Genomic DNA, 108,065 nt, shown 5'->3' with positions numbered 1-108,065 from the left:
GCGAGACCGCGCTGCAGCAGGCTTTCGAGCTGCCCATTCCATGGACCGACGCCTGGGGCAAGAAGCATGCGACCACGCAGGCACGGCCGGTGGCGTTTCATGCGATGCGCGGCCTGGCGGCGCATTCGAACGGCTTCCAGACCGTGCGCGCGCTCGCCATCCTGATGAGCGTGCTCGGCACCATCGATGCGCCCGGCGGCTTCAGGCACAAGGCGCCGTACCCGCGCCACATCGTGCCCAACTACCGGGCCTTCAACGACCCGGCCATGATCCAGCCCAACACGCCGCTCAATGCCGCGCCGCTGGGGTTTCCGGCCAGTCCCGACGAACTCGCGATCAACCCCGACGGCTCGCCGATCCGCATTGACCATGCGTTCTCGTGGGAGCATCCGCTGTCGGCGCACGGGCTCATGCACAACGTGATCGCCAATGCCGTCAAGGGCGACCCGTACCGCATCGACATGCTGCTGATCTTCATGGCCAACATGGCGTGGAACTCGAGCATGAACACGATGGCCACGCGCGAGATGCTCAACCGCAAGGACGACAAGGGCGAGTACATGATCCCGTTCCTGGTGGTGTGCGACGCCTTCCAGAGCGAGACGGTGGCCTTTGCCGACCTGGTGCTGCCCGACACCACTTACCTCGAACGGCACGACGTGATGAGCATGCTCGATCGGCCGATCTCCGAGTTCGAGGGTCCGGTCGATTCGGTGCGCGTGCCGGTGGTGCCGCCCATGGGGCAGTGCAAGCCGTTCCAGGAGGTGCTGATCGAACTGGCCTCGCGGCTCAAGCTGCCGGCCTTCACCACGCCCGAGGGCGGGCGCAAGTTCACGGGCTACCCGGATTTCGTCGTCAACTTTCAGCCGGCGCCGGGCATTGGCTTCCTGATGGGATGGCGCGGCAAGGACGGCACCGAGCACCTGCGCGGGGAGCCCAATCCGAAGCAGTGGGAAGCCTACGAGAAGAACAACTGCGTGTTCCAGTACCACATGCCCGAGAGCATGCACTTCATGCGCAACTGGAACCGCGAGTACCTCGATTTCGCGAAGGACAAGGGCTGGCGCCAGCGCAACGACCCGGTGCAGCTCGCGCTGTATTCCGACACGCTGCAGAGCTTCAGGCTCGCCGCCCAGGGCAAGACGCAGGGCCGCCAGCCGCCCGACGCGCTGCGCGAGCGCATCGCCAAGTATTTCGATCCGCTGCCGTTCTGGTATGCGCCGCTCGAGGAAGCAGCGACCGACACCGAGGCCTATCCGCTCAACGCCATCACGCAGCGGCCGATGGCGATGTACCACTCGTGGGATTCGCAGAATGCATGGCTGCGGCAGATCCACAGCCACAACTACCTGCATGTGAACCCGCGCACGGCCGAGGCCGCGGGCATTGCCGACGGCGGCTGGTGCTGGGTCGAGAGCCAGTGGGGCAAGGTGCGCTGCATGCTGCGCTACAGCGAGGCCGTCGAGCCCGGCACCGTCTGGACCTGGAACGCGATCGGCAAGGCCGACGGCGCCTGGCAGCTCGCACCGGGCGCCGACGAAGCGCGCAAGGGCTTCCTGCTCAACCACCTCATCAGCGAAGAGCTGCCGTGCGCGGGCACCGCGAGCGGCACCATCAGCAACTCCGACCCCATCACCGGACAGGCGGGCTGGTACGACGTGCGCGTGCGCATCCGGCCGGCCGAGCCCGGCGAGCCCGAAGAGAGCTTTCCGCAGATCGCGAGCATGCCGGCGATGCCGGGTGTGCTGGGCAAGGCGGCGAGCGTGCTGACGTACTTTGCGGGGAGGGCGAAGAAATGATGCAGTGGTTGAAGGATTTGATGGCGCCGGCGGCCATGCTTCAGCAGCCCGCGCCTGCGCCCGCATCGCCCGCCGCTCGGGCCGGGCAGGGAACCGTGCGCGCCGAACCCGGCGAGACGCTGGCCAAGCAGCTCGCGCTGGTCATCGACCTCAACGTCTGCGTCGGCTGCCACGCCTGCGTGACCTCGTGCAAGCAATGGAACACCTCCGGCAGCGCCGGTCCGCTGGCGGACGAGAAGCCCTACGGTGCCGATCCCACCGGCACTTTCTTCAACCGCGTGCAGACCTACGAGTCCGGCACCTTCCCGGCCACGCAGGCGGTGCACTTCCCCAAGAGCTGCCTTCACTGCGAAGACCCGCCCTGCGTGCCCGTGTGCCCCACGGGCGCAAGCTACAAGCGCAAGGAAGACGGCATCGTGCTGGTCGACTACGACAAGTGCATCGGCTGCAAGTACTGCGCCTGGGCCTGCCCCTACGGCGCGCGCGAACTCGACGAGGAGCGCCAGGTCATGACCAAGTGCACGCTCTGCGTCGACCGCATCTACGACGAGCAGCTGCCGAAGGAAGACCGCAAGCCCGCCTGCGTCAAGGCCTGCCCCACCGGTGCACGCCTGTTCGGCGACGTGAAGGACCCGACCTCGGAGGTGTCGATCGCCATCCGCGAGCGCGGCGGCTATGCGCTCATGCCCGAATGGGAGACCAGCCCGGCCAACCAGTACCTGCCGCGACGCATCACGCCGGCGGCCGAGACGAAGGAGTAGCCCGATGCATCCCGCGTTCTCCATCCTTTTCTTCACCACGCTGGCCGGCGCCGCGCAGGGGCTCGTCGTCGCGCTCGCGCTCGCGGTGCTGTTCGGCCTCGGCCTCGCGCCCCCTTTCCTGAGCGCCGCGCTCGCGTTCGCCGAAGTGCTACTGGTCGCGGGCCTCGCGGCCTCGTTCCTGCACCTCGGGCGCAAGTCGCGCGCCTGGCGTGCGGTGCTGATGTGGCGCACCTCGTGGATGTCGCGCGAAGTGATCGTGCTGCCGGCGTTCATCGCACTGGTCGCGGCCTGGTGGCTTTCGCTGCAGCTCGGCACCGCGCCGGGTGCGATCGCGGCATGGCTGCTGCCTGTGCTGGTGCTGGCCGGGGCCGCTGCGCTCTGGTACTGCACCGCCATGATCTACGCCTGCCTGCGCTTCATCGAGGAATGGGCGCATCCGATCACCATCGCCAACTTCATGCTGATCGGCTTGTCGTCGGGCCTGGTGCTCGCCTGCGCCATGGGCGCGGTGGCCGGCGAGGCGCGCTTCGTGCAGGTCTTCGGCCCGTGGGCCCTGGCGGCCACGCTCGTGGCCTGGGGCGTGCGCGCGCTGTCGCTGCGCCGCAATGCGACCCTGCGCCCCAAGTCGACGCTGCAGTCGGCCACCGGCATCCCGGGGGCCAATCTGGTGCAGAAGTCGATGGGCATGTCGGCCGGCGCGTTCAATACGCGCGAGTTCTTTCATGGCGTCTCGCTCGCGGCGCTGCGCAACGTCAAGCTCGGTTTCCTGCTGCTGGCTTTTGCGCTGCCTTCGCTGCTGCTCGTGTGGGGCCTGCTGGCGAGCGAGGTCTCGTGGCCGTGGCTGCTCGCGGTGCTGGTGCAGGCGCCCGGCCTGCTGGCCGAACGCTGGTTCTTCTTCGCGCAGGCCCGGCATCCGCAGAACCTGTATTACCAGGTGGTGTCCTGAATCCGGCGCGGTTCTTCAGGCCTGGTGGTTGAGCCGCAGCCCCGGCGTCGGCCAGTCGTCGATGGCGATCAGCCGGCCGCTGCCGGACAGCGTGACGTAGGCCGTGCGCATGTCGCGCCCGCCGAAGCAGATGTTGGTGGTGTAGCGATCCGGCAGCGGCACGTGTTCGCAGCTGCTGCCGTCGGGCGCGACGATCGTGATGCCCCCGTGCAGCAGCGTCGCCACGCAGAGGTTGCCGAGCGCATCGGCCGCCATCGAGTCGAAGCGCTGGTAGTGCCCACCCGGTGACGCGCAGAGCATGCGGCCGCCGTGCGGTGAGGGCCAGCCGTCCTTGCGCACGCGGCCCGGCGCGACGATGTCGAAGGCCCAGACCCGTGCGCCCTCGGTTTCGGCGTAGTAGAGCGTGCGCCCGTCGGGCGAGAGCGCGATGCCGTTCGGCGTCATCACCGGCCGTGCGATCGCGTGCGCGCCGCTGCCGTCGGCATGGCCGTAGAACACGCCGCCCCGGTCCATGTCGCGCTCGCGCACCTTGCCCAGGTCGGTGAAGTAGAAGCCGCCCGCGGCGTCGAACACCAAGTCGTTCGGCCCGCGCAGCGCCGCCCCGTCGACCGTGTCGTAGAGCCGCTCGGCGCGGCCCGTGGCGAGGTTCACGCGCTCGATGCGGCCGCCCGAATAGTCGTCCGCCTCGCCCACCGGGCGCTGGCAGCCATCGGCCTCGGTGTGCCAGCGAAAGCCGCCGTTGTTGCACACGTACACCGCGCCGTCGGGCCCGACGGCCGCGCCGTTCGGCCCGCCGCCCAGGTCGGCCACCACCTGCACCAGCCCGTCATGCCGCACGCGCGTGAGCGTGCCGCGGGCGATCTCGACCAGCAGCACCGAGCCATCGTCCATGGCGATCGGGCCTTCGGGGAATTGCAAGCCGGTGGCGAGTTCGCGGATTTGCATCGGGCGTGCCTTTCTTATCAGGTCTGGGGTGTGGGGCTTGCAAGTGTGCTGTTTCTTGCGGGCGGTGCCCAGTCCCGGGAGTGACGTGCGGAATTCGTGATGGCCGTCACGGAACAATCGCCTAAAATATGCGCCATTGGCGTATGGCGATCGAATGCTCACCGTCGTCGAAACCCAGACCTTCAGAAGCTATGGCCGAACTATTGGACAGAGCAAGAAAGAGGCGATTCGCAGCCTACATCTCCGCGCATCCCGATGCCGGCGATCCTGTTCAGAGGTCCGGCGGAGTGCGCAAGGTGCGCTGGAGCCGAAGCGGCTCCGGCAAAAGCGGCGGCGTCCGGGTCGTGTACTTCAACCGCAGAAACGCCGGTGAAATCGTCTTGCTGCTGATCTACGCCAAAGCGAACCTTGATTCGATCTCTGGCGAAACCTTGAAGGAGTTGCGAAATGCCGCAGAAAAAGCCGATGACTGATGCCGAGTTGATCGCCTTCGAATCGAATCAGGATTTCGAAGCGCTGCTCGTGCAGTCGGCCCGCGAGATGAGCGCCGGAAGGACCCGCAAGGTCTACACGCCTGTGGTGGCCGCGCGCGAGAACGCCGGCTTGTCGCAGGCGGGCTTCGCATCGCTCCTCGGCGTGTCGGTACGCACGTTGCAGCAATGGGAGCAGGGGCGCCGCGAGCCGACCGGCGCGGCCAAGACGTTGATTGCCATTGCAGAGAAGATGCCCGAGGCGCTGAGAGTGATCGATCCGAACTACCATCGCCAATGAGAAAAGCCCCGTTGCTACTTATTTAATAGCAACGGGGCTTTGTCTGTATTGGTGCCGGAGAGATGAATCGAACACCCGACCTTCTCATTACGAATGAGCTGCTCTACCGACTGAGCTACACCGGCGAAGCCTCAGATTATAGCCACTCCGTCAGGCCTTTTCGGCGTGGTAGCGGGTCAAACGCTCAACTTCGTTTCGCGAACCCAACATCACGCTCACGCGCTCGTGCAGCTTGGTGGGCTGCAGCTCGAGGATGCGCTGCTTGCCGTTGGTGGCGGCGCCGCCGGCCTGCTCGACGAGCCAGCTCATCGGGTTGGCCTCGTACATCAGGCGCAGCTTGCCGGCCTTTTCGGGCTCGCGCTTGTCCCAGGGGTACATGAAGACGCCGCCGCGCATCAGGATGCGGTGCACGTCGGCCACCATGCTGGCGATCCAGCGCATGTTGAAGTCCTTGCCGCGCGGGCCTTCCTTGCCGGCCAGGCATTCGTCGATGTAGCGCTTCATGGGCTCGTCCCAATGGCGCATGTTGCTCATGTTGACCGCGAATTCCTTGGTGTCGGCCGGAATCTGGATGTCTTCCTGCGTGAGCACGAAGCTGCCCTGCTCGCGGTCGAGCGTGAACATCGCGACGCCGTTGCCCACGGTGAGAACCAGCGTGGTCTGCGGGCCGTAGATGCAGTAGCCGGCGGCCACCTGCTCGGTGCCGGGCTGCAGGAAGTCGGCTTCCTGCACGCCGGGGGTGTCGTCGGGCTTCTTCAGCACGCTGAAGATGGTGCCGATGCTGACGTTCACGTCGATGTTGCTGCTGCCGTCGAGCGGGTCGAACATCAACAGGTATTCGCCCTGCGGGTAGCGGTTGGGCACCACGTAGATGCTGTCCATTTCCTCGCTGGCCATGGCGGCGAGGTGACCGCCCCATTCGTTGGCCTCGATCAGCACCTCGTTGGCGATGATGTCGAGCTTCTTCTGGATCTCGCCCTGCACGTTCTCGCTCTCGGCCGTGCCGAGCACGCCGCCGAGCGCGCCCTTGTTGACGGCCTGGCTGATGCTCTTGCAGGCGCGGGCGACCACTTCGAGCAGCAGGCGCAGCTGGCCGGGAATGAGGCCATCGGCGCGCTGCTGTTCGACGAGGTAGCGGGTGAGGGAGATCTTCTGTTGTTGAGCCATATGCTTTCTGTGTTCAGTTTCTTCAGTTGCCGGCCAATGCACGCGTAACCACTTCGTGCGTGTCCTTGCTCAGGTCGGGTTTGGCTGCCACGCGCGCGATCGCCTCGCGCGCAGCGCTGCGGTAGGGCTCGGCCAGCTTGCTCCAGCGGTCGAGCGCGCGTGCGAGGCGGGCGGCCACCTGGGGGTTGATGGCGTCGAGCTCGATGACGCGCTCGCTCCAGAACACGTAGCCGGCCGCGTCGGGGCGGTGGAAGGCGCCGGGGTTCGCGCTGCAGTAGCTGAAGATCACACTGCGTGCGCGGTTCGGGTTCTTGAGCGAGAAGTCCGGGTGCTTCATCAGCTGCTTGACCAGGGGCAGGATGTCGCCGCCGCGGTCGGATGCACCGGCCTGCAGCGAGAACCACTTGTCGATGACGAGGGCTTCGTCCTTGAACAGGGCATGGAAGCGCGCCAGCGCCTGTCCGGCCAGCGCATGGCCCGACGCCACGAGCGCATTGAGCGCGTTGAAGCGGTCGGTCATGTTGCTCGCGTCCTTGAAGCGCTGCAGCGTCTTGCCAGGCCACACGGCGTCGCCCGAGGCGCGCGCCGCGAGGCACAGGAAGTTCAGGGCCATGCCGGCCAGTGCGCGGCGGCCTGCCGACGTGGGGTCGGGGCTGTAGGCGCCGGTGTCGTGATGGGCTTCAAAGGCCCATTGCCAGTCGGCAAAAAGGGCGGTGGCGAGCTGGGCGCGCATGGCCTCGCGCACCAGGTGCACGCGCTGCGGGTCGACCACGTCGAGCTGCTCGGCGATGTAGGTCTCCGAGGGCAGCGTGAGCACCAATTCCTTGAAGGCGGCGTCGAGCTGCGGATGGCGCAGCACGCTGCGCATGGCCTCGACGTAGGCGTCGTCGAGCACCGGCGTGGTGTCGCCCGCGACCGCGTCGATGCCCCTGACCGCGGCGCGAAGGCCGAGGCGCTGGCCGGCTTCCCAGCGGTTGAACGGATCGGGGTCGTTGGCCAGCAGCGTGAGCAGCTGGGCGTCGGTGTATTCGAAGTCGAGGATCACGGGTGCGCTGAAACCGCGCAGGATCGACGGCACGGGCTCGGCGTCGAGGCCGACGAAGGTGATCTGCTCGCCGGCACGCGAGAGCACCAGCGTGCGGGTGCCGCGGGTGACCTCGCTCTCGCCCTCGAGCTGCACCGGCAGCTCGCGCCCGCTGGCGTCGAGCAGGCCGACGTTCAGCGGAATGACGAAGGGCTCCTTGGTCGGCTGGCCCGGCGTGGGCGGGCAGCTCTGGACCACGCTGAGCGTGTAGCTGCGGTTCTGCGCGTCGTACACGCCGTGCGCGGCGAGGCGCGGCGTGCCGGCCTGGCTGTACCAGCGCTTGAACTGCGGCAGCAGGCGCGCGAGTTCGGAGTCGGGGTTGGCATCGGCGATGGCCTGCGCGAAGTCGTCGCAGGTCACGGCCTGGCCGTCGTGGCGCTCGAAGTAGAGCGTGATGCCGCGCTCGAAGCCCTTGCGGCCGACCAGCGTCTGCATCATGCGCACCACCTCGGCACCCTTCTCGTAGATGGTGACGGTGTAGAAGTTGCTGATCTCGATGTAGCTGTCGGGCCGCACCGGATGCGCCATGGGGCCGGCGTCCTCGGGGAACTGGGCGGTGCGCAGCACGCGCACGTCCTCGATGCGCTTGACCGCGCGCGCCGACGCGTCGGCGCAGAGGTCCTGGCTGAACTCCTGGTCGCGGAAGACGGTGAGGCCTTCCTTCAGCGAGAGCTGGAACCAGTCGCGGCAGGTCACGCGGTCGCCGCTCCAGTTGTGGAAGTACTCGTGGCCGACCACGCTCTCGATGTTGCCGTAGTCGGCGTCGGTGGCGGTGGCTTGGTTGGCCAGAACGTACTTCGTGTTGAAGATGTTCAGGCCCTTGTTCTCCATCGCGCCCATGTTGAAGTCGCTCGTGGCCACGATCATGAAGCGGTCGAGGTCGAGCGGCAGGCCGAAGCGGGCCTCGTCCCACAGCACCGAGTTGATGAGCGAGTTCATCGCATGCTCGGTCTTGTCGAGGTCGCCGGCGCGCACGTACACCTGCAGAAGATGTTCTTTGCCGCTGCGCGCGGTGATGCGTTGCTCGCGCGCGACGAGCTTGCCCGCCACCAGTGCGAACAGGTAGCTGGGCTTGCGGAACGGGTCGACCCACTTGGCGAAGTGGCGGCCTTCGGGCAGGTCGCCCTGATCGACGAGGTTGCCATTCGACAGCAGCACCGGGTAGGCGGCCTTGGCGGCGCGCAGCGTGACGGTGTAGGTCGCCATCACGTCGGGCCGGTCAAGGAAGTAGGTGATGCGGCGGAAGCCCTCGGCCTCGCACTGCGTGAAGAAGGTGTCCTCGCTCACGAACAGGCCCATCAGCTTGGTGTTCTTGATGGGGCAGCAGGTGGTGAAGATCTCGAGTTCGAAGGCGCCTTCCTGGGCCGAGGGCAGGCCGTCGAGCACGAGCTGCTCGCCTTCCATGCGGAACGAGGCGCCTTGGCCGTTGACCAGCACGCGGGCCAGGTTGAGCTCGTCGCCGTCGAGGCGCAGCGGCTGCGGCGGCACGTCGGGGTTGCGGCGCAGCTGCATGCGGTTGAGCACGCGCGTCTTGGCGGGGTCGAGGTCGAAAGTCAGGTCGACGGTGTCGATCCAGAATGCCGGGGCGGCATAGTCTTCCCGGCGAATGGCAATGGGTTGCCCTTGGGCGTCACGCTGCAGCAGCATCGAGGGTCTCCAGAAAATTCGAATGGGCGAGTTCGTTGTAGTCGCGAACCGCGGCGATCACATGCGGACCGCCGAGCTCGGCGGGGGAATGGGTGCTGCACACGGCCACGGCGCGCATGCCGCCGCGGCGTGCGGCCTCGATGCCGAAGGGCGCATCCTCGAACACGACGCAGCGTTCGGGCGCCACGCCGATGCGCCGCGCGGCTTCGAGAAAGATCTCGGGCGTGGGCTTGCCGGCAAAGCCTTCGTCGCCGCCCACCACGGCGAGCGGCAGCGGATCCATCTTCAGGCGCGACATCACGAACTCGATGTTGTGCCGGTCGCCGGCCGTGCCCACTGCAACCTTCAGGCCGCGCGCGACGGCGGCGCCGGCAAAGGCGGTGAAGCCGGCCACCTCTGCGAAGCTGTCGCCGAACATCGTGCGGTAGATCGCTTCCTTCTCGTCGACCAGCGCCAGGCATTCGGCGTCGGACAGCGGCCGCTCGAACAGCTCGCGCATGCACTCCACGCCGGTGCGGCCGGTGGTGCGCGCGAGAATCTCGCTCGCGTCGAGCGCGAGGCCGTGGCGCGCCGCAAACTCGACCCATGCGCGCGCATGCGCCGGCATGGAGTCGATCATGGTGCCGTCCATGTCGAAGATCAGCGCTTCGACCTTCATCAGACGCCTTGCTTCAGCGAGGCTTCGATGAACACGTCGAGATCGCCGTCGAGCACCTTCTGGGTGGCCGAGACCTCGACGTTGGTGCGCAGGTCCTTGATGCGGCTGTTGTCCAGCACGTAGCTGCGGATCTGATGGCCCCAGCCCACGTCGGTCTTGCTGTCCTCGAGCTTCTGCTGCTCTTCCTGGCGCTTGCGCATCTCGTGGTCGTACAGGCGCGAGCGAAGGCGCTTCCAGGCCACGTCGCGGTTGCTGTGCTGGCTGCGGCCGTCCTGGCACTGCACCACGATGCCGGTCGGGATGTGCGTGAGCCGCACGGCCGAGTCGGTCTTGTTGATGTGCTGGCCGCCGGCGCCGCTGGCGCGGAAGGTGTCGGTGCGCACGTCGGCCGGGTTGATGTCGATCTCGATCGAGTCGTCGATCTCCGGGTATACGAAGATGCTCGCGAAGCTGGTGTGGCGCCCGCCCGAGGAGTCGAACGGCGACTTGCGCACCAGGCGGTGCACGCCGGTCTCGGTGCGCAGCAGGCCGAAGGCGTACTCGCCCTCGACCTTGATGGTCGCGCTCTTGATTCCGGCGGTGTCGCCCGGGGTCTCGTCCTCGAGCTGGGCCTTGAAGCCCTTGCGCTCGGCGTACCGCGTGTATTGGCGCAACAGCATGCTGGCCCAGTCGCAGGCCTCGGTGCCGCCGGCGCCGGCCTGGATGTCGACGAAGGCGTTGAGCGGGTCGGCCGGGTTGTTGAACATCCGGCGGAATTCGAGCTGCTTGATGTCGGCCTCGAGCCCGGCGGCGTCATCGGCGATGGACTGCAGGCCGTCCATGTCGCCTTCTTCCTTCGACATGTCGAAGAGCTCGGCGTTGTCCGACAGGCCGCTGGTGAGCCGGTCGAGCGTGACGACCACGTCGTCGAGCGACTTCTTTTCCCTGCCCAATTCCTGGGCCTTCTTGGGGTCGTTCCAGACGTTGGGATCCTCGAGCGATGCGTTGACCGTCCTCAGACGTTCGGCTTTGGCATCGTAGTCAAAGATACCTCCGTAAATCTGCCGTGCGGGCGCTCAGGTCCGCAAGCGTTGCACCGATCTGGTTGATTTGTTCTGCGTCCATGGGGTGTCCTGATCTGTTCGGGGAAACCGGACATTTTCTCATGCCCGGCCCGATGGCCCCGGGCTGCGCCAGTTTTGGACCGGCCGGAGCGAACGCCCCAGGCGTTTCCATCTGTAGTAAGCCATAAGTCCCAAGGCAGCGCGCAAGTCCATGCCGGCAGGGTTGCCGCCGCCGCGGCGCCGCTTGTAGGATGGCGCGAATGACCCAGCACATCGGAATCGTCGGCTGCTCCGCCGAGGGCGCTGCACTCTGCTACCAGACCATCTGCGTCGAAGGCGCGGCGCTCTTCGGGCCGCATGCGCATCCCGAAGTCTCGATGCACACGCCGTCGCTCGCGGACTACATGGCGCACATCTACCGCGGCGACTGGCGCGGCGTGGGCGAGGTGATGCTCGCCTCCGCCGACAAGCTCGCCAAGTCGGGCGCCGACTTCCTGGTCTGCCCGGACAACACGATCCACCAGGCGCTGCCGTTCATCGAGGCGCGCTCGCCGCTGCCATGGCTGCACATCGCGGGCTGCGTGGCCGACGAGGCTGCGCGGCGCGGCTTTCGGCGCCTGGCCCTGACGGGCACGCGCTGGCTCGTCGAAAGCGATGTCTACCTCGACAAGCTTTCGGCCGTGGGCCTCGCATGCGTGCGGCCCGCCGCCGAAGAGCGCGAGGAGATCAACCGCATCATCATGGACGAACTGGTCTGCGGCGTCTTCAAGCCCGAGGCGATCGTGACCTTCCGGCGCGTGATCCAGCGCATGCGCGAGCACGACGGTTGCGACGCGGTGATCCTCGGCTGCACCGAGATCCCGCTGATCATGAACGACGTGAACTCGCCACTGCCGACGCTCGATTCGACGCGGCTGCTGGCGCGCGCGGCGCTGCGGCGGGCGGCGGCGAAGCGGGAAGGCTAGGCGAGGAAATCCTCGATCAGTTGCGCCACGCGCTCCGGCTGGTCGTGGTGCAGCATGTGACCCGACGCTTCGAGCCGCTCGATCCGCACTGAGGGCACGGATTTCAGCCGCTCGTGGAATTCGTCGAGCGTGTAGCGGTTTTTCCACCAGCCCTCGAGGCTGTCGTCGGCGGCCTCGACCATCAGCGTGGGCGCCGCGATACGCGCATAGAGCGCGAGCGTCTCGTCGACGCGGAAGATGTTCGCATTGACGATCTTGTGCGCCGCCTCGCCGAGGATCTGCCAGCGCTCGCTGCCGTCGGGCTCCTTGCGCGCGGCCGACCAGTGGCCTGCGAGCCACTGGGCCTTGTCGGGCGACAGGCGCGGGTTCGTCTTCATGAGGCGGCGCGCCACGCCGTCCACCGCGGAATAGGTCGACAGGTCCATCTCGCCGCGGTGCAGGCGCTTGAGTTCGTCGATCCATTTCCCGTAACGCTCTGGCGCTTCGTCGGGCCGGCGCGCCGGCATCCCGAAGCCTTCGAGGTTGACGAGGCGGCGGATGCGCTCGGGCCGGGTGCCCGCATAGTGCATGGCGACGTTGCCGCCCATGCTGTGGCCGACAAGATCGACCGGGCGCGCCGCGTCGCCTTCGCCCGCGTAATGGTCGAGCAGCCATTCGAGGTCGGCCAGGTAGTCGGGCAGCCAGTAGTTGTCGACGCCGCCGCCATCGGTCAGCCCGAAGCCGCGCCAGTCGGGCGCGACGATGAAGCGCTCCTCGGCCATGGCGTCGACGACGAACTGCCACGAAGCCGCCACGTCCATCCAGCCATGCACCAGCACGAGCGGCGGGCGTTCGGCCGAGGGGCGGCCCCAGGTGCGCACGTGGTACTGGAGGTTGCGCACGGGGACGAATTCGCTGCGCGAGGGGCGGAGGGCTTGGTACATGGGCGCCGATGATACGAAGTGCAGCCGACCGGCAGAGTCCGGCAGACGACAGTAAAGTTCGCGCATGCAAAAAATCCAACTCGGTCAGAGCGACCTTCATGTCACGCCGATCTGCCTCGGCACCATGACCTTCGGCGAGCAGGTCGACGAAGCCTCGGCCCACCAGATCCTGGACCGCGCCCTCGATCGCGGCGTCGACTTTCTCGACACGGCGGAGATGTATGCCGTGCCCACGCGCCGCGAGACCTACGGCGCCACCGAGACCATCATCGGCAACTGGTTCGCGGCCCACCCCGGCGTGCGGCAGCGCGTCGTGCTCGCCAGCAAGGTGGCGGGCCCGGCGCGCAACACGCCGTGGGTGCGCGAAGGCGAGGGCATGACCCCCGCCGACATCGTGGCCTCGTGCGACGCGAGCTTGAAGCGGCTGCGCACCGACGTGATCGATCTCTACCAGATCCATTGGCCCGAGCGCCACGTGCCGGCCTTCGGCAACCTCTACTACGACCCAGCGAGCGAGCGTTCGAAGACCCCGATCCTCGAGCAGCTCGAAGCCTTTGCCGGGCTGGTGAAGGCGGGCAAGGTGCGCGCGATCGGGCTCTCGAACGAGACGCCCTATGGCGTGCACGAGTTCGTGCGGCTCGCCGAACAGCATGGCCTTCCGCGCGTGGCCTCGGTGCAGAACATCTACAACCTGGCCGCCCGCTTCGCCGAGAACGGGCTCGACGAGACGATGCACCGGCTCGGCGTGTCGCTCCTGGCCTACTCGCCGCTGGCCTACGGCCTGTTGACGGGCAAGTACGACCAGAGCGGCATCGTCGGCCCCGAGGCGCCGCAGGAGGCGCGCATCACGCGCTACGAATCGGTGCGCAAGCTGCGCTGGGGCCGGCCCGAGGCGCTCGCGGCCGCGCGGCGCTACAACCAGCTCGCGCGCGACAACGGCCTCACGCCGGTGCAGCTCGCGCTGGGTTTCTGCCGCGCCAAGTGGCAGGTGGCGAGCACCATCATCGGCGTGCGCACGCTGGCCCAACTCGACGAGGACATCGACGCCTGGGGCACCGAGCTGCCGGCCGGACTGCTGGCCGAGATCGACCGCATCCGCTGGGAAATGCGCGACCCGGCCAACTAGATGCCGAAGAAGAGCGCCCACGTCTCGGAAACGCCGGCCACCCAGCTGCTGCGTGCCGCGAAGGTTGAGTTCACCGAGCATCCCTACGCGTACCAGGAACACGGCGGCGCCCAGCGCGGCGCCGAGATGCTCGGACTCGACCCGTTCATGGTCATCAAGACGCTGGTGATGCAGGACCAGGACGCGAAGCCGCTGATCGTGCTGATGCATGGCAACCGCACCGTCTCGACCAAGAACCTCGCGCGCCAGATCGGTGCCAAGTCGGTCGAGCCCTGCACGCCCGAGGTTGCGCAGCGCCACAGCGGCTACATGGTGGGCGGCACCTCGCCGTTCGGCACGCGGCGCGAGATGCCGGTCTACATCGAGTCGAGCATCCTGGGGCTGCCGCGCATCGTGCTCAACGGCGGCCGGCGCGGCTACCTGATCGGGATCGACCCGCAGGTGTGCGTGCGGCTGCTCGGCGCCAAGCCGGTGGAATGCGCGCTGGCAGAATAGCCAGCCCGCCTGCATGCTGCCGGCCACCAGAACGAAAAGAAATCCATCCCACGTGGAGCGCGCCTTGAGCCTCGACCTGCCTTCCCTCGCCGCCATCGTCATCTCGTACCTGATCGGCTCGCTGTCCTTCGCCGTCATCGTGAGCAAGGCGCTCGGCATGGCCGATCCGCGCAGCTACGGCAGCAAGAACCCGGGCGCCACCAACGTGCTGCGCTCGGGCAACAAGGGCGCGGCGCTCGCCACGCTGCTGCTCGATGCGGTGAAGGGCTGGCTGCCGGTATTCGCGATCCGGCATTTCGGCGCGCAGTGGGGGCTTGGCGAGGGCGTGGCTGCGCTAGCGGGCCTGGCGGCGTTCCTCGGGCACCTGTATCCGGTGTTCTTCGGCTTCCAGGGCGGCAAGGGCGTGGCCACCGCCGCGGGTGTGCTGGTGGGCATTGCGCCCTGGCTCGGGCTCGCCACCGGCGCCACCTGGCTGATCATTGCGGTATTTTTCCGCTATTCGTCGCTGTCTTCGCTGGTGGCGGCCTTCTTTGCGCCGGCGTATTACCTGCTGGGGGGCAATATCGCCTGGACGCTCGACCGCACGGTGCTGATCGCGCTCGTCGTGATGAGCCTGCTGCTGATATGGCGGCACCGCGAGAACATCCGCCGGCTCGCGGCCGGCACCGAGTCGAAGCTCGGTGCGAAGAAAAAAGCTTGAGCAACCAACGAAACCAACAAGGACAGAAACGACCATGGCTTCCATCACCCGCTTCCACGTCGGCCCGCGCCTTTCCGAGACGGCTGTGCACAACGGCACCATCTACCTCGCGGGCCAGGTGCCCGACGACACCACGCAGGACATCCGCGGCCAGACCGCGCAGGTGCTGGCGATGGTCGACCGCCTGCTGGCCGAGGCCGGCAGCGACAAGTCGCGCATCCTCATGACGCAGATCTTCCTGGCCGACATCGGCGACATCACGGCGATGAACGAGGTCTGGGACGCCTGGATTCCCGCCGGCAACACCCCGCCGCGCGCGACCGTGCAGGCCAAGATGGCCAACGCAGCCTACAAGATCGAGATCGTCGTCACCGCCGCTGCAGCAGCCTGAGGGGCGTCAGTACCGCTTCTCGAGGACCATCTGGTCGGCGTCGCGGCGCATCGAGAAACGATTGATGAAGCTGTTGCCCAACAGCACGAAGGGCATCGGCTGCGGTGACACCACGGCCTCGATGTCGTAGACCTCGACATCGCCCACGCGCACCGATTGGAGCCGCAGCCTGTGGCCGGTCGAGACGCCGTTCGCCGTGCTGATCTGGATGCGCTGCGCCTTGCTGTAGTCCAGGCCGATGCGCTTGGCGTCGTCGGCCGACAGCGCGATCGAAGTCGCGCCGGTGTCGAGCATGAAGGTGACGGTGCGCCCGTTGATGGCGCCCTGTGTCATGAAATGGCCCCGGCTGTCGGCCGGCAGCACGATGCGGCTACCGCCGCCATTGCCCCCACCGCCGCCGCCGATGCTCACGGGCGTGTCCATGCGCAAGCTGACGCGCTTGCCCTCGAGCTCGACCACCGCCTGCTCGGCCTGCAGTGAGACCAGCTTCACGCCCTGGAAGGTCTCGCCGACCGCCACGGTCTTGGGCGGCGCACCGTTCACGATCAGGATCGCGCGGCTGCCGATGGTGCCGGTCAACATGACCGAACTGGCCGCCTGCACGCCGGCTGCAGCGCACAGCAGCAGCGCTGCTGCGACGACGAGGGAGCGCATGCGAGGCTCGGTCAGTCGCGGAAGTTGTCGAAGCTCAGCGGCATGTCGGGCACCTCTTTCTTGATGAGCGCCATCGCCGCCTGCAGGTCGTCGCGCTTGGCGCCGGTGATGCGCACCGCATCGCCCTGGATCGCGGCCTGCACCTTGAGCTTGCTGTCCTTGACGATGCGGGTGATCTTCTTGGCCTGCTCGCTCTCGATGCCGCTCTTGATCTTGATGACCTGCTTGACCTTGTCGCCGCCCATCTTCTGGACGTCGCCCTTGTCGAGGAAGCGCACATCGACGCTGCGCTTGGTGAGCTTGCTGCGCAGGATGTCCTCCACCTGCACGAGCTGGAACTCGGCATCGCCGATCATGGTGATTTCCTTGTCCTTGAGCTCGACGGCGGCGGCCGTGCCCTTGAAATCGAAGCGGGTCGCGATTTCCTTGGCGGTGTTCTCGACCGCGTTCTTCACTTCGGGCAGGTTGGGTTCGCAGACGGTGTCGAAAGACGGCATGGACTCTCCTGATTCACGGGTAGCTGGATGCGACAATTCTCCCATGATCGTGGAGAACAACGTCCCGCTGCAGCCCTACAACAGCTTCGGCATTGCCGCGCGCGCGCAGCACCTGGCGCGCATCGCGAGCGAATCGGACGTGGCCGCGCTGCTGGCCGACCCCCGGTGGCGCGATGCGCCACGCTTCGTGCTCGGCGGCGGCAGCAACATCGTGATCACCGGCGACGTGAAGCCGCTGGTGCTGAAGGTCGAAATCAAGGGGCTGCGCCTGGTCGAAGAGACGCCGCGCGCCTGGATCGTGGAGGCGGGGGCGGGCGAAACCTGGCACGAGGCAGTGCAGTGGATGCTCGCGCGCGGCTTTCCGGGGCTCGAGAACCTGGCGCTCATCCCGGGCACCGTGGGCGGCGCGCCGGTGCAGAACATCGGCGCCTACGGCGTCGAGCTGCAGGACCGCTTCGATTCGCTCGACGCCATCGACCTGGACACGGGCCGCAGCTTCACGCTCGATGCCGCGCAGTGCGCCTTCGGCTACCGCGATTCGGTGTTCAAGCACGTGCCCGCCGGGCCGACCGACTTCGGGCTCTCCGGCCGGGCGCTGATCACGCGCGTGCGCTTTCGCCTGCCGCGGCCATGGAAGGCGGTGGCGGGCTACCTCGACCTCGAGCGCAAGATGGAGGAAACGGGCAATTTCACGCCCAGCCCCACCGATGTCTTCGACTGGATCTGCGCCATCCGCCGCGCCAAGCTGCCCGACTGGCGCGTGCTCGGCAATGCGGGCAGCTTCTTCAAGAACCCGACGGTCACGCCCGAGCAGTGCGCCGACATCATCGCGCGCGACCCCAAGATCGTGCACTACCCGATGGACGACGGCACCATCAAGCTCGCGGCCGGGTGGCTCATCGACGCCTGCGGCTGGAAGGGCAAGTCGGTCGGCAATGCCGGCGTCTACGAGAGGCAGGCGCTGGTGCTGGTGAACCGCGGCGGCCTCGAGAACCCGGTTACGGGCGGCGAAGTCATGACCCTGGCAAAGGCCATCCAGACCAGCGTGTACGAGCGCTTCGGCATCCGGCTGGAGCCGGAGCCGGTGGTGGTCTGAGCGGCGCCGCCTTGGTGCGCCACTCGTGCTTTATTTGCCTTCGTCGTCGTTCGCGAGCTTCGGCAGCGAAGCGCCCTGGCTCGCCGACAGCAGGCCCGTGCGCGTGTAGATCGCGAGCTTCTCGCGCGTGTCGACGATGTCGAGGTTGCGCATGGTCAGCTGGCCGATGCGGTCGAGCGGCGTGAAGGCGCCTTCGACCTTTTCCATGCTCAGGCGCTCGGGCTTGTAGGTGAGGTTGGGCGACTCGGTGTTGAGGATCGAGTAGTCGTTGCCGCGGCGCAGCTCGACCGTGACCTCGCCGGTGATCGCGCGCGCCACCCAGCGTTGCGCCGTCTCGCGCAGCATGATCGCCTGCGGGTCGAACCAGCGGCCCTGGTAGAGCAGGCGGCCGAGCTTGCGGCCATGGTCGCGGTACTGCTCGATCGTGTCCTCGTTGTGGATGCCGGTCACGAGGCGCTCGTAGGCGATGAACAGCAGCGCGAGGCCGGGCGCCTCGTAGATGCCGCGGCTCTTGGCCTCGATGATGCGGTTCTCGATCTGGTCGCTCATGCCCAGGCCGTGGCGCCCGCCGATGCGATTGGCTTCGAGGATCAGGTCGACCAGGTTCGGGTAGGCCACGCCGTTCAGCGCCACGGGCACGCCCTCTTCGAAGCGCACCGACACCGTCTCGCGCTTGACCTCGACTTCGTCCTTCCAGAACGCCACGCCCATGATCGGCTGCACGATCTGCATGCCGCTGTTCAGGTGCTCGAGGTCCTTGGCTTCGTGGGTGGCGCCCAGCATGTTGGAGTCGGTCGAGTAGGCCTTCTCGGACGACATCTTGTAGGCGAAGCCGGCCTTCTGCATGAATGCCGACATCTCGGCGCGGCCGCCGAGCTCGTCGATGAAGACCTGGTCGAGCCACGGCTTGTAGATCTTGAGGCTCGGGTTGGTGAGCAGGCCGTAGCGGTAGAAGCGCTCGATGTCATTGCCCTTGTAGGTGCTGCCGTCGCCCCAGATGTGGACGTCGTCTTCCTTCATGGCCGACACCAGCATCGTGCCCGTGACGGCGCGGCCCAGCGGCGTGGTGTTGAAGTAGGTGACGCCCGCGGTGGTCACGTGGAAAGCGCCGGCCTGCAGTGCGGCGATGCCCTCATTGGCGAGCTGCACGCGGCAGTCGATCAGGCGCGCATTCTCGGCGCCGTAGAGCATGGCCTTGCGCGGGATCTCGTCGTAGTCGGGCTCGTCGGGCTGGCCGAGGTTGGCGGTGTAGGCGTAGGGGATCGCGCCCTTGTTGCGCATCCAGTGCAGCGCCGCGCTGGTGTCCAGGCCGCCCGAAAAGGCGATGCCGACTTTCTGGCCGGCGGGTACGTTCTGAAGAATGGTCGACATGTGGGTGTCCGTCTCTCGGTTCAGCCGAAGTGGCAGATGTAGCTGTAGGGCTCGCCAGTGACGCGGATCTGGAAGCTCGAGTTGCCGGGGATGCTGAACTTCTGGCCCGGGCCCGAAGCGATCCATTCGGTGGTGCCTGCCAACTGGTATTCGCAGCTGCCGGAAGTGCCTTCCATGATCTCGGCCGCGCCGGTGTTGAAGGTGAGGGTGGCGGGCAGGATCACGCCGACCGACTTTTGGGTGCCGTCCGCGAGCGTGAGGCTGTGGCTCACGCACTTGCCGTCGAAATACACATTGGCCTTGGTGGCCACTGCGGCGCTGTTGAGAGTGTCGGTAGTCGTCGTCATTGGATGGCGCCGGCGCAGGGGCGGTCGGCGTGGGGTCGAAGACGCGCCGCTGCGGCAGCGCACCCCCGGGGGTTGGAAAGTCCCCGATTTTAGGGCTTGCCCGGCGCCGACCCGCGCGGGCCGGGCGCTCAGCGCCAGTGCCGATGGCGCCAGCCGCCGCGGTGGCCGCCCCAGCCGCGCGAATAGCCGAAATTCAGCGAAAGGCCGACCGGCGGGTAGGCATAGGGCTGCACGTAGGGCTGTGCATACGGGTAGGCGTAGGCGGGTTGCACGTAGACCGGCGGGGCGTAGACCGGTGGCGCATAGACCGGAGCGGGCCGCGAGTACACGGGGGCGGGGGCCGGCGCATTGGAGACCACCACGCCGGGCTCGGGCACCACGTTGTCCCAGCGCGAGCCGTCGGCCCGGCGGTCCTGCGGCTCGTATTGCGGCTCGTACTGCTGGCTGTGGCCGGGGCTGTTGCCGGCTTCGACCGGGTAGGCTTGCAGCTGCGGTTGCGGCGCGACCGGCAAGGTGGTGACGCCATAGGCGTTGGCCTGGACCGGGATCGTGGCACCGGGCTGGCTGTCGGTGCGCGTGGTGTACTGGCGCCCGTTGTATTCGTAGGTGACGTTGTAGCTCACGTCGCTGCCGGTGGTCTCGCGGATCGGCGTGGCGGAAATCACGCGCGCCTGCACCACCTGCTGCTGTTGTTGCGCGTGCACCGCACCGGCCCCCAGGGCCAGCATGCCGAGCACCGAAACGCCCGCGAGGCTTCGAAAAACGTATCTGTTCATGGTGTTCTCTCCTGCAGATCGGGTTGGAGGGCGGCGGTGGGGCGGGGTTCCCGGGTTTACGCGGCGTTCACAGCAGCCCAGGCTGCGGCGTCGAACCCCGTGGTAACGCCGTGTCGGCCGCCCCAGTTGACCACGGGCCGCTTGATCAGGCTCGGGTTGGCCAGCAGCACCGCGCGTGCCGATGCGGCATCGACCACCGCATTGCGCGTGGCGTCGTCTAGCTTGCGCCAGGTGGTGCCGCGGCGATTGACCAGGGCTTCCCAGCCGGGGCTCTGGAGCCATTGGTCGAGTTCGGCCTCGGGCACGCCCTGTTTCTTGAAATCGTGGAAGGTGTAGGCGATGCCGTTGTCAGCGAGCCAGGTGCGGGCACGCTTGACGGTGTCGCAGTTCGGAATGCCGTAGAGGATGGTCATGCCCGCGATGATGCCGCGAAAGCGCGGCCGCGGTCGGCCGAGAAGACCCGGCCGCCCGCGCCTTTACCGGGTCGGCGACAATGCCGGCCTCCATGCAAACCCTCGAAGACTGGCTCGCGCGCGCCGAGCAACTCCATCCGAAGAACATCGAGCTCGGACTCGACCGTGCCAAGGAAATGGCCACCCGCCTGGGCCTGCGCTTCGACTGCCCGGTCATCACCGTGGCCGGCACCAATGGCAAGGGCTCGACCTGCGCCATGCTCGAATCGATCCTCAGGCATGCGGGCTACCGCACGGCGGTGTTCACCTCGCCGCACCTGGTGCGGTTCGAGGAACGGCTGCGGCTCGCGGGCGAAGCCGTCGATGCTTCCAAACTGATAGCAAACTTCGAGGCCGTCGAGGCGGCGCGGGGCGACATGGCCCTGACCTACTTCGAATTCACCACGCTCGGCATCCTGCGCTGCATGGCCGAGGAAAAGCCCGACGTCGCGATCCTCGAAGTGGGGCTCGGCGGCCGGCTCGACGCGGTCAACATCATCGACACCGACTGCGCGGTCATCACCAGCATCGACCTCGACCACATGGACTACCTCGGCCCCGACCGGGAGCGCATCGGTTTCGAGAAGGCCGGCATCATGCGCGCGGGCAAGCCCGCGATCGTGAGCGACCCGGTGCCGCCGCAGAGCGTGATCGACCACGCGAGCGCGGTCGGTGCACAACTGTGGCGCTTCGGGCACGACTTCAACGTCTCGGGCGACAAGCAGCAGTGGGGCTGGTCGGGCCGCGGCCGGCGCTACAGCGGGCTGGCCTATCCGGCGCTGCGCGGCGCCAACCAACTGCTCAATGCGGCGGGCGTGCTGGCGGCGCTCGAGGCGCTCAGGCCGCTCTTGCCGATCACGGCGCAGGCGGTTCGCAGCGGGCTCGCGATGGTTGAGCTGCCGGGACGCTTCCAGATCGTTCCGGGCGAACCGGCGCTGGTGCTCGACGTGGCGCACAACGCGCATGCCGTCGCAGCGCTGGCCGAGAACCTCGACGCGATGGGCTTCTATCCCACCACGCATGGCGTGTTCGGCGTGATGGCCGACAAGGACCTCGCACCCATCCTTGCGCGCATCGGGCCGCTGATCGACCGCTGGTATTTCACCGACCTGCCGACGCCGCGCGCCGCCAAGGCGGACGACCTGCTCGCGCGCTGGCAGGCGCAGAACACGCGCGCCGACGCCTCCGGCAGCGTGCACGCGGGGCCCATGGAGGCGCTGCGCGCGGCCATCGAGCAGGCCGACCCCGCTGATAGAATCGTGGTCTTCGGATCGTTCTTCACCGTGGGTGGCGTGCTCCAAAACGGCACCCCGCGGCTGCAGGCCAAACACCTGCTGCCCGGCGGCTGAAACGCTACAGCTCTGCTCCACGTCCGCACCATCCGGCATCACCCCGCTGCACTCCTCAGGGATCGAACTTCATGGCGTTTTTCAAGTTCCGCACGCGCGGCCCACAAGGCAACGAAGGGCGCAGCGCTCCGGCTGCAGCGCCTGCGGAAAGTGTCGAATCCATGCGTCGCCGCGCGCGGCATCGGCTCGTGGGCGCGGCGGTGCTGGTGCTGGTCGGTGTGATCGGGTTCCCGTTGCTGTTCGATACCCAGCCGCGTCCGGTCGCGGTCGACATCCCGATCGAGATTCCCGACCGCAACAAGGTCAAGCCGCTGCCGGTGCCTGCCGCCCCGGCCGCCAACACCAGCGGTGCGGGCGAGGGCGGCAGCCCGCGCGTCGCATCTGCGCCTGCGGCCGGCGGCATCATCACCGAGACGGCCGACGGGACCGTCATCGATCCGGGCAAGCCCGCTGCGAGCGCACCACCCACGCCGCCCGCTGCCGCCAATCCGGAACCGAAGCCCGAACCCAAACCCGAGCCGAAGCCCGAACCCAAGCCAGAGCCGAAGCCCGAACCCAAGCCAGAGCCGAAACCGGAACCCAAGCCGGAACCCAAGCCGGAGCCGAAGCCCGCCAAGCCGACCGCGGCCGAGGAGGCTGCCCGGGCGCGCGCCTTGCTCGAAGGCAAGCCCGCCGCCACGGCCGCCAAGCCGGCGGCAGCCGCCGACGATGCCGGCCGCTTCGTGGTGCAGGTGGGCGCATTCGCCGAGGCCGACAAAGCCCGCGACGTGCGGCAGAAGCTCGAGAAGGCAGGCCTCAAGACCTATGTGAGCGTGGCCAAGACCTCGGGCGGCGAGCGCACGCGCGTGCGCGTCGGTCCCTTTGCCTCGCGCGCAGAGGCCACCCGTGCGGCGGAGCGCGTCAAGGCCTTGTCTTTGCCGGCCGCCATCCTCACGTTGTAGAAGCCACAGTCCGCCACCGTGGCCTTGCTCGACTGGATCGCCGTCACGTTCGTCGTCGTGTCGATGTTGTTTGGCCTGGTGCGTGGCCTGGTGTTCGAGGTGATTTCGCTGGCGGGCTGGGTGGCCGCATTCATCGTCGCCCAGTGGCTGGCCTCCGATGTGGCGGCGTGGCTGCCGTTCGGCGACCCGCAGGCGACCTGGCGCTATCCGCTGGCGTTCGTGCTGGTGTTCGTGGCGGTGGCATTCGGCGTCGGGCTCGTGGCGGCGCTGACGCGAAAGTTGATTGCGGCGGTCGGGCTGCGGCCTGTGGACCGCATTCTGGGTGGGGCTTTCGGTGCGGCGCGCGGCGTGGTGGCCTTGCTCGTGCTGGCGGTCACTGTTCATTTGCTGGCGTTGAGCGACAGTGCCTGGTGGCGCGACTCGCTGAGCGCCAATGTTCTCGATGCGGCATTGCAGGGCCTGAAACCCGCGCTGCCTGAAAAGTTGGCAAGCTACCTGCCCTGAGAGGAATCGTTCATGTGTGGAATCGTCGGCGTTGTCAGCAACGCACCCGTCAACCAGCTGCTCTATGACGCCTTGCTGCTGCTGCAGCACCGCGGCCAGGACGCGGCCGGCATCGTCACCCTGCTCGAACGCAAGTTCTTCATGCACAAGGCCAAGGGCATGGTGCGCGACGTGTTCCGCACGCGCAACATGCGCGCGCTGCCGGGCGCGGTGGGCCTGGGCCAGGTGCGTTACCCGACCGCGGGCAATGCCTACAGCGAGGAAGAGGCCCAGCCCTTCTACGTGAATGCGCCGTTCGGCATCGTGCTGGTGCACAACGGCAACCTCACCAACGCCCACGCGCTGCGTGCGGAGCTGTTCTCGACCGACCACCGCCACACCAACACCGAGAGCGACTCCGAGGTGCTGCTCAACGTGCTGGCGCACGAACTCGAGCGCGCCTCGCGCGGCGTGCCGCTGAATCCGGCCGAAGTCTTCGCCGCGGTCAAGAACATGCACAAGCGCCTGCGCGGCTCGTACGCGGTGGTGTCGCTGATCGCAGGCCATGGCCTGCTCGCGTTCCGTGATCCGTACGGCATTCGTCCGCTCAGCATGGGCCGCAGCGCCGACGGCACCGTGATGGTGGCGAGCGAATCGGTCGCGCTCGAAGGTTCGGGCCACACGTTCGAGCGCAATATCGCGCCGGGCGAAGCCGTGTTCATCGACCTGCAGGGCAACGTGCACTCGATGCAGTGCGCCGAGGCGCCCACGCTCAACCCCTGCATCTTCGAGTTCGTGTACCTCGCACGGCCCGACTCGGTGCTCGACGGCATCTCGGTCTACCAGGCGCGCCTCAACCTCGGCGAGACGCTGGCCAAGCGCGTGGTGTCCACCGTGCCGCCGAACCAGATCGACGTGATCATCCCGATTCCGGAATCGAGCCGCCCGAGCGCCACGCAGCTCGCGCACCTGCTCGGCATTCCGTACCGCGAAGGCTTCGTGAAGAACCGCTACGTGGGCCGCACCTTCATCATGCCGGGGCAGGGCGTGCGCAAGAAGTCGGTGCGCCAGAAGCTCAACGTGATCGCGAGCGAGTTCAAGGGCCGCAACGTGCTGCTCGTCGACGACTCGATCGTGCGCGGCACCACGAGCCGCGAGATCGTGCAGATGGCACGCGACGCCGGCGCGCGCAAGGTCTACCTCGCCAGCGCCGCGCCGCCGGTGCGCTACCCCAACGTCTACGGCATCGACATGCCGACCAAGGACGAGCTCGTGGCGCACGACCGCACGGTCGAGGAGATCCGCGAGCTGATCGGCTGCGACGCGTTGATCTACCAGGACGTCGACGCGATGAAGCGCGCGGTCATGAAGGGTTCGCCGGGCACTGCCGGTTCGCCGGGCGTCGCGCTCGACGGCTTCGATGCCTCGTGCTTCGATGGCGTGTACGTGACGGGCGACATCGACACCGATGCCATCACGCGCATGAACGGCAACCGCCCACGCATCGAAGAGACCGAAGAAGATTCGTCGCGTCTCGCGCTTCCCAATCACAGCGAGTGAGGGCGTGAAATGACCGATGAGCGCCTCCTTCCGCCCGGGCTGCATCCCGACACGCTCGCGCTGCGCACCGGCCTGGCGCCGAGCCAGTACGGCGAGCATTCCGATGCGCTGTTCCTGACGAGCGGCTTCCTGCAGCCCGACGCCGAGACCTCCGCGCGCCGCTTTGCCGGCACGGAGCCCGGCTTCACGTATTCGCGCACGTCGAATCCCACGGTGACGAGCTTCGAGCGGCGCATCGCGGCCCTCGAGGGCACCGAGGCGGCCATCGGCGCATCCACCGGCATGGGCGCCATTCTCATGATGTGCATGGGCCTGCTCAAGGCTGGCGATCACGTCATCTGCTCACGCTCGGTGTTCGGCTCCACGCTGAACCTGTTCGGCAAGGAGTTTGCCAAGTTCGGCGTCGAGACCACCTTCGTCTCGCAGAGCGACGTGGCGGAATGGCGCGCGGCCCTGAAGCCGACCACCAAGCTCCTTTTCGCCGAGACCCCCACCAATCCATTGACCGAGGTCTGCGACATCCGCGCGCTGGCCGACGTGGCGCATGCCGCGGGGGCGCTGCTCGCGGTCGACAACTGTTTCTGTACGCCGATCCTCCAGCGACCGGCATCGCTCGGCGCCGACCTCATCATCCATTCGGGCACCAAGCACCTCGACGGCCAGGGCCGCGTGATGGCCGGCGCGATCTGCGGGCCGTCGAAGCTCATCGACGACGTATTCGGGCCTGTGGTGCGCACCGCCGGCATGGCGCTTGCGCCGTTCAACGCGTGGGTCGTTCTCAAGGGCATCGAGACGCTCGGCATCCGCATGAAGGCGCACTGCGCCAACGCGCTCGACGTGGCGCAGTGGCTCGAAAAGCAGCCCGGTGTTGCGCGCGTGTATTACCCGGGCCTTGCATCGCACCCGCAGCACGAACTCGCGATGCGTCAGCAGTCGGGGCTCGGCGGCGCGGTGGTGTCGTTCGACGTGGTCGGCGACACGCCCGAGACCGCGCGCGCCAATGCATTCCACGTGATGAACAGCACGCGCGTGGTGAGCCTCGCCACCAACCTCGGCGACGTGAAAACCATCGTCACCCATCCGGGGACCACCTCGCACGGACGCCTCACCGAAGTGCAGCGCCAGGCCGCCGGCATCGGTCAGGGCCTGATCCGCGTCGCCGTCGGTCTCGAGCACGTCGAGGACATCAAGGCCGACCTGGCACGCGGCCTCGGCACCCTGACGGGTTTCGCATCACCCACAACAACAACGACATGACCGGCAAAGTTCGCACCCGCATCGCTCCGTCGCCCACGGGCTTTCTTCACCTGGGCACCGCCCGCACGGCGCTCTATTCGTGGGCCTATGCGCGCCACCATGGCGGCGAGTTCGTGCTGCGCATCGAGGACACCGACGTGGCCCGCTCCACGCAGGATTCCACCGACCAGATCCTCGCGTCGATGCACTGGCTCGGCCTCGATTACGACGAGGGTCCGATCTACCAGATGCAGCGCCTCGAGCGCTACCGCGAAGTCGTCGCGCAGATGCTCGCGGCCGGCACGGCCTACCACTGCTACTGCACGCCGGCCGAGCTCGACGAGATGCGCGAGGCGCAGCGCGCGCGCGGCGAGAAGACCCTGTACGACCGGCGCTGGCGCCCGGAGCCCGGCAAGGTGCTGCCGCCCGTGCCCGAAGGCGTGCCGCCGGTGGTGCGCTTCTGCAACCCGCCCGAAGGCGACGTGCGCTGGAACGACCTCGTCAAGGGCGAGATCACCATCAACAACCGCGAGATCGACGACCTCATCATCCTGCGGCCCGACGGTGTGCCCACCTACAACTTCGCCGTGGTGGTCGACGACTGGGACATGGCCATCACGCATGTGTTCCGCGGCGACGAGCACATCAACAACACGCCGTGGCAGATCAACATCTTCCGCGCGCTCGGCGCACCGCTGCCGCAGTTCGGCCACGTGCCCGTGATCCTCGGCGACGACGGCCAGAAGCTCTCGAAGCGCCGCGGCGCGGTGAGCGTCACCGCCTACGAAGACAACGGCTACCTGCCCGAAGCCATGCTCAACTATCTGGCGCGCCTTGGCTGGAGCCATGGCGACGACGAGCTGTTCACGCGCGAGCAGATGGTGAGCTGGTTCGACGGCTCGCACCTCTCGAAGAGCCCGGCGCAGTGGGACGCGGCCAAGCTCGCCTGGGTGAATGCGCAATACATCAAGGCCAAGCCCGACGACGCGCTGGCGCCGCTGGTGGCCGCTCAACTGAAGAGCAAGCGTGGCATCGAAGCCGACGAGCGGCTCGTCGCCATCTGCGCGCTCTTCAAGGACCGCTGCGAAACCACCGTCGCGCTGGCCGACTGGGCCGCGGCCTTCTATGCCGACGTGGCACCGAGCGACGCCGACCGTGCGCAGCACGTGACTGACGCGGTGAAGCCCGCGCTCGCCACGTTGGCGGATAAGCTCGCAGCGCTCGCCACGTGGGACAAGGCGGCGATCGCCGCGGCGATCAAGGAAACCCTGGCCGCGCATTCGCTCAAGATGCCTGTGTTGGCGATGCCGGTGCGCGTTCTCGTGATGGGCACACCGCAGACGCCGTCGCTCGATGCAGTGCTCGCCATCTTTTCTCAAGAAAAAGTGATCGAGCGTTTGAAAGCGCCGTAAAACTCGGTCTATAATCTGAGGCTCGACAGCGACAACAAGGCAGTTCGTAAAGAAAAGCCCGAAAGTCAAGATGGGGGTATAGCTCAGCTGGGAGAGCGCTTGCATGGCATGCAAGAGGTCATCGGTTCGATCCCGTTTACCTCCACCATCAAAGTGTCGAGAAGGTTTGTGATGCTGATCGCAGCACGTCCAAGGTTTTGACCCTATCGTCTAGAGGCCTAGGACACCACCCTTTCACGGTGGCTACCGGGGTTCGAATCCCCGTAGGGTCGCCAGTTTCACGCAAGTGAAACCGGCACGAGTTGTCAACACTCGGTTCCGCAAGGAGCGAACGTTGTCTACCAGGAGTGGTAGTTCAGTTGGTTAGAATACCGGCCTGTCACGCCGGGGGTCGCGGGTTCGAGTCCCGTCCACTCCGCCAAACACAAGCCCCTGTAGCAGCTCTGCTACAGGGGCTTTTTGTTGTCTCGATTCAACTCCCTCCAGCGGCCCGACAACGGTTCGGACCCAACCGATCAGCGCGCAGGATCCATGCGCAGTCGGTACGCCACGCCATCACGGCCGGGGTCGGCGCCGCCGTGCAGGCCGTCGGCCTGTACCTGCACGCCGTGCACCCAGCCGATGGTGTAGTTGTACGGGTTGCGGCCAACGGCGTAGCCCTGTGCTTCCAGTGCGCGCGTGGTCGAGCGCGGAATGCGGTTGCACACGTCGATGGCGTTGCTGGTGGACGAGAAGCGTGGCGCCGACACGGCAGCCTGCATTTCCATGCCGTGGTCGATCACGTTGAGCAGCACCTGCAGCACGCCCATCGCGATCTGCGTGCCACCGGGGGCGCCGAGCACCACGTCGAGTTCGCAGTCCTTGAAGGTCATGGTGGGGCATGACGAGGTGAAGCGGCTCTTGCCAGGCTGGATACTGCCTGCGCGGCCCGGGCGCGGGTCGAACACGCCCATGCAGCCGTTGTACAGGAAGCCCATGCCCGGGGTGATGATGCCCGAGGGCATGGCCAGTGAGTGGGTCAGGGAGACGGCGTTGCCGTCGGCGTCCACCACGCTCAGGTGGGTGGTGTCGCGCGGCACGGGCGCGCCGGGGTTCACGCGTTCCACGTCGAAGCGATGACCCGCGCGGATCTGCTCGGCCACATCACGGGCCATGTCCTTGGACAGCAACTGATCGAGCGGCACGTCGAAGAACTTCGGGTCGCCGATGCAGCGGTCCTTGTCGATCGTGGCTTTCTTCATGGCCTCGCACAGCGTCTGCAAGTAGGCGACGCTGTTGTGCTCCAGGTTCGCCAGATCGAAGTGCTCGAGGATGTTGAGCATCTCCAGCAGCATGGCGCCGCCACCCGGGGGCTGGTTGGTCGTGATGGTGCGGTCGCGGTAGCGGCCCACCAGCGGCGCGTTGCGCTGCACCTGGTACCGGGCCAGGTCGTCGCGCGTGATCAGCGAGCCCAGCGACTGCAGGTGCGCCACCATCTTTTGCGCCAGGTCGCCCTGGTAGAACGGGCGCGCGCCTTCCTCGGCAATCTGGCGCAGCACGGCGGCCATGCCTTCGTTGCGCAGCGGCGCACCGATGGGCTTGGGGCGGCCGTCGGGGCGGCAGTACAACTGGCGGCTGTCCTCGCAGTACTGCAGGCGCTCCAGGTTGCCGACGCGGCCCATGCTGGGCTCGTCGATCCAGAAGGCGTGCATGCCGGGACGCACAAAGTAGCCGTCCGCCGCCCATCGGATGGCGGGCTCCACCACCTGCTTCCACGGCAAGCGACCGTGCGCCTGGTGCATGGCCTCCAGGCCCTTGAGCGTTGCCGGCGTTCCGATGGACTGGGGGCCGATGTCGTTGACGCGGCCCTTGAGGATGAAGCCGAAGCCATCCCTGGTCTCGCCCTCCAACAGGTGCTCCCACATGTCTTCCCTGGCCGCCAGCGGCGCGGGCGAGTGGAAGTCGAAATATTCATGCACCTGAGCACCGGGCAGGTACACGGCGGCAGTGCCGAAACCCGCGATGCCGCACATCAGCGGGTCGACCACCGTCTGGGCCAGCGCGGTGGCTACCGCAGCATCCACCGCGTTGCCGCCTGCGCGCAGGATGTCGATGCCGGATTCGGCGGCCTCCGGCTGCGGACAGACCACCATGGCTTCTTTTTTCATGGCTTATTTGGCGCTGAGATTCAGCGCCTCGAGCGTAGGCCCCCAGGCCTTGGTATCACGCGCCGCCGTTTCCATGACCAGCGCGGAAGGGCCGGACATGGGGATCACGCCCATGCTCTTGAGCTTGGCCTGCACGTCGGGACTCTTGTGGAAGGCTGCCGTCGCCTTGTTGAGCTTTTCCACAATGTCGGGCGGCGTGCCGGTGCGTGCCACCACCGCACTCCAACCCATGTTGTCAAAGCCCTTCACGCCCAGCTCGCCAAGGGTGGGCACATCGGGCAGTTCAGGGGTGCGCTGTGGCGACAACACGGCCAGCGGATTGAGCTTGTGGTTCTTGATGTGGGGCAGGGCAGTGCCATACACCGGTGCCATCACTTCGGTCTGCCCACCGATGGTGGACAGGATGCCGTCGGCCTCGCCCTTGTAAGGGATGTGGGTCATCGAAATGCCCAGAGCATTGGCCATCAGTTCGACGGCAAGATGAGTGGAGTTGCCCAGGCCGGCGGATGCGAAGTTCAGCTTGCCGGGCGCCGCCTTGGCTTTTTCCGTCAAATCTTTGAGCGTCTTGATGCCCGTGGCTGGATTGGCCGACAGCACGAACGGCACGGTGGTCAGCATGGTCACGCCAACAAAATCCTGCGCTGGGTTGTAGGGCAGCGGCTTGTAGGTGAATTGGTTGAGCACCATCAGCGACACGCTGCCCAGCAGCAGGGTGTAGCCATCGGCGGGCGCATTCAACGCGCTCTGTGCGGCAATGATGCCGCCCGCACCGGGCTTGTTCTCCACCACGATGGTGGCGCCAATGGCCTTGCCTGCGTGTTCGGCCCACATGCGTGCGATCGTGTCGCTGCTGCCGCCCGGGGCCTGCGATACGACCAGGCGCACGGGACGGCTGGGATAGGAGGTTTGCGCGTACACGGTGGTCGCCGCGGTAGCCGCGACCGCGGCACCCATCAGGATCTTGTAGACGTTCGTGATTGCTTTGGACACTGGGATTCCTCCGGGGCTTGTCATGAAAGATGAGGTAATTTTCATGACAAAGGCAGCCATCTACCTAGTGAAAATGCAAAATGGATATATGAAGGTTTACTCATGATTGAACGTTCAGAAGGCCTTTCCTGGGCGCGGGGCATCAAGGTCCGGCATCTGGAATCCTTTCTGGTTCTGGACGAGGCGGGCACGCTGACCGAGGCGGCGGCGCGGCTGCACATGACGCAATCTGCCATGTCGCACTGGCTGACAGAACTGGAACGCGTGGCGGGTACGCCGCTGATGGTGCGCGGGCGCAAGGTGCAGTTGACGCCTGCGGGGCATCTGCTCAAGCGGCTGGCCATCACCGTGCTGGGAGATATCGTGCGTACCGGCCGCGAGATGCACGCGGTGGCTGCGGGGCGCGTGCCGCGTCTGAACGTGGGCAGCGTCTGGGCAGGCATCGCCGGCGGCCTGCCCGAAGCCGTGACCGCGTTCCAGCAGCGCCATGTCGATGTGGCCGTGTCCATCCACGACGGGCTGTTCGACGACCTGCTCAAGGGCCTGGACACGCGTGCCATGGATGCCGTGATCGGCGTGCTGGATGCAAGGGCGCACAAGCCGCAGCTGGCGCATCACGTGCTTTTCGACGACCAGGTGAGCATCGTCATCGGCCAGGGCAGCAAGCACTGGGACAGCAAGCAGCCGCCGGGCTTTGCCGACGTGCTGCGCGAGCAATGGGTGATGCCGCCCCTTGGTACGCTCACTCGCATCCAGATGGACGCCTATCTCATCGAGCAACAGGCATCGTGGCTGGTGCCCAAGGCAGAAACCGCGTCGCTGGCCATGATGCAGGCACTGCTGCAAAAGGGCGACTATGTCGGCGTGTGTGCGGAATCCATGGCGGACTACATGGCCTCGCTGGGGCTGTTCAGGAAGATCGCCCTTGATTCGAACATCCGCTTCGGCCCGATCACCGTGGTGTGGAACCGCGAACACGTCTCAGCCACACTCATGGATTTCATCGCCTGCCTGAGGGCGCATGCGCGGAGCTTGCCTGCCGCGCCAGTGCTGGCGCCGCTCAGCGCGTAGCCGCCGCACCAGCCTGTGCCGGAGCTCGCCTACGGACGCCTTTGCCTAGGCGACAGCGCCGCCAACGTCCTCTTCGCGCTGTGCAGCAAGCCGCGTCGCGCAGTCGGCAACTGCGCCTTGGTGTCGCCCGGCGCAACGATCTCGAACGCCGAGGGCGCCGCGAGTTTTTCGGCCAGCACGTCGCGCGGCCTCGTCAGTCCTTCGAAGCGGGCGTTCGAGATGACGTGCACCTGCAGGTGGCGATGCAGCGACTTCGACAGCTTCTGGCAGGCCGCCGCCATGGCCGCGCGGTCGGGCATGACCGCGCCATGCACGACCAGAAGCTCGACGGTGCTGTCGTGCGCGTCCTCGCCCAGGATGAAGGCACGCACGACCGCGTCCTTGAACTTGGCGCGCAGCATGGCGCGGATCGGTTCGGCCGCGGCGAATGACTTCAACGCGATGCTGCGCAGCTCGCGGTGGAAGATGAACGAACGGTCGAGCGTGACCGTGGCCGGCGCGTCGGGTTCTCCTTTCTGCCTTGCGAGGATGCCGCTTTCGACGAGGTGTTCGATCGTGCGCTCGACCTCGTCAGGCGCGAGCTTCGTGTGCCGGGCCAGTTCGCTCGCCGCGTGCGGCTGGTCGGGGGCGGCGTAGACGACCTGCAGCAGCTTCTGCACCGCGGGGGACAAGAGAAAATCTGCAGCACTCACGGGGGCGGCTCGTTCATTCGTGGTTCGTTAGGTTTCAGGGGAGCCGCGATTATGAAGTTGACGCCGAGGCGTCCCGCACCCGTCAGGCCGCACTCGCCATTCGCCCGCGCCTGGCGTCCGTGCTGCCCAGCCTCGCCTGCAGTGCGGCCAGCAGTGCGAGCACCGGCAAGCACAGCTCCAGGACCTCCTCGAAGCTCAGCATCAGGTACGCGGACTGCGCAGATGCCGAAGAAGGAATTTGGTCGAGCACCAGCGCGGCACCGACCACCGCGCCGAAGGTGATCAGCGTCATCGCTTCGGGGCGCCAGCGGGACCAGGCGCGCAGTGGCCCGCGCTGCAACCATGCGCGCCGCGCGAGCCATGCGCCGGCGACGGCGACAGGCACGAACACCGCGAGCGTCGCGGGGCCGCGCAGCAGATGCGCCTGCGCATCCAGATGCGCCAGCAGCCAATGCGCCTCGCGCGCCGCGAAGCCGAGCAGCACGACGCAGACCGCCGCGCGGTCCCACTGCGACATGGCTTCGACGCGCACCAGCAGAAAGCACAGCGCCGCGAGCAGGTACAGCTGGATCGTTCCGTTCTCGATCGGTCCGTTTTCCTCCAGCATCGACGGGCCGAACGCATGCGGCGTCTGGATGCCGATCCAGGCGGCCGCCGCAATGAACATCAGCACCACGCAAGGTGCCGCGCCACCGCCCGCGAGCCGCCGCAGCGGATTCGCCAGCAGGCTGGCGCAGTCGCGCGGTGCGAGCCGCGCCGCCACCGCCCGCGCCGCGCACAGCGCGGCAGCGATGCCCGCGCCCAGCAGCGCGCCGGCGGCGATGTCGAAAGGAAAATGGACGCCGACGTGGATGCGCGCCCACCCGGTTGCCGCGGCCACTGCGAGCAGGAACAGCCCCACGTCGCGCAGCGGACGCCGCCACAGCAGCATGAAGGCCATGGTGAACATCACCGTGGCGTGCGTGCTCGGCAGCCCCGCGCGCACGCCGTGCGGTACGTGCGCCGGGCTGAGCCCGACCATGAAGGGCCGCGGCATGCCGATGGACGCCGCGATCTCGTGCGCGATCAGCGAAGCCGCGCCGCCGGCCGCGAGCACGGTGAGAAGTTGGCCGCGTTCTGATGCACGGCGCCAAGCCACCCAGGCGAGCACGGCCGCGCAGGCCCACGAGGACCACAGCGCGATCGCCGAGGCAAGCTGCAGCAGCGTGGAGGGCGGGGAAAAGCCGGCTGCGAGCGCCTCGAAGAGCGCGAGATTCAGCGAATGCATCCTTTGGTTTGCTTTCGTGGCACGTTTCGGAGCCGCCTTGGGAGGCGACTTTGTTAACGAATCGTACGACGATACAACCCCGCGATGCCGGGGTGCCGGCCACGCGAAACGCAACACCTTGTGTGGATGCGCCCGCCAGCAGACCGGCGCCGCTGCTAGGCCAGCGCCACGGCCTCGATCTCCACCTTGAAGCCGAAGTGCAGCGGCCCCGTGGGCACGATGGCGCGCGAAGGCCGCGCCGCGCCAGCCCATTGCGCATACACCGCATTGAAGGCCGGCCAGTTGTCGACCGTGTCGAGGTACACGCGAACCTGCACCAGCCGGTCGATGCCGCTGCCGGCTGCCCGCAACGCGGCCTCGACGTTGTCGAGCACCTGGCGCGCCTGCTGCTCGAATGGGGCGTCGCCCAGGCGGGTGCCATCGGGTGCGATCGGCAACTGCCCCGAAACGAAGACGAAGCCGTTGGCCACGGTGGCGTGGCTGTAATGGCCGCCGGGCGTCGGCAGGCCCGGGGGCGCGACGTAGCGCGGGCGCACGGGTTCACCAGCCATGGACGCGGCTCCATGCGGCGAGCGTGCCGTCCTGCGACAGCGCGTGGTACGCGGGGAACTGGGCGCCCGTGGCACAGGCGTGGTTGGGCAGGATCCGCAACTGCGTGCCGATCGGCAGCCGCTGCGCAATGTCGGTGTCGGGCGCCTCTTCGCGCGACAGGATGCCGTGCTCCTGGTTGGCGCCGCTCAGCACGTAGCCTTCGAGCACCTGGCCGTCGAGGCTGCAGGCCAGCCCGTAGCCGAAGTCGTGCTTCTGCTTCTGCGTGCCGCGGTCGCGGCTCATCGCCATCCAGCCCGCATCGACGATGGCCCAGCCCTTGTCCACCTGATGACCGATCACGGTCGTGAGCACGCTGAGCGCGATCTCGTCGGTGGTGCAGACGCCGACGTTGTGCATCACCAGATCGAACAGCACGTAGACGCCTGCGCGCACTTCGGTGACGCCGTCGAGCCGCTCGGCGGAGAGTGCGGTCGGGGTCGAGCCCACGCTGACGATCGGGCAGGGCAGGCCGGCAGCGCGCAGGCGCTCGGCGGCACGCACGCAGCCCGCGCGCTCCTGCTCGGCCATGGCGGCCAGTGCCGCGGGTGTGTCGAGCTCATAGCTGGAGCCCGCATGCGTGAGCACGCCGCCCAGCCGCATGCCGCCCGCCGCGAGGGCGTCGCCCACCGCGAGCAGCGCGGCCTCCTCGGGCTTGATGCCGGAGCGGTGGCCGTCGGTGTCGATCTCGATCCACACCTCGAAGGCCTCGTCGTGCGCGCGGCCGAACTCTGCGATGACGCGGGCCGAGTCCACGCTGTCGGTGATGATCTTGAGGTCGCAGCCCTGCCGCCGCAGCGCCAGTGCCTGCGGCAGCCGGTGCTGCGCCATGCCGACCGCATAGAGGATGTCCGTCACGCCATCGGCGAAGAACTGCTCCGCCTCCTTGAGCGTCGACACGGTAATGCCCTGCGCGCCCGCGGCCAGCTGGGCCCGTACGACGGGCGTGCACTTGGTGGTCTTCACATGCGGGCGAAAACGCATGCCGAGCGCCTGCATGCGCGCCTGCATGCGCGCGATGTTGCGCTGCATGCGCGGCAGGTCGATGAGGGCGGCGGGCGTGCCGAGCGGGAGGGTGCCGGGTGGGGTCTGCATGGCCGTACTGTAGGCAATCCGGTGGCGGAGGTGGTTGAACTGAATTGATTCAATCGTTAACTCCGACTGAATGATGGCGGTCGGCGGGGCCAACGATTCCAGGCCGTCGCGACTTCGCGTAGGCGGTCTTCCCAAGCCGCTTTTGGCGCGGCTTGCCGGACGTAGCATGGAGAAGCCGAAGAGGCGGCCGGCCGCAAAAAGCGCCCGGCTTTTCCCATCATGTAGTCAAAGAAGAGGAGAGAACGCCATGCCATCCATTCATTTCCGCAGCCTTGCCATTGCATGCGCCGTCGCGGTCGGCGGCGTCGCCGTCGTGGGCTGCACCACCACGCGCCCCGACGACAAGTCCAGCGCCATGTCGTCGCGCGCTTCGATCGATGCGCAGGTCGACGCCGCACTGTCCAAGCTCTACAACTCCGCGAAGGGTTCACGCGAACTGGTCGCCTCGTCGAGCGGCGTGCTGGTGTTCCCGGCCGTGGTCGGTGCGAGCATGGGCGTGGGCGCCGAATACGGCCGCGGCGCGCTGCGCGTGAAGGGCAGCACGCAGTCCTACTACAGCACGACGGCGGGCTCGATCGGCTTCCAGGCCGGCGCCCAGTCGAAGGCGGTGATCTATGTGTTCACCAACCAGGCCGCGCTCGACAAGTTCCGCAACAGCAAGGGATGGACGGCCGGTGCCGACGCCACAGTGGCGGCCGCCAACATCGGCGCCAACGGCAGCATCGACACCAACACGATGCGCCAGCCGGTGGTGGGCTTCGTGCTCACCAACGTGGGCCTCGAGGCCGGGGTCTCGCTCTCGGGCGCGAAGATCACCGAGATCCGGCTGTAGTCCTTAGCTGGCGGTGGCCAACTGCGCCTGCAGTTCGGCCACCTGGCTGCGTAGCGCTTCGTTCTCGGCCGTGAGCTCGGCCACGCGCTGCGCCAGCCTTTCGAGCGGGTCGGCCTGCGGCGCAAGCTGATCGCCGGACGCGTCGCTGTCGCCGGCGGCTTCTTCGCGGGGCTTGCGCCTGGCTTCGCGCACGCGCTTCGCGGCCTGGCGGAGTTCGTCCTTCCCCGCACTCGCCGCGGACACCTGCTCCTCGGCCGGCAGCGTCGCCACGGCGGCCGCGGTGTTGATCGAGATCATCCCCGACTTCACCGCCGCCACGAGCTCGGGCGCGGCCTGCTTCTGAATCTTCTCGATCATCACCACCTGGTTGCTGCTGAGCCGGGCGGCACGCGCAATGGCTTCGCGGCTGTTGAGCGGCGCGGGCGGCGGCAGGGCCGTGGTGGGATCGGCCGAGGGCGGCGTGTCCCCGTCGAATGGTGCGTCATCGGGCGACGCGGTCTCGGCGGCCGTGCGCGCGCGACGGTTGTCGACGATGTCCTTCTTGCGCAACGCCAGCACGCCGCGCAGGAAGTCGGAGATGCTGCGCCGGCCCAGGTGCTGGTCGATCATCCAGAGGTGCACGTCCTCGATGGTCTTGAAGCGCGTGTTCTGCACCGTCTGGAACGGCAGGCCGTGCTTCTGACAGATGCCGTAGCGGTTGTGGCCATCCACCAGCACATCGCCCCACAGCACCAGCGCATCGCGGCAGCCTTCGGCCAGGATGCTGCGTTCCAGGGCTTCGTATTCCTCCGGGGTCAGGGGATCGATATAGGCTTTGAGTTCTTCGTTGACGACGATGTTCATGCGGGGAGGAGCGGGCAAACCGGGAGGCAAAGGGGCGGAATTTTAGAGGCCCGGGCGCGGGGCACCGCCCGATGTGCAGAACGAAGTGAACAGATCCGGTGCCGGGACGTCTGGATGGATGGGGCGGCGAACGGCCCGCCTGATCTTGATCAACTTCCCGAGGATGCATCCATGTCCACGAAGTGCGCCGCGGCATCCCATGCGCCGGCTTGATTCGCCACTGCCCGCAGGCATCGAAGTCTATCGACTCGATCTCGACACGCGGGCCGAGGCCGTGGCGGCCGGCGATGGCTGACCAACGCCGAGCGCGCCCGGGCCGACCGCATTGCAAGGACCGCGGACCGCGTGCGCTTCACGGCCACCGCGATCCGCGCACCGTGCATGCCCTCGGAGTCGACATCGAGCAGTGCCGGGCGGGGCTCGACGCCGAGGTGATCCTTTCGATCGCCTTCACCCCGCGCGAAGCCCGGGAAGTGCGCGAAGCCACTGACCCGGTGCAGGCGCTCCACATGCGCTGGGCTGCCAAGGAGGCGCTGCTGAAGGCCGTGGGTGTCGGCATGGCCGAGCACCTGCAGTCGGTCGGCATCCACCCGAGCGATAGCGAGCGCTTCGCCCTCGAATGCGCGGTGCCCGCGTGGGGCTGTTTCGAAGCCATGGCGCTCGACGCGCCGGCCGGTTATACCGCCGCTCTCGCGTGGCATCGGGGATCGCCCGACTGAACACCGGCGCACTTCGTGCTGCATGACGCGCCTTCGCGCGAGCGCGCCGAGGCGCTGGTCCGCTGGCTCGGTGCGGCGCTGCTCAGGCCCTCGCTCGACGGGGCCCCGCGCGAGCACGGCCCGCTGCATTGATGTGCGCTCAGCCGCGCTTCGGAATGGCCAACCCCCGGGCCACAGCGGGCCGCGCCACGAACGCGTCGAGTGCACGCGCCACGTTCGGAAACTCGTCGAAGCCCACGAGCTCGCGCGCCTCGTAGAAGCCCACGAGATTGCGTACCCACGGGAAGATGGCGATGTCGGCGATGGTGTAGCGCTCGCCCATGACCCAGTCACGGTCCGCAAGGCGCCGGTCGAGCACGCCGAGCAGGCGCTTCGATTCGGCCACGTAGCGGTCGCGCGGGCGCTTGTCCTCGTAGTCCTTGCCGGCAAACTTGTTGAAGAAGCCGAGCTGGCCGAACATCGGTCCGATTCCGCCCATCTGGAACATCAGCCACTGCACGGTCTCGTAGCGCGCCGCCGCGTCTGTCGGGATGAACTGGCCGGTCTTGTCGGCCAGGTAGAGCAGGATGGCGCCCGACTCGAACAGCGCCAGCGGTTGGCCGCCCGGTCCGTCGGGATCGAGGATCGCGGGAATCTTGTTGTTCGGATTGAGCGAAAGGAACTCGGGCGACAGCTGGTCCTGCGTCTCGAAGTTCACCAGGTGCGGCTCGTACGGCAGCCCGGTTTCTTCGAGCAGGATCGACACCTTCACGCCGTTGGGCGTGGGCAGCGAATAGAGCTGCAGCCGGTCCGGGTGGCGCGCGGGCCACTTGCGGGTGATGGCAAAGCTGGAAAGGTCGGACATGGTGATTGGTGCAGGGGAGTGACGACGCCAGTGTAGATCGCACCAGCGCGTCGCTCTTGCCGGCCTATGGCCCGCGCCTCAGAACCGCGCCTTCAGGAAGGCCGAAGGCCCATGCATCTTGACCTTGAGGCGGGTCTCCGCCGTGCGGCTTTCGCGCGAGAGGTCGATGTTCGTCACGCCATAGGCAAACACGAGGCCGACGTTCTTCACCGGGAACCACTCGACCCCGGCCGAAGCGTTGTAGATGTTGCCGTGGAAGCGGCCGCCGCCCTTGCGCACGCCCGAGACGTCGGCGAAGAGCCGCAGGTCGGGGCTGATTGCGTGCCGCACGCCCAGTTCGAGCAGCGGCGCGATCGCGTCGTCGCTGCCGCCCTCGTTGATGGTGCCGACGCGGCCGTTGACCGCGACGATCGCGTTCGCGTTGCTGTCGATGCGGTAGTAAGCGGCGCCCGCGCCGAGGCCGAACACGGTGTTGCCCGAGCCCATCCACCACTTGTACGAAAGCTTGGCGAACTCGAGCTTGACGTCGATGTTGGCATTGCCCAACGCATTGACCGTGCCGAAGCCGCCGATGGATTCGCTGCCCGCAGCCTGACCGAAGTAGTCGCGCTTGTAGCGGTAGTAGTCGAACGAGAAACCGTGGTTGTCGCCCAGGAGCATGTCGGCCGTGATGCGCGGCATGGTCACGCGGCCGGGCTCGAGGTCGCGCGTGCGCAGCGTACCGCTGTAGGCCGAAGTGACCGATGCATTGAACTTGGGTTCGGCGCTGAAGGCACCGACCGAGAAACTGAAGCGGTCGAGTGCAGGCGACGGCTCGGCCCACGCAAGGGCGGGTGCAAAGAGAAAGCCGACACCGGCCAGTGCGCCCAATGTCGTCAGCCGGGCAGGGTTGGCGAATGGGCGGGAGCGGAGCAACAGCATTGAATGAAATCCTTCGACAGGCAAAAAAAAGGCCTCGGGCCCGCGTGCTGCTTCATGCACGCGATGCTGCCGGGCAACGCTCCCCTTTGAATGCCCCCAGGCTACCGGCGCTTGCCGAGGTACCCCATGCGCAGTTTGCCGTTGTGTATGTAGGACGTTGTCGATCCTCGCCCCAGGACGAGCAAGAAAGTATCAACGTGGCCGCGAGGGCGATGCTGCGGCACCGGGCCAGAGCTTCACGAGTCCCGTCGACAGCGCCACGCCGCAGACGATGACCGCCGCGCAGATCAGCATCCACTGCGTGATGTTCTCGCCGAGGAACACCGCGCCGTAGAACACCGCGAACACCGGCACCAGGAAGGTGACGGTCAGTGCCCGCGCCGGGCCGGCGTTGGCGATCAGGCGGAAGAACAGGATGTAGGCGAGGCCGGTGCACGCAATGCCGAGCGCCAGCAGTGCGAGCCAGGCGTGCAGGCTCGGCATCTGCGTGGGCCAGAACCACAGCGCCGGCAGCGCGAGGAACAGCGTCGCGCCGATCTGGCTGCCGGTGGCCGTGGCGAGAGCGGGCACGCCGCCGAGGAAGCGCCGCGTCGCGCTGGCGGCCACGCCATAGCTCGCGCAGGCGCCGAGGCAGGCCAACACCGCCCACAGCGCCGCATGGTTGTCGGCACCGGCGTGCAGGCCGGCGCTGCGGCTCGCGAGCATGGCCACGCCGGCGAAGCCGATGACGAGGCCCACGATGCGCGAGCCGTCGGGCCGGTCGCGAAACCAGGCCCAGGCCACGAGCGCGCCGAACATCGGCACCGTGGCATTGAGCACCGCGGCCAGGCCGCTGTTGATGGTCAGCAGCGCAAAACAGAACAGCGCGAACGGAATGCCCGAATTCAGCACGCCGATGGCCATCGACGCCTTCCAGTGCGTGGCGAGCGCGGGGCCATGGCCGCGAATGAACAGCAGCGGCAGCAGGAACAGCGTCGCCACACCGACGCGAACCGCCGCGGCGGGCAGCGCGCCGAATTCCGCCGCGCCGATGCGCATGAACAGGAACGAGGCGCCCCAGAGCGCGCCCAGCAGCACGAGGTCGACGAGCCATCCCTTGGGCCGGGTGGCGGGGTTGGGCGCGGTGTCGTTGTTCGTTGTGCTCATGGGGCGTCGAATATCGCACGGCTCGCCCGTTCGAGCTCGAGCAGCGCGGTCTTGCGTTCGAGGCCGCCCGCGTAGCCCGTGAGCGAGCCGTCGGCACCGAGCACCCGGTGGCAGGGCACGATCACACTGATCGGATTGCGCCCGACCGCCGCGCCGACCGCACGCACCGCGGCCGGGTTGCCGACATGTGCGCTCAGCGTGCCGTAGCTCAGCGTCTGGCCGGCGGGAATGTTGCGGAGCGCTCGCCACACGCTCTGCTGGAACGCGGTGCCATGCGACAGATCGAGCGTCACGTCGAAGCTGCTGCGCCGCCCCGCGAAGTAGTCGCGCAGCTGCGCGCCCGCCTCGACGAGCACCGGATGGTCGTCGCGTGTCTGCCAGCCCGTGGTGTCGGGCCAGTGGCGCTGCTGGTCGAACCAGACGCCCGCGAGGCCCTGGTCGGTGGCTGCCATCGTGATGCCGCCGAGCGGCGTGTCGATGTGCGAGGTGTAGATGGTCTTGCTCTTGAACTTCATGGCGTTTCAGGCTGCGGGGCCTGCCGTTGAGGGTTGGCTGTCGAAGGAAACTGCGGCGCCGGCCGAAGGCGGCGCGGCTGGCGTTGGCGCATGCCAGGCGCGCAGCACCGCATAGCTGCGCCAGGGCCGCCATGCCTGCGAAGCCTCGCTCGCGGCGCGCGCGGTACCCACGCCGAGCGCCTTCTGCAGCGCGATGTCGCCGGCCGGGAACGCGTCGGGCCAGCGCAGCGCGCGCATCGCGATGTACTGCGCAGTCCAGTCGCCGATGCCGGGAAGCGCCTGCAGCGCGGCGATGGTCGACGGCACGTCGGCGCCTGCATGCAGCGCGAGCCGGCCCGCGGCCACTTCGCGCGCGATGGCCTGTAGCGCCGCCTGGCGTTGCCGCACGATGCCGAGCTGGCCGAGCGCATCGCCGCTCGCGGCTGCCAGCGCGGCGGGCGTGGGGAACAGCCGGTCGAGGCCCTCGATCGGCGTTGCCAGCGGTTCGCCGAAGGCCTCGACCAGCCGCGAGCCGAGCGTGCGCGCCGCGGCCACCGTGACCTGCTGGCCGAGCACCGCGCGCACCGCGAGTTCGAAGCCGTCGAGCGTGCCGGGCACGCGCAAGCCGTCGCCGTGCGGAAAAGCGCCATGCAGCGTGGCGTTGATCGCCATCGGCTCGGCATCGAGGTCGAACATCGCACGCGCGCGGCTGATGACGATCGGCAGCACCGCGGCGAGCGACTCGCTGACCGACAGCAGCATCTGCTCGCGCTCGGTGTCGAAGCGCAGCTGCAGCCAGCCCGCGTGCGAGCGCGTGCCGTGCTGCACGCGCAGGGTGCGCGCGAGCCGCACGAACGCCGGCGTGTCGGCGCCCTTGGCGGGCGCCTTGCCGTCGACGGTCGTGGCGGCCTCGACGCCGCGCAGCGCACGCCGCGCGAAGAAGCCGAGCATCGCGTGTACGTCGTAGGGCGGGCGATAGCCCAGCCGCACCTCGATGGCCTGGCCCTCGCCGCTCTCGGCGCCGCCGGCTCGCCGCAGCGCGCTCGGGTTGAGCCCGTAGTGCGCGAGGAACGCGGCATTGAAGCGACGCACGCTCGCGAAGCCGCTCGCCAGCGCCACCTGCGTCATCGGCAGCCGGGTGTCGGCAATCAGCTGCTTGGCGGCCAGCAGGCGGCGCGTCTGGAGGTACTGCAGCGGCGAGACGCCGAACTGCACCTCGAAGATGCGGCGCAGGTGGCGGTCGCTCACGCCGAGCCGAGCGGCAATCTGCGCGGCGCCGGGGCCTTCTTCTGCCCAGGCGTCGGGCTCGTCGATAAGCCGCGCGGCCTGCAGCGCGAGGATGCGCGAGGCGTCCTCGGTCGACCAGCTCGCCGCGCGGGGCGCGAGTTCGGGCCGGCAGCGCAGGCAGGGGCGGAAGCCCTCGGCCTCGGCCTGGGCCGCGTGACGGAAGAAGCGGCAGTTCTCGCGCCGCGGCAGCTTCACGCGGCACACCGGCCGGCAGTAGATGCCGGTGGAGGTCACGGCGGTGAAGAAGCGGCCGTCGAAGCGCGCATCGTGCGTCTTCATCGCGAGGTAGCAGGCGTCGCTCTCGAGCGTGTCGGCGGATGCAGGAAGGTGGGGCATGAACGGATGATATGGTTTCGACTGGCTTCAACTGGCCGTTTTCGGACATCTGGGTGCGGAAGCGCTTGCCTACAATGGCCGGTCTTCCAAACCGACAGGACCGTCTCTTCATGCAACTCAGTGCGTCGATCTTCAAGGCCTACGACATCCGGGGCGTGGTGCCGGTCACGCTCGACGCCGAGGTCGCGGAAGCGCTCGGTCGGGCCTTCGGCAGCGCCGCCCGCGCCGCCGGCGAAACGGCCGTGGCCGTGGGCCGCGATGGCCGCCTTTCGGGGCCGGCGCTGTGCGAAGCACTGATCAAGGGGCTGGTGGCCACGGGCGTCGAAGTGATCGACGTCGGCGCAGTGACCACGCCCATGCTCTATTTCGCGGCCCACACGCTCTGCCGCAGCGGCATCCAGGTGACGGGCAGCCACAACCCCAAGGACTACAACGGCTTCAAGATGGTGCTCGCAGGGCGCGCCATCTACGGCGACGAGATCCAGGGCCTGCGCAAGGTCATCGAAGACGGCAGCGCGAAGCTCGCGCCCGGCGGCAGCGTGCGCAAGGTCGACGTGACCGAGGCCTACACCGCGCGCATCGTGGGCGATATCCGGCTCGCACGCCCGCTCAAGATCGTGGTCGACTCGGGCAACGGCATCGCCGGCGCGTCGGCGCCCGCCATCTTCCGCGCCATCGGTTGCGAAGTGACCGAACTCTTCAGCGAGGTCGACGGCGACTTCCCCAACCACCATCCCGATCCGAGCAAGCCCGAGAACCTCAAGGACCTGATGGCCGCACTGGCCGCAGGCGACGCCGAGCTGGGCCTGGCCTTCGACGGCGACGGCGACCGCCTTGGTATCGTCACCAAGGACGGCCAGAACATCTTCCCCGACCGCCAGATGCAGCTCTTCGCGCAAGACGTGCTGTCGCGCGTGCCGGGCGGCACCATCATCTACGACGTGAAGTGCTCGCAACGCCTCGGTCCGGCCATCGAGGCCGCCGGCGGCAAGCCGATGATCTACAAGACCGGCCACTCGCTGATCAAGGCCAAGATGAAGGAAATCGATTCGCCGCTCGGCGGCGAGATGAGCGGCCACATCTTCTTCAAGGAACGCTGGTTCGGCTTCGACGACGGCACCTACGCGGGCTGCCGGCTGCTCGAGATTCTCAGCAAGACGCCGAACGCGAGCGATGCGCTCAATGCACTGCCCACCAGCTTCTCGACGCCCGAACTCAACGTGAAGTGCGCCGAAGGCGAGCCGCATGCGGTGGTCGAGAAGCTGGTGGACATCGCCAGTTTCGCGGCGCCCGCGGTGGTCTCCACGATCGACGGCCTGCGCGTCGACTGGCCCGACGGCTTCGGCCTGATCCGCGCCTCCAACACCACGCCGGTGCTGGTGCTGCGCTTCGAGGGCCAGACCGACGCGGCGCTCGACCGCATCCGCGACGAGATGCTCGCGCTCCTCAGGACCGTGAAGGCCGACGCGACGCTCGCCGAAGCGTCGCATTAGGCCGGACAGACCGTGCGTTCGTTGGCGCTGCGCCTCTACGGCCTTTTCACCACTGCTGTGCAACCGCTGGTTCGCCGCAAGCTGCGGCGGCGTGCGGTGGCCGAGCCCGGCTATGCCGTCGCCGTGGAGGAGCGCTTCGGCTACTATGACGAGGCGGTCACCGGCGAGGCCCAGTGCTGGGTGCATGCCGTATCGTTGGGCGAAACGCGCGCGGCCGCGATCCTGATTGCGGAATTGCGGCGGCAGTATCCCGGCATTCCGATCCTGCTCACGCACGGCACCGCCACCGGCCGCGAAGAGGGCGCCAAGCTGCTCGAGCCCGGCGACACGCAGGTCTGGCAGCCGTGGGACACACCGGGTGCCGTTGCGCGCTTCCTCGACCGCTTTCAGCCGCGCATCGGCGTGCTGATGGAGACCGAGGTCTGGCCCGTGATGGCCGCCGCCTGCAAGGCGCGGCGCATCCCGCTGGTGCTGGCCAATGCGCGCCTCAACGAGAAATCGCTGGCCGCCGCCGAACGCCTCTCGTGGCTCGCGCGGCCTGCATACTCGGCGCTGGCGGCCGTGTGGGCACAGACCGAGGCCGATGCGCACCGGCTGGTTTCACTGGGCGCCAAGGTGGCCGGCATCTACGGCAACCTCAAGTTCGATGCCGCGCCCGATGCGCGCCAGCTCGCCACGGCCGTCAAGCTGCGCGAGCACCTGCCCAAGCCGATGGTGATGCTCGCGAGCTCGCGCGATGGCGAGGAACGCATATTGCTCGAGATGCTCAAGCGCTTCGGCGCCACCGAACCCGTGCCGCCCGAGCAGGGCGCCGTCCGTTCCATCGCGCGGCGCGTGCACGAGGTGCAATGGATGATCGTGCCGCGCCATCCGCAGCGCTTCGACGAAGTCGCCGCGCTGATCGAGGCGCAGGGCTTCGCGGTGGCACGCCGCAGTGCGGCGGGCGCGCCGGTCGATGGGGAGATCTGGCTCGGTGACTCGCTCGGCGAGATGGCGCTCTACTACGGCCTGGCCGATGTCGCTCTGCTCGGCGGCAGCTTCGAGCCGCTCGGCGGCCAGAACCTGATCGAGGCGGCGGCCTGCGGCTGCCCCGTGGTCATGGGGCCCTCGACTTTCAACTTTGCCGAGGCGGCCGAGCTGTCGCTTGCAGCTGGCGCCTCGCTGCGCGTCGAGGGAATGGAGCAGGCGGTGACCGCCGCGCTCAAGTTGGTCGAGAACCCTGAGCGCCGGGCCACCATGGCCGAAGCGGCGCTGGGTTTCTCGTCGGCCAACCGCGGCGCCGCCGAGCGCACGGCTGCGGCGGTGCTGGCCATCGCGCAGGCGGCCGACCCGGCGGCAGGCGCCGACGCACCGATCGACGGCGAGTCCGAGCGCGCGGAGCCGACGCTCGACTGATGCGCCGGTGCCGGCGTATCAGCGCACCGGCGGATTCAGGATCACCGGCGGCGGCGGTGCCGTCGGCATGGCGGGCGGCGGCGGATTGAAGGGCTGCACCGGCACCGGCGGCACCACCGGAACGCGCGGCGGCGCGACCGGCGACGAGGGCGCAGTGGTCGGTGGCCGTTCACCAAGTGAAGACGGCGCCGCGGACGTGCTGCCGTTCGTTGCCAACGTGGCATTGATCGCGTCGAGGTCGCCGACCGTCAACGTGCCATTGGCCTGTCGCAGCTGCAGGTGCCCCAGCAGCACGTTGTAGCGCGCCTGGGCCAGGTCGCGTTTGGTCTGGAACAGCTGGCTCTGTGAATTGAGCACATCGATGTTGATGCGCACGCCCACCTGGTAGCCCAGCCGATTGGCATCGAGCGCGCTCTGGCTCGAGGCCTCGGCCGCCTCGAGCGCCTTCACCTGTCCGGCCCCCGACACGAGCCCGAGATAGGCCGCGCGCGTGGCCTGAGCCACGCTGCGGCGCGTGCCCTCGAGCACGCTGCGCGACTGGTCTTCGAGCGCGAGCGTTTCCTTGACGCGGTTCTCGGTGGCGAAGCCCGCGAACAGCGGCAGGTTGAACACCACGCCCACCGTGGCGGCATTGATGCGCGTGCCCACGGTGCTGGTGCTGGTACCGTCGGGGTTGCGCGTGATGTTGTAGCCGAGGTTCGCATCCAGCGTGGGCTTGTGGCCCGCCTTGGCCTTCTCGGTTTCCAGCCCCGCCACGTCCACGCCGAGCTGCGCCTGGCGGATGGCGGGGTGCGCCGCCTCAGCCTGCGCCACCCAGGCCTCGATATTGGCCGGCGTGGCCGTCGGCAACGCCACGGGCTGCGCAAGCGGCACCGGCACGCTGCCCGGGCGGCCGACGAGCTGGTCGAGCACCACCTTCTTCACCTGCAGGTCGTTCTCGGCCGCGATCTCCTGCGCGATGACGAGGTCGTAGCGCGCCTGTGCCTCGCGCGTGTCGGTAATGGTCGAGGTGCCGACCTCGAAGTTGCGCTTCGCCGATGCGAGCTGTTCGGCCACGGCGGTTTTCTGCGCCCGCACCAGCGCGAGGCTGTCCTGGCTCGCGAGCACGTCGAAGTAGGCCTGGCTCACGCGCACGATCAGGTCCTGCTCGGCCTGCGTGAACACCGCCTCTGCAATCTCGGCCTGGCGCTTGCCCTGCTCGTAGGTGGCCCAGGCGGCGGGGCGGTAGAGTGGCTGCGTCGCATTGATGCCGATGTTCTGCGTGCTGAAGTCACGCGGCGTGGTGTTGCCGCGGCCGGCACCGGTGAGCGTGTCGATGTCGATGTTGCTGCGGTTCACGCCGGCCGTGAGCCCGACGGCCGGAAGGATGCCGGCCCTGGCCTGCGCGGCGCGCGCGAGATTGGCTTCGTACTGTGCGCGGGCGCCCTGGTACGAGGCGTCGAAGCCGCGCGCGGATGCGTAGAGTTCGTTCAGTGTCTGGCCCTGGGCCGGCAGTGCGAGCAGCGTGGCAAAGAGCGTTGCGAGTGCTGCGGAAAGAGGCAGGAGCCTGGGCCTGGCGGGCATTGAACGTCCTTGAAGAAAATGTCGATCAGTAGCGTGGCACCGACGGGTCGTGCTGCGCCGACCAGGCGTCGATGCCGCCCGCCACGTTGGCGAGTGCTGCAAAGCCGTTCTGGCTCAGGAACGCGGCCACGCGCTGGCTGCGCGCGCCGTGGTGGCAGAGGCAGGCGATGCGCTGGCCCGGGTCGAGCTCGGAGACTCGTGCGGGGATCTCGTTCATCGGAATGGCGACGAGCGTGAAGCCCTGCTGCGGCGCGACGCTCGCGGTCTGCAGTTCCCAGGGCTCACGCACGTCGAGCAGCACCGGCGGCGCGTCGGGGTTCTGCGCGAACCAGGCGGCCAGCTCGGCGGGGCGGACTTGATCGATCATCGGATGGCCTGCCGGTTCAGAACGAGAACCGCGAGGGCTCGGGGAAATTGAGCAGGCGCGGCGCCACGGTGTCCCAGGGCTGGACCGTGTCCCACTTGCTCTCGCTGGTGCGCGTGACGAAATGGGCACGCATCATCGGTTCTTCGCCCACGATCGCGCCGAGGCGGCCGCCGACCTTGAGCGAACCTAGCAGGTTCTGCGGAATGCGCGCGACCGAACCACTGAGCACGATCACGTCGAAGCTCGGGCCGCTCGGCAGCGGCACTGCGCCGTCGGCGTTGCGCACCTCGACGTTGGCAACGCCGTTCTGGCGCAGCGTCTCGGCGGCGCGGGCGGCCAGCACCGGGTCGATCTCGAGCGTGAGCACCTGCGCCGCGCGTTGCGCGAGCAGGGCGGCCATGAAGCCCGAGCCGGTGCCGATCTCGAGCACGGACTCGTGCTTCTGCACATGCAGATCCTGCAGCATGCGGGCCTCGACCTTGGGCGAGAGCATGACCTGGCCCGGCACGCTGCCGTCGCCGAGCGGGAGCTCCATGTCGAAGAAGGCCAGTCCGCGGTGCGCGGGCGGCACGTACTCTTCGCGCTGGATTGCGGCGAGCAGCTCGAGGATCTCCAGGTCCAGCACATCCCAGGGCCGGATCTGCTGTTCGATCATGTTGAAGCGCAGGCGCTCGAGGTCGGGGGTGGGGTTCATGGCAGGCTTTTCCTTGTGGGGCTCAGGACAAACCTTCAATTTTAGGTGGCCCGGCCAGGGGCCGCCCGGCGCACGAGTCCGTGGAGCACGGTCTCGGCCTGGGTTTCGATGAACTTTGCGGGGTCGAGTGCGACTTCGCCGTCGACGCAGACCATGGCGGAGTGCTTCCAGAGCATCAGGAACACCATCGGTGCCACCACCGCATAGATGGCGTGGTCGACGTCGACCGGTGCGAACTCGCCGCTGTCGATGCCGCGCTGAAGAATGCGCCGCAGCAGCTGGTGGCCCGGGCGGACCACCTCGTTGCGATAGAACTCGGCCAGCTCGGGAAAATTGGCGCCTTCGCTCATCATGAGCTTGGTCAGGCCCGACGCCTTGGTCATGCCGACCCGCTCCCACCACACGCGCATGCAATAACGCAGCATTTCGGCGGTCGTGCCCTCGAAGGCCTCGAACTCCAGGTTCCATTCGGAAAAACGGCCGCTGAGGTTCTCGACCACCACCGCCTTGAAGAGCTCTTCCTTGCTCGGGAAGTAGAGGAACAGGGTGCCCTTGGAGACCCCCGCGCGTGCCGCGACTTCCTCGGCGCGGGTGGCCGCGAAACCCTTCTCGACGAACAGGTCGAGCGCCGCCGCGAGCAGTTCGCCCGGACGCGCCTCCTTGCGGCGCTCGCGCTTGGCGCGGACCGGGCAGATCTTGTCGGCAAGGGAGCGGGGACTGGGCATGATTTTAATGACTCGCGGGTTAGTAATGTAGTGACCCGCGCCCGGTCCGTCAACCCGCGACAATATCGGGTTCCGATTTTTTCCACCTGCCGGTTCCCTCCCTTGTACTTCGCTCGCCCTGCACCTCGGCGTCCGGCCTTGCCGGCGCGCATGCTCGCCGTGCTGCTGGTGGTGGCGCTGTGGTTCGCGGGTTCGCTCGGGCTGGTGCACCGCTCGTTGCACATGCCGGGGCTGGCACAGGCCGCGGTGGCAACGGCCACTGCGCACGCGGAGTTCGACCATCACGGTCATCACCACCACGACCGCGCGCACGCATCCGATGGGCTTGCCAAGCTGTTCGGGGACCATTCGGACGCCGATTGCCGGCTCTACGACCAGTTGTCGGACGGCGCAGGTGTGCCCGGCGTGCCGATGCTGATGCTGCCCGTGCTGCTGCCCTCGGCCACATTCGCCTGGCTGCAGGGCGAGGCACTCGCGCGCTGGGTCGCGCTGTTCGACGCACGCGGCCCGCCTTCCGCTCGCTGAATCCCTCCGTGTTCGACGGCTGCCCCCGCACTGCGGTCGGCGGCCGGTCGCCCCCTGGTTCAACGAGTGTTCATCATGATTCCCAATTTCCGTCGCAACGCCATCGGCGCTGCCGTCCTTTCGCTCGCGTCGCTGGCCGCCATGGCCCAGACTGCTGCCTCTTCCACCGGCAACGCCACCGCGGCGCCGAGCCTGCCCGAGATCGCCGTCACCGGCAATCCGCTCGGCGCCACCGACCTGATCGCGCCCACCGCCGCGCTCTCGGGCGATCGGCTGCTGATGCGCTCCGAGTCGACGCTCGGCCAGACGCTCGACACGCTGCCCGGCGTGAGCAGCAGCTACTTCGGCCCGAACGCGAGTCGCCCGATCATCCGCGGGCTCGATGGCGACCGCATCCGCATCCTGCAGAACGGCGGCGGCGCGCTCGATGCCTCGGCGCTGAGTTACGACCATGCGGTGCCGGTCGACGCGCTGGTCACTGAGCGCATCGAGGTGCTGCGCGGGCCGTCGGCGCTGCAGTACGGCGGCAGCGCAGTGGGCGGCGTGGTCAACGCGATCGACAACCGCATTCCGTCCGAGCCGATCGATGGGTTCGGCGGCCGCGCCGACCTGGGCTATTCGAGCGGCAACAAGGAGAAGAACGGCGGCGTGCTGCTCGAGGGCGGCAACGGCCGCTTCGCGCTGCACGTCGATGCATTCAACCGCGATTCGAAGGACGTTTCGGTGCCGATCGATCTCGAATGCGCCAAGCCCGGGCGCCCGGGGCTTGCGCGCAAGATCTGCAATTCGGCCAACGAAGCGCACGGCGGCGCCCTGGGCGGCACGCTGTTCTTCGACCAGGGCTGGATCGGCGCCTCGGCCAGCACCTACCGCAGCAACTACGGCACCGTGGCCGAGGACGAGGTGACCATCGGCATGAAGTCCGACCGCTATGCGCTCGAAGGCGAATGGCGCCCGGGCGGCTTCATCAGCAGCGTGCGCGCCAAGTTCAGCCACACCGACTACCGCCACACCGAATTCGAAGGCCGCGAGGCCGGCACCACGTTCTCGAACGTCGGCAACGACCTGCGCATCGAGGCGCGCCACCAGAAGATCGGCAACCTCGAGGGCCTGGTCGGGTTCAGCAGCGAACGCAGCCGCTTCGCCGCGGACGGCGCGGAAGCCTTTGCGCCGCACAGCCGCACGCGCTCGGATGCGCTGTTCCTGCACGAGGAACTCGGCACTTCGTGGGGGCGCCTGAGCTTCGGCGCGCGCAGCGAGCGCGTTCGCGTCGCGTCGTTCGGCTACCCCGACGACCCCTCCGTCACGCGCTTCGCGATCGGCGAGCGCAGCTTCAACCCGCACAGCGCCGCCATTGGTGCGCTGGTGAACCTGACTCCGCAATGGCAGCTGACCTCGAACCTCGCCTACACCGAGCGGGCCCCGAAGGACTACGAGATGCTGGCCAACGGCCCCCACCTGGCCACGGTGGCCTGGGAGGTCGGCAACCCGGCGCTCGACAAGGAGCGCTCGAAGGGTTTCGACGTCGGCGCGCAATGGAAGTCGGGCGCCAACACCGCGCGCGTCAATGCGTACGTCACGCGCTTTCGCAACTACATCGGCCTGACCGCCTCGGGCCGCACGCTCGACGAGGAAGGCGAGGTGGTGACCGATCCGGAGGCGACCGACACGCTGGCCGAATACCGCTACAGCGGCGTGCGCGCGCGCTTCACCGGCATCGAGGCGAGCGGCAACCTGCGCCTGCTGGGCACCGCCGGCTTCGCGCGCATGGCCGATGCCGGCACGCTCGACCTCGAATGGCGCGGCGACATCGTGCGTGCGCGCAACCTCGACACCGGCGAGCCGCTGCCGCGCATCGCGCCGTTGCGCGTGGGGGCCACGCTGGCCTACGGCAACGGCCCGTGGAGCGCGCGCTTCGGCTTCGACTACAACGCGGCGCAGCGCCGCGTGCCGGCCGTAGGTGCGCGCGAGACCGATGCCTTCACGCTGTGGAACGCATCGATCGCCTACCGCATGAAGGTGCAGCGCGTGAACCTCACCTGGTATGCGCGCATCGACAACATCGGCAACAAGCTGGCCTACAGCCCGACGTCGATCCTGACCACGACCGTCTATCCGAACGCGCCACTGCCGGGTCGTTCGCTCAAGGTCGGGTTGCGCGCGATGTTCTGACGGGGGGCTCGGCTATCCTCGGCCGGTGAATTCCTTCGTCATTTCTTCGCTGCTGCCGGTCGTGCTGCTGATCGGTGCCGGCTACCTTGCCGGCAAGCGCCGCTGGATCGGCGGCGCGGCCGTCAAGGACCTGTCCAACCTGATCTTCCTGCTGCTCGCGCCGGCACTGCTGTTCCGTGCGATGAGCACGGTGCGCGTGGAAGAACTGAGCCTCAAGCCGGTGGCCGCGTACTTCATCGCCTCGGGCCTGCTGTTCGCGGCCACGCTCGCGCTGCGCGGCTTCAACCGCTCGGCCGCGGTCGTCGCGCTGGCCAATACCTACAGCAACACCGTGATGATCGGCATCCCGCTCGTCGGCCTGGCCTACGGCGGCCCGGGGATGGTGGTGCTGCTCACGCTGATCTCGCTGCATTCGCTGGTGCTCTTGACGAGCGCGACCGTGGTGCTCGAACTCGCCGTGGCACGCGAGCAGGCGGCGGGCGCGGGCGGCGGTGCGCAGCCGCAGCGTGCGATGGCCCGCACGGTGCTGCGCGCTTTGCGCAACGCCATCGTCCATCCGGTGCCGATCCCGATCATTGCGGGCCTGCTGTTCGCGCAGACCGGCCTGGTCATGCCCGAGGCCATCGACAAGCCGATCCAGTTGCTCGGCCAGGCCTTCGGTCCGGTGGCGCTCGTGATGGTCGGCATCACCGTGGCGCTCACGCCCATCGGCCGGCACTGGCGCGGTGCGATGGCGCAGGCGCTGGTGAAGAACCTGCTGCATCCGCTGCTGGTGGCCGGCATCGGCCTGTTGCTCGGCGTGCGCGGCATCCCGCTCACGGTGATGGTGGTGGCGGCGGCGCTGCCGATTGGCGCCAACGTGTTCCTGTTCTCGCAGCGCTACCGCACTTCCGAAGACCTCGTTACGGCGAGTGTGGCGATGTCGACCGTGCTGGCCCTGGCCACGCTCACGCTCGTGATGACGCTGGTGCACTGGCTGCCCTGAGGCATTTCTAGCCGCCGTTCTTGCGCACGTGATGGGTGCCTATGCCGTTCGGCAGGGTGGCCATTTGGCGAGATGGCGCAGCGCGCCGGCCGCTTTACAGTCGCTCGCAGATGATTCACCAGGCGCGGTCTTCGCGGTTTCTCGCCATGGCGCCGATCGCGATGGTGACGGCGCTGTGCGGTGCCGTGCCCTCGGCGGCGGCCCCGGCGGCTGATACCAAGCCGTGCCGGACGCCGTGCCTCGCCATCAAGGCGCCGCCTGTCAGTTCGGTCGAAGCGCCGCCCGCGGCCAGGCCGGTGTCCAGGACGAGGCCGCAACCCGCGGCTGAGTCGAAGCAACAGCCGCCGGCTTCGCTGGAGGTCGCCAGGAAGGCGCCGCCCCCGAAGCGCTGTACCGACATCAACATGCGCGCGGCCGTGGGCGAGCCGCTGTCGGACGAGGACATGAAGATCTTGAGGAGCCAATGCTGATGATGAAGACCCAACCGACGATCGGCTCGGCGCTGCGCGCCTGGGCGCTCGCTGCCGCTGCCGTGCTGCTGGGCGCTGCCTGCGCGCACCGGCCGGCACCGACCGGCGCCATGCCGTTCGACCAGGCCGTGAACCAGGCGGTGGACGATCTGATCGTCCAGACGCAGAAGCTGCCGGCCTTCCTGGCCAAGGTCGAGTCGTCGGTCACGCAGCGCCGCATCGTGATCGACCCGCTGCTCGATGGTGCGAGCGGCCAGCAGACCGAGGTCACGCGCGTGGCCGAGCAGCGCATCGTGCAGCGCATGCAGTCGCAGTTCAAGCAGTTCACCGTCAGTCCGTTCAACAATGCCGAGATCGAGCGTGCGCAATACGTGCTGAACGGCACGCTGGTGCGCGACAAGGAGGCCGCGGACAGCCGCTACCGGCTCAACCTTGCGCTGACCGAGATCAAGAGCGGCGTGGTGATCGCGCAGTCGGTGGCGCGCATCAGCGATGCGAGCCTCGACACGCGGCCCACGGCCTTCTTCCGCGACAGCCCCGTGAACCCGAAGGACCGCGGCGTGGAGGGCTACATCCGCACCGCCGAGACGCAGCCTGGCCAGCCGGCCGATGCGCTCTACCTCGAGCGGCTGCCGACCTCGACGGTGTTGCAGGAAGCCACCGCCGCCTACGAGGCCGGCCGCATGAGCGAAGCCCTGAGCCGCTACGAGGCCGCATCGCGTCGTGCCGATGGGCAGCAGCTGCGCGTCTACAGCGGGCTCTATCTCACGCAGGCCCAGCTCGGCCGCACGGCCGATGCGGAGAAGACCTTCGGCACCCTGGCCCGGCTCGGGCTCGAGACCAACAACCTGAGCGTGAAGTTTCTGTTCAAGCCCGGCTCGACCGACTTCATGGCCGATCCGAAGATCAGTTCGGCCTACCCGATGTGGCTGAGGCAGATTGCGCGCCAGGCGGCGCAGATCGACACCTGCGTGGTGGTCGCCGGCCACACCAGCCGCACCGGCTCCGAGGCGGTGAACGAGCGGCTGTCGCTGCAGCGTGCGGTCTACGTGAGGAACCGGCTCGTGGGCGAGGCGCCGCCGCTCGCGAGAAAGCTGCGCGAGTCGGGCATGGGCTTCCGCGAGAACATCGTGGGCACCGGCGCCGACGATGCGAGCGATGCGCTCGACCGCCGCGTGGAGTTCAAGGTTGCCTCATGTGAGGCTTGACCCACCTTACGGGGCGAGTCGCTCGCGCAGCCAGGCACCGTCTTCCAGCCGGTAGCGCAGCCGGTCGTGCAGGCGGCTCTTGCGGCCTTGCCAGAATTCCCAGCGGTCGGGCACGAGCCGGTAGCCGCCCCAGTGCGGCGGACGCGGCGGCGACAGCAGGTGCCGTGCGGCGGCCGCGGCGGCGTTCTTCACGAGCACGTCGCGACCGCTGATGACCTCGCTCTGCGGGCTGGCCCATGCACCGATGCGCGAGTCGAGTGGCCGGCTCGCGAAGTAGGCGTCGCTTTCCTCGGCGCTTGCCTTCTCCACCCGGCCCTCGATGCGCACCACGCGCTCCAGCTCGACCCAGTGGAACTGCAGCGCCGCATACGGGTTGCCCGCGAGCTCGCGGCCCTTGCGGCTTTCGTAGTTGGTGTACCAGACGATGCCGCGCGCGTCGAAACCCTTGATGAGCACGATGCGGCTCGATGGCCGCAGGTCGCCGCCTACGGTGCACAGCGTCATGGCGTTGGGTTCCGGGAGCTGGGCATCGATGGCTTCGCCGAGCCAGCGTTCGAACTGCTTCGACGGATCGCCGTCGCTGTGGGTCTCGCCGAGTTCGGCGCGCTCGTAGCTCTTGCGCAGCGCGGCCAGGCTTTCGTTGGTGAGTGGGGCGGTCATGGCGGGATTGTTGCGCATGCGGAGATACTCGGCGCATGGCAACGGCGAATGCAGCATCCCCGACGGTGATCGTGCTGGCCTCGGGCCGCGGCGAGCGATTCATCGCGGCCGGCGGCACGGGCTCCAAGCTCCAGGCGCCGCTCGCGGGCAGGCCGATGCTCCAGCGCACGATCGATGCGGTGCGCGCGAGCGGACTGCCCTGGCACCTCGAGGATGCGGGGCACCCGGGCATGGGCGATTCGATCGCCGCCGCGGTGCGGGCCACGCCCGATGCGGCGGGCTGGCTCATCCTGCCGGGCGACCTGCCGCTGGTGCTGCCCGAGACGCTGCGCAAAGTGGCGGGCGCGCTCGCGGACCCGGTACGTGCGGTGCAGCCGTACTACCGCGGCGAGCGCGGCCATCCGGTGGGCTTCGGTGCCGGCTGTCGGGCGCAGCTCGCGGCGCTGCAGGGGCCGTCGGGTGCCGCCTCGGTGCTCAAGGCCATGCGCGCCGTCGACGGGGTCGCCGAGCTCGAGGTGGACGATGCCGGCATCGTGACCGACATCGACACACCCGAAGCCCTGGCGCGCGCCGAGGCGCTCTGGCGCCAAAGGACATAACCCCGCCCGGAAGCGGCGCCGGGGCGCTCAGCGCCGCGTGATCACCGCGCAGGCGGTGCGGGGGCCCGAGTTGCCCGCCGGCTGGCTCGTGAAGTCGTCGCGATCGCGGTGCACCACGAGCGCACGGCCCACCACGTTGTTCGGAGCGCCCTCGGTCAGCGAGATCGCATGGTTGTCGACGCTGAAGCGCGCCACGCCCTTGGCATCGGCCACGAGGCTCGGCATTTCGCCGGCATGGCTGCCCGCCGCGGCGAACTTGCCGTGCGTGCCACCTGCGGGGTTGAAGTGGCCGCCCGAGGCGTTGCCGTTGTCGCCGCAGTCGCCCTTTTCGTGGATGTGGAAGCCATGCTCGCTGCCCGGCGCCAGGCCGCGCACTTCGCCGGCCACGCGCACGCCATGGTCGAGCGCGGTGAAGGTCACCGTGCCGCGCGTGGGGTTGGGCGAGATCGCCGCGGTGGGCATCAGTTCGGCGGCGGCGCTCGGCTTGCCGCCCATCATGGTGCCGCAGGCCGAAAGCAGGGCGCTGGCGACGAGTGCGGTACCGGTGGCGACGAAAAGACGATGGTTCATGGTTGTTCCTTGGACGGTCCGGAGGAGGGTGCAGAAGAAGGAGGAAATGAAGATTCGCCGGGCGAAGCTTCGTTCTTTTTGTCCGGAGACTCCGGAACATATACCGGAGGCGGCGTCGTCCCGCAATCGGCCGATGCCTCGGACTGCGCCTGGGCCTCCTGAGCCTGCGCCAGCGCAACCAGCCGCGCCAGCGCCGCATCGTGGATCGAATGGCGTGTCAGCTCCATCAGCGTCTGGCGCGCATAGTCGAGCGAGCTGCCGTAGCGGCCCACCGCATGGGTGAAGATGTGGCGGTAGCGGTCTTCGCTGAGTTCGCCGGTGAAGTTGGGGCTTCGCCGCGAGAGCGTGAACGCCAGCGCCCGCACCGGGCCTTCGGGGGTGTTGCACCGCAGCCATCGCGGGTCGTACACGCCCGTGGGCATCTCGCGCAGCCAGAGCCTGCGCAGCGTGTCGAGGGCTTGCGACGAAGGCACGCGGAACACCATGCCGCGGCAGCTTCCGCCCGAGAGCAGCCCGAAGACCAGCCCCGGCACCTGCACGCTGCCACGGTTGACCCGGCTCCACATCTTGAGCGCGCGGTGCCAGCCGTGCACCCAGGCCGGGCGCCGCTCCACGAAGTCGAACTCGGGGCGCCAGATCAACGAGCCATAGCCGAAGAGCCACAGGTCGTCGCGGCCGCCCCACTCGGCGATGGCCTGCGCGAGCAGGGGCGCGGGATCGCGCAGCGGACGGGGCATTGGATCCGGTCCGGGCGGGCCCGGGTCCGACACGGGATTCGGGGGGGTGGCGCCTACAATTTCACGATCATGGTTCACGACACCATTATTCATCGGCCTCTTTCCCCTCTCTCACACGGAGATCGTCCCCCCATGAGCGACCAAGACTCGCAGCAGAATTTCGTACTCGGATTTCTGGTCGCCCTGATCGCGCTGGTGCTCCTGTTCGTGGTGGGCATCGCGTTCTGGCAGCAGGGCCAGCGCGCGGCGCCCGCAGGGCCCGCGGTGGAGTTGGTGGGCGATGCTGAGCCGCCGGAGACCACCACGACCACGGTGAACGAGGTGACCGAGACCGTCACGGTGGTGGTCCCCGACGGCGCGAGCGTCCGCGTCGGCGAAGGCGTCGTGAACTTCTATTTCGCCACCGGCAGCGCCGACCTCGCACCCGGTGCGGCCGAGGCCCTGGCCACGGTGATCCATGGCGTGGAGAGCGGCCGCAAGGCGGTGGTCTCGGGCTTCCACGACACGACCGGCGATCCGGCGCTCAACGAGCGGCTGGCCAAGCAGCGCGCCGACATGGTGCGCGAGGTGCTCGTGGGGCTGGGCGTGCCGCCCGCCAAGATCGACCTGCAGCGGCCGGCGGTCACGGCCGGCTCGGGCAACGACGCGGAAGCGCGCCGGGTCGAAGTCAAGCTGGTGGACTAAGGACGCCCCCCGAAGCGCCTGCGGCGCCTCCCCCCACTGGGGGGCGCACCCGGCGGCCTGGCAAAGCCAGTTCCGCGGGTGCACTGGGCTGGAGCGCGACGATTGGCACCGCCGGGGTGACGGCTTTCGGTCTCGGCCGTGTCATCTTGGTACTATTGAATGCCAGTTCGCAGGTCGCCCACGCGACAGTGGCGGCATGCCGGCGGCGCGACCGAAAACATCCCCATGAGCACACATCCCACCGTCCTTGACGTCACCGATCGCATTCGCGAACGCAGCCGGGGGACGCGCAGCGCGTACCTCCAGCGCCTCGCCGAGATCCGCAACCGCGACCGCGGGGCCGACCGCATGGGCTGCGCCAACGTCGCGCATGCCGTGGCCGGCATTCCCGCCAACGACAAATTCCGCGTGGTGGCCGAGCGCGCACCCAACATCGGCGTCGTTACCGCCTACAACGACATGCTCTCGGCCCATGCGCCGTACCAGGGCTACCCCGACATCATCAAGCACGAGGCGCGCAGCCTCGGCGCCACCGCCCAGGTGGCCGGCGGCGTGCCGGCGATGTGCGACGGCGTCACGCAGGGCACGCCCGGCATGGAACTGAGCCTGTTCAGCCGCGACGTCATCGCCATGGGCACCGCGGTCGCGCTCACGCACGACATGTTCGACGGCGCGCTGATGCTCGGCGTGTGCGACAAGATCGTGCCCGGCCTCCTGATCGGCGCGCTGCACTTCGGCCACCTGCCCACCGTGTTCGTGCCCGCCGGGCCGATGCCCTCGGGCCTGTCGAACGGCGAGAAGTCGAAGGTGCGCGAGCAGGCGGCGCAGGGCCTCGTCGGACGGCAGGGCCTGCTCGACGCCGAGATGGCGGCCTATCACACCGTGGGCACCTGCACCTTCTACGGCACCGCCAACAGCAACCAGATGCTGCTCGAGGCCATGGGCCTGCACGTGCCCGGCACCGCGTTCATCCAGCCCGGCGACACGATGCGCGAAGCGCTCACGCGCGAGGCCGTGCGCACGGTGCTCGGCAAGGCGGGCGACAAGCCATGGCAGTGTCCGCCGATCGGCGAACTCGTCGACGAGCGCTGCATTGTCAATGCCATGGTGGCGCTGCTCGCCACCGGCGGTTCGACCAACCACCTGATCCACTGGGTGGCCGTGGCGCGCTCGGCCGGCATCGTGATCGACTGGGACGACTTCTCGCGGCTCTCCGACATCGTGCCGCTGCTCACGCGCGTCTATCCCAACGGCAGCGCCGACGTGAACGGCTTCCAGGCCGCGGGCGGTCCCGGCTTCGTCATCGGCGAACTGCTCGACGCGGGCCTCATGCATGCCGACGTGCTGACCGTGCGCGCCGGCGGCCTCCGCGAATTCGCGAGCATCCCAGCGCTGGCGGGCGACGGCCGGCTGGCCTGGCATGTGGCGGCGCCCTCGAAGGACGAAGCCATTGCACGGCCGGTGCGCGAGCCCTTCAGCGCCACCGGCGGCCTGAAGCTGCTCAACGGCAACCTCGGGCGCTGCGTGATCAAGGTGTCGTCGGTGCCCGACGACCGCCATGTGATCGAAGCCCCCGCGCGCGTCTTCGATTCGCAGGCCGCGCTGCAGCAGGCCTTCACCGCGGGCGAGCTCGACCGCGATGTCGTCTGCGTGGTGCGCTGGCAGGGGCCGCGCGCCAACGGCATGCCCGAACTGCACAAGCTCACGCCGCCGTTGTCGGTGCTGCAGGGCAAGGGCTTCCGCGTGGCGCTGGTCACAGACGGCCGCATGAGCGGCGCCTCGGGCAAGGTGCCCGCCGCGATCCACGTCTCGCCCGAGGCCGCCGCCGGCGGGCCGCTCGCCAAGGTGCGCGACGGCGACGTCATCCGGCTCGATGCGGTGGCGGGTACGCTCGCGGTGCTGGTGCCCGACGACGAATGGGCCGAGCGCGAGACCGCGACAATGCCCGAGGCCCAACGCATCGCCGATGGCCACGGCCTCGGCCGCGAACTGTTCGCCGGCATGCGGCGCAACGCACTCACCGCAGAAGAAGGAGCCTGCTCATGGCTATGAAGAACACACTCACCGCGCTCGACGTCATGCGCGACGCGCCGGTCATCCCGGTGATCGTGCTGCACGACGTGAAACATGCGATTCCGCTCGCACGCGCCCTGGTGGCCGGCGGCATTCGCATGCTCGAGGTCACGCTGCGCACGCCGCAGGCGCTCGAATGCATCGAGGCCATCGCGAAGGAGGTGCCCGAGGCCGTGGCCGGCGCCGGCACCATCCGCAGCGCAGCCGACGCGCAGGCCTCGGCCCTCGCGGGCGCGAAGTTCGGCGTGAGCCCGGGCTACACGCGCGCCGTGGGCAAGGCCTGCCACGACCTGGGCCTGCCGCTGCTGCCGGGTGTGGCCACGGGCAGCGAGATCATGACCGCGCAGGAAGACGGCTACACCGCGCTCAAGTTCTTTCCGGCGCTTCAGGCCGGCGGGCTGCCGATGCTGAAGGCCTGGCAGGGACCGTTCGGCGAGGTGAGCTTCTGTCCGACGGGCGGCATCCATGCCGGCAACGCGGCCGAGTTCCTCGCGCTGTCGAACGTGGCGTGCGTGGGTGGTTCGTGGATCGTGCCGACCGATGCGATTCGCGACGGCGACTGGGCACGCATCGAGCAGTTGGCACGCGCCGCGAGCCAGCTGGCGCGCTGAGATGAACGCCGATCATTTCGACGCGAGCGACCTTCGGGTCATCGCGTTCGACGTCTTCGGCACCGTGGTCGACTGGCACAGCGGCATCGCCGCCGAGGTCGAGCAGGCGCTGCCTGGCGTGGATGGCGCGAGCTTTGCGCTCGCCTGGCGCGCCGGCTACCAGCCGGCGATGAAGTCGGTGATGGAGCGCATCGCGGCGGGCGAGGGCGGCTTCACGCTGCTCGACGAACTGCACCTGAGCATGCTCGAGCAGGTGCTGCGCGACTTCGGCGCAACCGAGCGGCTCGATGCCGCCGCCAAGCGCCAACTGAGCCGCGCCTGGCACCGGTTGCCCGCCTGGCCCGATGCGGTCGAGGGGCTCACGCGGCTCAAGAAGAAGTTCACGATCTGCACGCTGTCCAACGGCAATCTCGGCCTGCTGACCGAGATGGCCAAGCGCGCCGGGCTGCCGTGGGACTGCGTGCTCTCGGCCGAGGTTTTCAAGGCCTACAAGCCCGACCCGCGCACCTACCTCGGCGTGGCGGGCGTGTTCGATGCCACGCCCGGGCAAGTGATGCTTGCGGCCGCGCACCACGACGACCTTGCCGCAGCGCGCGTCTGCGGCCTCAAGACCGCCTACATCGAGCGGCCTTTCGAATACGGCCGCGCGCAGCCCAAGGACGTGTCGCCGAATTCCGAAAACAGCCTGCACGCGCGGGACATCCTCGAACTGGCCGAGCTGCTGGGCTGCTGACGGCCAGGGCGTTGTTGCGCCTTCGGTTCAGCGCAGTCCGCCGCCCTCGGCGCTTTCGGCGCGCTGGATCAGCTCGATCTTGTAGCCGTCCGGGTCGGTCACGAAGGCGATCACCGTGGTGCCGCCCTTCACCGGACCGGCTTCGCGCGTTACGTTGCCGCCGGCCGTCTTGATCTTCTCGCAGGCCGCATACGCATCGGGCACGCCGAGCGCGATGTGGCCGTAGGCGGTGCCGAGCTCGTAGCTCTCGGTGCCCCAGTTGTAGGTGAGCTCGATCTCGGCCTGCTCGGGGTTGCCGTTGCCGTAGCCCACGAAGGCCAGGCTGTACTTGTACTCGGGGTTCTCCGAGGTGCGCAGCAGGCTCATGCCGAGGACCTTGGTATAGAAGTCGATAGATCGCTGCAGGTTGCCGACGCGCAGCATGGTGTGGAGAAGTCGCATCTCGTGGGTTCTCTCTCTGTGTCGTTGTGGGGGAAGGCGTCTATTCTCGGCCTTCGGCCAGGGTGAGCAAGTGCGCCTCGTGCTTGCGCAGGAATTCGCGCAGGTGCGCCGGGTATTCGGGCACCACTGCATGGCGCACGCTGGGCCGCGCGGCCAGCGCATGGCGCCAGGCAACGACCTTGGGCAGCGCATCGAACAGGTGCGAGTCACTGATGGCGTCGAACACCTCGAAGTAGCGGAAGACCGGTGCGAACACCGCATCGACCAGGCTGAAGTCCTGGCCTGCGAAGTAGGGGCCCGCGCCGAGCGCGGCCTCGACGCGCGCGAACTTGGCCGCGAGCGCTTGCCGCTTCTGCGCGAACACCTCGGCGTCGCGCGTGGTCTCGTAGCCCCACAGGTCGGTGAGGATCGCCGAGCCGAACTCCATCCATGCGCGGTGTTCGGCGCGTGCGAGTGGGTCCTGCGGATGCAGGCGCGGGCCCGGCTGCGTCTCTTCGAGGTATTCGCAAATCACGTTGCTCTCGAACAGAACGGCTTCGCCGCTACCGTCGCTGCGCTCGACTTTCAGCAGCGGCACCTTGCCGAGCGGCGAGATGTCCAGGAACCACTGCGGCTTGTTCGCAAGATCGATGACGATGCGTTCGAAGGGCACGTTCTTCTCGAGCAGCGCGATGGCGGCACGCTGCACGTAGGGGCACAGCAGGTGGCTGACGAGGGTGAGGGACTGTGGCATGGCTTTGCGTTCTCGCTCGGGGTTGTGGTCGGTCGGCCGCGATTCTTGCGGCTTGCGAAAACCTTTTCCCGAAAAGCCCATCCGCCTTTTGGGCGGCTTGTGCTAAGGCGCGGCCGTGTCGAGCCAGTGCGTGATGCGCCCGCCATGCATCACGCCGATGCGGTCGGCCATCGCGTGGGCTTCGGCTTCGTTGTGCGTGACGAGGATGGCGGTCTGGCCGGCGCGCTTGAGGATGCCGCGCACCTCCTGCGTCAGGCGCTCGCGCGTGCCACCGTCGAGGTTGGAGAAGGGCTCGTCGAGCAGCAGCAGCGCGGGCGAAGGCGCCAGGGCGCGCGCGAGCGCGATGCGCTGCTGCTGGCCGCCCGAGAGTTCGTGCGGAAAGCGCTCGTCCGCATCGGCCAGGCCCACGAGCGCCAGCATCTCCGACACGCGCGCCTGCTGCTGCGCGCGCGCCAGCCGGCGCAGGCCGAAGGCCACGTTGCGGCCGGCCGAAAGGTGCGGAAACAGCGCGTACTCCTGGAACATCATGCCCACGTGCCGCTCTTCGGGCGGCAGGTGCACCTGGGGCGACGAGAGCAGCACCTCGCCGAGCCGGATGCTGCCCGCGCGTACGGGCTCGAAGCCCGCGATCGCGCGCAGCACCGTGGTCTTGCCGCAGCCCGACGGACCGAACAGGCAGGCGATGCCGCCGGCCGGCAGGTCCAGCGAGAAGTCGCTCACCACGGTGTGCAGGCCGCTTTTCGGCGTTTCGTACGCGAGCTGGATCGCTTCGATGGAAAGGGGAACGCTCATGGGGAATCCGGGGGCGGCAGCGCCGAAGGCGTGCCGAGTTGATGGCGGGCGAGCAGCACCACGGGCAGCAGGCCGGCCACCACGATGGCCAGCGCGGCGATCGCTCCTTCTTCGTAGGTGCCGCGCGCGGCCTCGGCATAGAGCCAGGTGGCGAGCGTGTCGAAGTTGGCCGGCCGCAGCAGCAGCGTGGCGGGCAGTTCCTTCATCGCATCGACGAACACCAGCAGTGCGCCCGTGGCGATGGCCGGCTGCAGCAGCGGCAGGTGCACGCGGCGCAGCGTGCCGCCCGTGGTTTCGCCGAGAAGGCGCGACGCCTGTTCGATCGCGGGCGGGATGCGCGCGAGACCGGCCTCGATGCCGCCGACCGGCATGGCCAGAAAGCGTATCGCGCAGGCCACCACCAGCACCACGCCCGCGGCCATCAGCGGCAGGCCCGGCAGGCCGAGCAGACCGGCCAGCGCGGCGTCGAAGGCGAGGGCGGGCGTGAGCAGTCCGATCGCGAGCACCGTGCCCGGCAGCGCATAGCCCAGCGTGGCCGCGCGGGCCTGCCAGCGCGCACGGTTGGGGCGCGTGCCCTGGCTGCGCGTGGCCCATGCCACGACGAGTCCGGCCGCCACCGCCACCACCGTGACGCCAGCGGCCAGCGTGATCGTGTTGCCGAGGCTGGCCAGCAGGCCCTGCGAGATGCCGCTGCCCTGGTGCAGCCGCTTGGCGCTTTCCCAGACCAGGTAGAGCGCGGGCGCCACGAAGCCGATCAGCACCGGCAGCGCAGCCGTGGCCGTGGCCAACCACGCGGCGCTGCCGTGCAGCCGCCGCGGCTGGATGGCGCGCATGCGCTGCGCCGAGCCGAAGCGCTGGTGGCGCCGGCCGTTGCGTTCGAGCCAGACCAGCGCCACCACCACGAGCAGCATGGCGCAGGCGATCTGCGCCGCGCCCGCGAGGTCGGAACGCGTGATCCAGGTGGTGTAGACCGCCACCGTGAGCGTGTTGACGCCGAGGAATTCCGAAGCGCCGATGTCGTTGAGCGTCTCGAGCAGCGCCAGGCTCAAGCCCACGGCGAGCGCGGGCCGTGCGAGCGGCAGCGCCACGCGGAAGAACGCGCCGCGCCGGCTTTCGCCCAGCGTGCGCGCGGCCTCCAGCAGGTGCGCGGGCTGCGTCATGAACATGGCGCGCGCGGTCATGTAGACGTAGGGGTACAGCACGAAGCCGAGTACGAAGATCGCCCCTGGCATCGAGCGCAGGTCGGGCAGGCGAAATTGCCTTGGGCTCTCGAAGCCCAGCATCCAGCGGATCGCGCCCTGCACCGGCCCGATGGGGTGCAGCAGGTCGAGGTAGGCGAAGGCGACGATGTAGGTCGGCATCGCGAGCGGCAGCAGCAGTGCCCAATGCAGGACGCGCCGGCCCGGGAAGTCGCAGGCCGTGACCAGCCAGGCGCAGCCGGTGCCGATGACCAGCACCAGCGTGCCGACGCCCGCCAGCAGCACGGCCGTGTTCAGTGCTGCGCTGGGCAGGACGTGCGCGAACAGCGGCCCCCAATGCGCCAGCCCGCCGCCCAGCGCGAGCCAGGCAAGCCCCGCCACCGGTGCAAGCACCCCGAGCGCGATGGCCAGCGAAGCCAGGCGCCAGGCCGGGCCCGCGGCCTGCAGCCCGCTGGACCCCATGAGACGCACAGCCTTCACAGGTATTCCACTCCTTCGCGGAACACCGCGGAACCGGCTTTGCCGGGCCGCTGGTGTTGCCCCCTTGAGGGGGAGGCGGCTACACGAAGTGAGCCGCTTCGGGGGTGGGTCACTACTTATCGAAACCGACCTTGTCGACCAGCGCGCTGGCCTGCTTGCGGTGCTTGGCGATCTCCGTCAGCGGCAGCGGATCGACCTTCAGCTCGCCGATGGTCTGCCCGATGATGGGATCGAGCGCCACGCCCTTGCGCACCGGGTATTCGTAGTTGGCCTGCGCGTAGAGCGCCTGCGCCGGTTCGGACACCAGGAACTCGAGCAGCTTGACCGCGTTCTCGCGCTGGGGCGCGTTCTTCGCCACGGCCGCGCCGCTGATGTTGACGTGCGTGCCGCCGCTCTTGGCGCTGGCGAAGGTCGGGCGCACCACCTTGATGGCATCGCCCCACTTGCGCGCGTCGGTGCCTTCCTTGGCGCTCTTCATCTGGCCGACGTAGTACGAGTTGGCCAGGCCGACGTCGCAGATGCCGCCGAGGATGTCGCGCGCCACGTCGCGGTCGCCGCCCGTGGCCTTGCGCGCGAGGTTGGCCTTCACGCCGCGCAGCCACTGCTCGGTCTTGGCTTCGCCGTCGTGCGCGATCATGGCCGCGATCAGCGCCGTGTTGTAGGGGTGCTGGCCGGCGCGGATGCAGACCTTGCCCTTGTACTTGGGGTTCGCCAGGTCTTCATAGCGGAAGCTGGTGATCGGCTGGGTCTTGTCGGCGTAGAGCACGCGCGCGCGCAGCGAGAGCGCGAACCATTGGCCGTCGGCGCCGCGCAGGTTGGCCGGCACAGCCGATTCGAGCGCGGTCGACTTCACGGGCTGCGTCACACCGCCGTCGACCAGGTCGATGAGGTTGCCGATGTCCACCGTCATCAGCACGTCGGCCGGCGAGCGCGCGCCCTCGGCCTTGACGCGTTCGAGCAGGCCGTCCTTCACGAAGACCGTGTTCACCTTGATCTTGCTCTGGGCGCTGAAGGCCGAGATCAGCGGCTGGATCAAACCGGGCTCGCGCGTCGTGTAGAGCGTGAGCTCGTCGTTGGCGGCATGGGCGGGCAGCGCGGCAACTGCCAGCCAGGCGGCGCTCACGCCGATCAGTGCGCGTGCGGCGCGGCCTTGAATGCCGAAGCGGTCGGTCATGAAGGAATCCTCCTGTGCGGGTGTGTGTTTTGGAAACCATCGCCACAAATCGCTGACGATGCGAATCATTATCACTGCGTACGACGGGAGTCGACTGCCTTGGACTTACATGGCAGTGGGCTACTCGACCCAGCGACAGGCCTCGGCCGGCGCGGCGCGCGAAGTTCGGAAGCCATTGGCCGGATGTGACGGATCCTCGAAGCCGAACGCGATGCCGCACACCACCTGGCGGTCGTCGGGAATGTCGAACCAGCGGCGCAGGAAGCGGGCGCGCGAGGCGACGGCGGCCTGGGCGATGCTCGCGACGCCCAGGCTGCGCGCGGCCAGCATGAAGTTGTGCACGTAGGCGCCGCAATCGAGCACGCCGTAGATGCCGAGCGCGGCCTCGGTGGTGACGAGCGCCAGGTGGGGCGCGCCGAAGAACTTGAAGTTCTGCTGCGCCTGACGCTGCGAGGCTTCGCGGTCGCCGCGCGCGACGCCGACGCTCTCATAGAGCTGGAAGCCGCACTCGCGGCGGCGCGCCTGGTACACGCCGCGGTATTCCGCAGGCGGCGCGATGTCGTAACCGACCTCGGCCGCGGCTTCGGGTGTATCGAAGGCCTGGCGCAAGCGCTCGGTGGCCGCGGCGCTGGTCACGATCACCTGCCACGGTTGCGAATTGCACCAGGACGCGGTGCGCTGCGCCGCTTGAAGGATCGCGTCGATGGTGTCGCGCGGCACCGGCTGCGGCAGGTACCCGCGGCAGCTGTAGCGCTCGGCGAGCAGCGCCTGCAGCACGGCGGCGGGCGAGGGCGCCGGCCCGGGGCTGGACGGCATGGCGGAGTCCGGGCTCATGGTTTGGCCGGCGGCGCTTCGAATACCAGGCAGGTCGTGGTGGCGTGCGCATACAACGTGCCGTCGGGCCCGACGAGCCGTGCCTCGGCGGTGGCGAGCTGCCGGCCGCAGTGGATCACCTTGCCCTCGGCGCGCACGCGTTGCACCTTGGGCGTGAGGCCCTTGACGTAGTTCACGCTGAGTTCGGCGGTGGTGTAGCCGCGCCCGGGCGGCATCATGGTGTGGACCGAGCAGCCCAGCGCAGAGTCGAGCAGCGTGGCGGCCCAGCCGCCATGGATGGTGCCGAGCGGGTTCAGGTGCTGCGCGAGCGGTGTGCCCTGGAACACCGCAAGGCCGGGGCCCACCGACAGCAGCATGAAGTCGAGCGTCTTCGCGATGGCGGCAAACGGGGTCTCGCCGTTCAGCATCGCCTGCATCGTCTCGAGCCCGGTCTTGCCGGCGATCTGCTCGGGGCGGGCCAGGCCCGGGCCGGGGCCGTTCTCGATCCGTTCGGCGACCTGCCGCTCTTCGGCGATCCATGCATCGAGTTGGGATGTGGTTGTCATTCCTGAGTCTCTCCTGTGGTCATTGTCGCGCATGGTAGCTTGCATATGCAACGGTTGTATCTACAATCGCGCTCCATGGACACCCCAACCAAGCCTCGCGGCTGCACCAGCTTCAAGGTGCGGCAGCTCACGCGCCGCCTTTCGCAGTACTACGACGCCGAGGTTTCGAAGAGCGGCCTCAAGACGACGCAATACTCGCTGCTGTCGAACCTGCGGCGGCTGGGCCCGGTGCGGCCGGTCGACTTTGCGGCCGAGCTCAAGATGACGGCTTCGACGCTGAGCCGTAACCTGCAGCCGCTGATCGCCGCAGGCTGGGTGGAGCAGGGTGCGGGCGCCGATGCACGCAGCCGTCTGCTGGTGCTCACGCCCGAAGGCGACACCAAGTGGCGCGAGGCGCAGCAGCACTGGAAGACCGCGCAGCAGAACCTGAATGCCCTGCTCGGCCTGGAGCGCGTGCTGGCGCTGCACCAGCTGATCGACGAGTCGCTCGACCTGCTGGGCGCCGATGGCGCGCCGGACCTGCCGGACTGAAGCCACGGCACACGCGCCCGTTTCGCTTCGATCCATTCCCACGACAAGCAGAAGAAGAGGTTCCATGTTCGCCCACACCGTTTCCGCCTGGCTGCAGCGCCGTGGCATCCACTATGGCTGGGTCGTCGCCGCAGTCACCTTCCTGACCATGCTGACGATGTCGGCCGCGCTGGGCCTGCCGGGCGCGATGCTGCAGCCGCTGGGCAAGGAATTCGGCTGGAGCACCGAGCAGATTTCCTCGGCACTCGCACTGCGCTTTGCGCTGTTCGGACTCATGGGCCCGTTCGCCGCCGTGCTGATGGAGCGCTATGGCCTGCGCGCGGTGATGTGCAGCGGGCTGGCGCTGGTCGGGCTGGGCATGGCGCTGGTCACGACGGCTTCGCAGCTGTGGCAGCTGTTCGTGCTCTGGAGCCTGATGCTGGGGCTCGGCACCGGCCTCACGGCGCTGGTGCTCGGCGCGGTGGTGGCCAACCGCTGGTTCGTCGCGCGGCGCGGGCTGGTGATCGGCATGCTCACGGCCAGTGCAGCGACCGGGCAGCTGGCCTTTCTGCCGTTCGCGGCCTGGATGATCGAGCACTGGGGCTGGCGCTCGGCCATCGTTCCGGTCGTGATCGGCAGCGCGCTGATCGGCGTGCTGGCGCTGTGCCTGGTGCGCAACCGGCCTTCGGACGTGGGCCTGCTCCCCTATGGCGAGAAGGCCGTGCCCGGCAGCGCGCCGCCCGCAGCGGCACCCGCGGCGACGATGAACTTCGCCACGCCGTTCCGCGTGCTGAAGGAGGTCTCGACCAACCGCACCTTCCTGATCCTGGCGGGCACCTTCTTCATCTGCGGCCTGAGCACCAACGGCCTGGTGCAGACGCACTTCATCTCGCTGTGCAGCGACTTCGGCATGGCTGCGGTGCCGGCCGCTTCGGTGCTCGCGATGATGGGGGCCTTCGACTTCGTGGGCACCATCCTGTCGGGCTGGCTCTCGGACCGCTACGACAACCGCAAGCTGCTCTTCTGGTACTACGGCCTGCGCGGGCTGTCGCTCTTCTGGCTGCCGCATTCCGAGTTCACGATCTACGGACTGGGACTGTTCGCGATGTTCTACGGGCTCGACTGGATCGCCACCGTGCCGCCGACTGTCAAGCTCGCGGGCGCCGAGTTCGGTCCGGCGAAGGTCGGCATGGTGTTCGGCTGGATCTTCGCGGCCCACCAACTGGGCGCCGCCACAGCCGCCTATGGCGCGGGCTTCGTGCGCACGCTGCTGCTCACCTACACGCCGGCGCTGTACGCGGCGGGCGCGGCCTGCCTGGTCGCCGCGGTGGTGGTGCTGGCGATTCGCCGGCCGGCAAAGGCGGTCGGCGGTCCGGCAACGGCCGCGGCACGGGCCTGACCGGCCGCAGGAGACGCACCATGAACAACAGCCCGCTCCAGGCCGAACAACTCGATCCGCGCACGCGCCGCCTGCTCGAGGCGCCGATCGTGCCCACGCTGCTGCGCCTTGCCGCACCCAATGTGCTCGTGATGGTGGCGCAGGCGGCGGTCGGCCTCATCGAGACCTACTTCGTCGGCAAGCTCGGCACCGATGCGCTCGCGGGCATGGCGCTGGTGTTTCCGATCGTCATGCTGATGCAGATGACGTCGGCCGGCGCGATGGGCGGCGGCATCGCCTCGTCGATCGCACGCGCGCTCGGTGCGCGCCGGCGCGGCGATGCCGATGCGCTCGTGTGGCATGCGGTGGTCATCGCCATCGGCTTCGGGCTTTGCTTCACGCTGGCGCTGCTGGCGGGCGGACGCTGGCTCTACGGGGTGATGGGCGGCAGCGGTGCCGCGCTCGATGCGGCGCTGACGTACTCGAACTGGGTGTTCGCGGGCGCGGTGCTGGTGTGGCTCTTCAACTCGCTCTCGGCCGTGATCCGCGGCACCGGCAACATGGCGGTGCCGGCCAGGGTGACGGTGGCGGGCGTGTTCTTCCTGGTGCCCGCCTCGCCGCTGCTGATCTTCGGCTGGGGGCCGCTGCCGGGCATGGGCATCGCGGGCGGCGCGATGGCGCTGCTGCTGTATTACCTGCTGGGTTCGATCGCGCTCATCGTCTACCTGCGCTCGCCGAAGAGCCTGCTGCGCCCCAGGCTGGCGGCCATGCAGTTCCGCTGGCCATTCTTTCGCGACATCCTGCGCATCGGGCTGGTGGCGGCGATCGCCACGGTGGCCACCAACCTGTCGATCGGCATCGCCACCGCGCTCGCCGGGCACTTCGGCACGGGTGCGCTCGCCGGCTACGGCACCGCGTCGCGGCTCGAGTACCTGCTGGTGCCGCTGGTGTTCGGCCTCGGCGCGCCGCTGGTTGCGATGGTGGGCACCTGCATGGGCGCCGGCCAGCGCGAGCGCGCGCTGCGTGCCACCTGGGCCGGGGCGGGGCTGGCCTTCGCATTGACCGAGGCCATCGGCCTCGCGGCAGCCCTGTTTCCGCGCCCCTGGCTGCTGCTGTTCGGCAGCGATCCCGCCATGCTCGAGACCGGCGCCCAGTACCTGCGCCTGGTCGGGCCGTTCTACGGTTTCTTCGGCGTTGGTCTGGCGCTGTACTTCGCTTCGCAGGGGGCGGGCCGCCTGCTGTGGCCGGTGCTCGGCAATGTGGCGCGCCTTGTGGTCGCCGGGCTCGGCGGCTGGCTGGTGCTGCACTGGGGCGGCGGGCTCGCGAGCGTGTTCGCGGTGCAGGGCGCGGCGCTCGTGGTGTATGGCATTTTGATCGCCTCGGCGATCGCCGGCGGCGCATGGTTCGGCCGCGTCGGCTGGCCGCGCACGCCGGGCGGGCTGCTGCGGCGCATGGCGCAGGCCTGACCTCGGTTCGAGGTCGGCCGCCTGAACGCCGAGCGCGCGCGATCAGTAGCGGTAGGGGTTGTGGGGCCGGCGGTCGTAGCGGTTGGGCACGCCGTCGCGGTCGTAGTCCCTGCGCCCGTGGCGGCGTTCCCAGTGGCGATGCCGATGGTCGTGGCCGCGGTAGTAGCGCGAACCGTAGTAGTGATGCGGCGGGGGCGGCGGCGCGTAGTAGCGATGGCGCGGCGGCGGCGGGGGGCCGGGGACCACGTAGACCTGGGCCTGGATGAACCCTTCGCGGGGCCCGGCCTGCGCCGGAACGCTGAATGCGGCGATGGAGAGCAGGGCGGCGGCGCTGGTGGCGATTGCAAGCTTTTTCATGGCGACTCCGATGGAGTGGTTGGAAGCCCTATCGTCGGGGCGCCATGTGAACGCTTTGTAAGGCTGGAGCGAAATCCCATGAAGAGCTGTAAGCCGCAGCACCGTCCGGAATTCAATGTGGTGCGGGAAGCAGGCGCCGCAGCGCCTCGAAAAACAGGTCGGACTGCTCGCGCTCGCCCTGGATCTGCTTGGACACATGCGCGGCCATTGCGGGATCGACCGCAACCAGCGGCCGGCCCGTGGACTGCGCGATCACCTGGTGCAGGCAGGCGCGTTCCAGGTAGTAGAGATCGTCATAGGCATGGGCGATCGTGGCGCCGGCCACGACCACGCCATGGTTCGCGAGAAAGGCCACGTCCTTGCCCGTCATGGCGCGCGCAATGCGCTCGCCCTCGGCATCGTCGAGCGCGAGGCCGTTGTACACCGCGTCGATCGCGATGCGGTTCATGTAGCGCATCGCGTTCTGGCTCAGGGTCGGGTCGAGCGCGCGGTCGGCCGTCAGCGTGAGCGCGGTGGCATAGGGCATGTGGCAATGCAGCACCACCGCATGGCCGGTCAGCCGGTGCACCGCGCCATGGATGAACAGCGCGGTCGGCTCGACGCGGTGGCGGCCGGCCAGCACCTCGCCATGCACGTCGATTAGCACGATGTCGTCGGGCCCGACCTCGCTCCAGTGCAGGCCGCGCGGGTTGATGAGGTAGCGGTCCTGGGCGCCCGGCAGCATGACGCTGAAATGGTTGCACACCCCTTCGGACAGGCCGTGGTGGGCGGCAGCGCGCAGTGCGAGCGCAAGGTCTTCGCGCAGGGTGCGCACGGAGGGGCTGGCGTATTGCTGATCTGCGGACATCGCGCTTTCCTCGTGGACGTGAATGAATGGATGAAGCGAAGGGTGTTCAGGCGCGGGTCGCGCCCGTGTATGCGGCGACGAAGCGCTCGGCATCGGCACGCACCTGCGCTGCCGACTTGCCAGGCTTGTAGAGCGCGGAGCCGATGCCGAAGCCGGCCGCGCCGGCCGCGCGCCATTCGCCCATGTTGGCCGGCGTGATGCCGCCCACGGGCATCAACGGCGTGCCCGGCGGCAGCACAGCGAGCAGGGCCTTGACCACCGCCGGCGACGCGAGTTCGGCCGGAAACAGCTTGAGGCCGGTCGCACCCGCCGCCAGCGCGCCGAAGGCCTCGGTCGGCGTCATCACGCCGGGCAGGCAGACCATGCCGAGCCGCACGGCCTCGGCGATCACGTCGGCATCGAAGTTGGGCGCCACCACCAGTTCGCCGCCGGCGTCGTGCACATGGCGCACCTGCTGCACGTCGAGCACGGTGCCGGCGCCCACGAGCGCGGCCGGAAAGCGCGCGCGCATCAGCGCGATGCTGGCGTAGGGATCGGGCGAATTGAGCGGCACCTCGAGCAGCCCGAAACCCGACGCGACGATCGCATCGCCGATGTCGGCGGCTTCGGGCGGCGTGAGGCCGCGCAATATCGCGACGAGCGGCAGCGCGCGCATCGCTGTATCGAATTTTTCGCGGGGCGTGGTGGTCATGAGGTCGAGCTCCTGTCTGCGTCGAGAAAGCCGGACAGCGCGTGCAGTCCGGCCCATGTGGCTTCGGCACCGAGCGTGCGCGTGGCGACGCCCGTGGTGCGCAGTGCGAGGGCATAGCGCTCGGTCAGCGCCGGCGCGCCGATCAGCACCACCTCGCCGAAGGCGTGCAGCGATTGCGTGCGCAGCTCTTCGCCGATCAGCAGGCCCGACAGATAGCTCGAGACCTCCTGCGCGGGCAGGCGGTCGAACAGCGCAAGCGTGCGTGCGCCGAAGGCGTTGTGCAGCAGGCCTTGGCCGTTGTCGGCGCGCGCCACGCCTTGCGCGAACGCGGCCTCGTCGAGCGGCGCATCGGCCCGGAGCGTGCGCGCGAGGATCGAATGCTGGCTCAGCAGCGCATAGAACTCGCCCGTCATGAAGGTGCGAAAGCCCGTCACGCGGCCCTTCTTGACCGTGGCCCACTTGTTGTGCGTGCCGGGCAGCACGAAGACGCCTTCGTCCACGCCCATGAGCGCCACCGCGCCGAGGATTTGCACTTCCTCGCCGCGCATCACGTCGGGCACGCCGTCGTGCGCGTCGCTGAGGCCCGGCACGATGGCGACGCGCGCACCAGGCAGGCCAGCATCGATGTCGATGATGCTGCGCCCGATCTCGACCCGGCCCGCCGGACACGCGCAGTAGGGCGCCTCGACCCATCCTTGCTTGCTGCCGGCCATGCCGGAGATCAGGCAGCGCGTGCCGGCCGGCTGCATCCAGTCGGCGAACAGGGATTCGAACACCGCGGCAAAGCCGCCCGCAGGCACCTTGAGGATGCCGCGCGGATCGCTGCGCTCTTCGAGCACCTTGCCGCCGGCATCGAGCAATGCGCCGCGCAGCGAGCTCGTGCCCCAGTCGATCGCGACCAGCCTGGCCATGTCAGTGGTTGTCGCGTGGCACGAAGGGGCCGCGCCGGCCACGCAGGAACGCGAGGTCGGCGCCCTGGTCCGCCTGCAGCACCGTGTCGACATAGAGCTTCCAGTAGCCCGAATCGAGCGGCGGCTTGGGCGCGACCCATTGCTCGCGCCGCTTCGCGAGCTCCTCGTCGCTGACGTGCAGATGCAAACGGCGGTTCGGCACGTCGAGCTCGACGATGTCGCCGTCCTGCACAAGCGCCAGCGGCCCGCCCGCCGCGGCCTCGGGCGCGGTGTGCAGCACCACGGTGCCGTAGGCGGTGCCGCTCATGCGTGCGTCGCTGATGCGGACCATGTCGGTGATGCCTTTGCGCAGCACCTTCGGCGGCAGCGGCATGTTGCCGGCCTCAGCCATGCCGGGGTAGCCCTTGGGGCCGCAGTTCTTGAGCACCATGATGCAGTGCTCGTCGATGTCGAGGGCCTCGTCGTCGATGCGCTTGTGCAGGTCGTCGGCGCTCTCGAACACCACCGCGCGGCCCTTGTGCACCAGCAGCCCGGGCGTGGCCGCGCTCGGCTTGATGATCGCGCCGTTGGGCGCGAGGTTGCCGCGCAGCACGCAGATGCCGGCCTTGTCCTTGAAGGGCTCGGCCAGCGGGCGGATGACCTGGGCGTTGTAGTTCTCGGCGTCCTTCACGTTCTCCCAGAGCGTCTGCCCGTTCGCGGTGATCACGTCCTTGTGCAGGAGGTCGGCGATTTCCTTCATCACCACCGGCAGGCCGCCGGCGTAGCAGAAGTCTTCCATCAGGAACTGGCCCGAGGGCTGCAGGTTCACCAGGCAGGGCAGCTCGGAGGCGAGGCGGTCGAAGTCGTCGAGTGTGAGTTCCACGCCGATGCGGCCCGCGATGGCGAGCAGGTGGATCACGAAGTTGGTCGAGCCGCCGATGGCCGCGTTGACCTTGATCGCGTTCTCGATCGCCTGGCGCGTGAGGATCTTCGACATGTGGAGGTCTTCATGGACCATGTCGACGATGCGCCGGCCCGCCATGCGCGCAAGCACGTTGCGGCGGCCGTCGACGGCGGGGTAGGCCGCATTGCCCGGCAGCCCGATGCCCAGCGACTCGACCATGCTCGCCATGGTGCTGGCGGTGCCCATGGTCATGCAGTGGCCGTGGCTACGGTGCATGCAGCTCTCGGCCTCGAAGAAGTCCTGCAGCTTGAGCGTGCCCGCACGCACCTGCTCGCTCATCTGCCATACGCCGGTGCCAGAGCCGAGTTCCTGGCCGCGCCACTTGCCCGAGAGCATCGGGCCACCCGAGACGCCGATGGTCGGCAGGTCGACGCTGGCGGCGCCCATCATGAGCGCGGGCGTGGTCTTGTCGCAGCCCATGAGCAGCACCACGCCGTCGAGCGGATTGCCGCGGATGCTCTCTTCCACGTCCATGCTCGCGAGGTTGCGGTACAGCATGGCGGTGGGACGCAGCAGCGTCTCGCCGAGCGACATCACCGGAAACTCGAGCGGGAAGCCGCCGGCCTCGTAGACGCCGATCTTGACCTGCTCGGCGAGCGTGCGGAAATGCGAGTTGCAGGGCGTGAGTTCGCTGAAGGTGTTGCAGATGCCGATCACCGGGCGGCCGTCGAACTGGTCGTGCGGCACGCCCTTGCCCTTGACCCAGCTGCGGTAGATGAACCCGTCACGGTCGGTGCGGCCGAACCATTGCTGGCTGCGCAGTTCTTCGGGTTTCTTCTTCTTCGGTGGCGTGCTCATCGTTGTCTCCGTGGCTGGAAGGAATGCCGGCAGGTCAGGGTTTTTCCTGCCGTTAACAATTTTCAATCATCATATGATAAGCGCGACACGCCATCCGCCGTTCAGGGTTTCCGAGCGGCCGGACCAGGGACCGGACAACAACCACAACGCACGCAGGCATGATCAAAAACGTCCACGGCAACACGGTCGACCGCATCGGCAGCGACATCGTTGCGGGTCGCTATGCGCCCGGCGCGTCGATCCCGCCGGAGCCGCTCTTGTGCGAGGCGCTCGGCGTGAGCCGCACCGTGGTGCGCGAGTCGATCAAGTCGCTGATCGCCAAGGGGCTCGTGACCAGCGGCCCGAAGGTGGGCACGCGCGTGCAGCCGTCGGACCAGTGGAACTGGTTCGACGCCGACGTGATCGTCTGGCAGACGCAGGCCGGCCTCTCGGCTGAGTTCCTGCGCGACCTGCAGGACCTGCGCCGTGTGGTCGAGCCTGCCGCGGTCGGGCTGGCCGCGCTGCGCGCCACGGCCGCGGACATCGCCGAGATGGAAGACGCCTACGCGGGCATGAAGCGCGCCATCGAGTTCGGCGGCGACTACATCACGCCCGACCTGCGCTTTCACCAGGGACTTATCCGCTCCAGCCACAACCGCATGCTGGTGCAGATGAGCCGTGCGCTGGGCGCGCTGCTGCGCACCAGCTTCGAGATCTCCACCAGCCGAAAAGACGGGCCTGCCACGTCGCTGCCGCTGCACCGCGCAGTGCTCGACGCCGTGATCGCGCGCGAATCGGCCCGCGCCGAGAAGGCCGTTCTGGTTCTGATCGACGGCGCGCGCCATGACATCGAGCAGGTGCTGGCGTCGCGCAAGAAGCTGCCGCGCATCAGCCGGCCGGCCACGCAGCTCAAGGCCTTTCCGCTCTAGCGAGCGGACGGCGACCCATTCCATAACAACACCGCAAGACAGGAGAGAAGGTGATGAAGAGCGCAGTCGACGGTTTTTTTCGCGTGCTGGAGTTCCTCGTGGTCGCGTGCATGGTGGCGATGGTCATCATGGTGTTCGGCAACGTGGTGCTGCGCTACGGATTCAACTCCGGCATCTCGGTGTCGGACGAGATGTCGCGCTACTGCTTCATCTGGCTCACGTACATCGGCGCCATGGTGGCCATGCGCGAGGGCGCGCATCTCGGGGTCGACACGCTCATCAAGCACCTGCCGCGCGGCGGCAAGAAGCTCTGCTTCTTCCTGAGCCAGGCGCTCATGTTGTTCTGCAACGTGCTGTTCTTCATGGGCACCTACCAGATGCACGAACTGCAGGTGACCAACATCTCGCCCGTGGTCGGCATTTCGATGATCTGGATCTACGGCATCGGCTACATCGTGTCGGTGGTGATGGCGCTCTTCAACATCGACAAGCTCTGGCGGCTCTTCAGGGGGCGCGTGCCCGACCATGAACTGATTCAGGTCAGGGAATCCGAAGACCAGGTGCTCGATGCCCCGGCGCAAGCAAAGGTGGCGCCATGACGGTCACGATCTTCATCGTCTCGTTGCTCGGCGCCATGGCGCTGGGCATCCCGATCTCGTACTCGCTGCTGGTGTGCGGCGTCTCGCTGATGGCATGGCTCGCCGCCACCGGCGGCCTGCCGGCCTTCGACAGCCAGATCATCGCGCAGCGCTTCGTCGACGGCGCCGACAACTTTCCGCTGCTTGCAGTGCCGTTCTTCCTCCTGGCCGGCGAGTTCATGAATGCCGGCGGCCTGAGCCGGCGGATCGTGAACCTCGCGATGGCCTGGGTCGGGCACTACCGCGGCGGCATGGGCTACGTGGCAGTGCTGGCGGCGATCATCATGGCCTCGCTTTCGGGCTCGGCCGTCGCCGACACCGCGGCCCTGGCCGCACTGCTGATCCCGATGATGAAGGCCGCCGGCTACCAGCTGAACCGCTCGGCCGGCCTCATCGCCGCGGGCGGCATCATCGCGCCGGTGATTCCGCCGTCGATCGGCCTCATCGTGTTCGGCGTGGCCGGCAACGTGTCGATCACCAAGCTGTTCCTCGCGGGCATCGTGCCCGGCATCCTGATGGGGCTGGCGGTCGGCGTCGCCTGGTGGATCGTGGCCAAGAAGGAGAACGTGCGTTCGTCGCCGCGCGTGCCATGGGGCGAACGGCTCAAGGTCACGGCGCAGGGCAGCCTCGCGCTGGCGCTGCCGGTCATCATCATCGGTGGCATGAAGTTCGGCGTGTTTACGCCCACCGAGGCGGCCGTGGTGGCCGCGGTGTACTCGCTTCTCGTCGGCGTTTTCGTTTACGGTGAACTGAAGGTGCGCGACCTCTACCGCCTGACGCTCGCGGCCGGCAAGACGACGGCCGTGGTGATGTTCCTCGTCGCGGCCGCGATGGTCAGCGCCTGGCTGATCACGGTGGCGAACATTCCCGCCGAGGTGGTTTCGCTGCTCGAGCCGTTCCTGGACAACAAGATCCTGCTGATGTTCATGATGATGGTGCTGATCGTCATCGTGGGCACCGCACTCGACTTCACGCCGACCGTGCTGATTCTCACGCCGGTGCTGATGCCAGTGGTGCTCAAGGCCGGCATCGACCCGGTGTACTTCGGCGTGATGTTCATCATGAACAACGCTATCGGCCTGATCACGCCGCCTGTTGGTACGGTGCTCAACGTGGTGAGCGGCGTGGCGCGCATCTCGATGGACGATGCCTTCAAGGGCGTGATGCCGTTCTTCATCGCGCACTTGGTCGTGCTGTTCGCGCTGGTGTTCTTCCCGCAACTCGTGACCGTGCCGCTCCAGTGGTGGATGGGGCGCTAGTTTTTATCCTTTCTCTGTCAGTCCATTCAATCAACCAACCCTTGCAATCGAAGGAGACAAGCATGCTGTTTCGCAGAACCCTAATGACCGCCGCCCTCGTGGCCGGCGGCCTGCTCGCATCGACCGGTGCCATCGCCCAATTTGCCGAACGCACGATCAAGTTCACCAACGGCGTGAACGAGGACCACCCGGTGGGCGTGGGCGTGAAGAAGATGCAGGAAGTGCTGGCCGCCAAGACTGGCGGCAAGATGAAGATCGTCGCCTTCTGGGGCGGTGCGGCGGGCGGCGACCTGCCGGCCACGCAGGCGTTGCGTGCGGGCACGCAGGAGATGGTGTGCACCTCGAGCTCGCCGCTGGTGGGCATCGTGAAGGAGCTCGGCGCCTTCGACCTGCCGTTCCTGTTCGCCAGCGAGAAGGAGGCCGACGCGGTGCTCGATGGTCCCGCGGGCGAGTACTTCAACAAGAAGCTCGAAGCCGCCGGCCTCGTGAACCTGGCCTACTGGGAGAACGGATTCCGCAATCTCACCAACAGCAAAAAGCCGGTCGCGAAGGCCGAGGACTTCGAAGGCGTGAAGCTGCGCGTGATGCAGAACAACATCTTCCTCGACTCGTTCAAGACGCTGGGCGCCAACGCCGTGCCGATGGCCTTCGGCGAGGTGTTCACCGCGCTCGAGACCCGCACCATCGACGGCCAGGAAAACCCCTTCGTGACGATCGAGACCTCGAAGTTCAGCGAAGTGCAGAAGTACCTGAGCGTCACGCGGCACGCCTATACGCCGTTCCTGATCCTCTACAGCAAGAAGCTGTGGGACCAGCTCAACCCGCAGGAGCAGGCCGTGCTGCGCGAAGCCGCCAAGGAAGGCCAGAAGGTCCAGCGCGAAGCCAATCGCGCGCTCAACGAGAAGTCGCTCGCGAACCTGCGCAAGACGATGACGGTCAACGAGGTCTCGGCCGCCGAGCAGAAGCGCATGCTCGAGAAGGTCAAGCCGGTGTATGACAAGAACGTGCCGACCATCGGCGCCGAGGCCGTGGGCGTCGTGACGGACGCTCTCAAGAAGGCACGCGGAGGCTGAGGCTTCCCGGCATGGCCTGAGTCCCCTGTGAAAGCCGCGCGGTGCGAGCCGCTGCGGCTTTTTCTTTTTTTGGACCCTCTTCATGAAAATCACGAAAGTCGAAACCATCCGCCTCGGCGAGTTCCCGAACATCCTGTGGGTGCGGCTGCACACCGACGAGGGACTGGTCGGCCTCGGCGAAACCTTCATGGGTGCAGAGGCCGTCGAGGCCTACCTGCACGAGTGGGCGGCGCACAAGCTGCTGGGCACCGATCCGCTGCAGATCGAGGCGCGCAACCGCGACATCACGGGCTACCTCGGATGGCGCGGATCGGGCGTGGAGACGCGCGGCAACTCGGCGGTGGACATCGCGCTCTGGGACCTGTTCGGCAAAGCCGCCAACATGCCGGTGCACACGGCGCTCGGCGGCAAGAGCCGCGACGCCATCCGCATCTACAACACCTGCGCGGGCTACCAATACATCCGTAGCGCCACCAACCAGACCAGTTCGAACTGGGGGCTCGCCAACAACAACGGCCCCTACGAAGACCTGCAGGGCTTCCTGCACCATGCGGACGAGCTGGCCGAATCGCTGCTGTCCGAAGGCATCACGGCGATGAAGATCTGGCCCTTCGACCCGGCCGCGGAGAAGAGCCATGGCCAGTACATCAGCAACGGAGACCTCGATGCCGCGCTGGAACCGTTCCGCAAGATCCGCAAGGCCGTGGGCGGCAAGATGGACATCATGGTCGAGTTCCACAGCCTGTGGCGATTGCCGATGGCGCAGAAGATCGCGCGGGCGCTGCAGGAGTTCGACACCTTCTGGCACGAGGATGCCATCCGCATGGACAGCCTCGACCTGCTCACGCAGTACGCAAGGGACTGCAAGGCGCTCGTCTGCGCGAGCGAGACGCTGAGCTACAAGTGGGGCTTCAAGGACTATCTGCAGACCGGCGTGGCCGGCGTGGCGATGCTCGACCTGAGCTGGTGCGGCGGCCTGACCGAAGCGCGGAAGATCGCCGCCATGGCCGACGCCTGGCAGCTGCCCGTGGCGCCGCACGACTGCACCGGGCCAGTGGTCTGGGCCGCCTCCACGCACCTGAGCCTGCATGCGCCCAATGCGCTGGTTCAGGAGAGCGTGCGCGCCTTCTTCACGGGCTGGTACCGGGAGCTCGTCACCGAGCTGCCGAAGGTCGAGAACGGCATGATCAGCCTCAACGACAAGCCGGGCCTCGGCCTCGAGCTGTTGCCCGACCTGCACAAGCGCGCCGATGCGATGGTGCGGGTGTCGAAGGCCTGAAGGCCGGGAAAGGGCGACCCGTCAGTCCGTGCGCAGCCGCAGCAGCGCACGCACGAAGCCGTGGTCCGAACGCGAGCGGTCGCGGCCTTCGTGCAGGTGATCGTTGAAGTAATCGACCCGGCGCACGTCGCCCAGGCTGTTGCGGCTCGTGGCGACGAATTCCTCGCTCACGAAGATCTGGTCGAGCACGGCCGGAAAGCCCTGGTGGATGTGCGAATAGGCCACGTCCTTCTTGAGCGCCGATTCGCCCTGCATCTCGTAGGCGTTGAAGAGCGCAACGTCGCGCGCCCCCTTGTCGTAGGCGACCTCGGCGGTGGCGGCCACCAGCTGGGTGGTCACGCTGTGCGGGTCGTCGTTGAAGTCGCCCATCACCACCAGCGGCACCCGGGTGTTCGCCAGCAGGTCGATCACGATGCAGCGCAGCGCGGCTGCCTCGGCGCCGCGCATCAGCAGCGAGCGCAGCGATGCCATCGCGCCGACCTTGCGGTCGTCGCGGTCCTCGAGTGGCTGGCCCGCTGCATCGAGCAGGAACTTCGGCCGCTTCGACTTCAGGTGCACCGTCAGCACGTGCACCGGCTGGCCATGCTTCATGCGCACCGTGACGAGGAACGGCGGGCGTTCGAATCGCGTGTGCTGCCCCAGCCCCGGCACCTCGACGCCGAAGCCCGGCGGGAAGTCGACGAACGACTGGGCATGCTCGACGCGAAGCCGCGTCGCGATGCCCACCCGCGGCGTGCCCTGTGCGCCGTTCAGCGGCGGCGTGTTCTCCGCGCCCGGCACCGAGACGAAGTCGTAGCGCAGGCCGCTGCGCGCGATGGCGGCCTTCAGCGCGGCCTCGTCCCAGACTTCCTGCACCGCGAGCACGTCGGCATTGAGCGTGCGGAAGCGTTCGCCCGTCCATTCGATCTTGCGCTCGTGGTCGCGTTCGTCGTAGGGCTCCTGGTTCTCGTAGAAGACCCGGTGCGGGTTGGCGAGATTCAGCAGGTTGCAGGTGGCGACGAAGAGGGTGGCGTAGTTGGGCGGGATGTGGGCCATGGCGTGCGATTGTGTCTTGTCGTCGTGCGGCCTGCCTGACGCCGATGCAAGGAAAAAAGGGCACCGAGAGGTGCCCTTTGTTGGTGTGAAGCGCGGGTGTTCGGCCCGCGCCTCGGCTCAGCGCCCGAACGAACGGCCGCCGCCGCCGCCCGAACGGTTTCCACCGCCACCACCACCGCCGCCACCGCCGTAGCCACCGCCACCACCCGAACGGCCACCGCCGCCCGAGCGGCTGCCGCCGTAGCCGCCGCCGCCACCCGGACGCCCGCCGCGTCCGCGGCCGCCGCCCATGTGGTCGACGCTCGTGCGCAGCGGATCGGGCTGGCCTGCCGCGCCTTCCACCGCTTCGGCGCGCAGGTGCGCCACCTGGTTGGCCTGCGTGGGGCTGTGGCTGTTGCCATGATGGCGCGGTTGGCGCTCTTCATGCGGCAGGTGCTGGTGCGGCGCGTGCTGGTGCGGTGCGCTGCGCGCCGGCGCCTGGGGGCCGCGGCCCTGCGGCGGGCGGGCGCCCTGGCCGCGCGGACCCTGGCCTTGTCCCTGGCCGCCGGCATTGCGGCCTTGACCGCCACCGCCACCGCCTCCAGCACCGCGGCGCTGTCCGCCGCCATTGCCGGCACCGGCGTTGCCGCCACCGCCCTGGCCGGCCTTGTTCTCGCGGACGCGTTGCAGCATCTCGGTGCGGGCAGCCTTGGCGGCCGCCTGCATGACGTCGCGGCTCGGCGGACGGCCTGCGCCGCCCCAGATGGTCTGGCGGCCCATGGCGATCGGTTCGGCGCGTTCGCCTTCCTCGGGGCCGAAGCCTTCGATGAACTGCACCGGGATCGTCTGCTTCGTGAAGCGCTCGATCTCCTGCATGAAGCCTTCTTCGTCCATGCAGACGAAGCTCACGGCCTCGCCGCTCGAACCGGCGCGGCCGGTGCGGCCAATGCGGTGGACGTAGTCTTCGCTGACGTTCGGGATCTCGTAGTTCACGACGTGCGGCAGCTCGTCGATGTCGATGCCGCGGGCTGCGATGTCGGTGGCCACCAGCGCGCGGATGTCGCCGCTCTTGAAGCCGGCCAGCGCCTGCGTGCGCGCGCTCTGGCTCTTGTTGCCGTGCAGCGCCATGGCCTGGATGCCGTTCTTGGTGAGGAATTCGGCCACGCTGTTGGCACCGAACTTGGTGCGCGTGAACACGAGCACCTGGCTCCACTTGTTCTCGTTGATGATGTGGGCGAGCAGCGCCTTCTTCTTGCCGCGGCCCACGGGGTGGATCACCTGCGTGATGCGCTGCACGGTGGTGTTGCGCGGCGTGACCTGGATGCTCTGCGGATTCTTGAGCAGCGTGGCCGCGAGGTCGCGGATCTCGTCGCTGAAGGTGGCCGAGAACAGCAGGCTCTGCTTTTGCTTGGGCACCAGCGCGAGGATCTTCTTCACGTCGTGGATGAAGCCCATGTCGAGCATGCGGTCGGCTTCGTCGAGGATCAGGATCTCGACCTGGCCCAGGTCGAGCATGCCCTGCTGCTGCAGGTCGAGCAGGCGGCCCGGCGTGGCCACGAGGATGTCGACGCCCTTCTTGAGCTTGCTGATCTGCGGGTTCATGCCCACGCCGCCGAAGATCACGGTCGAATCGAGTTCGAGGTACTTGCCGTAGGTGCGCACCGATTCCTCGACCTGGGCGGCGAGTTCGCGCGTCGGCGTGAGCACGAGGGCGCGCACGCCGATGCCGCCGAACTTGTTGGTGGCGCGCGTGCTGGTGCTGAGCTTGTGCAGCATCGGCAGCGTGAAGGCGGCCGTCTTGCCGGTGCCGGTCTGGGCGCCGCCGAGCAGGTCGTGGCCCTCGAGAACGGCCGGGATGGCCTGTGCCTGAATGGGGGTGGGGGTGTCGTAACCGTGCTCGTGCACAGCCTTCAAGATGGCAGGGGCCAGCTTCAGTTCGTCAAAATTCATTGGAAACAATAAGCGCCATACACGGCGCAGTGACATCGGCCCGCTTGGCGTCATGGTGACGCCGAGCCAGTCAAGGCAGATGAAGGTCAGGGGTGGGAGCCGGAAAGTCCACCCTCGCAAGAGGGTTGATGGCGCTTGGGGTTGCCAAGGCTGGATGGGCTTTCTTCGTCCCCGGCAGAGAGCCGGCGTTGCGGGCAACTGGACCCGGCAACAGCGCTATTGTCGCATGAGTCGGCGTTTGGGGCGCCCATTACCTGCAATCGGTCACGCGTTCGAGCGTGGTGAGCAGCTTCCGGAACAGCCGGTCGCTGTAGGCCCGGCTCGGATGGATGCCGTCCTGCAGGTCGTCGGGACCATCGAAACGCACCGCGCCCCAATCGACGAAGGCCACTTTCCTGTCGAGTGCCACCAGGCGCGTGAGCTCGTCGTAGCGGGCACGCCGGATCAACTGGGGTTTGCGGATGTGCAGCGCGGGCATTTCGATCTGGCGCGAGAAGCCGGTGAGGATCGGCTCGCGGCCCTCCGCACGCAAGCCGTCGATGATGTCTTGCAGCGCCTGGACGTAGAGCGCGGGCTTCACATTGCGCCACGCGTCGATCACGCCGCTCTCGATCACGACCCAGCGGCCGCTGCGCGGCAGCTCGTCGAAGCGGCGCGCAAGGTCGGTCAACAGCACCTCGGGGGCCGAGTGATCGACGAAGGTCAGGGCCGGGTACTGTTTCTGAAGGGAGGCGATCGGACGTTCCTGCGTGCCGTTGTTGGCCATGATGCTGTCCGCGTAGACATCCACGGTACAGCGCAACGGCGCCGTGACTGACCGCGGCGCCCGCGGCCCGGCGGCGGGGACATGGGCGACGCTTCGGACGACGGGCGCCGCAGGTTGGCTGGTGGGGAGGCGGTTGGCGCTACCGCAGCCGGTCAGCACGATGAAGCCGGCGCAGAGCAGAACGCCCGACCAAGGTGGCGCGCTCCGGAGCGCGCGCGACAACGACTGCGACTTGCGCAGCCAGGCGTGTGTGAACATTGGTTTCCTGCTGAGCGATCGACGCGCCGGAAATTCGGCACCTCATCGGCCGCGCTTGGTGCGCGCGGCGATCTCTGTGACCTGAGCCTACCCATGCCTTTCGGGCGCGGCGGCCAGCAGAAGCAGGGGAATCGGGGGTTTTTCACGAATGCCTTTGCGAAAATGCAAAGGTGCTGCCATCAGCAGTCAGGTTTTTTCAATTGCGGCCAAATCAGGGCTGCACGGCGGGGCCGCCGGGGCCTCCAGCAGGCGCCCGGCATAATTTGCCCCAAGCTCCAACCGATTTTTCACCACACACACCATGGCTCAATACGTCTATTCGATGAACCGTGTCAGCAAGACCGTGCCGCCAAAGCGGCAGCTCTTGAAAGACATTTCCCTTTCCTTCTTCCCCGGCGCCAAGATCGGCGTGCTCGGCCTGAACGGCTCGGGCAAGTCCACGCTGCTCAAGATCATGGCGGGCGTCGACAAGGAGTTCGAGGGCGAGGCACTGCCCATGCCGGGGATGACGATCGGCTATCTGGAACAGGAACCCAAGCTCAACCACGAGCACACGGTGCGCGAATCGGTTGAAGAGTCGATGGGCGCAGTCTTTGCGGCCAAGGCGCGCCTCGAAGAGGTGTACATCGCCTACGGTGCCGACGACGCCGACTTCGATGCGCTGGCGGCCGAGCAGGCTGAACTCGAAGCCATCATCGCGACCGCTGGCACCGATTCCGAACATCAACTGGAAATCGCCGCCGACGCGTTGCGCCTGCCGCCGTGGGACGCCAAGATCGGCCTGCTGTCGGGCGGTGAAAAGCGCCGCGTGGCACTGTGCCGCCTGCTGCTGTCCAAGCCCGACATGCTGCTGCTCGACGAACCGACCAACCACCTGGACGCCGAATCGGTCGAGTGGCTCGAAGTGTTCCTGCAGCGCTTCACGGGCACCGTGGTGGCCATCACCCACGATCGCTATTTCCTGGACAACGCGGCCGAGTGGATCCTGGAAATGGACCGCGGTCGCGGCATTCCGTGGAAGGGCAACTACAGCACCTGGCTCGAGCAGAAGGGCGAACGCCTGGCGCAGGAGCAGAAGAGCGAAGAAGCCCACGCCAAGGCCCTGAAGAAGGAACTCGAGTGGTCGCGCCAGAACCCGAAGGCACGTCAGGCCAAGAGCAAATCGCGCCTCGCCCGCTTCGAGGAGCTGAGCGACATGGAATACCAGAAGCGCAACGAGACCCAGGAAATCTTCATTCCGGTGGCGGAACGCCTGGGCCAGCAGGTGTTCGAGTTCCACAACGTCAGCAAGTCCTTCGGCGACCGCATGCTGATCGACAATCTGAGCTTCACCGTGCCGCCGGGCGCGATCGTCGGCATCATCGGCCCGAACGGCGCCGGCAAGTCGACGCTGTTCAAGCTGCTCGCGGGCAAGGAAAAACCGGATTCGGGCGAGGTCGTCATCGGCCAGACCGTGAAGATGGCCTTCGTCGACCAGCACCGCGACGAACTCGCCAACAACAAGACCGTGTGGGAAGACATCTCGAACGGCCTGGACATCATCAACGTCGGCAAGTTCCAGATGGCCAGCCGCGCGTACGCGGGCCGCTTCAACTTCAACGGCGCCGACCAGCAGAAGAAGGTCGGCACGCTGTCGGGCGGTGAACGCGGCCGGCTGCACCTGGCCAAGACGCTGATCGCGGGCGGCAACGTGCTGCTGCTCGACGAACCGTCGAACGACCTCGACGTGGAAACGCTGCGCGCGCTGGAAGACGCGCTGCTCGAGTTCGCTGGCACGGTCATGGTCATCAGCCACGACCGCTGGTTCCTCGACCGCATCGCTACCCACATCCTCGCGGCCGAGGGCGACAGCCAGTGGACCTTCTTCGACGGCAACTACCAGGAGTACGAAGCCGACAAGAAGAAGCGCCTGGGCGAAGAAGGCGCCAAGCCCAAGCGCATGCGCTACAAGGCCCTCAAGTAGCTCGTGCGCGGCCGCTTGCCTTTGCGAGCGGCCGATGAGGGGACGCTGGGCGCCGTTGCGCGTACCGCGAGCAGTCCTCGCATCGCGTGGTGAGGTCGTGCCGGCAACTTCTTACGTGCGAGAGGAACGCCTGCGCGGCGTCCAGTTCCTGCTTCTGCCGCCGGATCGCCTGCAGCCTCCTGTCGATCACCTGCGCGCGCTCATGCTCGCCGCGGTGAAGAACACTGCGGATTTCGGCAAGGCTGAGGCCCACTTCCTGGCAGGCGCACACGATGCGCAGGCGCTGCAGGTGTTCATCGCCGTAGTCGCGATGGCCTGCGTCGGTGCGGCCCGGGACCACAACACCCTCGTCTTCCCAATGGCGAAGCACGTGGGCGGCGACGCCGATTTCTCTTGCGGCTAGACCGATCTTCATCGGCCGATGGTACCGCTTGACTTCAGGTCGACCTGAAGTTCCAGAATTGGTGCCATGCATCACACCCATGACCTCACGCTCCCTCGGTCCATGCCGGTCGAGATCGACGATGCGATCGTCGCCACCTATGTCGTCGCGCCGCGAGCAGCGGCCCTGGGCGATGTCGTGATCTGCCACGGCACGCCGTTCTCCGCGGCCGTCATGATGCCTGCCGCCCGACTTCTCATGGCCGCCGGCTATCGCGTCTTTCTTTGGGACATGCCCGGCTACGGCGCTTCCATCGGTCCTGCCGGCCAGATGGCCGATCTTCGGCGCCAGGGGCGTCGCCTTGCCGCGCTTCTGGATCACTGGGGGCTTGCCGAACCGCATGTCATTGCGCACGACGTCGGCGGTGCCGTGGCGCTCGGCGCACACCTCCTGGCGCAGCGTGATTTCGCGTCGCTGTACCTGTTGGATGCCGTCACGCTGGACCCTTGGGGTTCGCCGTTGTTCCGGCTCCTGGCGCAGAACCAGAACGTCTTCGCCGCACTGCCGCCGCGCTTTCACACCGCCATCGTGCGCGAATACATCGCGGGGGCGAGCGCCGCCTCGCGCGGCGCTGCGGATTGGGTCGATGCGCTCAGCCGTCCGTGGACGACCGAGGCAGGGCAGGCCGCGTTCTATCGTCAGATGGCACAGCTGACGCCCGAACACACCAGGCCCTTGGCCGCTCGACTGGGTGAGGTTCGTTGCGCGACACGCATCGGCTGGGGCGAGGATGATCCATGGCTGCCCGCTGCACAGGCCGCCGAACTGGCGTCGAGGCTGCCTGGTGACGTTGCGGTCACCGTGTTTCCGGGCGCCGGACACCTGGTCCCGCTGGAAGCCCCTGAAGCCTTGGTCGATGACTTCCTGGCGTCGCTGCCGGCCGCTCCAGCCGGAAGGCCGCGTTCGTCCCCCACGTGGCGACCAGCAGATGGCCGTCGGGCGTGCGGGTGAGCCCTACCGGGCTCGCGAGGCCGTCCGCCAGCACGGTGCGGCGGCCCTCGCGGTCGATGCGGCTCACCGTCGTGCCGCCATAGTCGACCACGTACGCGGCGTCGCTTTCTCGGTCTGCGACGATGCCGGGCCCCGGACTGCGCAGCCCATCATGGATGGTTCGTGCGCTTGCGCGTGCGCCGGGTCCGGCCAGCGAGATGCCGCCCGCGATGTTGCTGACCATCAACTCGCCGCTCGGCAGCTCGACCGCGCCGACCGGCGTCTGCAAGCCTTCGGCGACGACGTCGATCGTGCCGTCGGGATGCGCCGCGAGGATCTGGTGGGTGCGGCGGTTCGCGATCAGCAGCCGGCCCTTGCTGTCGAAGCTCAGGCCCGCCGGTGTCGCCAGGCCGCGCACGAACACGCTCTGCCTGCCGCCAGGCGTGAAGCGCCACACCAGGTCCTCGTTGTAGGAGGCCACGAAGATGTCGCCGGAAGGGCCGATGGCCAGCCCGCTCGGTCCGCTCAGGCCCGATGCGAACACCTTGCGGGTGCCGTCTGGTGCGAAGCGCAGCACGGTGCCGGCCGACCAGTTCGCGACATGCAGATGGCCTGCCGCGTCGTAGGCCATGCCGACCGGGGATGCCAGACCGGCATGCAGGGGCCGTGACGCGAGCGTCCAGGCCGGCAGGGCGGGCGCGTCCATTGCGGGCGCAAGCAGCGCCAGACCGAGCAGCGGCAGGCGCACGCGGAAATCACGGTGCTTCATGCAGCCTCCTCCAGTTCGGTCTGCGCGGCGAACACCTCGCGCGCGGCTGCCAGCCCGTTCAAGGCGGCCGGAAAGCCCGCGTACACCGCCATCTGCATGATGGTCTCGATCACTTCGGTGCGCGTGACGCCGACATTGAGCGCACCCTGGATATGCACCCGGAGCTGCGGCGCGGCATTGCCCATGGCGGTGAGCGCGGCCACCACGGCGATCTCGCGCGAGCGCAGGTCGAGGCCGGGGCGCGAATAGATGTCGCCGAACGGAAACTCGATCAAGAGGCGAGCGAAGTCGGGTGCAATGCCGGCCAGGCTCTCGACGACCTTGACGCCGCCCTCACCGTCGATTTCGTGGAGCTTCGCCAGTCCGCGCCGGTAGCGCAGGTTGTCGTGGCCGTCGTGGTTCGCGTCGCTGGATTGAATGTCTGTCATCGCTCGTCTTTCCTTCGGGCGCGGTGCCCGGTGACGAGGAACGCTTCCTGTCGATGGCGCGGTAGTGCGCGATCTTGAGCGACAGCGCCTGTGTCGATTGCTGCAGCGCCGCCACCTTGGCCTGGACCTCGGCAAGATGCCGTTCGAGCATCTCGCGCCGTTCCCCGACACTGGCGTCCCCCTGGCTTCGAAGCCTGGCGAAGGCCCGCATGCCCTGGATGGGCATGCCGGTCTCGCGCAGGCGCAACAGGAAAGCCAGCCAGTCGAGGTCGGCGCTCGCATAGCGGCGCTGGCCACCCGGTGCGCGGGGCACCGCGGCGATCAGTCCGATTCGCTCGTAGTAGCGCAGCGTGTGGGCCGTGAGGCCGGTGCGCTGTGCGACTTCCGCAATGGTCAGGCTGGCTTCCATGGCGGGAATTCTCGAAGTTCGAGCGCGCTCGAAGTCAAGCGCTTTCTGCAGGCCCTGCGGCCGCTGCCGCGCGCGGCGCGAAGTCGCCCGGCTGCGGCCAGCGCATCTGCACCCGCTTGCGCACCGTGTGGATGTTGTTGCGCAGCGCATAGAGCTCGTCGGCGTACGAGAGCGGAACGGCCACCTTGTTGACGACGCGGTCGAGTTCCTCGAGTTCTTCGAGCAATTCCTCGCGCTCGCCCTGGCGCGTGTCGACCTTGGTCTCGATGTCGCGCAGGCGCGCATACCAGCGGAACACACGCCGCCTGACGCGGAACTGGTAGAGCGGCGGCACGACCCGGCTCAGCGGCAGCATCAGCACCAGCAGGCCGCCGAGCACGAGCCACATGCGCTCGATCAGGTTGCTGGCCCAGAAGGGCAGGTAGCGCTGCCAGAACGGCGGCGTGCCGTTGATGGCGCGGTCGCCCTCGGGGCTCACCGGCAGTTCGCTGGTGCGCGTGTTCGGAAAATCGCGCGCGCGGTTGAACCAGCCGGCGTCGCTGTGCACGCCCTGCGCGGCTTCGGCGAACAGCTGCCGCAGGGCGGAATGGGTTTCCTCGCGCGATAGCAGCGAGGTGGTGGCGGCCAGCAGTGTCACGTCCGAGGGCGGCAGTTCGCGCGCGAGATCGACCACGCCGCGCGGCAGCGTGACCGCCGAGAGAAACGGAAAGCGCCGCGAGTAGGCGTCGGCCTGGCCGAAGTCCATCAGCTTGATGTCGCTCGCGCGCAGCAGCCGCTGCACCTGCGGCGATTCGGGCGCCGAGGCGAGCACGATGACGTCGAGCAGCCCGGCCTGGAGCGCCTCGGTGGCGGCGGCCTGTTCGAGGTTCGACAGCTGCAGCGCGTCGGCCTCGACGTGGTTGGCCCTGAAGAGTCGCTCCATGATCTCGGGCAGGCCGCTGCCCGCCATGTCGACGTTCACGCGCAGGCCGCGCAGTTGCGCGAGCGAGGTCAGCGTGCCGGTCTTGCGGTCGACCTTCTGCGCGGAGTCGGCGCGGTAGAAGAGCCAGATCGGTTCGAAGAACAGGCTGCCGAGCGAGGTAAGCCCGGCTTCCTCGTCGGCCACCGGATCGGCGCTCCCGCCGCGCACGAAAGCCACGTCGGCACCACCGTTGCGCAGCAGGTCGAGGTTCTCCGATGAGCCCGAGGTCGCCTTGAGCTCGACCTCGATGCCGCTCGCCTTGAGTGCCTCGGCATAGCGCTTGCCGAACTGCGAATAGGCGCTGCCGCTCGGCCCGGTGGCCAGCGTCACATGCCGCGGCGGCTGCGGATCGAGCCACCAGTAGGCAGCGATCAGCACGCCGATCACGAGGAAGACGACGGGACCGGCGGAGGCGATCAGGTCGCGGATCGACAGCAGGATCAGCTTCAATGTCTTGGGCATGGCCATGGCGGGATCAGTCTTTCGTTGCGGCCGCAAGGTCGGCCGCGGAAGGGAAGTGCAGCGCGCCGACCGTGACCGCGCGCGCGGCCAGCACGGCGCGCAGGGTGGCGCGCGCCACGACCTCGGCGGCCATGGTGCCGAGCACCGTCATGCCGGGCCGGGTACCGGCATCGGGTCCGTCGATGGGCACGCGGCCGGTGGCAAGCGCGAACAGCGTGTCTCCGTCGCTCATGGTGTGTACCGGGTTGATGGCGCGCGCCAGGCCGTCGTGCGCCACGCTGGCCAGGCGGTTGGCCTGCACCTTCGTGAGCACCGCATCGGTCGCGACCACGCCGATCGTGGTGTTGGTGCCGGCGAGCAGCGGCCGTGGCAGCTCGCCGCGCAGCAGGGCGCGGCGGGTGTCGCGCAGTGCATGGCCGTCTTCGGTGCGCGCGCCGGCCACCGGCTGCGCGGTGTCGGGGTCGATCACGTCGCCGAGCGCGTTCACCGCGATCAGCGCGCCCACCGTCACACCGCCCACCGTGACCGAGGCCGTGCCGATGCCGCCCTTCATGGCGCTGTGCAAGCCGAACAGCTTGCCGACCAGGGCGCCGCTGCCGGCGCCCACGTTGCCTTCGGCCGGCGCCGTGCGGTTTGCCGCCTCGCACGCGGCGTAGCCCGCCTCGGCATCGGGGCGGATGCGCGCATCGCCGAGCGGCAGGTCGAACAGCACCGCGGCGGGCACGATGGGCAGCGTGCCGAAACGCACGTCCAGCCCGACCCCACGTTCCTCGAGCCAGCGCATCGCGCCGTCGGCCGCGGCCAGGCCCCAGGCGCTGCCGCCTGCAAGCACGATGCCGTGCACCTGCTGCACCAGGTTGCCGGGCGAGAGCAGGTCGGTCTCGCGCGTGCCGGGCGCGGCCCCGCGCACGTCGACACCGGCCACGGCGCCTTCGCGCGCGAGGACCACGGTGCAGCCGGTGGGGCGGCGGGTGTCCGAGAAGTGGCCGACCTCGATGCCGGCGACATCGGTGATGGCGCCGGAGGACGGCGCAGCCGGCGAGGAGTGTGCGGGGGACGGAACGGGCATGGCGGCCGATTATGGGCTGCACACCCTCTACGATCAGCGTCATGACAGTTGCAAGAAGTTTCTCCACGCCCGCCGTCCTGCGCCATGCCGTCGTGATCGGCGCCGGCGCGGTTGGCAGCGCCACCGCCATCGAGGCCCTGCGCGCGGGGCTGCGCGTGACCGTGATCGAGCCTGGCGAACCCGGCGGTCCCCACGCGACGAGCTACGGCAACGCGGGCTGGCTGTCGTCGCATTCGGTGGTGCCGCCCGCGCTGCCCGGTGCCTGGCGCAAGGTGCCGGGCTGGCTCGCCGATCCGCTCGGGCCGCTGGCCGTGCGCTGGCGCCACCTGCCGCGCGCCTTGCCATGGCTGCTGCGCTATCTCGCCTCGGGCTGGACCGAGCCGCGCGTGCAGCGCACCGCCGACGCATTGCGCACGCTGCTTGCCGACGCTCCGGCCCTGCATGCACAACTGGCCGCCGAGGCCGGCGTGCCGCAGCTCATCGAGCAGCGCGGCCTGCTGCATGCCTACCGCTCGCGCGAGGAGTTCGAAAGCGATGCGCTCGCCTGGCGCGTGCGTGCGCGTACGGGCGTGCAATGGGAGGAATGGCCAGCGGCGGAACTGCGGCAGCGCGAGCCCGACCTCGCCGAGCGCTACACGCTCGGCATCTTCGTGCCCGAGGCGGGTCACTGCCGCGATCCGGGTGCCTACGTGGCCGCGCTCGCGCGCCATGCGCAAGCCGCAGGTGCCGAGCGCGCCGCCACGCGTGCCACGGGTTTCCGCATCGAGGGCGGGCGCCTGCGCGCGGTGCAGACCGAGGCCGGCGAGATCGAATGCGACGCTGCGGCCATCTGCGCCGGCGCGCGCTCGGGGCCGCTTGCGGCGGCCGCGGGCTCGGCGGTGCCGCTCGAATCGGAGCGCGGCTACCACGTGGTCATCGAAGGCGCCACTGCCGGCCCGCGCACGCCCACGATGGCGGCCGACGGCAAGCTCATTGCGCACTGGATGGACGGCGGCCTGCGCGCTGCCGGCCAGGTCGAGATCGGCGGGCTCGAGGCCGCGCCCGACTGGCGCCGGGCCGAGATCCTGCGTCGCCACCTGCTGTCGATGTTTCCCGCGGCGGCGGCGCAGGCCGGTGATGTCGCGGTGAAGCACTGGCTCGGCCATCGGCCCAGCCTGCCCGATGGCCTGCCGTGCATCGGGCCTGCGGCGGCCAGCCGCGATGTGGTGCTCGCCTTCGGGCATGGCCACGTCGGCCTGTGCGGCTCGGCGCGCACCGGCCGGCTGGCGGCGCAACTGCTGGCGGGTGTTGCGCCAGAGATAGCGCTCGACGCCTTCAGCCCGGCGCGCTTCGGCTGACCGGTGCCGCTGGATCAGCGGTAAGTCTGGTAGACCCGGCTGCGTCCATCGGCCTGCACCAGCAGCACCTCGTAGGGATCGCGCCGGCCGCCATAGGCGGGGCCATCCATGCCGGGCGAGCCGATCGGCATGCCGGGCACCGCAAGGCCGATCGCCTTCGGTTTCTCCTGCAGCAGCCGGCGCACCTCGCGGGCCGGCACATGGCCTTCGAGCGCGTAGCCGCCGACCCGGCCGGTGTGGCACGAACCGAGCGCCGTCGGAATGCCGAGCCGCGCGCGCGCGGCGCCATTGCCGTCGTCGTGCACGCGGGTCGCGAAGCCGTTCGCCTCGAGGTGCGCAACCCAGTCCTGGCAGCAGCCGCAGTTCGGGTCTTTCCATATCTCGATCATTGGCGCGGCGGCCGCGGCGGAAAGCGGCCAGGTGGCGGTGGCGCCCAGCGCGATCACAGGGGCGGCGCGCAGCAAGAGGGTGCGTCGTTGCATGGCAGGTTCTTTCGGAAACATCAGTCGATGAGTTGCGCGCGGGCCTTGTCGACCCACACCTGCAGGTTGTCGAGCAGGTCCTTCTGGCTGAAGGAGCAGCTTTCCTCGCTGAACAGCGCGCTCGATTCGAGCCTGTCGAGCAGGTTCAGCAGCACGTCGCCATAGCGCGGCGGCAGGCCCGCGAGCAGTTCGGTGCTGGCGCGGGCTTCGCCCGAGAACGCGGCGACCGAGCCGCCGCTGTCCCTGCGCAGCGCCTCGACCTGCGCGGCGATCGCGCCGAGCTGCCGTACTGCCTCGGCGTTCACGAAGCGGCCTTTCCGGGCGGCGGCAGCGACAGGCCGCGCTCGCGCATCAGGTCGCGCAGCACGTCGGGGTAGTCGGTGATGATGCCGTCCACGCCCCAGTCCATGAGCCGCAGCATGTCGGCCCGCTGGTTCACGGTCCAGGGCAGCACCTTCATGCCGAGGCCCTGCGCTTCGCGGACCGCCGCGGCCGTGAGGTCGGCGTGCGCCGGCGACCAGCTCACGGGCCCCGGCGAGGCGCCCGCCGCGGCCTTCACGAGCTGCGGCGTCGAGGCGAACGCCGCGGCATCGAGCCCGGCTGTCCAGCGGCGGTCCTTGAGCGTGCGCGCGGAGCTCAGATAGGCGCGCGGCAATTGGGGCGCAAGCTGTCCGACCAGCGCGAGCGTGCGCCAGTCGAAGCTCTGGACCGTCACGCGGCCGCCCATCTGCGCGTTGTCGATCTCCGCGAGCAACGCGCGCACCATCGGTTCCGGGGCGGCGGTCTCGTCGGGCCGTGTCGGATCGATCTTGGTCTCGATGTTGAAGCGCACCGTGGCGGCATGCGCGCCGCGCGCACGCACCAGGTCGAACACCGCGGCCAGCGTCGGAATGCGCTCGCCGTCGCGCGGCAGCTGCAGCGCGAACTGCTTGCCGTAGTTGCTCGCCGGGTTGAGGCGGCCCACGTCGTAGGCCTGCAGTTGCGCGGCCGTGAGCGCGCGGACCGCGGGCCCGCTCTTCGGCGCGAGCCAGGCGCCGTTCGCGTCGCGCGTATGGTCGGGGTTGAGGCGGGTGTCGTGCGAAACCACGACCACGCCGTCGGCGGTGAGGCCGATGTCGAGTTCGAGCGTGGTCACGCCGAGGTCGAGTGCGTTCGAGAACGCGGCCAGCGTGTTCTCGGGTGCCAGGCCGCGGCCGCCGCGGTGGGCCTGCAGGTCGAAGTGCTGCTTGGCGTGGGGCATGATCGCCGCGCAGCCCGCGGCCAGCATCGCGCCGGCCAGGCAGGCCGCGACGATGGCACGCGGCTGGAAGAAAAGGGATGTCATTTGAGCTGTACCTTGATGCCGTCGTCCTGGACCGTGATGTCGCCGATCTCGTAGGTCTTGCGCCCGACCGTGAGCTCTTCGGCCGTGAAGCTGCGCAGCACCTGTCCGTGGAGCAGCTCCTGCGCCACCAGCGCTCCGATCTTCTGCAGCCGTTCCGCATCGCGGCCTTGCACGCCCTGCAATTCCAGACGTTCGGCCTTGGGCTGGTCGAGTCGCAGGGCGCGCGCCGCCGCGTCGTAGCGCAAGGCGCTGCTGACCGACACCAGGCCCTGCACCGGCGAGGCCGCCAGCAGCGGGCTCGCGATCGTCAACATCGCCGTGATGGCGGCGCGGTTGCTGCGTGCATCCAGGCCCAGCTGCGGATCGCGCAGGCCGACCATGAAGATCTCGGCATAGCGTTCGGCCACCGGAAAGCGCTTCGCGATCTGCGCCTGCAGCTCGTCGCGGGTCGCGGTGTATTCGCTCGTGAAGAAATTGAAGCCGGCCAGCGCCGAGAGCGGCAGCGGCAGGGCCGCGGAGGCACCCAGGGCGCGCAGCAGCCGGCGCCGGGATGGGGAATGCCGAAGAGAAGAAGGAGGGGTCTGCATACGTTCCGGAGCTTGCCACAGGCTGTGCGGTTCCCCCATTGTCGCGGCCGCCGGGCGGCCGGCCTGGCGACAGGGCATCTTCCTACGTGCACCCGCCGCCAGCCGAACGACAACGGCGAACCATGCAAGGCGAGACGCGGATCGGGATTTCGGGCTGGCGCTATGCGCCGTGGCGCGGCCGTTTCTACCCCGAGGGCCTGGCCCAGCGGCAGGAGCTCGAGTTCGCCTCGCGCATGCTGCCCACGATCGAGATCAACGGCTCGTTCTATTCGCTGCAGCGCCCCGCGTCTTACCGGGCATGGCATGACGCAACCCCCGACGGCTTCGTGTTCGCGGTGAAGGGGCCGCGCTACCTCACGCACATCCTGCGCCTTAAGGATGTGCGCACGCCGCTCGCCAACTTCCTGGCGTCGGGCGTGTTCGCGCTCGGGGCCAAGCTGGGGCCGATGCTGTGGCAGCTGCCGCCCACGTTCTCGTTCGACGCAGAGCGGCTCGACGACTTCTTCTCGCTGCTGCCGCGCAACGGCCGCTCGGCGCTCGCATTGGCGCGGCAGCACGACGACAAGGTCGAGGGTCGCGCCTTCCTCGAGGTGCCCGCGCGGCAGCGCCTGCGGCATGCGGTCGAGGTGCGGCATGCGAGTTTCGAGAACCCCGAGTTCATCGCCTTACTGCGCCGTCATGGCGTGGCGCTGGTGGTGGCCGACACCGCGGGGCGCTGGCCCCTGCTCGAGGACCTGTGCACCGATTTCGTCTACATGCGGCTGCATGGCGACAAGGAGCTCTACGCCAGCGGCTACGACGACGCGGCACTCGACCGCTGGGCTGCGCGCATCGATGCCTGGCGCCAAGGTCGCCAGGTGAAGGACGCACGGCTCGCGGGCCCGCACCGCGGCGCGGGACGGAAGCCGCGCGACGTGTACTGCTACTTCGACAACGACGTGAAGGTGCATGCACCCTACGACGCCGCGCACCTCGCGGCACGCCTCGGCGTCGCGACCGGCCTCGGCGACGCGGCAATCAGGCCGAAAGCGTCGCCTTCAACGTGATCTCGGGCACGCTCGCGAGCGCCTTCGACAGCGGGCAGCCGGTCTTTGCTGCGGCGGCGATCTGCTGGAACTTCGCCTCGTCGAGCTGGGGCACGGCCGCGTCGAGCTCGAGCGCGATGCGATCGATCTTGAAGCCTTCGCCGTCCTTGGCCAGTCGCACGGCGGCGCGCGTGTCGATGCGGGTGGCCGTGAGCCCCTCTTTCTCGAGCGCGAAGGCAAAGGCCATCGTGAAGCACGCCGCGTGCGCCGCGCCGACGATTTCCTCGGGGTTGGTGCCGCGCCGGTCGTCCTCGAAGCGGCTCGCGAAGCCGTAGGGATAGTCCTTGAGTGCACCGGTCTCGGTGCTGATCTGGCCCTTGCCGGTCTTGCCGGCGCCTTCCCAGCGGACGCTCGCGTGCTTTTCTGCTGCCATGGGGTTCCTCTGATTCGAAGTTGAGAAGGCTCCTGTATCGCTCGAACAGCCCCGGCTGTCTGTAGTCGCGCATCTGGCCCGATCTCGGCCGATCGACCGGACTCATGCGCCCGAGGGTTTCTCCCAGGCTTGCAGACGCCCGCGGGCGCGATGTACTATTTATCAAACGATCATTTAAGACAATGGCTTACGGCTCTGCATGCGCTGAACCATTCTCGTAAATGACAATTTATTGATTGATCATTTGTATTGGAGCCCTATGCCCGTTAGAAAACTGGGTCACTACTCGGTCAGAACATCGAAGCTCGAAGCCTCGAAGAAGTTCTATGTCGAGATCCTTGGCCTGCGCGAGGGTTATCGACCCCGCCTCGACTTTCCCGGTGCCTGGCTCTACCAGGATGAAGATGAACAGGACCATGGCGTCGTGCATCTGATCGGCACCGCCGGCGACGGGAGTGGCCTTGCCGCCTACCTGGGCGCGAGGAAAGATGACGAACTTGGCACGGGCGTGATCGACCACCTTGCCTTTCTCGCCGACGGCCTTGAGGAATTCCGGGAAAGGCTGGAGGCTGGCGACATCAGCTACCGCGAACGAGCGGTGCCGGGCCTGGGCCTGCACCAGATGTTTCTCGAAGATCCGTCGGGCATCACGATCGAACTGAACTTCCCCGTCGAAACCCTCGAGTCGACCCGATCCTTTCCTGACCCCGCAACCACCCAGCCATCTTGAGCAAGGAGAAAGTGCAATGGACTACCCGGTAAAGAACGCGAGCAGCCATCTCGAAGGCGCCGAACTGGTGGCGAGGGCGCGGGAGATGATCCCGTTCCTGCGCGAGATGGCGCCGATGACCGACGCGATGCGCCGACCGCCCGAAGAGACGCGGCTGCGGCTCAAGTCTTCGGGGGTGGCCCGCCTGTGGCAGCCCAGGCGCTATGGCGGGGCCGAAGGTGGCTTGGTCGAAGGCGCCGACATCTTGCGGGAGGTTGGCCACGGTTGCGGTTCGACGGCGTGGATCCTGGCGCAGAACCTGCAGCACAACCTGATGCTCGCCAACTGGCCAGAGCAAGCCCAGGACGAGGTCTGGGGTCGCGCGCCCGACGCGCTCCTGAGCGGCATCCTGATTCCCGGCATCGGCAAGGCGGTGAAGGTCGACGGCGGCTACCGGCTGACGGGGCGCTGGCCCTTCGTGAGCGGGGTCGAGATCGCCGACTGGGTGATCTTCACCGGCGACTGCATGGTGGACGATTCGGGCAAGCCGAAGGAACTGCATTTCGTCGTGCCGCGCAACGAGATCACGGTCCTGGACACCTGGTACACGATCGGGCTGCGTGGTTCGTCGAGCCATGACGTCACCTTCTCCGATGTCTTCGTGCCCGAGCACAGGGCGGTCGGCATGGACGACCTCAAGGGAGACGGCCGCAGCCCCGGTTCGAAGCTCAACACGAGCTGGCTGTACAAGGCGCCGCCGTACGCGATGTTCGGCTGCTTCATCGGATGCGCCCCGCTCGGCATCGCGGAAGCAGCGGTCGAGTACTACCTCGAGAACGCACGCAAGCGCGCTTCCACCATGTCGGGCAGCAATGTCGCGAGCTTCACGACACAGCAGGTCAAGGTGGCGCAAGCCAGGACCGAGGTGCTGGCCGCGCGCCAGCTCATCTACTCGGTGCTGGCGGAAATCGAAGTGCTCTACAAGGGCGGCGGCAGCGCGAGCGTCGAGGACAGGACGCGGTACCGGGCCATTGCCACCTACGCCGGAAAGCTCGCAGCATCGGCGGTGAACCTCGTGCTCGAAGCCGGCGGCGGCGGCGTGATCTACGAGCGCAACCCGATATCGCGCTGCGCAGTGGACATGACGGTGGCCAATCGCCACATCACGCAGAACTGGGATGTCAACGCGTCGACGTACGGCCGCGTCCTGCTCGATCTCCCGTGCGGTGTCGAGGCGCTCGACGACTAACGGAAGGAAGATCAAATGCTTCAGACATTCCCGTCCCGGACCGCGTGCGAGGTGCCTTGCGCGCGGGATGCAGAGCCGGTCTCCAAGGAATCGTTCCTGTCGGCCATGCGCCAGGCAGCGTCGCCGGTCTGCGTGGTCACGACCATGGCCGACGGCCAGCGCATGGCACTGACGGTCAGCTCGTTCCTGTCCGTTTCCGCCGATCCGCCTTTGGTGTCGGTGTGCATCAACCGGAACAGCCGCATGTGCAGCGCCATGACGGCGACCGGATCATTTGCCGTGCACATCCTCGCCGACGACCAGGCGCACATTGCCGACATGTTCGCGGGACGGCCGCGATCGGGCGAACCCTACGATTTCTCTTGCGTCGAATGGATCAGCCAGGGCGCGGGGCGTGAGCCGCTGATGGCCGGCGGCGCCATCTCCGCCGAGTGCTCGGTGGTGTCGACCACCGATGCCGGGTCGCACCGGCTCTTCATAGCGGCGGTGAAGAACCTGTTGACCAGCGAGAGAAGGCCGCTCCTCTTCTGGAACAGGCTCTACACATCGCCGTCCGCGGTCGCAGGCGCCTGACCTGAACCGCGCGGCCCGGCGCTTCGATGCCGGAATGCCGCAATAACGCTTCAGCCCTTTGCAGGCGCACTCGTGGCGCCTGCAGGGCCGAGCCATGCCTGAATCTTCAACAACGGCGAGAGAGCATCATGAAAAATCGTTGGGCCGCACTGGCAATCATCTTCATTGCGTTCCTGCAGTTCACGCTGAACTGGTTCTGCATCGTTCCGGCGTTCGGCGAGATCGCGAAAGAGATGCAGCTGTCGTTTGCGCAGGTGGGCGTCATCGTGGGCACCTTCATCGCGGGATACGGCATTGCGCACATTCCCGGCGGCTGGCTGGCGGAGCGCTATGGCATGCGCAACGCGATGCTCTTCGGGATCGTGGTCGAGACGATCGGCGCGGCCGTCTCGGCCTGGGCGCCGTCCTACGAGATCCTTCTGGCGGGGAGGCTGCTTTGCGGCGTCGGCGGCTCGGTCTTCATCGGCAGCGCCATCGGTCTTACCGCCGCCTGGTTTCGCGGCAAGGAGCTCGCCACGGCCAACGGTGTGATCCAGGGCGGGGCCTTCACCCTGGGCGCCGCCATCGGCCTGTTCGGCTGGGGCCCGGTCGTTGCATCGCTCGGTTGGCGGGAGGGGTTGGCGATCGGGGCAGGCATCGGCCTGGCGACGCTGGTCTTCGTGCTGGCACTCTTTCCCACGCCACCGAGCGGGAGCGGCGATGTGCTCGAGGGCCATCACCTGGGCAAGAACTCGCTGCGCCGCGTCTTCGGCAATCCGACGCTCTGGGTCATGGGGCTGGCACTGCTGGGCGCGTACGGCAGCTACTTCAGCGCTGCGCAGCTGTTGCCGCACTACGCGCAGACGACGCTGAACGTCGACGCCTCCGTGGCCGAAGGCATCGGTGCCATCCTGATGTTCAGCGGCATTGCGGGTGGGTTCATCGGGGGGTGGCTGTCCGACCGCGCATTCGGGCTGCTTCCCACCTTCGTGGGCGCCTGCGCGGTCGAAGCGCTCATGTTTTTCCTGATCCCTCACCTGGACCTGCTGGGCCTCCAGATCGCTGCCGCTGTCATCGGGGCTTCACTTATCGCCGCATTCGTGCCGTGGGTGTCCATTCCGGGTGAGCGCGACAGCGGCTTCCTGATCTCCGATGTACCGACGGCGATCGGGCTGATGCTGAGCATCGTTGCCGTCGGTGGCGCCACCGTCCCGCCGTTGTTCACCATGATCGCGGACGGCTGGGGGTTCGACACCGCCTGGGCTTTCCAGGGCGCCATCACGATCGGCTTTGCATTCCTGGCTTTTCTGTCCAGGCCCAAGCGGGCGGTCCGGATCAAGCCGGCCTGAGCGCTAGGATCAGCGCTTGCCGGTGTCGGAGCCGGCAAGCGCTGCGGCGCGACCGGTCGTGGAAGAGGGGTGATCTCTCGCGATCTCGCGTGAGCGCTTCAGCACCTGCGGTGCGCCCAGCAGGAAGCTGTCGACGCGCATGTCGATCACCCGATCGATGCTCTTGGGCACCGGAAGCGCATAGATCCACTTGCGCACGCCGATGTAGAACACCCCCGAGTGCATGGACCAGATCAGGTCGATCTCGTCCTCCAGCTCTTCCTCGCTGGTGGGCTCCGGGATGCCGTATTCCTTGCGCATCTCGCGCGCGATCACCAGGAAGTGTCGCTCCCGCAGTCGAGCGACATAGCGCTGGTTGATGCCTTCGCGCGAGAGGCCCGCCGAAATGAAGATGCGGACCCAGTCGCTCTTCAACACGAAGCGCGCATAGTCCTTCAGGTAGCGCTTGAGCCTGGCGGCCAGCGGTTGCGTGCTGTCGGACAGCCAGTCTTCCCAGACCGGATCCCATCTGCGCACGAACACTTCGTCGTAGACGCGCTCGACCAGCGCTTCCTTGGTCGGAAAGTAGTTGTAGAGCAGCGGCTGGGTGATGCCGAGCGCGCGCGCGATCTCGTGCGTGCTCGCGCTGAAGCCGCGTTCCGCGAAAACCTGGATCGCCTTCTGCACGATCTGCTGCTCGCGCGCCTCTTTCGAAAGGCGAGGCGTGCCGGTCCCCTTCTTGCCATCCGCGGGGATCTTGCGCGGGCTTTTTTTGGCGGGGGAGGTCGGTCCTGCTTCGTTTGCTTTCATTCCAGTCTCTGTAGGGCGCGTGCGGCTGCGGCCGGTCCGGTTCTAAGTCCTTTTTCGCAGTGTAGCGGCGCACTTGCGCCATGCCGGAAACGCGACGGCGTCGCCAAGGTGACGCCCCCGGGGGCTTCCCCGATGGGCGCGGCGCGCGGCTCGGCTTAGGCTGCGGCCTGCCTTTTTTCCTTGTCTTCTTTTCCCCGCCCGACCGACCATGCAAACACGCCCGCACCACGCGTTCTGGCCCAAGCGCCTGCCGCATTCGATCACCGTGCCCGCCACCTCGCTGTGGCACAACCTGGCGACTTCGGCGGCGCGCTACCCGGACAAGGCGGCGCTGGTGTTCTTCGGCCGGGTGACGTCGTACCGCGAGCTGGCCGACCAGGTCGAGCGCCTGGCCGGTGCGCTGCATGCGCTGGGCGTGAACCGCGGCGACCGCGTGGTGCTCGGCATGCAGAACTGCCCACAGCTCGTGGTGGCGCACTTCGCGATCCTGCGCGCCAACGCGGTGGTGGTGCCGGTCAATCCGATGAACCGCGCCGAGGAACTCAAGCATTACATCGTCGATCCCGACGCCAAGGTGGCCATCACCACCGGCGATCTCGCGGGCGAATTGGCGAAGGCGAGCAATGCGCTGCCGCCTGAGGAGCGGCTGGCCCACCTTGTGGTGACGCAGTTCACCGATGCCTTCGACGCCGACGCGGGCGGCGACGACGCGCCCGCGCCGGCCTGGAAGGACTGGCTCTGCACGCGCCATGCGCTGCCCGAACTCGACGGCGGCCAGGTCACGGCCTGGACCGATGCGCTCGCGGCCGGCCATGCCGCGCCCGCGCACGTGGTGGGCGCCGACGACATGGCGCTGCTGCCCTACACCAGCGGCACCACGGGGCTGCCCAAGGGCTGCGTGCACCACCACTCGAACCTGATGCACAACGCGGTGGCGGGCCAGCTCTGGGGCCAGGCGACCTCCGAGGCGGTGGTGCTAGCGGTGGTGCCGATGTTCCACATCACGGGCGTGGTGAGCATGATGCACACCGCGATCCTCGCTGGAGCCACGCTGGTCGTCATGCCGCGCTGGGATCGCGAGGTGGCCGGGCGCCTGATCTCGCGCTGGAAGGTCACGAGCTGGACCAACATCCCGACCATGGTGATCGACCTCATGGCCAGTCCCAATTTCGCAGGCTACGACCTCTCGAGCATGAACTACATCGGCGGCGGCGGTGCCGCGATGCCGCAGGCCGTGGCGCAGCGCCTGTTCGAGCAGTACGGGCTCAAGTACCAGGAAGGCTACGGCCTCACCGAAACCGCCGCGCCCTCGCATACCAATCCGTCGGACCATCCCAAGCAGCAGTGCCTGGGCATTCCGTTCATGAGCACCGATGCGCGCGTGGTCGACCCCGACACGCTGGCGGAACTTCCGGTCGGCGAATCGGGCGAGATCATCATCCGTGGGCCGCAGGTGTTCCAGGGATACTGGAAGCGCCCCGACGCAACGCGGGCGACGTTCGTGGAGTTCGAGGGCAAGCGCTTCTTCCGCTCGGGCGACATGGGCCGCATGGACGAGGACGGCTACTTCTTCATCACCGACCGGCTCAAGCGCATGATCAATGCGAGCGGCTTCAAGGTCTGGCCGGCCGAGGTGGAACTGCTGATGTTCCGTCATCCGGCGATCCAGGAAGCCTGCGTGATCTCCACCAAGGACAGCTACCGCGGCGAGTCGGTGAAAGCGGTGGTGGTGCTGCGCCCCACGCACAAGGACACCACCGAGCAGGAGATCATCGACTGGTGCCGCGAGAACATGGCGGTCTACAAGATCCCGCGCAAGGTGCAGTTCGTCGACGCGCTGCCCAAGAGCGGCAGCGGCAAGGTGATGTGGCGGCTGCTCCAAGAGGACGAGAACGCCTCGGCCACACCCGCCGCCGCCGCGTAACAGGCGGTTCGCAGGCGCGGCCCCGGGCGCTTCGCGCGGAGAATCCGTGGCTTTCGCCGCCACGGTCTTCTCTTCATCGCCTGCCATGCCCCTGCGCCTCTTTCGCCATCTGCTCGCCTGCTGTGTCCTGGTGGCCCTGCCGCTCGCGTCGCAGGCCGCTGCGCGGACTTGCCTCGTGGTCGGCATCAGCGATGGCGATACGCTCACGGCGCGCTGCGGGCGCATCGGGTCGTACGAGGAGGTCCGGGTGCGCATCACGGCCATCGACGCGCCCGAATTCTCGCAACCCTACGGACGGCGCAGCAGGCAGGCGCTGAGCCGGCTGTGCTACCTCGAGCAGGCACTCATCACCGAGCGCGACACCGACCGTTACGGCCGCACCGTGGCCGACGTGCGCTGCGACGGCCAGGACGCCGCCACCTGGATGGTGACGGAAGGCTGGGCCTGGGTGTACGACTTCCATGGCAGCGCCGCGCGGCACGGCGGCAAGCTGGACGAGTTGCAGCGCAGCGCGCGCAAAAAGCGCGTGGGGCTGTGGGCTGGCGCCAGGCCCACGCCGCCTTGGAAGTGGCGCCAGCGCCAGCGCGAGAGCCGGTCCGAGGGCTTTGCGCCGTTCTGAGCTGCCGCGCTCAGCAGGCGCCGCCGTAGAGGCAGCGCAGCGACGGCACGAAGAGCCCCGCGACAAAGCTCACCGCACACACCACGAGCATCAGCAGCGCGAACATGCGCAGGCCTTCGGCGCTCCAGCGCGGCGCGAAGATGCTGACCAGGAAGCCGGAGGCAAAGGTGCCCTCGAGCCAGGCCGCGCCGCCCCAGCGCAGCACCCAGAGCCAGAACGCCGCATCGAGCGCATGCAACGCGATCCAGAAGGCCAGCGACATCTCAGGATTCGCTGCGGCCCTGCACGTCGGCGACCACGCGTGCATTGCGCTGGAAGCTCCAGTAGGCGCCCGCCCAGTCCATCATCACGACGATGCGGTTTCGAAAGCCGATCAGGAAGTAGGCATGCGCAAACAGCCAGAAGAGCCACGCGAGCCGGCCGCTGAAGCGCAGCGGACCAAACGGCGTGCCGAGGTCCACCACTGCTGAATTGCGGCCGATGGTGGCGAGGTTGCCGTAGTCGCGGTAGCGAAAGGGCACGGTGGGCTCGCCGGCAATGCGGCGCAGGATGTTTGCGGCCGCCGCGCGGCCCATCTGCTTGGCGGCAGGCGACACGCCGGGCACGGGCTTCGGCACCTGGCCGGGCGCGTGGCTCAGCGCCGCCGCGAGGTCTCCGACCACGCTGATCTCGGGATGCCCGGCCAGGCTCAGGTCGGGCTCGACCTTGACGCGTCCCGCGCGGTCGCATTCGGCGCCGGTCACCTCGCCGAGCATGCGGCCGAGCGGCGAGGCCGCCACGCCCGCGGCCCACACCACGCAGCTGCTGTCGACGCGATAGCTGCTGGGCGGCGCGCCATCGGCGCCGCCGCCTCCGGACTGCACTTCGAGGCCATCGGCATCGATGGCCGTCACGCGCGCATTGAGCCGCACGTCGACGCCGAGCCGCTCGAGCTGCTCGAGCGCCTTCTGGCTCAGGCTCTCGGGCATCGCCTGCAAGACACGCGGGCCGCCTTCGATGAGCAGCACCTGCGCGCTGCCCGGATCGATGTGGCGGAATTCGCCCGCGAGCGTGTGGCGCGCGATCTCGGCCAGCGTGCCGGCCATTTCGACGCCGGTCGGTCCGGCGCCGATCACCGCGAAGGTCAGCCGTGCGCGGCGGCGCTGCGGATCGGTCTCGATCTCGGCCGCCTCGAACGACATCAGCACGCGGCGGCGGATCTCGAAGGCATCGGCCAGCGTCTTGAGGCCTGGCGCGAGCGGTGCCCATTCGTCATGGCCGAAGTAGCTGTGCGTGGCGCCTGCGGCCACGATGAGGTGGTCGTAGGCCACGCGGCTGCCGTCGGCCAGATGCACCGCACGTGCCGCCGGATCGATCGCGCCGACATCGCCGAGCAGCGTGGTGATGCGCGGCTGCCGGCGGAACAACGCGCGCACCGGGGCTGCGATCGACGGTGCCGCAAGGCCGGCCGTGGCCACCTGGTAGAGCAGCGGCTGGAACAGGTGATGGTTGGTCTTCTCGATCACCGTCACGTCCACATCGGCGCGTTCGAGCTTGCGGGCGGCTTCGAGCCCGCCGAAACCGCAGCCGACGATGACCACGTGCGCACGGGCGGGGGCATTGGGGCTTTGCATATCGAACGGATGATACGCAGCCGCCGTGCACGCCGCCGCGTCTTGTGCCAAAGTGGCCGTCCCTTGGCCGATCGCCGGACGTTGACATTCTTCCGGGCGAGCGAGCGAGTGCGCGAACTTGTCCTACGCGCCGCCGTCACGCCGATCGGCTACAACTTCCGGCTGACCCGACTGGAGACACCATGACGCTTTCCCGGCCGATCACCCCGGCGGCGAGCGCACTGCGCGACAGGTTTCGCGAGGTGCGGGCCGCCAGCCTGGCGCTCGCCGCGCCGCTCTCGGCCGAAGACCAGTGCATCCAATCGATGCCGGACGCGAGCCCGACCAAGTGGCACCTCGCGCACACCACTTGGTTCTTCGAGACTGTGCTGCTTCAACCGCATGCCGTGGGCTACACGCCGTTCGACACGCGCCTGCACTACCTCTTCAATTCGTACTACGAGGCGCTTGGCCCGCGCCATCCGCGCCCGCAGCGCGGGCTGCTCACGCGGCCTTCGGTCGACGAGGTGCGGGCCTACCGGCGCCATGTCGACGAGGCGGTGCTCGCATGGCTCGACAGCGACATCGGCGCGCAGGACTGGGCAACCATCGAGCCGATCCTGACGCTCGGCCTGCACCACGAGCAGCAGCACCAGGAGCTGCTGCTCACCGACATCCTCCATGCGCTGTCGTGCAACCCGCTGCTGCCGGCCTACAAGCCCGCCGCAGGCCCGGCCCTGCGGCTCGCGGCCGTGCCTGTGCCCATGCGCTGGCTGTCGCGGCCGGGCGGCGTGGTGCAGGTGGGCCATGAAGGCCCGCAGCGGGGTTTTGCCTTCGACAACGAGACGCCGCGCCACGCAGCGCTGCTGCAGCCGCATGCCATCGCCGACCGGCTCGTGAATTGCGGCGAGTACGCGCAGTTCATCGCCGACGGCGGCTACCGGCGTCCCGAGCTCTGGCTCTCCGACGGCTGGGCCGCGGTGCAGTCGCTGGGCTGGCGGCATCCGGCCTATTGGCTCGATGCCGACGACCCGCGGCTCGGCGCGACGGCGCAGCAGCACCAGGCCGGCTGGCATGTGTTCGGGCTACACGGCGTGCGGCCGATGGAGCCCGATGCGCCCGTGTCGCAGCTGAGCTTCTACGAGGCCGCGGCGTATGCCGAATGGGCCGGCGCGCGGCTGCCGACCGAGTTCGAATGGGAGGCCGCCTTCGACACGCCCGGCATCTCGCAGATGACCGGCCATGTCTGGCAGTGGACGCGCTCCTCCTACGACCCGTACCCCGGGTTCAAGCCCATGCCCGGCATCGCGGCCGAATACAACGGCAAGTTCATGGTCGGCCAGCTCGTGCTGCGCGGTGGCAGCCTCGCGACCCCAGCCGGGCACACGCGGCCCAGCTACCGCAACTTCTTCCCGCCGGCCGCGCGCTGGCAGTTTTCCGGGCTGCGGCTCGCCAAAGACCTTTGAATCATGCGCAATCCCTCCAGCTCGTCGTCTTCCTTGTCGTTCGCCACGGCGCAGCAGCAGCGCCAGCCTTCTACCGATGCCCCGCTGTCGGAATTCGGCCGCGCGATGCTCGCGGGGCTGTCGCGCCGCCCGCGCAGCATCTCACCCAAGTTCTTCTATGACGCCGCGGGCTCGCAGCTGTTCGACCGGATCTGCGATCTGCCCGAGTACTACCCCACGCGTACCGAGCTGCGCATCCTCGGCGAATGCGCAGCGGAGATCGCCGAGCAGGCCGGTCCGGGCGCCGAGATCGTCGAGTTCGGCGCGGGATCGCTGACCAAGGTGCGGCTGCTGCTCGATGCGCTCGAAGCGCCGAAGCGCTACCTGCCGATCGACATCTCGGGCGAGCACCTCGAAGCTGCCGCAGAACGTTTGAAGGCCGACTATCCCGCGCTGGCCGTGCAGCCGATCGCGGCCGACTACACGATGCCGCTGGTGCTGCCCGCGCCGCTGCCGGGTGCGGGCAAGCGCGTGGGCTTCTTTCCCGGCTCGACGATCGGGAATTTCGAGCCCGACGATGCGCTGGCCTTCCTGCAGCTCGCGGCGCGCATGCTGCGCGGCGGCGGGCTCCTGATCGGCGTCGACCTCGTGAAGGCCCCCGACCGGCTGCATGCGGCCTACAACGACGCGCAAGGCGTGACCGCGGCGTTCAACCTCAACCTGCTGCAGCGCGCCAATGCCGAGCTCGATGCCGACTTCGACATCGACGCTTTCGCGCATTCGGCGTTCTACAACGCGCCGAAGCAGCGCATCGAGATGCATCTGGTGAGCCGGCGGGCGC

At 68.2% G+C, this 108,065-nt stretch carries 111 protein-coding genes and 4 tRNA genes (2 of these 115 cut by a window edge); 54 read left to right on the top strand and 61 right to left on the bottom strand.

Annotated elements, in window-relative coordinates; genetic code table 11:
- The 3 genes in view from AC3A6R_RS06840 to AC3A6R_RS06830 are tightly spaced (at most 4 nt apart) and all read left to right on the top strand, a layout consistent with a single transcriptional unit that may run on beyond the window.
- Positions 1-1,799: the 3' portion of a molybdopterin oxidoreductase family protein gene (locus AC3A6R_RS06840; RefSeq protein WP_487864080.1), read on the top strand. 1,141 nt of this gene lie to the left of the window's left edge; the window shows 1,799 of its 2,940 coding nt (coding positions 1,142-2,940); its start codon lies beyond the left edge, outside the window; its stop codon occupies positions 1,797-1,799.
- Positions 1,796-2,560, top strand: coding sequence for a 4Fe-4S dicluster domain-containing protein (locus tag AC3A6R_RS06835; protein WP_487864079.1), 765 nt, complete (start codon positions 1,796-1,798; stop codon positions 2,558-2,560). The genes AC3A6R_RS06840 and AC3A6R_RS06835 overlap by 4 nt, the downstream gene beginning before the upstream one ends.
- 4 nt (positions 2,561-2,564) lie before the next feature.
- Positions 2,565-3,506 (top strand): dimethyl sulfoxide reductase anchor subunit family protein, encoded by a 942-nt coding sequence (locus tag AC3A6R_RS06830; protein ID WP_487864078.1) that lies wholly within the window; start codon positions 2,565-2,567, stop codon positions 3,504-3,506.
- Positions 3,507-3,521: 15 nt separating this feature from the next.
- Here AC3A6R_RS06830 and AC3A6R_RS06825 read toward each other — a convergent pair whose 3' ends face one another.
- Positions 3,522-4,451, bottom strand: coding sequence for an SMP-30/gluconolactonase/LRE family protein (locus tag AC3A6R_RS06825; protein WP_487858283.1), 930 nt, complete (start codon positions 4,449-4,451; stop codon positions 3,522-3,524).
- A 191-nt stretch (positions 4,452-4,642) separates the two neighbouring features.
- On the opposite strand from AC3A6R_RS06825, the gene AC3A6R_RS06820 reads away from it, so the two are divergent.
- Together AC3A6R_RS06820 and AC3A6R_RS06815 are read left to right on the top strand one after the other, a co-directional pair.
- Complete coding sequence (locus tag AC3A6R_RS06820) at positions 4,643-4,924, top strand: type II toxin-antitoxin system RelE/ParE family toxin (protein WP_487864077.1); 282 nt, start codon at positions 4,643-4,645, stop codon at positions 4,922-4,924.
- A complete protein-coding gene (locus tag AC3A6R_RS06815; protein WP_487858281.1) occupies positions 4,899-5,222 on the top strand; it encodes a helix-turn-helix domain-containing protein in 324 nt (107 codons plus the stop codon). The genes AC3A6R_RS06820 and AC3A6R_RS06815 overlap by 26 nt, the downstream gene beginning before the upstream one ends.
- A gap of 49 nt (positions 5,223-5,271) precedes the next feature.
- On the opposite strand, the gene AC3A6R_RS06810 is transcribed toward AC3A6R_RS06815, so the two are convergent.
- From AC3A6R_RS06810 to prfB, 5 genes are all read right to left on the bottom strand, one after another.
- Positions 5,272-5,347, bottom strand: a tRNA-Thr gene (locus AC3A6R_RS06810).
- A 25-nt stretch (positions 5,348-5,372) separates the two neighbouring features.
- On the bottom strand, positions 5,373-6,389 hold the full coding sequence (locus AC3A6R_RS06805; protein WP_487858280.1) for a class 1 fructose-bisphosphatase: 1,017 nt from the start codon (positions 6,387-6,389) through the stop codon (positions 5,373-5,375).
- A 22-nt stretch (positions 6,390-6,411) separates the two neighbouring features.
- Positions 6,412-9,120 (bottom strand): aminopeptidase N, encoded by a 2,709-nt coding sequence (gene pepN, locus AC3A6R_RS06800; RefSeq protein WP_487864076.1) that lies wholly within the window; start codon positions 9,118-9,120, stop codon positions 6,412-6,414.
- The gene (locus tag AC3A6R_RS06795) at positions 9,104-9,778 is read right to left on the bottom strand and encodes an HAD family hydrolase (protein WP_487864075.1); all 675 of its coding nucleotides are present in this window, start codon (positions 9,776-9,778) and stop codon (positions 9,104-9,106) included. Before AC3A6R_RS06795 ends, pepN begins: the two co-directional genes overlap by 17 nt.
- Positions 9,778-10,882, bottom strand: a protein-coding gene (prfB, locus tag AC3A6R_RS06790) for a peptide chain release factor 2 (RefSeq protein ID WP_487864074.1) whose coding sequence is annotated in 2 segments (ribosomal slippage) — positions 9,778-10,800 and positions 10,802-10,882 — 1,104 coding nt in all. Because the reading frame shifts where the segments join, the coding sequence is not laid out codon by codon here. Before prfB ends, AC3A6R_RS06795 begins: the two co-directional genes overlap by 1 nt.
- Positions 10,883-11,081: 199 nt before the next feature.
- On the opposite strand from prfB, the gene AC3A6R_RS06785 reads away from it, so the two are divergent.
- Positions 11,082-11,786: an aspartate/glutamate racemase family protein gene (locus AC3A6R_RS06785; RefSeq protein ID WP_487864073.1), complete on the top strand. Its 705-nt coding sequence runs from the start codon at positions 11,082-11,084 to the stop codon at positions 11,784-11,786.
- Here the strand turns inward: AC3A6R_RS06785 and AC3A6R_RS06780 are convergent.
- On the bottom strand, positions 11,783-12,709 hold the full coding sequence (locus AC3A6R_RS06780; protein WP_487864072.1) for an alpha/beta fold hydrolase: 927 nt from the start codon (positions 12,707-12,709) through the stop codon (positions 11,783-11,785). The genes AC3A6R_RS06785 and AC3A6R_RS06780 overlap by 4 nt on opposite strands.
- Before the next feature lie 64 nt (positions 12,710-12,773).
- On the opposite strand from AC3A6R_RS06780, the gene AC3A6R_RS06775 reads away from it, so the two are divergent.
- The 4 genes from AC3A6R_RS06775 to AC3A6R_RS06760 all read left to right on the top strand — a co-directional run bounded on the left by AC3A6R_RS06775 (position 12,774) and on the right by AC3A6R_RS06760 (position 15,421).
- Complete coding sequence (locus AC3A6R_RS06775; protein ID WP_487864071.1) at positions 12,774-13,835, top strand: aldo/keto reductase; 1,062 nt, start codon at positions 12,774-12,776, stop codon at positions 13,833-13,835.
- Entirely contained in the window at positions 13,836-14,330 is a 495-nt protein-coding gene (locus AC3A6R_RS06770) for an aminoacyl-tRNA deacylase (RefSeq protein WP_487858273.1), read from the top strand.
- Between the two features lie 64 nt (positions 14,331-14,394).
- Positions 14,395-15,030 carry a glycerol-3-phosphate 1-O-acyltransferase PlsY gene (gene plsY / locus AC3A6R_RS06765; RefSeq protein ID WP_487864070.1) on the top strand — a complete coding sequence of 212 codons (636 nt, stop codon included), beginning with the start codon at positions 14,395-14,397 and terminating at the stop codon, positions 15,028-15,030.
- Positions 15,031-15,064: 34 nt separating this feature from the next.
- Entirely contained in the window at positions 15,065-15,421 is a 357-nt protein-coding gene (locus tag AC3A6R_RS06760) for a RidA family protein (protein WP_487858271.1), read from the top strand.
- Positions 15,422-15,427: 6 nt separating this feature from the next.
- Here the strand turns inward: AC3A6R_RS06760 and AC3A6R_RS06755 are convergent, their stop codons facing one another.
- Positions 15,428-16,075 (bottom strand): retropepsin-like aspartic protease family protein, encoded by a 648-nt coding sequence (locus AC3A6R_RS06755; protein WP_487858270.1) that lies wholly within the window; start codon positions 16,073-16,075, stop codon positions 15,428-15,430.
- Between the two features lie 11 nt (positions 16,076-16,086).
- Positions 16,087-16,572, bottom strand: coding sequence for a YajQ family cyclic di-GMP-binding protein (locus tag AC3A6R_RS06750; RefSeq protein WP_487864069.1), 486 nt, complete (start codon positions 16,570-16,572; stop codon positions 16,087-16,089).
- Positions 16,573-16,615: 43 nt separating this feature from the next.
- On the opposite strand from AC3A6R_RS06750, the gene murB reads away from it, so the two are divergent.
- On the top strand, positions 16,616-17,668 hold the full coding sequence (murB, locus tag AC3A6R_RS06745; RefSeq protein WP_487864068.1) for a UDP-N-acetylmuramate dehydrogenase: 1,053 nt from the start codon (positions 16,616-16,618) through the stop codon (positions 17,666-17,668).
- A gap of 30 nt (positions 17,669-17,698) precedes the next feature.
- Here murB and argG read toward each other — a convergent pair whose 3' ends face one another.
- The 4 genes from argG to AC3A6R_RS06725 all read right to left on the bottom strand — a co-directional run bounded on the left by argG (position 17,699) and on the right by AC3A6R_RS06725 (position 20,575).
- A complete protein-coding gene (argG, locus tag AC3A6R_RS06740) occupies positions 17,699-19,039 on the bottom strand; it encodes an argininosuccinate synthase (RefSeq protein ID WP_487858267.1) in 1,341 nt (446 codons plus the stop codon).
- A 20-nt stretch (positions 19,040-19,059) separates the two neighbouring features.
- Positions 19,060-19,386: a pyrimidine/purine nucleoside phosphorylase gene (ppnP, locus tag AC3A6R_RS06735; protein ID WP_487864067.1), complete on the bottom strand. Its 327-nt coding sequence runs from the start codon at positions 19,384-19,386 to the stop codon at positions 19,060-19,062.
- 128 nt (positions 19,387-19,514) lie between these two features.
- Positions 19,515-20,162, bottom strand: coding sequence for a hypothetical protein (locus AC3A6R_RS06730; protein ID WP_487864066.1), 648 nt, complete (start codon positions 20,160-20,162; stop codon positions 19,515-19,517).
- A gap of 56 nt (positions 20,163-20,218) precedes the next feature.
- On the bottom strand, positions 20,219-20,575 hold the full coding sequence (locus AC3A6R_RS06725) for an ArsC family reductase (RefSeq protein ID WP_487858264.1): 357 nt from the start codon (positions 20,573-20,575) through the stop codon (positions 20,219-20,221).
- Between the two features lie 80 nt (positions 20,576-20,655).
- Between AC3A6R_RS06725 and folC the strand changes: the two genes are divergently transcribed.
- The 9 genes from folC to AC3A6R_RS06680 all read left to right on the top strand — a co-directional run bounded on the left by folC (position 20,656) and on the right by AC3A6R_RS06680 (position 28,016).
- Positions 20,656-21,963, top strand: a complete 1,308-nt coding sequence (gene folC / locus AC3A6R_RS06720; protein WP_487864065.1) for a bifunctional tetrahydrofolate synthase/dihydrofolate synthase — start codon at positions 20,656-20,658, stop codon at positions 21,961-21,963.
- 71 nt (positions 21,964-22,034) lie between these two features.
- Positions 22,035-22,904, top strand: coding sequence for an SPOR domain-containing protein (locus tag AC3A6R_RS06715; protein WP_487864064.1), 870 nt, complete (start codon positions 22,035-22,037; stop codon positions 22,902-22,904).
- A gap of 18 nt (positions 22,905-22,922) precedes the next feature.
- Positions 22,923-23,408: a CvpA family protein gene (locus tag AC3A6R_RS06710; RefSeq protein WP_487858261.1), complete on the top strand. Its 486-nt coding sequence runs from the start codon at positions 22,923-22,925 to the stop codon at positions 23,406-23,408.
- Between the two features lie 12 nt (positions 23,409-23,420).
- Complete coding sequence (gene purF, locus AC3A6R_RS06705) at positions 23,421-24,947, top strand: amidophosphoribosyltransferase (protein WP_487858260.1); 1,527 nt, start codon at positions 23,421-23,423, stop codon at positions 24,945-24,947.
- Between the two features lie 9 nt (positions 24,948-24,956).
- Positions 24,957-26,204 carry an O-succinylhomoserine sulfhydrylase gene (locus AC3A6R_RS06700; protein WP_487864063.1) on the top strand — a complete coding sequence of 416 codons (1,248 nt, stop codon included), beginning with the start codon at positions 24,957-24,959 and terminating at the stop codon, positions 26,202-26,204.
- Entirely contained in the window at positions 26,201-27,595 is a 1,395-nt protein-coding gene (gene gltX, locus AC3A6R_RS06695; RefSeq protein WP_487864062.1) for a glutamate--tRNA ligase, read from the top strand. Before AC3A6R_RS06700 ends, gltX begins: the two co-directional genes overlap by 4 nt.
- Positions 27,596-27,667: 72 nt before the next feature.
- A tRNA-Ala gene (locus AC3A6R_RS06690) sits at positions 27,668-27,743 on the top strand.
- A 51-nt stretch (positions 27,744-27,794) separates the two neighbouring features.
- Positions 27,795-27,870: transfer RNA gene (locus AC3A6R_RS06685), tRNA-Glu, on the top strand.
- 69 nt (positions 27,871-27,939) lie between these two features.
- Positions 27,940-28,016, top strand: a tRNA-Asp gene (locus AC3A6R_RS06680).
- 94 nt (positions 28,017-28,110) lie between these two features.
- On the opposite strand, the gene ggt is transcribed toward AC3A6R_RS06680, so the two are convergent.
- Together ggt and AC3A6R_RS06670 are read right to left on the bottom strand one after the other, a co-directional pair.
- Entirely contained in the window at positions 28,111-29,742 is a 1,632-nt protein-coding gene (ggt, locus tag AC3A6R_RS06675) for a gamma-glutamyltransferase (protein WP_487864061.1), read from the bottom strand.
- Between the two features lie 3 nt (positions 29,743-29,745).
- Positions 29,746-30,732 carry a Bug family tripartite tricarboxylate transporter substrate binding protein gene (locus AC3A6R_RS06670; RefSeq protein ID WP_487858256.1) on the bottom strand — a complete coding sequence of 329 codons (987 nt, stop codon included), beginning with the start codon at positions 30,730-30,732 and terminating at the stop codon, positions 29,746-29,748.
- A 102-nt stretch (positions 30,733-30,834) separates the two neighbouring features.
- On the opposite strand from AC3A6R_RS06670, the gene AC3A6R_RS06665 reads away from it, so the two are divergent.
- Positions 30,835-31,803: a LysR family transcriptional regulator gene (locus AC3A6R_RS06665; protein ID WP_487858255.1), complete on the top strand. Its 969-nt coding sequence runs from the start codon at positions 30,835-30,837 to the stop codon at positions 31,801-31,803.
- 29 nt (positions 31,804-31,832) lie between these two features.
- On the opposite strand, the gene AC3A6R_RS06660 is transcribed toward AC3A6R_RS06665, so the two are convergent.
- From AC3A6R_RS06660 to AC3A6R_RS06645, 4 genes are all read right to left on the bottom strand, one after another.
- On the bottom strand, positions 31,833-32,495 hold the full coding sequence (locus AC3A6R_RS06660) for a hypothetical protein (protein WP_487864060.1): 663 nt from the start codon (positions 32,493-32,495) through the stop codon (positions 31,833-31,835).
- A gap of 82 nt (positions 32,496-32,577) precedes the next feature.
- A complete protein-coding gene (locus tag AC3A6R_RS06655; RefSeq protein ID WP_487858253.1) occupies positions 32,578-33,762 on the bottom strand; it encodes a phosphatase PAP2 family protein in 1,185 nt (394 codons plus the stop codon).
- A 155-nt stretch (positions 33,763-33,917) separates the two neighbouring features.
- Positions 33,918-34,313, bottom strand: coding sequence for a RidA family protein (locus tag AC3A6R_RS06650; protein ID WP_487858252.1), 396 nt, complete (start codon positions 34,311-34,313; stop codon positions 33,918-33,920).
- A complete protein-coding gene (locus AC3A6R_RS06645; RefSeq protein ID WP_487864059.1) occupies positions 34,303-35,445 on the bottom strand; it encodes a DSD1 family PLP-dependent enzyme in 1,143 nt (380 codons plus the stop codon). The genes AC3A6R_RS06650 and AC3A6R_RS06645 overlap by 11 nt, the downstream gene beginning before the upstream one ends.
- Positions 35,446-35,692: 247 nt before the next feature.
- Here AC3A6R_RS06645 and AC3A6R_RS06640 point away from each other — a divergent pair, with 247 nt between their 5' ends.
- Positions 35,693-36,277: a BPSL1445 family SYLF domain-containing lipoprotein gene (locus AC3A6R_RS06640; protein ID WP_487858250.1), complete on the top strand. Its 585-nt coding sequence runs from the start codon at positions 35,693-35,695 to the stop codon at positions 36,275-36,277.
- Between the two features lie 3 nt (positions 36,278-36,280).
- On the opposite strand, the gene AC3A6R_RS06635 is transcribed toward AC3A6R_RS06640, so the two are convergent.
- A complete protein-coding gene (locus AC3A6R_RS06635) occupies positions 36,281-37,120 on the bottom strand; it encodes a plasmid replication/partition related protein (protein WP_487864058.1) in 840 nt (279 codons plus the stop codon).
- Positions 37,121-37,497: 377 nt separating this feature from the next.
- Here AC3A6R_RS06635 and AC3A6R_RS06630 point away from each other — a divergent pair, with 377 nt between their 5' ends.
- Complete coding sequence (locus tag AC3A6R_RS06630; RefSeq protein ID WP_487864057.1) at positions 37,498-37,839, top strand: 4'-phosphopantetheinyl transferase family protein; 342 nt, start codon at positions 37,498-37,500, stop codon at positions 37,837-37,839.
- Positions 37,840-37,978: 139 nt separating this feature from the next.
- Here the strand turns inward: AC3A6R_RS06630 and AC3A6R_RS06625 are convergent, their stop codons facing one another.
- The 5 genes from AC3A6R_RS06625 to AC3A6R_RS06605 form a co-directional block, all read right to left on the bottom strand.
- Complete coding sequence (locus tag AC3A6R_RS06625) at positions 37,979-38,683, bottom strand: glutathione S-transferase N-terminal domain-containing protein (protein WP_487864056.1); 705 nt, start codon at positions 38,681-38,683, stop codon at positions 37,979-37,981.
- A gap of 78 nt (positions 38,684-38,761) precedes the next feature.
- Positions 38,762-39,604 (bottom strand): hypothetical protein, encoded by an 843-nt coding sequence (locus AC3A6R_RS06620; protein ID WP_487864055.1) that lies wholly within the window; start codon positions 39,602-39,604, stop codon positions 38,762-38,764.
- Positions 39,605-39,796: 192 nt separating this feature from the next.
- Positions 39,797-40,750 (bottom strand): DMT family transporter, encoded by a 954-nt coding sequence (locus tag AC3A6R_RS06615; protein WP_487864054.1) that lies wholly within the window; start codon positions 40,748-40,750, stop codon positions 39,797-39,799.
- Positions 40,747-41,265, bottom strand: a complete 519-nt coding sequence (locus tag AC3A6R_RS06610) for a methylated-DNA--[protein]-cysteine S-methyltransferase (protein WP_487858243.1) — start codon at positions 41,263-41,265, stop codon at positions 40,747-40,749. Before AC3A6R_RS06610 ends, AC3A6R_RS06615 begins: the two co-directional genes overlap by 4 nt.
- Before the next feature lie 6 nt (positions 41,266-41,271).
- Positions 41,272-42,867, bottom strand: a complete 1,596-nt coding sequence (locus tag AC3A6R_RS06605; RefSeq protein WP_487858242.1) for a DNA-3-methyladenine glycosylase 2 family protein — start codon at positions 42,865-42,867, stop codon at positions 41,272-41,274.
- 110 nt (positions 42,868-42,977) lie between these two features.
- On the opposite strand from AC3A6R_RS06605, the gene AC3A6R_RS06600 reads away from it, so the two are divergent.
- Both AC3A6R_RS06600 and AC3A6R_RS06595 read left to right on the top strand, forming a co-directional pair.
- Complete coding sequence (locus AC3A6R_RS06600) at positions 42,978-44,360, top strand: phosphomannomutase/phosphoglucomutase (RefSeq protein WP_487858241.1); 1,383 nt, start codon at positions 42,978-42,980, stop codon at positions 44,358-44,360.
- 12 nt (positions 44,361-44,372) lie between these two features.
- On the top strand, positions 44,373-45,755 hold the full coding sequence (locus AC3A6R_RS06595; RefSeq protein ID WP_487864053.1) for a 3-deoxy-D-manno-octulosonic acid transferase: 1,383 nt from the start codon (positions 44,373-44,375) through the stop codon (positions 45,753-45,755).
- Positions 45,756-45,773: 18 nt separating this feature from the next.
- Here AC3A6R_RS06595 and AC3A6R_RS06590 read toward each other — a convergent pair whose 3' ends face one another.
- Genes AC3A6R_RS06590 through AC3A6R_RS06575 form a run of 4 tightly spaced genes read right to left on the bottom strand, consistent with a single transcriptional unit; the run spans position 45,774 to position 49,104 of the window.
- Positions 45,774-47,318 (bottom strand): TolC family outer membrane protein, encoded by a 1,545-nt coding sequence (locus AC3A6R_RS06590; protein ID WP_487858239.1) that lies wholly within the window; start codon positions 47,316-47,318, stop codon positions 45,774-45,776.
- A gap of 25 nt (positions 47,319-47,343) precedes the next feature.
- Complete coding sequence (locus AC3A6R_RS06585) at positions 47,344-47,685, bottom strand: rhodanese-like domain-containing protein (protein ID WP_487858238.1); 342 nt, start codon at positions 47,683-47,685, stop codon at positions 47,344-47,346.
- Between the two features lie 16 nt (positions 47,686-47,701).
- Entirely contained in the window at positions 47,702-48,379 is a 678-nt protein-coding gene (locus AC3A6R_RS06580) for a protein-L-isoaspartate O-methyltransferase family protein (RefSeq protein WP_487858237.1), read from the bottom strand.
- Positions 48,380-48,420: 41 nt separating this feature from the next.
- On the bottom strand, positions 48,421-49,104 hold the full coding sequence (locus tag AC3A6R_RS06575; RefSeq protein WP_487864052.1) for a TetR/AcrR family transcriptional regulator: 684 nt from the start codon (positions 49,102-49,104) through the stop codon (positions 48,421-48,423).
- 150 nt (positions 49,105-49,254) lie between these two features.
- On the opposite strand from AC3A6R_RS06575, the gene AC3A6R_RS06570 reads away from it, so the two are divergent.
- The 3 genes from AC3A6R_RS06570 (at position 49,255) to AC3A6R_RS06560 (ending at position 52,786) form a co-directional block, all read left to right on the top strand.
- Positions 49,255-49,629, top strand: coding sequence for a hypothetical protein (locus AC3A6R_RS06570; RefSeq protein ID WP_487858235.1), 375 nt, complete (start codon positions 49,255-49,257; stop codon positions 49,627-49,629).
- 75 nt (positions 49,630-49,704) lie between these two features.
- Positions 49,705-51,801 carry a TonB-dependent receptor gene (locus AC3A6R_RS06565; RefSeq protein ID WP_487864051.1) on the top strand — a complete coding sequence of 699 codons (2,097 nt, stop codon included), beginning with the start codon at positions 49,705-49,707 and terminating at the stop codon, positions 51,799-51,801.
- A 25-nt stretch (positions 51,802-51,826) separates the two neighbouring features.
- Complete coding sequence (locus AC3A6R_RS06560; RefSeq protein WP_487858233.1) at positions 51,827-52,786, top strand: AEC family transporter; 960 nt, start codon at positions 51,827-51,829, stop codon at positions 52,784-52,786.
- A 115-nt stretch (positions 52,787-52,901) separates the two neighbouring features.
- Here the strand turns inward: AC3A6R_RS06560 and AC3A6R_RS06555 are convergent, their stop codons facing one another.
- A complete protein-coding gene (locus tag AC3A6R_RS06555; RefSeq protein WP_487864050.1) occupies positions 52,902-53,231 on the bottom strand; it encodes a hypothetical protein in 330 nt (109 codons plus the stop codon).
- 18 nt (positions 53,232-53,249) lie between these two features.
- Here AC3A6R_RS06555 and AC3A6R_RS06550 point away from each other — a divergent pair, with 18 nt between their 5' ends.
- Positions 53,250-54,464: an OmpA family protein gene (locus AC3A6R_RS06550; protein WP_487858231.1), complete on the top strand. Its 1,215-nt coding sequence runs from the start codon at positions 53,250-53,252 to the stop codon at positions 54,462-54,464.
- A 6-nt stretch (positions 54,465-54,470) separates the two neighbouring features.
- Here the strand turns inward: AC3A6R_RS06550 and pdxH are convergent, their stop codons facing one another.
- Positions 54,471-55,124 (bottom strand): pyridoxamine 5'-phosphate oxidase, encoded by a 654-nt coding sequence (gene pdxH / locus AC3A6R_RS06545; RefSeq protein ID WP_487858230.1) that lies wholly within the window; start codon positions 55,122-55,124, stop codon positions 54,471-54,473.
- Between the two features lie 35 nt (positions 55,125-55,159).
- Between pdxH and AC3A6R_RS06540 the strand changes: the two genes are divergently transcribed.
- Positions 55,160-55,723 carry a nucleotidyltransferase family protein gene (locus tag AC3A6R_RS06540; RefSeq protein WP_487864049.1) on the top strand — a complete coding sequence of 188 codons (564 nt, stop codon included), beginning with the start codon at positions 55,160-55,162 and terminating at the stop codon, positions 55,721-55,723.
- 27 nt (positions 55,724-55,750) lie between these two features.
- Here AC3A6R_RS06540 and AC3A6R_RS06535 read toward each other — a convergent pair whose 3' ends face one another.
- Positions 55,751-56,293 (bottom strand): superoxide dismutase family protein, encoded by a 543-nt coding sequence (locus AC3A6R_RS06535; protein ID WP_487858228.1) that lies wholly within the window; start codon positions 56,291-56,293, stop codon positions 55,751-55,753.
- Positions 56,290-57,030, bottom strand: a complete 741-nt coding sequence (locus AC3A6R_RS06530; RefSeq protein WP_487864048.1) for a gamma-glutamylcyclotransferase — start codon at positions 57,028-57,030, stop codon at positions 56,290-56,292. The genes AC3A6R_RS06535 and AC3A6R_RS06530 overlap by 4 nt, the downstream gene beginning before the upstream one ends.
- 132 nt (positions 57,031-57,162) lie before the next feature.
- On the opposite strand from AC3A6R_RS06530, the gene AC3A6R_RS06525 reads away from it, so the two are divergent.
- The 4 genes from AC3A6R_RS06525 to AC3A6R_RS06510 all read left to right on the top strand — a co-directional run bounded on the left by AC3A6R_RS06525 (position 57,163) and on the right by AC3A6R_RS06510 (position 61,131).
- Positions 57,163-57,714 carry an OmpA family protein gene (locus AC3A6R_RS06525; RefSeq protein WP_487864047.1) on the top strand — a complete coding sequence of 184 codons (552 nt, stop codon included), beginning with the start codon at positions 57,163-57,165 and terminating at the stop codon, positions 57,712-57,714.
- Between the two features lie 225 nt (positions 57,715-57,939).
- On the top strand, positions 57,940-59,766 hold the full coding sequence (gene edd / locus AC3A6R_RS06520; RefSeq protein WP_487858225.1) for a phosphogluconate dehydratase: 1,827 nt from the start codon (positions 57,940-57,942) through the stop codon (positions 59,764-59,766).
- A complete protein-coding gene (gene eda, locus AC3A6R_RS06515) occupies positions 59,763-60,398 on the top strand; it encodes a bifunctional 4-hydroxy-2-oxoglutarate aldolase/2-dehydro-3-deoxy-phosphogluconate aldolase (RefSeq protein ID WP_487858626.1) in 636 nt (211 codons plus the stop codon). The genes edd and eda overlap by 4 nt, the downstream gene beginning before the upstream one ends.
- A 1-nt stretch (position 60,399) precedes the next feature.
- The gene (locus tag AC3A6R_RS06510) at positions 60,400-61,131 is read left to right on the top strand and encodes a haloacid dehalogenase type II (RefSeq protein WP_487864046.1); all 732 of its coding nucleotides are present in this window, start codon (positions 60,400-60,402) and stop codon (positions 61,129-61,131) included.
- 27 nt (positions 61,132-61,158) lie between these two features.
- On the opposite strand, the gene gloA is transcribed toward AC3A6R_RS06510, so the two are convergent.
- From gloA to AC3A6R_RS06475, 7 genes are all read right to left on the bottom strand, one after another.
- Positions 61,159-61,572: a lactoylglutathione lyase gene (gene gloA, locus AC3A6R_RS06505; protein WP_487864045.1), complete on the bottom strand. Its 414-nt coding sequence runs from the start codon at positions 61,570-61,572 to the stop codon at positions 61,159-61,161.
- A 40-nt stretch (positions 61,573-61,612) separates the two neighbouring features.
- Positions 61,613-62,305, bottom strand: a complete 693-nt coding sequence (locus AC3A6R_RS06500) for a glutathione S-transferase family protein (protein WP_487864044.1) — start codon at positions 62,303-62,305, stop codon at positions 61,613-61,615.
- 102 nt (positions 62,306-62,407) lie between these two features.
- A complete protein-coding gene (locus tag AC3A6R_RS06495; protein WP_487858221.1) occupies positions 62,408-63,097 on the bottom strand; it encodes an ABC transporter ATP-binding protein in 690 nt (229 codons plus the stop codon).
- Positions 63,094-64,758: an ABC transporter permease gene (locus AC3A6R_RS06490; RefSeq protein ID WP_487864143.1), complete on the bottom strand. Its 1,665-nt coding sequence runs from the start codon at positions 64,756-64,758 to the stop codon at positions 63,094-63,096. The genes AC3A6R_RS06495 and AC3A6R_RS06490 overlap by 4 nt, the downstream gene beginning before the upstream one ends.
- A 130-nt stretch (positions 64,759-64,888) precedes the next feature.
- Positions 64,889-65,950 carry a Fe(3+) ABC transporter substrate-binding protein gene (locus AC3A6R_RS06485; RefSeq protein WP_487864043.1) on the bottom strand — a complete coding sequence of 354 codons (1,062 nt, stop codon included), beginning with the start codon at positions 65,948-65,950 and terminating at the stop codon, positions 64,889-64,891.
- Between the two features lie 120 nt (positions 65,951-66,070).
- Entirely contained in the window at positions 66,071-66,766 is a 696-nt protein-coding gene (locus AC3A6R_RS06480; protein ID WP_487864142.1) for a nitroreductase, read from the bottom strand.
- 14 nt (positions 66,767-66,780) lie between these two features.
- Complete coding sequence (locus AC3A6R_RS06475; RefSeq protein WP_487864042.1) at positions 66,781-67,329, bottom strand: PaaI family thioesterase; 549 nt, start codon at positions 67,327-67,329, stop codon at positions 66,781-66,783.
- Positions 67,330-67,404: 75 nt separating this feature from the next.
- On the opposite strand from AC3A6R_RS06475, the gene AC3A6R_RS06470 reads away from it, so the two are divergent.
- From AC3A6R_RS06470 to AC3A6R_RS06460, 3 genes are all read left to right on the top strand, one after another.
- On the top strand, positions 67,405-67,860 hold the full coding sequence (locus AC3A6R_RS06470) for a MarR family winged helix-turn-helix transcriptional regulator (RefSeq protein ID WP_487858216.1): 456 nt from the start codon (positions 67,405-67,407) through the stop codon (positions 67,858-67,860).
- Between the two features lie 64 nt (positions 67,861-67,924).
- A complete protein-coding gene (locus tag AC3A6R_RS06465; RefSeq protein WP_487864041.1) occupies positions 67,925-69,238 on the top strand; it encodes an MFS transporter in 1,314 nt (437 codons plus the stop codon).
- A 20-nt stretch (positions 69,239-69,258) separates the two neighbouring features.
- Positions 69,259-70,683 carry an MATE family efflux transporter gene (locus tag AC3A6R_RS06460; protein ID WP_487864040.1) on the top strand — a complete coding sequence of 475 codons (1,425 nt, stop codon included), beginning with the start codon at positions 69,259-69,261 and terminating at the stop codon, positions 70,681-70,683.
- Positions 70,684-70,725: 42 nt separating this feature from the next.
- Here the strand turns inward: AC3A6R_RS06460 and AC3A6R_RS06455 are convergent, their stop codons facing one another.
- From AC3A6R_RS06455 to AC3A6R_RS06435, 5 genes are all read right to left on the bottom strand, one after another.
- A complete protein-coding gene (locus AC3A6R_RS06455; RefSeq protein ID WP_487858213.1) occupies positions 70,726-71,040 on the bottom strand; it encodes a hypothetical protein in 315 nt (104 codons plus the stop codon).
- Positions 71,041-71,152: 112 nt separating this feature from the next.
- On the bottom strand, positions 71,153-71,887 hold the full coding sequence (locus AC3A6R_RS06450; protein ID WP_487864039.1) for an aldolase: 735 nt from the start codon (positions 71,885-71,887) through the stop codon (positions 71,153-71,155).
- Positions 71,888-71,933: 46 nt separating this feature from the next.
- Positions 71,934-72,578, bottom strand: a complete 645-nt coding sequence (locus AC3A6R_RS06445; protein WP_487858211.1) for a 2-dehydro-3-deoxy-6-phosphogalactonate aldolase — start codon at positions 72,576-72,578, stop codon at positions 71,934-71,936.
- Positions 72,575-73,489, bottom strand: a complete 915-nt coding sequence (locus AC3A6R_RS06440; RefSeq protein ID WP_487864038.1) for a 2-dehydro-3-deoxygalactonokinase — start codon at positions 73,487-73,489, stop codon at positions 72,575-72,577. Before AC3A6R_RS06440 ends, AC3A6R_RS06445 begins: the two co-directional genes overlap by 4 nt.
- A gap of 1 nt (position 73,490) precedes the next feature.
- On the bottom strand, positions 73,491-75,230 hold the full coding sequence (locus tag AC3A6R_RS06435; protein WP_487864037.1) for an IlvD/Edd family dehydratase: 1,740 nt from the start codon (positions 75,228-75,230) through the stop codon (positions 73,491-73,493).
- A 158-nt stretch (positions 75,231-75,388) separates the two neighbouring features.
- Between AC3A6R_RS06435 and AC3A6R_RS06430 the strand changes: the two genes are divergently transcribed.
- From AC3A6R_RS06430 to AC3A6R_RS06410, 5 genes are all read left to right on the top strand, one after another.
- Positions 75,389-76,138 (top strand): FadR/GntR family transcriptional regulator, encoded by a 750-nt coding sequence (locus AC3A6R_RS06430; protein ID WP_487858208.1) that lies wholly within the window; start codon positions 75,389-75,391, stop codon positions 76,136-76,138.
- Positions 76,139-76,191: 53 nt separating this feature from the next.
- Positions 76,192-76,737: a TRAP transporter small permease gene (locus tag AC3A6R_RS06425; protein WP_487858207.1), complete on the top strand. Its 546-nt coding sequence runs from the start codon at positions 76,192-76,194 to the stop codon at positions 76,735-76,737.
- Positions 76,734-78,035, top strand: coding sequence for a TRAP transporter large permease (locus AC3A6R_RS06420; protein WP_487858206.1), 1,302 nt, complete (start codon positions 76,734-76,736; stop codon positions 78,033-78,035). The genes AC3A6R_RS06425 and AC3A6R_RS06420 overlap by 4 nt, the downstream gene beginning before the upstream one ends.
- Positions 78,036-78,097: 62 nt before the next feature.
- Complete coding sequence (locus AC3A6R_RS06415; protein WP_487858205.1) at positions 78,098-79,108, top strand: TRAP transporter substrate-binding protein; 1,011 nt, start codon at positions 78,098-78,100, stop codon at positions 79,106-79,108.
- Between the two features lie 82 nt (positions 79,109-79,190).
- Positions 79,191-80,387, top strand: a complete 1,197-nt coding sequence (locus tag AC3A6R_RS06410) for a mandelate racemase/muconate lactonizing enzyme family protein (protein ID WP_487858204.1) — start codon at positions 79,191-79,193, stop codon at positions 80,385-80,387.
- Between the two features lie 21 nt (positions 80,388-80,408).
- On the opposite strand, the gene AC3A6R_RS06405 is transcribed toward AC3A6R_RS06410, so the two are convergent.
- The 3 genes from AC3A6R_RS06405 to AC3A6R_RS06395 all read right to left on the bottom strand — a co-directional run bounded on the left by AC3A6R_RS06405 (position 80,409) and on the right by AC3A6R_RS06395 (position 84,375).
- Entirely contained in the window at positions 80,409-81,422 is a 1,014-nt protein-coding gene (locus AC3A6R_RS06405) for an endonuclease/exonuclease/phosphatase family protein (RefSeq protein ID WP_487864036.1), read from the bottom strand.
- Positions 81,423-81,539: 117 nt separating this feature from the next.
- On the bottom strand, positions 81,540-83,351 hold the full coding sequence (locus tag AC3A6R_RS06400) for a DEAD/DEAH box helicase (RefSeq protein ID WP_487858202.1): 1,812 nt from the start codon (positions 83,349-83,351) through the stop codon (positions 81,540-81,542).
- Positions 83,352-83,601: 250 nt separating this feature from the next.
- Complete coding sequence (locus AC3A6R_RS06395; protein WP_487864035.1) at positions 83,602-84,375, bottom strand: SGNH/GDSL hydrolase family protein; 774 nt, start codon at positions 84,373-84,375, stop codon at positions 83,602-83,604.
- A gap of 301 nt (positions 84,376-84,676) precedes the next feature.
- Between AC3A6R_RS06395 and ettA the strand changes: the two genes are divergently transcribed.
- A complete protein-coding gene (ettA, locus tag AC3A6R_RS06390; RefSeq protein WP_487864034.1) occupies positions 84,677-86,338 on the top strand; it encodes an energy-dependent translational throttle protein EttA in 1,662 nt (553 codons plus the stop codon).
- Here ettA and AC3A6R_RS06385 read toward each other — a convergent pair.
- Positions 86,331-86,753, bottom strand: coding sequence for a MerR family transcriptional regulator (locus AC3A6R_RS06385; protein WP_487864033.1), 423 nt, complete (start codon positions 86,751-86,753; stop codon positions 86,331-86,333). The two genes, ettA and AC3A6R_RS06385, sit on opposite strands and share 8 nt — an antisense overlap.
- A gap of 54 nt (positions 86,754-86,807) precedes the next feature.
- On the opposite strand from AC3A6R_RS06385, the gene AC3A6R_RS06380 reads away from it, so the two are divergent.
- Complete coding sequence (locus AC3A6R_RS06380; RefSeq protein ID WP_487864032.1) at positions 86,808-87,731, top strand: alpha/beta fold hydrolase; 924 nt, start codon at positions 86,808-86,810, stop codon at positions 87,729-87,731.
- Positions 87,732-88,475: 744 nt separating this feature from the next.
- On the opposite strand, the gene AC3A6R_RS06375 is transcribed toward AC3A6R_RS06380, so the two are convergent.
- The 4 genes from AC3A6R_RS06375 to AC3A6R_RS06360 are packed head-to-tail and all read right to left on the bottom strand — an operon-like array spanning position 88,476 to position 91,808.
- A complete protein-coding gene (locus tag AC3A6R_RS06375) occupies positions 88,476-88,907 on the bottom strand; it encodes a carboxymuconolactone decarboxylase family protein (protein ID WP_487858198.1) in 432 nt (143 codons plus the stop codon).
- Entirely contained in the window at positions 88,813-89,316 is a 504-nt protein-coding gene (locus tag AC3A6R_RS06370; protein ID WP_487864031.1) for a MerR family transcriptional regulator, read from the bottom strand. Before AC3A6R_RS06370 ends, AC3A6R_RS06375 begins: the two co-directional genes overlap by 95 nt.
- A 34-nt stretch (positions 89,317-89,350) precedes the next feature.
- Positions 89,351-90,745 carry a TAXI family TRAP transporter solute-binding subunit gene (locus tag AC3A6R_RS06365; RefSeq protein ID WP_487858196.1) on the bottom strand — a complete coding sequence of 465 codons (1,395 nt, stop codon included), beginning with the start codon at positions 90,743-90,745 and terminating at the stop codon, positions 89,351-89,353.
- 7 nt (positions 90,746-90,752) lie between these two features.
- Positions 90,753-91,808, bottom strand: a complete 1,056-nt coding sequence (locus AC3A6R_RS06360) for a P1 family peptidase (protein ID WP_487864030.1) — start codon at positions 91,806-91,808, stop codon at positions 90,753-90,755.
- A gap of 41 nt (positions 91,809-91,849) precedes the next feature.
- On the opposite strand from AC3A6R_RS06360, the gene AC3A6R_RS06355 reads away from it, so the two are divergent.
- The gene (locus AC3A6R_RS06355; protein WP_487864029.1) at positions 91,850-93,145 is read left to right on the top strand and encodes an NAD(P)/FAD-dependent oxidoreductase; all 1,296 of its coding nucleotides are present in this window, start codon (positions 91,850-91,852) and stop codon (positions 93,143-93,145) included.
- A gap of 14 nt (positions 93,146-93,159) precedes the next feature.
- Here AC3A6R_RS06355 and AC3A6R_RS06350 read toward each other — a convergent pair whose 3' ends face one another.
- From AC3A6R_RS06350 to AC3A6R_RS06335, 4 genes are read right to left on the bottom strand one after another with little or no spacing between them, the layout of a single operon-like run.
- The gene (locus tag AC3A6R_RS06350) at positions 93,160-93,627 is read right to left on the bottom strand and encodes a DUF411 domain-containing protein (protein ID WP_487864028.1); all 468 of its coding nucleotides are present in this window, start codon (positions 93,625-93,627) and stop codon (positions 93,160-93,162) included.
- Positions 93,628-93,647: 20 nt separating this feature from the next.
- Positions 93,648-93,878 carry a hypothetical protein gene (locus AC3A6R_RS06345; protein WP_487864141.1) on the bottom strand — a complete coding sequence of 77 codons (231 nt, stop codon included), beginning with the start codon at positions 93,876-93,878 and terminating at the stop codon, positions 93,648-93,650.
- 50 nt (positions 93,879-93,928) lie between these two features.
- Positions 93,929-94,951: a glycerophosphodiester phosphodiesterase gene (locus tag AC3A6R_RS06340; protein ID WP_487864027.1), complete on the bottom strand. Its 1,023-nt coding sequence runs from the start codon at positions 94,949-94,951 to the stop codon at positions 93,929-93,931.
- Positions 94,948-95,538, bottom strand: a complete 591-nt coding sequence (locus AC3A6R_RS06335; RefSeq protein WP_487864026.1) for a DUF1439 domain-containing protein — start codon at positions 95,536-95,538, stop codon at positions 94,948-94,950. Before AC3A6R_RS06335 ends, AC3A6R_RS06340 begins: the two co-directional genes overlap by 4 nt.
- A 122-nt stretch (positions 95,539-95,660) precedes the next feature.
- Between AC3A6R_RS06335 and AC3A6R_RS06330 the strand changes: the two genes are divergently transcribed.
- Entirely contained in the window at positions 95,661-96,584 is a 924-nt protein-coding gene (locus AC3A6R_RS06330; RefSeq protein ID WP_487864025.1) for a DUF72 domain-containing protein, read from the top strand.
- Here the strand turns inward: AC3A6R_RS06330 and AC3A6R_RS06325 are convergent.
- The gene (locus tag AC3A6R_RS06325; protein WP_487858189.1) at positions 96,556-96,996 is read right to left on the bottom strand and encodes an OsmC family protein; all 441 of its coding nucleotides are present in this window, start codon (positions 96,994-96,996) and stop codon (positions 96,556-96,558) included. The genes AC3A6R_RS06330 and AC3A6R_RS06325 overlap by 29 nt on opposite strands.
- A 259-nt stretch (positions 96,997-97,255) precedes the next feature.
- Here AC3A6R_RS06325 and AC3A6R_RS06320 point away from each other — a divergent pair, with 259 nt between their 5' ends.
- Genes AC3A6R_RS06320 through AC3A6R_RS06305 form a run of 4 tightly spaced genes read left to right on the top strand, consistent with a single transcriptional unit; the run spans position 97,256 to position 100,855 of the window.
- Entirely contained in the window at positions 97,256-97,726 is a 471-nt protein-coding gene (locus tag AC3A6R_RS06320) for a VOC family protein (RefSeq protein WP_487858188.1), read from the top strand.
- A gap of 16 nt (positions 97,727-97,742) precedes the next feature.
- Entirely contained in the window at positions 97,743-98,954 is a 1,212-nt protein-coding gene (locus AC3A6R_RS06315; RefSeq protein WP_487864024.1) for an acyl-CoA dehydrogenase family protein, read from the top strand.
- Between the two features lie 15 nt (positions 98,955-98,969).
- Entirely contained in the window at positions 98,970-99,527 is a 558-nt protein-coding gene (locus AC3A6R_RS06310) for a flavin reductase family protein (protein WP_487858186.1), read from the top strand.
- A 26-nt stretch (positions 99,528-99,553) separates the two neighbouring features.
- The gene (locus tag AC3A6R_RS06305; RefSeq protein WP_487858185.1) at positions 99,554-100,855 is read left to right on the top strand and encodes an MFS transporter; all 1,302 of its coding nucleotides are present in this window, start codon (positions 99,554-99,556) and stop codon (positions 100,853-100,855) included.
- A gap of 9 nt (positions 100,856-100,864) precedes the next feature.
- Here the strand turns inward: AC3A6R_RS06305 and AC3A6R_RS06300 are convergent, their stop codons facing one another.
- Complete coding sequence (locus AC3A6R_RS06300) at positions 100,865-101,644, bottom strand: TetR/AcrR family transcriptional regulator (protein WP_487858184.1); 780 nt, start codon at positions 101,642-101,644, stop codon at positions 100,865-100,867.
- A 208-nt stretch (positions 101,645-101,852) separates the two neighbouring features.
- On the opposite strand from AC3A6R_RS06300, the gene AC3A6R_RS06295 reads away from it, so the two are divergent.
- Positions 101,853-103,568, top strand: coding sequence for a long-chain fatty acid--CoA ligase (locus AC3A6R_RS06295; protein ID WP_487864023.1), 1,716 nt, complete (start codon positions 101,853-101,855; stop codon positions 103,566-103,568).
- A gap of 85 nt (positions 103,569-103,653) precedes the next feature.
- Positions 103,654-104,187, top strand: a complete 534-nt coding sequence (locus AC3A6R_RS06290) for a thermonuclease family protein (RefSeq protein WP_487864022.1) — start codon at positions 103,654-103,656, stop codon at positions 104,185-104,187.
- A 10-nt stretch (positions 104,188-104,197) separates the two neighbouring features.
- Here the strand turns inward: AC3A6R_RS06290 and AC3A6R_RS06285 are convergent, their stop codons facing one another.
- Both AC3A6R_RS06285 and AC3A6R_RS06280 read right to left on the bottom strand, forming a co-directional pair.
- A complete protein-coding gene (locus AC3A6R_RS06285) occupies positions 104,198-104,449 on the bottom strand; it encodes a hypothetical protein (protein ID WP_487858181.1) in 252 nt (83 codons plus the stop codon).
- A 1-nt stretch (position 104,450) separates the two neighbouring features.
- Positions 104,451-105,800: an NAD(P)/FAD-dependent oxidoreductase gene (locus tag AC3A6R_RS06280; protein ID WP_487864021.1), complete on the bottom strand. Its 1,350-nt coding sequence runs from the start codon at positions 105,798-105,800 to the stop codon at positions 104,451-104,453.
- Between the two features lie 182 nt (positions 105,801-105,982).
- On the opposite strand from AC3A6R_RS06280, the gene egtB reads away from it, so the two are divergent.
- Together egtB and egtD are read left to right on the top strand one after the other, a co-directional pair.
- Complete coding sequence (egtB, locus tag AC3A6R_RS06275) at positions 105,983-107,245, top strand: ergothioneine biosynthesis protein EgtB (protein WP_487864020.1); 1,263 nt, start codon at positions 105,983-105,985, stop codon at positions 107,243-107,245.
- Positions 107,246-107,248: 3 nt separating this feature from the next.
- A protein-coding gene (egtD, locus tag AC3A6R_RS06270; RefSeq protein WP_487864019.1) for an L-histidine N(alpha)-methyltransferase crosses the window boundary here: on the top strand, positions 107,249-108,065 show its 5' portion. The gene runs 182 nt beyond the window's last position; only the first 817 of its 999 coding nucleotides appear in the window; it begins with the start codon at positions 107,249-107,251; its stop codon lies off the right edge, out of view.

This window comes from Variovorax sp. Soil_C_19 (assembly GCF_057657255.1).
The sequence above is the reverse complement of the archived record's forward strand: the minus strand, read 5'-3'. Positions and strand labels throughout refer to the sequence as shown.

Excerpts from the sequence above, each read along its gene's own strand:
- AC3A6R_RS06430 (WP_487858208.1), top strand. The coding sequence starts at position 75,389 with ATGATCAAAAACGTCCACGGCAACACGGTCGACCGCATCGGCAGCGAC.
- AC3A6R_RS06590 (WP_487858239.1), bottom strand. The coding sequence starts at position 47,318 with ATGCCCGCCAGGCCCAGGCTCCTGCCTCTTTCCGCAGCACTCGCAACG.
- AC3A6R_RS06835 (WP_487864079.1), top strand. The coding sequence starts at position 1,796 with ATGATGCAGTGGTTGAAGGATTTGATGGCGCCGGCGGCCATGCTTCAG.
- AC3A6R_RS06290 (WP_487864022.1), top strand. The coding sequence starts at position 103,654 with ATGCCCCTGCGCCTCTTTCGCCATCTGCTCGCCTGCTGTGTCCTGGTG.
- AC3A6R_RS06385 (WP_487864033.1), bottom strand. The coding sequence starts at position 86,753 with ATGAAGATCGGTCTAGCCGCAAGAGAAATCGGCGTCGCCGCCCACGTG.
- ggt (WP_487864061.1), bottom strand. The coding sequence starts at position 29,742 with ATGAAAAAAGAAGCCATGGTGGTCTGTCCGCAGCCGGAGGCCGCCGAA.
- AC3A6R_RS06335 (WP_487864026.1), bottom strand. The coding sequence starts at position 95,538 with ATGCAGACCCCTCCTTCTTCTCTTCGGCATTCCCCATCCCGGCGCCGG.
- AC3A6R_RS06625 (WP_487864056.1), bottom strand. The coding sequence starts at position 38,683 with ATGTCCGACCTTTCCAGCTTTGCCATCACCCGCAAGTGGCCCGCGCGC.
- eda (WP_487858626.1), top strand. The coding sequence starts at position 59,763 with ATGAAGAACACACTCACCGCGCTCGACGTCATGCGCGACGCGCCGGTC.
- AC3A6R_RS06400 (WP_487858202.1), bottom strand. The coding sequence starts at position 83,351 with ATGAATTTTGACGAACTGAAGCTGGCCCCTGCCATCTTGAAGGCTGTG.
- AC3A6R_RS06465 (WP_487864041.1), top strand. The coding sequence starts at position 67,925 with ATGTTCGCCCACACCGTTTCCGCCTGGCTGCAGCGCCGTGGCATCCAC.
- AC3A6R_RS06635 (WP_487864058.1), bottom strand. The coding sequence starts at position 37,120 with ATGAACATCGTCGTCAACGAAGAACTCAAAGCCTATATCGATCCCCTG.
- AC3A6R_RS06650 (WP_487858252.1), bottom strand. The coding sequence starts at position 34,313 with ATGGCTGGTGAACCCGTGCGCCCGCGCTACGTCGCGCCCCCGGGCCTG.
- AC3A6R_RS06340 (WP_487864027.1), bottom strand. The coding sequence starts at position 94,951 with ATGACATCCCTTTTCTTCCAGCCGCGTGCCATCGTCGCGGCCTGCCTG.
- AC3A6R_RS06795 (WP_487864075.1), bottom strand. The coding sequence starts at position 9,778 with ATGAAGGTCGAAGCGCTGATCTTCGACATGGACGGCACCATGATCGAC.
- AC3A6R_RS06555 (WP_487864050.1), bottom strand. The coding sequence starts at position 53,231 with ATGTCCTCGTCCGACAGCGGCTCGCCCACGGCCGCGCGCATGTTGATG.
- AC3A6R_RS06360 (WP_487864030.1), bottom strand. The coding sequence starts at position 91,808 with ATGCCCGTTCCGTCCCCCGCACACTCCTCGCCGGCTGCGCCGTCCTCC.
- AC3A6R_RS06580 (WP_487858237.1), bottom strand. The coding sequence starts at position 48,379 with ATGAACCCCACCCCCGACCTCGAGCGCCTGCGCTTCAACATGATCGAA.
- egtB (WP_487864020.1), top strand. The coding sequence starts at position 105,983 with ATGACGCTTTCCCGGCCGATCACCCCGGCGGCGAGCGCACTGCGCGAC.
- AC3A6R_RS06770 (WP_487858273.1), top strand. The coding sequence starts at position 13,836 with ATGCCGAAGAAGAGCGCCCACGTCTCGGAAACGCCGGCCACCCAGCTG.
- AC3A6R_RS06445 (WP_487858211.1), bottom strand. The coding sequence starts at position 72,578 with ATGACCACCACGCCCCGCGAAAAATTCGATACAGCGATGCGCGCGCTG.
- AC3A6R_RS06575 (WP_487864052.1), bottom strand. The coding sequence starts at position 49,104 with ATGCCCAGTCCCCGCTCCCTTGCCGACAAGATCTGCCCGGTCCGCGCC.
- AC3A6R_RS06645 (WP_487864059.1), bottom strand. The coding sequence starts at position 35,445 with ATGCAGACCCCACCCGGCACCCTCCCGCTCGGCACGCCCGCCGCCCTC.
- AC3A6R_RS06605 (WP_487858242.1), bottom strand. The coding sequence starts at position 42,867 with ATGCCCCACCTTCCTGCATCCGCCGACACGCTCGAGAGCGACGCCTGC.
- AC3A6R_RS06640 (WP_487858250.1), top strand. The coding sequence starts at position 35,693 with ATGCCATCCATTCATTTCCGCAGCCTTGCCATTGCATGCGCCGTCGCG.
- AC3A6R_RS06450 (WP_487864039.1), bottom strand. The coding sequence starts at position 71,887 with ATGTCCGCAGATCAGCAATACGCCAGCCCCTCCGTGCGCACCCTGCGC.
- edd (WP_487858225.1), top strand. The coding sequence starts at position 57,940 with ATGAGCACACATCCCACCGTCCTTGACGTCACCGATCGCATTCGCGAA.
- AC3A6R_RS06600 (WP_487858241.1), top strand. The coding sequence starts at position 42,978 with ATGCAACTCAGTGCGTCGATCTTCAAGGCCTACGACATCCGGGGCGTG.
- AC3A6R_RS06480 (WP_487864142.1), bottom strand. The coding sequence starts at position 66,766 with ATGCCGTCCAGCCCCGGGCCGGCGCCCTCGCCCGCCGCCGTGCTGCAG.
- AC3A6R_RS06820 (WP_487864077.1), top strand. The coding sequence starts at position 4,643 with ATGGCCGAACTATTGGACAGAGCAAGAAAGAGGCGATTCGCAGCCTAC.
- AC3A6R_RS06285 (WP_487858181.1), bottom strand. The coding sequence starts at position 104,449 with ATGTCGCTGGCCTTCTGGATCGCGTTGCATGCGCTCGATGCGGCGTTC.
- AC3A6R_RS06475 (WP_487864042.1), bottom strand. The coding sequence starts at position 67,329 with ATGACAACCACATCCCAACTCGATGCATGGATCGCCGAAGAGCGGCAG.
- AC3A6R_RS06315 (WP_487864024.1), top strand. The coding sequence starts at position 97,743 with ATGGACTACCCGGTAAAGAACGCGAGCAGCCATCTCGAAGGCGCCGAA.
- AC3A6R_RS06415 (WP_487858205.1), top strand. The coding sequence starts at position 78,098 with ATGCTGTTTCGCAGAACCCTAATGACCGCCGCCCTCGTGGCCGGCGGC.
- AC3A6R_RS06585 (WP_487858238.1), bottom strand. The coding sequence starts at position 47,685 with ATGATCGATCAAGTCCGCCCCGCCGAGCTGGCCGCCTGGTTCGCGCAG.
- AC3A6R_RS06530 (WP_487864048.1), bottom strand. The coding sequence starts at position 57,030 with ATGCCCCGTCCGCTGCGCGATCCCGCGCCCCTGCTCGCGCAGGCCATC.
- ettA (WP_487864034.1), top strand. The coding sequence starts at position 84,677 with ATGGCTCAATACGTCTATTCGATGAACCGTGTCAGCAAGACCGTGCCG.
- AC3A6R_RS06375 (WP_487858198.1), bottom strand. The coding sequence starts at position 88,907 with ATGACAGACATTCAATCCAGCGACGCGAACCACGACGGCCACGACAAC.
- AC3A6R_RS06805 (WP_487858280.1), bottom strand. The coding sequence starts at position 6,389 with ATGGCTCAACAACAGAAGATCTCCCTCACCCGCTACCTCGTCGAACAG.
- AC3A6R_RS06425 (WP_487858207.1), top strand. The coding sequence starts at position 76,192 with ATGAAGAGCGCAGTCGACGGTTTTTTTCGCGTGCTGGAGTTCCTCGTG.
- AC3A6R_RS06325 (WP_487858189.1), bottom strand. The coding sequence starts at position 96,996 with ATGGCAGCAGAAAAGCACGCGAGCGTCCGCTGGGAAGGCGCCGGCAAG.
- AC3A6R_RS06305 (WP_487858185.1), top strand. The coding sequence starts at position 99,554 with ATGCCGGAATGCCGCAATAACGCTTCAGCCCTTTGCAGGCGCACTCGT.
- AC3A6R_RS06300 (WP_487858184.1), bottom strand. The coding sequence starts at position 101,644 with ATGAAAGCAAACGAAGCAGGACCGACCTCCCCCGCCAAAAAAAGCCCG.
- AC3A6R_RS06815 (WP_487858281.1), top strand. The coding sequence starts at position 4,899 with ATGCCGCAGAAAAAGCCGATGACTGATGCCGAGTTGATCGCCTTCGAA.
- AC3A6R_RS06540 (WP_487864049.1), top strand. The coding sequence starts at position 55,160 with ATGGCAACGGCGAATGCAGCATCCCCGACGGTGATCGTGCTGGCCTCG.
- AC3A6R_RS06550 (WP_487858231.1), top strand. The coding sequence starts at position 53,250 with ATGCTGATGATGAAGACCCAACCGACGATCGGCTCGGCGCTGCGCGCC.
- AC3A6R_RS06370 (WP_487864031.1), bottom strand. The coding sequence starts at position 89,316 with ATGGAAGCCAGCCTGACCATTGCGGAAGTCGCACAGCGCACCGGCCTC.
- AC3A6R_RS06440 (WP_487864038.1), bottom strand. The coding sequence starts at position 73,489 with ATGGCCAGGCTGGTCGCGATCGACTGGGGCACGAGCTCGCTGCGCGGC.
- AC3A6R_RS06495 (WP_487858221.1), bottom strand. The coding sequence starts at position 63,097 with ATGAGCGTTCCCCTTTCCATCGAAGCGATCCAGCTCGCGTACGAAACG.
- argG (WP_487858267.1), bottom strand. The coding sequence starts at position 19,039 with ATGTCGACCATTCTTCAGAACGTACCCGCCGGCCAGAAAGTCGGCATC.
- AC3A6R_RS06330 (WP_487864025.1), top strand. The coding sequence starts at position 95,661 with ATGCAAGGCGAGACGCGGATCGGGATTTCGGGCTGGCGCTATGCGCCG.
- murB (WP_487864068.1), top strand. The coding sequence starts at position 16,616 with ATGATCGTGGAGAACAACGTCCCGCTGCAGCCCTACAACAGCTTCGGC.
- AC3A6R_RS06775 (WP_487864071.1), top strand. The coding sequence starts at position 12,774 with ATGCAAAAAATCCAACTCGGTCAGAGCGACCTTCATGTCACGCCGATC.
- gltX (WP_487864062.1), top strand. The coding sequence starts at position 26,201 with ATGACCGGCAAAGTTCGCACCCGCATCGCTCCGTCGCCCACGGGCTTT.
- AC3A6R_RS06420 (WP_487858206.1), top strand. The coding sequence starts at position 76,734 with ATGACGGTCACGATCTTCATCGTCTCGTTGCTCGGCGCCATGGCGCTG.
- AC3A6R_RS06725 (WP_487858264.1), bottom strand. The coding sequence starts at position 20,575 with ATGACCATCCTCTACGGCATTCCGAACTGCGACACCGTCAAGCGTGCC.
- AC3A6R_RS06500 (WP_487864044.1), bottom strand. The coding sequence starts at position 62,305 with ATGCCACAGTCCCTCACCCTCGTCAGCCACCTGCTGTGCCCCTACGTG.
- AC3A6R_RS06700 (WP_487864063.1), top strand. The coding sequence starts at position 24,957 with ATGACCGATGAGCGCCTCCTTCCGCCCGGGCTGCATCCCGACACGCTC.
- folC (WP_487864065.1), top strand. The coding sequence starts at position 20,656 with ATGCCGGCCTCCATGCAAACCCTCGAAGACTGGCTCGCGCGCGCCGAG.
- AC3A6R_RS06380 (WP_487864032.1), top strand. The coding sequence starts at position 86,808 with ATGCATCACACCCATGACCTCACGCTCCCTCGGTCCATGCCGGTCGAG.
- AC3A6R_RS06485 (WP_487864043.1), bottom strand. The coding sequence starts at position 65,950 with ATGACCGACCGCTTCGGCATTCAAGGCCGCGCCGCACGCGCACTGATC.
- pdxH (WP_487858230.1), bottom strand. The coding sequence starts at position 55,124 with ATGACCGCCCCACTCACCAACGAAAGCCTGGCCGCGCTGCGCAAGAGC.
- AC3A6R_RS06510 (WP_487864046.1), top strand. The coding sequence starts at position 60,400 with ATGAACGCCGATCATTTCGACGCGAGCGACCTTCGGGTCATCGCGTTC.
- AC3A6R_RS06310 (WP_487858186.1), top strand. The coding sequence starts at position 98,970 with ATGCTTCAGACATTCCCGTCCCGGACCGCGTGCGAGGTGCCTTGCGCG.
- AC3A6R_RS06470 (WP_487858216.1), top strand. The coding sequence starts at position 67,405 with ATGGACACCCCAACCAAGCCTCGCGGCTGCACCAGCTTCAAGGTGCGG.
- AC3A6R_RS06610 (WP_487858243.1), bottom strand. The coding sequence starts at position 41,265 with ATGAAGTTCAAGAGCAAGACCATCTACACCTCGCACATCGACACGCCG.
- AC3A6R_RS06490 (WP_487864143.1), bottom strand. The coding sequence starts at position 64,758 with ATGGGGTCCAGCGGGCTGCAGGCCGCGGGCCCGGCCTGGCGCCTGGCT.
- AC3A6R_RS06320 (WP_487858188.1), top strand. The coding sequence starts at position 97,256 with ATGCCCGTTAGAAAACTGGGTCACTACTCGGTCAGAACATCGAAGCTC.
- gloA (WP_487864045.1), bottom strand. The coding sequence starts at position 61,572 with ATGCGACTTCTCCACACCATGCTGCGCGTCGGCAACCTGCAGCGATCT.
- AC3A6R_RS06365 (WP_487858196.1), bottom strand. The coding sequence starts at position 90,745 with ATGGCCATGCCCAAGACATTGAAGCTGATCCTGCTGTCGATCCGCGAC.
- pepN (WP_487864076.1), bottom strand. The coding sequence starts at position 9,120 with ATGCTGCTGCAGCGTGACGCCCAAGGGCAACCCATTGCCATTCGCCGG.
- AC3A6R_RS06460 (WP_487864040.1), top strand. The coding sequence starts at position 69,259 with ATGAACAACAGCCCGCTCCAGGCCGAACAACTCGATCCGCGCACGCGC.
- AC3A6R_RS06455 (WP_487858213.1), bottom strand. The coding sequence starts at position 71,040 with ATGAAAAAGCTTGCAATCGCCACCAGCGCCGCCGCCCTGCTCTCCATC.
- AC3A6R_RS06405 (WP_487864036.1), bottom strand. The coding sequence starts at position 81,422 with ATGGCCCACATCCCGCCCAACTACGCCACCCTCTTCGTCGCCACCTGC.
- AC3A6R_RS06750 (WP_487864069.1), bottom strand. The coding sequence starts at position 16,572 with ATGCCGTCTTTCGACACCGTCTGCGAACCCAACCTGCCCGAAGTGAAG.
- AC3A6R_RS06410 (WP_487858204.1), top strand. The coding sequence starts at position 79,191 with ATGAAAATCACGAAAGTCGAAACCATCCGCCTCGGCGAGTTCCCGAAC.
- AC3A6R_RS06715 (WP_487864064.1), top strand. The coding sequence starts at position 22,035 with ATGGCGTTTTTCAAGTTCCGCACGCGCGGCCCACAAGGCAACGAAGGG.
- AC3A6R_RS06565 (WP_487864051.1), top strand. The coding sequence starts at position 49,705 with ATGATTCCCAATTTCCGTCGCAACGCCATCGGCGCTGCCGTCCTTTCG.
- AC3A6R_RS06655 (WP_487858253.1), bottom strand. The coding sequence starts at position 33,762 with ATGCATTCGCTGAATCTCGCGCTCTTCGAGGCGCTCGCAGCCGGCTTT.
- AC3A6R_RS06615 (WP_487864054.1), bottom strand. The coding sequence starts at position 40,750 with ATGAGCACAACGAACAACGACACCGCGCCCAACCCCGCCACCCGGCCC.
- AC3A6R_RS06665 (WP_487858255.1), top strand. The coding sequence starts at position 30,835 with ATGATTGAACGTTCAGAAGGCCTTTCCTGGGCGCGGGGCATCAAGGTC.
- AC3A6R_RS06825 (WP_487858283.1), bottom strand. The coding sequence starts at position 4,451 with ATGCAAATCCGCGAACTCGCCACCGGCTTGCAATTCCCCGAAGGCCCG.
- AC3A6R_RS06295 (WP_487864023.1), top strand. The coding sequence starts at position 101,853 with ATGCAAACACGCCCGCACCACGCGTTCTGGCCCAAGCGCCTGCCGCAT.
- AC3A6R_RS06620 (WP_487864055.1), bottom strand. The coding sequence starts at position 39,604 with ATGCTGTTGCTCCGCTCCCGCCCATTCGCCAACCCTGCCCGGCTGACG.
- AC3A6R_RS06830 (WP_487864078.1), top strand. The coding sequence starts at position 2,565 with ATGCATCCCGCGTTCTCCATCCTTTTCTTCACCACGCTGGCCGGCGCC.
- AC3A6R_RS06535 (WP_487858228.1), bottom strand. The coding sequence starts at position 56,293 with ATGAACCATCGTCTTTTCGTCGCCACCGGTACCGCACTCGTCGCCAGC.
- AC3A6R_RS06435 (WP_487864037.1), bottom strand. The coding sequence starts at position 75,230 with ATGAGCACGCCACCGAAGAAGAAGAAACCCGAAGAACTGCGCAGCCAG.
- ppnP (WP_487864067.1), bottom strand. The coding sequence starts at position 19,386 with ATGACGACGACTACCGACACTCTCAACAGCGCCGCAGTGGCCACCAAG.
- AC3A6R_RS06730 (WP_487864066.1), bottom strand. The coding sequence starts at position 20,162 with ATGAACAGATACGTTTTTCGAAGCCTCGCGGGCGTTTCGGTGCTCGGC.
- AC3A6R_RS06755 (WP_487858270.1), bottom strand. The coding sequence starts at position 16,075 with ATGCGCTCCCTCGTCGTCGCAGCAGCGCTGCTGCTGTGCGCTGCAGCC.
- AC3A6R_RS06280 (WP_487864021.1), bottom strand. The coding sequence starts at position 105,800 with ATGCAAAGCCCCAATGCCCCCGCCCGTGCGCACGTGGTCATCGTCGGC.
- AC3A6R_RS06785 (WP_487864073.1), top strand. The coding sequence starts at position 11,082 with ATGACCCAGCACATCGGAATCGTCGGCTGCTCCGCCGAGGGCGCTGCA.
- AC3A6R_RS06355 (WP_487864029.1), top strand. The coding sequence starts at position 91,850 with ATGACAGTTGCAAGAAGTTTCTCCACGCCCGCCGTCCTGCGCCATGCC.
- AC3A6R_RS06525 (WP_487864047.1), top strand. The coding sequence starts at position 57,163 with ATGAGCGACCAAGACTCGCAGCAGAATTTCGTACTCGGATTTCTGGTC.
- purF (WP_487858260.1), top strand. The coding sequence starts at position 23,421 with ATGTGTGGAATCGTCGGCGTTGTCAGCAACGCACCCGTCAACCAGCTG.
- AC3A6R_RS06760 (WP_487858271.1), top strand. The coding sequence starts at position 15,065 with ATGGCTTCCATCACCCGCTTCCACGTCGGCCCGCGCCTTTCCGAGACG.
- AC3A6R_RS06780 (WP_487864072.1), bottom strand. The coding sequence starts at position 12,709 with ATGTACCAAGCCCTCCGCCCCTCGCGCAGCGAATTCGTCCCCGTGCGC.
- AC3A6R_RS06350 (WP_487864028.1), bottom strand. The coding sequence starts at position 93,627 with ATGCAACGACGCACCCTCTTGCTGCGCGCCGCCCCTGTGATCGCGCTG.
- AC3A6R_RS06570 (WP_487858235.1), top strand. The coding sequence starts at position 49,255 with ATGCTCGCCGTGCTGCTGGTGGTGGCGCTGTGGTTCGCGGGTTCGCTC.
- AC3A6R_RS06395 (WP_487864035.1), bottom strand. The coding sequence starts at position 84,375 with ATGTTCACACACGCCTGGCTGCGCAAGTCGCAGTCGTTGTCGCGCGCG.